We start from the raw sequence: 89,077 nt of genomic DNA, 5'->3' as shown, positions 1-89,077 counted from the left end.
GGGCCGGGGGCGCGGGGGGGGGGGGGGGGGGGCGGGGGGGGCGCGGGCGCGGGGGGGGGGGGGGGGGGGGGCGCGGGGGGGGGGGGGGGGGGGGGGGGGGGGGGGAGATGGGCAGGAGCGCAGGCACCACCGCGAGCAGCAGCACGGCCACCAGCGCAACCACCACCAGCACCAACACAGCGAGCGCCAGCAGTACCGCGAGAGCCAGGACGACCAGCACCGCAGGCGCCGACGCGAGCATCACCACGAGCACCACGGTCTTGGCGCTGATGTCGCTCCTGGTGATGGCGGTGTTGTCCGGCTGCGCGGTGCCCTCTCTGCCGGGCGCAGGCGAACGGTCGCCTTCGGCCGGCGGTCAGGCATCCTCGCCGCCCTCCGCAGTGGCACCCCTTCCTCGATCGTCCCAGGAGGCGACTCCCCCGCGGACGCAAGGCCCGGTGCAGGACCGCGCGCTGGGCCGGGCTCAGGGCCAGACTCAGGGCCGGACTCCCGGACAGGCGCAGGGAGACGGGCAGCGGCAGGGGCAAGAGCAGGGGCAGGACCTGGGGCAGGACCGGATGCGGGAACGGGAGCGGGGTGCGGCGAGCAGTGGGTGCGCGGCCACGGCCCGCCGGCTCGCCTCCGGTGCTCACCAGCTGACCACCGCCGGTCTGACCCGCCGCTACCTGCTGGCCGTCCCCGACGGGCCCGGCCCCCACCCCGTGCTGCTCAACCTCCACGGGCTCGGCTCCAACGCCGCCGAACAGGCCGCCTACAGCCGCCTGCCCCAGATCGGCCCGAGCCGCGGCTACATCGTCATCACCCCCCAATCGGCGCCCGGACGCCTGGCCTGGACCCTGCCGCACACCGCCGGCCCCGACGACACCGCCTACCTGGCCGCCCTGCTGGACGAGGTCGAACGCCACCAGTGCGCCCACCCCGGACGCGAGTTCGCCGCCGGCCTGTCCTACGGCGCGGGCCTGGCCGCCTCGCTCGTCTGCGCCCTGGACGGACGCCTGAGCGGCGTGGCCGCCGTGGCCGGCATCCCCATCGCCCAGCCGTGCGCCCAGCCCGTCCCCACCACGATCGTCGCCTTCCACGGCACCGCCGACCGCCTGGTCCCCTACGACGGCGGCCACCCCGAGCCCGGCGGCCGACTGCGGCACTTGGCCGCGCTCGTCGTGCTGCCCCCGGTCGAGCAGACCATGGACGCCTGGGCCGCCGCCCAGCGCTGCTCCTCCCCCGCCACCAGCCATCCCCTGCGCCGCGTCCGGCTGCGCCTGTGGACGTCCTGCGCGCGGGGAGCCACGCTGCGCCTGTACACGGTGGACGGCGGCGGCCACACCTGGCCCGGCCCCATCGAGGTGCCCGGCCTCGGCGACACCGCCCGCGACCTGGACGCCAGCCACCTCATCCTCGACGCCTTCGACCGCGCCCCCACCCGCTGACCGGCCCCGGACGCGATCAGGGGAAGGGCGGCGGACGGGAAAGGCCGCGCGTGCGCCTCCCGGTGCCGGGTCACGGATTGTGGAAGCCGACTTCGGGGTTGTCCGGGGTGGACCCGTCGAGCAGGGGCCGCCTGATGTTCCTCAGGTGCTGGTCGAAGAAGGCGGCGACGTAGGCGCGGGTGAGCGCCAGGCCGCGCTCGGCGGCGATGACGCCGGAAGCCGGCGGGCCGATACTGCTCTGCGGGATGGCCAGGTCGGTGAAGCTGCTGTGCTGGGCCTGGGCGACGGTGAGCCAGCGCTTCCAGCCGCGCAGGGTCCGCCAGGCGCTGTCCCAGGTGTCGTCCTTGCCGGGGCTGTGGTCGCTCTGGCTGCCCATCAGCAGGAACGGGCGATCGCCCAGGCCGGTGGCGGGGAGGGTCGCGCTGATGGTGCCGTCGAGGTTGATCCCGGCCTTGACGCGCTTGTCGGTCGCCATGGTGGTGGAGGCGGCCTCGCCGCCGAGTGAGTGGCCGGCCATGCCGACGCGCCTGGAGTCGATCAGGTCGGCGCGTTTCCAGGCCGGGTGGCGGCCGGTCAGCCGGTCCAGGACGAAGGAGACGTCCTTGGCGCGGTTCCTGGCGATGGAGGCCTTGCCGCCCTCGGGGGGTTTGGGCTGGTCGCACAGGGGTGCGCAGGTGAGCAGGCCGACGCCGGGGAAGACGGTCCCCGACGATTCGTAGGCGTGGTCGAGGGAGGCGACGACGTAGCCGCGGCTGGCCAGGTCCTCGGCCAGGGAGGTGAGGCTGGCCCGCGGCAGGCCGAGGCCGGGTGAGAGCACCACCAGCGGACGGCGGCCGCGCCTGGGGGGCGCGCCGGTGTGGGCGTAGGTGCGGATGCCGCTGACGATCTCGGCGGGCAGGTCGGCGCCGGGGGCCTTGCGCCGCAGCAGGGACGCGGCCTCCTCCACCGTCATGAAGGGCGCCGGGGCGCCGGTGGCCGAGCGAGCGGGGTAGTACATCGAGACCATCAGCCGGCGCGGGCCCGATCGCGGGACCCACGGGTCCTTACGGCTGGTGTCGACCAGGTACAGGACGTCGCGGCCGACCGGATCGGGGCCGGTGGGGCGCGGCAGTTCCAGCCGGGCAACGGCCGGCGACGCGGTGGCGGCCGGGCCGGAGGCGGTGGAGGGGCCGGAGGGAGTGGCCGAGGCGGTCGGCGTGGCGCAGGCCGTGACGGCCAGGGCCAGGCAGGCTGCCAGCGGCCGGAGCAGCAGGGAGTTCATCGGATTCCTCTCAGGAGCGGTCAGACGTCGCGGCGGTGCACGACGAGCACGGTCAGGACGGCGGCGGCCAGCGGCCAGGCCGCGAACACGGCCCAGGAGCCGGCCACCGTGGGCAGGGCAGGGTCGTCGCGGAGCTGGGGCAGCCCCAGGCAGGTACGCCAGACGTAGAAGGGCACCAGGGCGTAGAGGTCGTTGAGCCACTGGTGGACGGTCGGCCGGAAGAACGTCGGCACGATGACCAGCACCGCGCAGACGGACACGACGGCGGCCGCGGTGTGCCGCAGCAGCGCGCCGATCCCCATGCCGACCAGCCCTGACACCGGAGCCAGGAGCGCGTTGGCGGCCAGCACGCGCAGCACGCCGGGATCGCCGAGGGCGACGGCGACGCCGCGGCCGGACAGGATGGCCTGGCTGACGCCGAAGGTGGCGGCCGAGACGAGCACGCCGATGGCCAGCAGCACGCCGCCGACGACGGCGAGCTTGGCGGCCACGACGCGGTGACGGGCCGGGACGGCGGTCAGGGTGGTGCGGATGAGGCCGGTGGCGTACTCGCCGACGATCGTCAGCGCGCCCAGGCCGCCGGCCCCGATCATGAACATGGTGGCCGACAGTCCGCTGAACGCCTCGTTCAAGGGGCTGAACGTGGCCTTCTGCATCGGCGGGAAGCTGGGCCACTCGCGGTAGGCGTTCAGGCTGCTCTGGGCGGCGAAGGCGACGATGGCCAGCGGGCCGAGGCCGAGCAGCCAGCGGGTGGAGCGCAACGACCAGAGCTTGATCCACTCGGCGGCCAGCAGGTCACGCAGGCGGGCGGCCGTCACCGCCGGTCACCTGCCAGGGAGTCGGCATGGGAGCCGGCATGGGAATCGGCATGGGAATCGGCATGGGAATCGGCGCGGTAGTCGGCGCGGTCGGCGGTCAGCTCCATGAACGCCTGCTCCAGCGAGGCCCGGCGCGGAGCGAGTTCCCGCAGCACGATGCGCCGCTCGAAGGCGAGCTCCCCGATGCGGGCGGCGCTGAGCCCGGTGACGGTCAGCGTGCCGTCGTCGTCCAGATGCGCGCGGGCGCCTGCCTGGGCCAGCACGGCGGCCAGTTCGGCGGGGTCGCCGCAGCGCACGGTCACCGACGAGCCGGTGCCGCGGGCGGCGAACTCGGCCACGCTCTCCTCGGCGATCAATTCGCCCCGGCCGATGACGACGAGCCGGTCGGCGGTGTGCTCCATCTCGCTCATCAGGTGGCTGGAGACCAGCACGGTGCGTCCTTCGGCGGCCAGGCGGCGGAACAGGCCGCGCACCCAGCGCACGCCCTCGGGGTCCAGGCCGTTGACCGGCTCGTCGAACAGCAGCACCGGCGGGTCGCCCAGCAAGGCGGCGGCGATGCCGAGCCGCTGGCGCATGCCCAGGGAGAAGCCGCCCACCCGGCGGCGGGCCACGCCCTCCAGACCCACCTCCCGCAGCACCTCGCCCACCCGGCGGCGCGGCAGGCCGTTGCCGCGGGCCAGTGCCGACAGGTGGGCTGCCGCGGTGCGCCCGCCGTGCACGTCGCCGGCGTCCAGCAGCGCGCCGGCGTGCCGCAGGCCGGCGCGGTGACGGGCGAACGGGCGGCCGCTGATGGTGGCGGTGCCGCTGGTGGGCCTGTTCAGCCCCAGGATCATCCGCATCGTGGTGCTCTTGCCGGCGCCGTTCGGGCCGAGGAACCCGGTGACGCAGCCCGGCCGCACGGTGAAGGTCAGCGCGTTGACGGCCCTCACCGCGCCGTAACGCTTGGTCAGTTGGTTGACTTCGATCACCCGGCCAACGGTGTCGCAGGCCGGGCAGGCGGGACATCTGGCCGCAGGCAGGTTCGCCTGCCGGTGGGGTGGCCCGCGGGCATAGGCCGGCAGGCCGATGCCCGCGGCGGCGACCGGTGACTACGATCGGCCGAGTGCGCGAACCAACGCCCAGGCCACCCTTGACGCAGCGGCTGCCGCACGGCGTGCGGACGGCGCTGTCGTGGTGCGCCGTGGTGGCCTGCCTGCCACTGCTGTACGTCGTGACGCTGACCGACGGCGAGAGCCCGCTGCCGGTGGGCGCGGCACACTTCGGGTTCGCCGCCGCGATGGCGGTCCCGATGGTGTGGGCCCGGCGGCGGCCGTGCGCGGTGCTGGCGGTGCTGCTGGCCGAACTGGTCGTGGCGGTGGCCTCGGCGCAGTCCGCCGAGCGGATCTGGCCGCTGCTGCCGGCGGCCGACCTGCTGGTCTGTCTCATCACGGCCACCCGTACGCGCCGGAGGGGGCTGGTGGCGGCGGCCGCCACGCTGATCGTGCAGCAGGCGGTCTGGCACGGGACCCTGCTGGCCCAGGGGCTGCGCGTCGCCGCGCCGGGCTTCCTCGCGCTGTCGCTCCTGCTCGGCCTGGGTGTCGTGGTCGCCTGGACGGCGGGCACGACGCTCCGGCAACGACGCGAGTACGGGCAGGCGCTGCGTGCGCAGGCCGAGCTTCAGGCGGTCACGGCCGACCGGCTGCGCATCGCGCGAGAGCTGCACGACATGGTCGCCCACAGCATCGGCGTCATCGCCATCCAGGCCGGCGCGGGCGCCCGGGTGATCGACAGCCGGCCGGACCAGGCGCGCCAGGCGCTCGGCGCGATCGAGGCCGCCGGCCGGCAGACGCTGCAAGGGCTGCGGCACATGCTCGGCGTGCTCCGCGAGCCCCCGGCCGCCGGAGAGCCGGAGACCTGGGCGGGGCCGGGGTCGGAGACGGGGTCGGGGTCGGGATCGGGATCGGGGTTGGGGTTGCCGGCGGGTCTGGCGGACCTCGACCGGCTCGCCGCGACGACCACGGCCGCCGGCCTCCACGTGGACGTGCGCCGCCGAGGCACGCCACGCGAGCTGCCCCCGGCCGTCGACCGGTGCGCCTTCCGCATCGTCCAGGAGTCGCTGACCAACGTCGTCCGCCACGCCGGCGCCCGCCACTGCCAGGTCGTCCTCGACTACGCGCCCGGCGAACTGCGCGTCGACATCACCGACGACGGACGCGGCACCGCCTCAACCGGCGCGGGCTCAACCGGCGCGGGCTCAACCGGCGGCGGGTACGGGATCGCCGGCATGCGTGAGCGAGCCGCCCTGCTCGACGGCCGCCTCAGCGCCGGGCCGCGCCCCCAGGGCGGCTTCCGCGTCACCGCCGCCCTCCCGCTGCCGCAGCACGCCCCGGTGCGCGAGAGCGGCCGCAGCACGCACGAGGAGGCACGGTGACCGTCCGCGTCCTGCTCGCCGACGACCAGCCGCTCATCCGCGCCGGTCTGCGCATGGTCATCGACGGCACCGCCGACGTCGTCGTCGCCGGGGAGGCCGGGACGGGGGCCCAAGCCGTCCAGCTCACCCGGCAGCTACGCCCCGACGTCGTCGTGATGGACATCCGCATGCCCGGCATGGACGGCATCGAGGCCACCCAGACCATCGCCGCCGAATCCCCCGCCACCCGCGTCATCATGCTCACCACGTTCGACGACGACGCCAACGTCCACGCCGCGCTGCGGGCCGGAGCCAGCGGGTTCCTGGTCAAGGACATGGCGCTGGAGGACATCCTGTCCGCCGTCCACGTGGTCGCGGCCGGCGACGCGCTGATCGCGCCCAGCGTCACCCGCCGCCTCATCGCCGAGTTCGCCGGCCGCCCCCAGCCCCGCCCGCTGCCGCGCCAGCCGCTGGGCGTCACCGCGCGCGAACGCGAGGTGCTGACCCTGGCGGGGCGCGGCCTGTCCAACGCCGAGATCGCCGCCCAGCTGCACATCAGCCCCGGCACCGCCAAGGCCCACATCGCCAGCCTGCTCACCAAACTCGGCGCCCGCGACCGGGTCCAGCTCGTCATCGCCGCCTACGACGCCGGCCTGGTCACCCCGCACCACGATCGATGACAGCCCGGCCGGCCGAGGCGAGGCGGCAGGTACGCACCTGGCGGCCACCCGACGCCGCTAGTGTTGTCGCCCATGAGTCAGGTGGGACAGGTGACGGCCCGCGCGCTGCTGCGCAGGCTGGCCGTCGAGCAGGCCGAGTGCAGGGTGCCGTCGCTGACGGCGGCGATCGTCCGCGACGGGCGGACGGTGTGGTTCGGCGGCCGCGGCCGCGTCGGCGACGGCCCGCCGACCCCGGCCACCCAGTACCGGCTGGGATCGATCACCAAGTCGATCGTGGCCGTGGCCGTCATGCGGCTGCGCGACGAGGGCAGGATCGCGCTGACCGACCCGCTGGAGCGTCACCTGCCCGGCACCGCCGCCGGGCAGGTCACCATCGCCCAGCTGCTGTCGCACACCTCGGGCCTGACCGCCGAACCGCCGACCGACTGGTGGGAGCGCACCCCCGGCCTGGAGCTGCCCGACCTGCTCAAGCGGGTGGGCCCCGACCAGGTCAGGCACCGGCCCGGCCGCCTCTTCCACTATTCCAACGTCGGGTTCGCGCTGCTGGGCGAGCTGGTGGCCCGGCTGCGCGGCACCGACTGGCAGCAGGCCGTGCGGCAGGAGGTGCTGGCGCCGCTGGAGATGAACGCCACCACCGCCCGCCCCCGCGCCCCGCACGCCACCGGCTACGCCGTCCACCCGTGGGCCGACACGGTGCTCACCGAGCCCGAGCACGACGCCGTGGCCATGGGGCCGGCCGGGCAGCTGTGGTCCACCCCGCACGACCTGGCCCGCTGGGCCGCCTTCGTCGGCGGTGACACCGGCGGCGTGCTGTCGCCCGACACCCTGGCCGAGATGCGCGAACCGGCCGGCGTCGCCGACGGCGACTCCTGGACCGCCGGCTACGGGCTCGGCCTGCAACTGGCCCGCGTCGGCGGGCGCCGCCTGGCCGGGCACACCGGGTCCATGCCCGGCTTCCTGGCCACCGTATGGGCCGACCCGGCCGAACGCGTCGGCGTGCTGTTCATGGCCAACACCACCAGCGGCATGACCGGCTCCCTGCCCACCGACCTGCTCGACATCCTCGACGAGCACGAGCCGCGCCTGCCCGAGGAGTGGCAGCCCGCCCCCGCCGACCCCGACCTGCTGGCGCTGACCGGGCTGTGGCACTGGGGGCCCAAGCCGTACGCGCTGCGGCTGCTGCCCGAGCGCGGGCTGTCGCTGGCGCCCGTCGACGGCAGCGGGCGCGCCTCCCGGTTCGTGCCCCAGGACGACGGCACCTGGCTCGGGCTGGACGGCTACTACGCCGGCGAGAGGCTGCGCGTGGCCGCCGACCATCTCGACCTCAACACGTTCGTCTTCACCCGCGAGCCCTACGACCCGGCCGCGCCGGTGCCGGGCGGCGTGACCGGCTGGCACGCCTGACCCGTCCCCTGCCGGACCCGACCGGCCCGCATCCGGCGCGTCAGGCCGGCGGGCCGGTCAGGGCCCTTGCCAGGGTGGCGGCCGGGCCGGGCGGCAGCGCGCCGTGCACCAGCTCCACGCGGTGCACCAGGCGCGGCGCCACCAGCGGCACCCCCCGCCCGGCCGAGGCGGGCAGCAGGGTCAGCCCGTGCCCGGCGGCCACCAGGTTGAGCACGGTGTGCACGTCGTCGCCCTGGTAGACCAGCGCGGCGGCGAACCCGTCACCGGCCAGGTCGCGCAGGCGCGGCAACGGGCACAGCGGCGTCTGCAGCCAGCGGGCGTCGACGAGGTCGGCCAGCCGCAACGCCCGGCGTCCCGCCAGCGGATGCCCCGGCGGCAACGCCACCACCAGGTCCTCCTCGCTGACGCCCACCGTGGTCATCGGGCCCGACTCCGGCAGGCGCAGCGGGTCGCTGGGCGCGGCGATGCCGTCGGCCAGCCCCAGCTCGGCCTCACCCTCGGCCAGCAGCTCGGCCAGCCGCTCCCGGTCACAGGTGCGCACCTCCACCCGCAGCCGCGGCTGGGCGGCGCGCGCCTCGGCCAGCCGTCCGGCCAGCACCGCGTTGACCGCCAGCGGGGTCGCGGCCAGCCGCAGCCGGTGGGCCGGCTGGGCCGCCGCGCGCAGCACGTCGGCGCGCGCCGCCCGCAGGCGCAGCAGCAGCGGCCCCGCGTGCTCCAGCAGCCGCTCACCGGCCGGGGTCGGCTCCACCGGGCGGCGGCCGAGCAGCGGCAGCCCCAGATCGGCCTCCAACGCCGCCACCTGCTGGGAGATCGCCGACTGGGTGTAGCCGAGCTCGTGGGCGGCGGCCGAGAAGGAGCGCAGGCGGGCCACCGTCACGAACGTGCGCAACAGATTCGGGTCCATCAGTAATGCTTATAGCAGGTGCAGACATCATCGTTGGCGCTTAAGGACGGGGGGAGGTCACGATGGGAGGCATGAGAATCGCCCTGGTCGCAGACCGTTCACCCGGCGTCCGGTCCCACGCCCGCGTCCCCCGCCTGATCGAGGCGCTGCGCGAACGCGACGGCATCGCCCTGGACCCCTACTGGATCCCCACCACCGAGGCCGACGACCTCGACGGCTTCGACGGCATCTGGATCATGCCCGGCAGCCCGTACGCCAGCGAGGCCGGCGCCGTCAACGCCGCCCGCACCGCCCGCGAGCGGCGCATCCCGTTCCTGGGCACCTGCGGCGGCTTCCAGCACATGCTGCTGGAGTACGGCCGCAACGTGTGCGGGCTGGACGTCGAGCACGCCGAGAACACCCCCGGCGCCGGGGCGTTCCTGCTGGAGCCGCTGTCGTGCTCGCTGGCCGGGCACGAGGGGCTGGTGCGCCTGACCCCCGGCTCGCGGATCGAGCAGATCATGGGCACCACGTCCATCGTCGAGGCCTACAGCTGCTCCTACGGTCTCAACGACGCCTACCGTGGGACGCTGACCGAGCATGGGCTCGTCTTCTCCGGCCACGCCGAGGACGGCATGGTGCGGGTGGCCGAGCTGCCCGGCCACCCGTTCTTCGTCGGCACGCTGTTCCAGCCGGAGCTGGCCGGCGACGGGCGGCGTCCGCACCCGCTGATCGCCGCGTTCGCCGCCGCCGTGCAGCGCCACGCTCAGCCCGCCGCCGCGGCCCGCTGAACGTCAGTCCGTACGGGCGCTGCGGGTCAGCGCGTACCGGCCGGCGGTGTGAGTCGGCCCGTACGGCGGGCCAGCAGCGCCAGGAGAGCGGCCGTCACCAGGCCGAGCACGGTGAGCGAGACCCGGTCGGCGGCCGTCTGGCCGTTGGCGAGCACGCCGAAGGCGGTGTGCCCGATCAGCGCGCCGCCCGCCAGCGCCAGGCTGTGCCGGTCGCCCCAGCCGCCGTGCGCCGCCCACCGCCGTACCAGCAGCGCGGCCACCACGGCCAGCAGCGCCGCGGCCGCCATCGGCGCCGCCACCCAGCCGCCCTGGGTGAAGGCCGGATGCCGGGCCCCGCCGAAGGGGAACAGCAGCGCCAGATACCCGAACGCGACGACCCCTGCCCCCACCGCCACCGGCGCCGGAGCGGGCACGCCCGCCGGACCCCCGGCCGCCCGCGCCGACCCGGCCGGCGGCGGCGGGACGACCCGCAACGCCAGGACGGCCAGCGCCGCCACCGCCAGCAGCAGCCCCGCCTGCACCGGCCACGGCGCCAGGTAGCCGGGGTCCATGAAGGCCGCCGTCCAGCGCAGCAGCAGCACGCCCAGCACGAACACCACGCCCGCCACCACCAGCCCGGCCCGCCCCAGATAGGGGCGGTGGCGCAGCGCCGGGAACAGCAGGTCGGCCAGCAGGATCGGCAGCGCCACGCTGAACACCGCGTGGTAGGGGATGTTCAGCTCGGTGTAGGCGCTGTTGAGGCCCAGGACACGCGGCGCCCACCCCGCCGCGCCGTACAGGGTGGGGCTGGTCAGCGCCTGCAGCGCCAGCCCCTCCTCCACGATCCCGTACGCCGCCCCCAGCAGCAGCACCGACCCCCACCCGCGACCGGCACGGCGTACCAGCTCGCGGATCAGGACGGTGCCCGCGCCGTAGATCGGCGTCCACACCAGCAGCAGCCACGCCTGGCGCAGCGGCGGATTGCCCAGCGTGAGCTCGGCGACGACCGGGGTGAGCCCGGCCAGGACGAGCGCGGCCCACCGGCCGCGTGCCTGAAGGGAGACCATGCCCCCACGTTCCCCTCACGCGCGGGGGCGGCGCTGCTGCCTTGCGGCCGGTCCGTGGCCACCGCGGTCGCGCCCCGGGCACGACTTTGGTTGCCACGGCCGGTGACCACGGTTGCCGCCCGGCACGGCGGGTGCGGGCTACGATCGGCCATGGTGTTCGGGGCGAACAGCCCGCAGACGGGCGACGAGATTCAGGGCGGGCGGTCGCGGCGGGAGCGGGTCGCGGTTGCCGGAGGGGTCGTGCTCGCCCTGGCCGGCGCCGTCTCGGTGGCGTGGGGAGACCTCGCGCCCGGCACGCCCCGCTGGTACGTGTGGGCCGACGTGATCGGCGGCGCGGCGGCGTGCGCGGCGCTGTGGTGGTGCCGCCGCCGTCCGGTGGCAGCCGGGCTGGCCGCCGTCGCGCTGGCGATCCCGGCCGCCGCCGCCTCGGTCGCCGCCGGGATCGCCACGCTGGTCGTCGCGCTCCGCCGGCGTCCGCCCGCGGCCGTGGCCGTCGGCGCGGCGTGGGTGGCCGCCTCGCTGGCCAGGTTCGCCCTGCGGCCGCCGGGGCTGGCGCCGTACCCGGTGTGGGCGCTGGTCGCGGTGCTGTTCGGCGGGGCGGTCACCGGCTGGGGCATCCTGGCCAGGACCCGCCGGCAACTGCTGGCCTCGCTGGCCGAGCGCGCCCGGCGCGCCGAGGCCGATCAGCGGCAACGCGCCGAGGAGGCGCGCCGCGCCGAACGCCTGGACATCGCCCGCGAGATGCACGACGTGCTGGCCCACCGGCTGTCGCTGCTGGCCGTGCACGCCGGCGCGCTGCGCTTCAACGCCGCCGCCACGCCCGCCGAGGTCGCCGAGGCGGCCGAGGTCATCCGCGCCAGCGCCCACCAGGCGCTGCAGGAGCTGCGCGGCGTCATCGGCGTGCTGCGCCGGCACCCCGGCGCCCAGCCCGCCCCGGCCGAGCGGCCCTCCGCCGAGGAACCGCCGGCCGGGCTGGAGCCGCTGGTGACGGAGTCACGGCGGGCCGGGATGCGCATCGACCTGCGCGAACACGGCATACGCTTCGCCGACCTGCCCGAGCCGACCCGGCGCACCGCCTACCGCGTCGTCCAGGAGGGCCTGACCAACGCCCGCAAGCACGCCCCCGGCCGGACCGTCACCGTCGAGGTGCGCGGCACGGCCGGCCGGGAGCTGACCGTCGAGGTGCGCAACCCGCCGCCCGCCGGGCCGCGGGTGGAACTGGCCGACACCGGCGCCGGGGCGGGGCTGGCCGGCCTGGAGGAACGCGTCACCCTGGCAGGCGGCAGGCTGGACCGCGGACCGGCCGGCGACGGCGGGTTCCGGCTGGCCGCACGGCTACCATGGCCCCGTGGAGGAGTCGCGGAGTGAGCCCGGCCCGATCCGGGTGCTGATCGTCGACGACGACGCGCTCGTCCGCACCGGCCTGACCCTGATGCTCAAAGGCGCACCCGACCTGCGCGTGGTCGGGGCCGTGGCCGACGGCGGGCAGGTCCAGGCCGCGGTCGCCGAGCACTCCCCCGACGTGGTGCTGATGGACATCCGCATGGCCGGCCTCGACGGCATCGAGGCCACCCGGCGGCTGCGCGCCCGCACCGGCGCCCCGCAGGTCATCATCCTGACCACCTTCGACGCCGACGAGCACGTCTTCCGGGCGTTGCGCGCCGGAGCCGGCGGGTTCCTGCTCAAGGACACCCCGCCCGAAGGCATCGTCGAGGCCGTCAAACGGGTGGCGGCCGGGGAGCCCAGCCTGTCGCCCAGCGTCACCCGCCGCCTGATCGCCCACCTGATGCCCGAGGAGGACGACCTGCGGCGCGCCGAGGCCCGCCGCGTGCTGTCGGCCCTCAGCGAGCGGGAGCGCCAGGTGGCGCTCGCCGTCGGGCAGGGCAAGCCCAACGCGGTCATCGCCGGTGAGCTGCACATGAGCGTGGGCACCGTCAAGGGCTACATCTCGCGCGTCCTGACCAAGGCGGGCCTGGACAACCGGGTGCAACTGGCTCTGGTCGTCCACGACGCCACCTAACGGGCCGGCGCCTCCAGCAGGCGCGCCAGCCTGCGCAGCGAATGCCGGGCCAGGGCCGTCACCACCGGACGTCCCAACGGCCACAACGCCCGGCCCGCCGCGCCCAGCGGCAGCAGCAGCTCCTCGGCCCAGATCACCCGGCTGCCGCCCCGCCACGGCCGCACCCGGATCGCGCCCCGCCCGCGCACCAGCCGCCCGGTGTGCTCCATCAGCACGTACGACGGCGGCTCGAAGGCCACGATCGTCATCGTGTCCAGGAACCCCACCGGCCGCACCCCGGTGTAGGCCTCCACCCGGTGCTCGCCCACCTCGCGCGCCGACGTCATGAACATCCATTCGCTGTGCCGCGGCCAGTCGGTGATCAGCGCGAACACCTCCTCCGGCCGCGCGGCCACCTCCACCGCCGCACCGGCGTACACCGGTCTCATCCCTGGCCTCCTCGTGTGCCGTCCTTCAGGACATGAGATACGTGCTCATGATCCGGCCGGACGAACCCGGCGCGGGCGCTGGGATGGGCATGAGAAGGTCCCGCCGCCGGGCTGAGGACTGGGGAAGTCAGACCCGGCGGCGGGACCGGCATCGGGATCACGACCCCGGCGAGGAGCTCCCGCCGTGGCCGGCCATGCCGTACGCGGTGGGGTACGGCATGGGCCGGCCGGCCGGGTGGTACGCGGTTGCGCTGCGGACAACGGCCGGCCCCGCGTCATGGGGGTGACCGTCGGGGTGACCGTGGTGACCGCAGCGGCTCGCGGCCCTGACCGGGGACGTGCCCGTGCCCGTCGCGGCCCGAGCCGCGACTCCGCCGCCGGCGAGCGTGACCGTCGGCACCTCGACGACGGCCTCCGGCCCGCTGACGGCTGTGGCTGTCATGCGCTCCTCCTTCCTGCCCGAGCGGGCGACTCTGCACCGTGACTACCCCATGTCACTCTCCGTGAAGCTCGATGGCCGGGTAAAATCCCCGGTCAGCAGCCCAAAGGCAGGGCTGCGATCACGTTGGGTGAGGGAAACGGCGGCGCGGGAGGCGTGTCCGCCGGAACTGTCGGTGCCTGGTGGCACACTCGGCGGGCATGAGCGATGACGTGCGGCTGCGGCCCGTCCTGCAGGCCGATCTGGAGGTGTTCCTGGAGCACGAGCACGACGAGGAGGCCGTCCGGCGGTCCAGGTTCGCCCCTCGCGAGCGGGTGGCCTTCATGACCCACTGGACCACCCGGGTGCTCGGCGATCCCACCGTCCTGGTGCGCACGGTCACGGTCGGGGGTGAGGTGGCCGGGAACGTGGTGTCCTGGTGGGAGGGCCAGCGGCGGTTCGTCGGCTACTGGCTGGGCCGCCCCTTCTGGGGGCGCGGCGTCGGCACCGCGGCTCTGGGGCTGTTCCTGGCGGAGGAGAAGACCAGGCCCCTGTACGCCGACCCCTTCGCGGGCAACACCGGCTCGGTACGGCTGCTGGAACGCCACGGGTTCCGGCGCGCCGGCACGGTCCGGCACGGCGAGGACGAGCAGCTGCTGCTGGTGCTGGGCGGCGACCTGTCCGCCTGACCGGTCAGGCGGGTGGTGGCTGGGGTCAGCTGCGGCCGCCCGTGAAGGGAGGTTCGCCGTCCTTCAGTGCGCGGAAGCGCAGCGCCGACCACGTCTCGTCCACCGCGACCTGGCCGTTGGGACGCAGCCCGTACTCGCCGACGATGGGCCACAGTGTGTCGCGATTGATGTCGGACTTGTTGCCCTTGGGGTAGGCCACCCAGACCACGGGCGGCGCGGTGATCTCGTCGCGGTGCTCGTCCAGGATCCGGCGGGCCGCGGCGGCGTCGGAGGCGAAGATCAGCGCGACGTCCGCCTCCTTGACGGATCCGGCCTCGCGGGTGCCCTCGGGCAGCGGCCCCAGGAGCGGCCGATGGGCGGGGTCGGAGACCCATACGGTGGTCGCCGGCTTGACGAGCAGCTTGTCGGTGACGGTCTTGGCGGCCATGTCACGCCCTCGTGTAGATCAGGTTCAGCACGCCGGTGCTGAAGGTGGTGGAGGTGGTCAGGGTGAGCGGGATCTGCTCGCGCGCGTCGTCGAACAGTCGCTTGCCCGAGCCGACGACGATCGGGTGGAGCAGCAGGTTGAGCTCGTCGAGCAGGCCCTCGCGCAGCAGCGAGACGACCAGGGTGCCGCTGCCGACGACCGAGATGTTCCCGCCGGGGCCCTCGCGCAACGCCGCCAGGTCGGCCAGGCTCACGACCTCGGTGTTCTGCCAGGACGGAGAGGTCAGCGTGGTGGAGACGACGTACTTGGTCGAGGAGTTCATCGCCTCGGCCATCGGCTCCTTTTCGGGGTCCTGGTGCGGCCAGTATCCGGCGAACTCCTCGTAGGTGTGCCGGCCCAGCAGCATGGCGTCGGCGGCCTGCATCTGCGCGCCGACCGACTGGCCCATCTCGTCGTTGAAGTACGGGAAGTGCCAGGTGTCGGGGGCCTCGACGACGCCGTCGAGGGAGATGAACAGGCCCGCGGTGATCTTTCGCATGATTGTCGCTCCTTGAGTTCCTGAGGTGCCTCAACCTTCCCACCGACAAATGAAATTGTCAAGACGACTTCCGTTGTCCGAAGTGCGCGTTCGGGCCTGCTGGGCACGTGATGGCCGGGCCGGAAGGTGAGGGCTGCGTGACGGAGGAACGGAGCGGTAGAACCAGCAAGGCTCCGGCGCGGGGCGCCCCCTTCGGGAGGAAGCGAATCTGCGCACCCCCCTGGCCGGGCGGCGGCTCTCGGGCCGAGGGCGCTGGGGGCGGCCCTCAGGGCATGTGCCGCCATCGCGACGGGCGGAGATCCGCGCCACAGGTCAGAGGATGCCTCCTGGCCTGGAGTGGCGAGGATGCCCCAGAGGCGGGCCTGAGGGCACACCCATGCGGCCTCCCCCCGGATGGGGTGCCCGTGTGAGGCTGCGGGAACGGCTCGCCGGTGGACGGGTCTCCGGTCGTGGGTCGCCCCGGAACGCTCTGGATCAGTCGCGGAACGGCTTCGGTGTCGGTCGCGGGGAACGTTCCGACCTTAGGTGGAAGGGCTTCCAGGGGCGGGGAGCGTTCAGGGGGTTGTGGCGGACAGGAGGGTCAGGGCGGCCTGGAGGGCGTGGTCGGCGGCCGCTGCGCTGTCATGATGGGCCGCGACGACGGTCGCGCCCTCGACCAGCATCAGCAGCTGCCGCCCCACCAGCCCTGGATCGCCGGCCCCGGCACGTTCGGCGATTCCGGTCAGCAGCTCAAGGTAGCGGTCCAGGTGGCGGGCGGTGATGGCCCGTACGGGGTCGGCGTGGTGCTGGGCGGCGGCGTTCAGCAGGGCGCACCCGCGGAAGCCCGGGTCGGCGTACCACTGCCGCAGCGCGTCGAACACCGCGGCCAGCTGGGCGCGCGGATCGTCGCCCGCGGCCTCGACCCGGCCGGCCAGCCAGCGGGCGACCCGGTCGCTGCGCTCCCGCAGCATGGCCTCGACCAGGCCCTCCTTGGTGCCGAAGTGCCGGTACAGGGTCTCCTTGGAGATGCCGATCCCGGCGCACAGCCCGGCGACGCCGATGCCGTCGAGCCCACGCTCGTACAGCAGGTCGGTGGCGGCGCTCAGGATGGCGGCGCGGGTGCGGGCGGGGTCGATCGTGGAGCCTTTGGCCACGGGCATGGCTTGGATAGTACCGGTCGGTTCGATCGGCTGCTAACGTCTCGGGTCGTACCGATCGGTTCGATCTCGGGGAGTTCACCCATGTCTGACCCGCTTGCCGCTGACTCGCCGCGCGACCCCGACTTCCCGGCCACCACGCCGCACGTGACGTTCGACAGCGGCGGCGAGCGCCTGCTCGGCGTGCTGCACCTGCCCGCCGGACGCGGCCCGCACCCCGTCGTCGTGCTGCTGCACGGATTCCCCGGCAACGAGCGCAACTTCGACCTCGCCCAGACGCTGCGCCGCGCCGGCTACGCCGCCCTGGTGTTCCACTACCGCGGATCATGGGGCGTGGGCGGCACCTGGTCCTGGGGGCACGTGCTGGAGGACGCCGCCGTCGTCGTCGCCGCCCTGCCCGGCCTCGCCGCCGCGCACCGGCTCGACCCGCGGCGCCTGGCGCTGGTCGGCCACAGCATGGGCGGGTTCGCGGCGCTGACGACGGCCGCGGCGGCCCCGTCCGTGACCGCCGTCGCCTCCGTCGCCGCGTTCGACCTGGGCGTGGCCGCCGCGCTGTGCCGCGCCGACGCCGAGGTACGCGCCGGGTACGTCAAGGCGTTCGACGGCGAGCTGGCCCCCCTGCGCGGCACCAGCGGGCAGGCGCTGGTCGAGGAGATGGAGGCGAACGGCGACGCCTGGCGCCTGGCCCGGCTCGCGCCCCGGCTGGCCGGCCGCCCCGTGCTGCTCGCCGGCACCGGCCACGACGTCGTCACGCCGCACGAAGTGCACCACGAGCCCCTGGTCGCCGCCTACCGGGCACACCCGGTCGAACGCCTCGAAGACCACCTCTTCCCCACCGACCACGCCCTGTCGGACCACCGCGTCACCCTGGCCCGCACGATCCTCGGCTTCCTCGAACGCTCCCTGTGACCGGCGCGCCCGGCCTCGGGCGGCGGGCCGTCAGGAGGGACGGGCCACGTACGCGTGCTTGGCGTCGCCGGAGAAGCCGCAGGCGCGGTAGAAGGCGTGGGTCGCAGGCCGGCGCGAGCTCGTCATCAGCATCGCCTTGTAACAGCCGGCCTCCCACGCGGCCTGGAGGGTGGCGGCCATGATCTGCTTGCCCACCCCGGTGCCCCGCCGGGACGCCTCGACAATGACGTTCTCGATCACGGCGTACGGCGAGGCCGACCGGGTGAGGTTGGGGATCACGTTGAGGTAGGTCGTCGCGACGACGGCCCCGTCCAGTTCCAGTACGAAGAGACGCAGCGCGGGGGATGCGAGGATCTGCCGGAAGACCGCCGCATCCGACCCGTCCACGACCTCCGGGTCATCCGGCTGCAACTGCCGGTAGAGGCCGACGATGTGCTCGAAGTCGTCAAGCCGGGCCTCGCGGAACATGCGGGGAGCATAACAACAGGCCGCACCCGCCTCGGCGCCCGTCGCCGCTCCCGCGGCCAGCCCCAGGTCAGCGGGCCAACGGGGCGGCGGGCGGGTCAGCGCGGCAGAGCGGCACGGATCAGCGCCGCGTCCTGGTCGAGCCGGGCGCGCGAGCGGCTGCGCCACTCGGCGCCGACCACCACGCCGTCGCCCGCGAAGCGCGGCACCACGTGCAGGTGGAGGTGGAAGACCTCCTGACCGGCGGCCTCGCCGTCGGCCAGCGACAGCCGCACCCCCTCGCAACGCAGCCCCGAGGCCCGCAGCGCGGCCGCCACCCGCCGGGCCGCCCGCCGGGCCGCCCGCCAGATCGGCCCGCCGACCGCGTCACCGGCCTCGGCCAGGCCGGCGACGTGCGCGCGCGGGATCACCAGGACGTGACCGGGCGTGGCCGGATGGAGGTCGAGGATCGCCAGGACGTCGTCGTCGCCGTAGACCACGCTGGCCACGGCCCGCCCGGCGACGATCTCGCAGAACACACACGCTTCCATACCGGGCATGATCGGCGACGACAGACGGCTGCCGCACCCGGATTTCCCCGCGGCCCGTCAGCGGCTCACGACGGTCTCATGCCCGATCCGCGACAACTTGCCGGGGTTGCGCACGGCGTACAGGCCGCTGATGAGGCCGCCGTCCAGGCGGATCGCCACGACGCTGTCGATCTCGCCGTCGAGGTCGACGAGCAGCGCCGGATGGCCGTTGACGTGGGCCGGGCGCAGACGGGCCGTCCCGGCGAGCCTGGACAGCACCCCGGCCACCGTGGCCGCACCCTCGATCGGCGCCAGCGCCGCCCGCACCACGCCACCGCCGTCGGTGAGCAGGACGACGTCAGGAGCCAGCAGGTCGAGCAGACGCTGCAGGTCGCCGGTCTCGATCGCGCTCTGGAAGGCCGCCAGCGCCTGACGCGCCTGCTCGGCCGACACGCTCGCCCGGGGACGGCGTGCGGCCACATGCCCCCGGGCGCGGTGGGCGATCTGCCGCACCGTCGCCGGGGTCTTGCCGACGGCCTCGCCGATCTCGTCGTACTCCAGGCCGAACACCTCGCGCAGCACGAACACCGCGCGCTCGGTGGGATGGAGCGTCTCCAGCACCAGCAGCATCGCCATCGAGACGCTCTCGGCCAGCTCGACGTCCTCGGCCACGTCCGGCGAGGTCAGCAGCGGCTCGGGCAGCCACGGCCCGACGTAGGACTCCTTGCGCCGGCGCATCGTGCGCAGCCGCGTCAGCGCCTTCCTGGTGACCATGCGGACCAGGAAGGCGCGCCGGTCACGCACGGACTCCAGCTCGACCGACGCCCACCGCAGCCAGGTCTCCTGCAGGATGTCCTCGGCGTCGGCGGCCGAGCCCAGCATCTCGTAGGCGACGGTGAACAGCAGGTTGCGATGCTCGACGAACGTCCGGGTCGCGCTGTCGGCCTGGTCCGCCTGGTCCGCCGGTTCGACGCTGGTGTCCATCTCGTGCTCCCGCCTGTCGGTTCTCGACCTTGCCACACGCACCAGACGCCGGTCGCCGCCGCCGCGTGACATCCGGGGACAGTGGCGCCCGTCACATCGCGCGGGCGGTCAGCGGGACTCCGCGGCGGCCTTCAGGTCGCGCAGCCATGCCTCCAGCCCCGCGCCGAGGAGCTTGGTGGCGGTGGCCACGTCGGCCTCGACCTGGCCGCCGGTCCAGGTCTCCTCGGTGTGCACGCGCACACCGCCCTTGACCTCGGTGAACGTCCACAGGTGCACGCCCCGGTCGATGCGCACGCCCGTGCCGACCGCCGGGCCGCTCCACAGCAGGCAGGCCTCGCGCTTGACGTGCCGGAGGGTGGAGGTGATGTGCATGGTGGTGGCCGGGGTGGTGGCGGTGGCCGGAGCGGGCGTGGTCCACCGCCACGACGAGCCGGGACGCAGCGGGCCGTGGTCCAGGCGCTTGCTGGACAGGACGGGCTGCTGCCAGTCGGGCCACTGCTCCACCCGCGTCTGCAGGCCGAAGATCCTGCTCAGCGGAGCCTTGATGACGATGTCGGCCCGGTAACGGATGCGGGCGGCGGCGTCGACCCCCTCCCCCCGGCACTGGGCCGCCCCGGCGGCGGCGTGGGCGGCCGGGACGTTGCCCGCCAGGACGCCGGCCACGGCGAGCGGGATCAGGATCGAGGCGACGCGGACGTTGCTGAACATGGTGTTCCTCTCGTTGAGGGATCGAAGAAAGGGCGGCCAGGCCGGGGATGCCGTCAGCGCCGTCCGGCCCGCACGATGGCCGCGACGAGCACGGCGCAGGCGGCCACGATCAGCACGGCGAAGGCGGGGTGCGCGACGCTCACCGCCACCGGCGTACTCCGGCCGGGACGGGTGGACGGCTGGTACGTGGTCATGACGTTCCCTTCACCTGGACGGATGCGAACGGCTAGAAGCTCATGCGTTCGTTAGAAGTTATAACCGCACAGAGAAAGGAGTGTCAACAACGTTCGTGATAGCCTCTAACTAAATCTCTTGGGTGTAGCGGCGGAAGGCGGCACGGCATGGCGGACACCGGCACGGCGACCCCGCGCGAGCGCTACCGCGCCCAGATCCGTGCCGAGATCAAGGAACACGCCTGGCAGCAGATCGCCACGACGGGGGCCTCCGCGCTGTCCCTCAACGCGATCGCCAAGCAGATGGGCATGAGCGGCCCCGCGCTCTACCGCTACTACGCCAACCGTGACGAGCTGATCACCGAACTCATCCGCGACGCCTACCGCAGCCTCGCCGACACCCTCCGCTCAACCGCCGAGAAGGCCGCCGAAGGGGGCGGGCTGGCCGGGCTGGCTCACGCCGTACGCGGCTGGGCCTTGCGCGACCCCCAGCGCTACCTGCTCATCTACGGCACCCCCGTCCCCGGCTACCACGCCCCCGACGACATCACCGCCATCTCATCCCAGATCATGACCCTCCTGCTCGACGCCGCCTCGGCCGCCCCGCCCCGGCACCCCGAAACCCAGCTCGACCACCACCTGGCCGCCCACCGCGACTGGGCCGGCGACCACCCCGCGCCGCCCGCCGTCCTGCACCGGGCCCTCAGCTTCTGGACCCGGATCCACGGCGTGCTGTCCCTGGAACTGGCCGGCCACTTCGCCGGCATGGGCTTCGACCCCGCCTTGCTCTTCGCAGCCGAACTGGACGACCTGCTGACCCCCTGACCCGCTGACCCCGCGCGCACGACAGGCCCGGCCCGCCGCAGAAGGCGAGGCCGGGCCTGTGGCAACAGGCGGAGCGCGTTACCGGACGTCCTGGGGCAGGTGGGTCTTGGCGTCATCGTAGGAGCCCTCACCGGCCGCCCCGGCCGGCCGGTAGACCAGGTACAGCACGCCCGTGGCGAACGTCTGCGAGCTGACCAGCTCCAGCGGGATCGAGCTGTCGCCCTCGTCGAACAGCCGCTCGCCCTTGCGCACCGCGATCGGGTGCACCAGCAGGTGCAGCTCGTCCAGCAGCCCGGCGGCCAGGAGCTGCCGCACCACCGAGACCGAGCCGCTGATCGCGATCGGGCCGCCCGGCTCGGCCTTCAGCGCCGTCACGCCCTTGACCAGGTCGCCCTGCAGCAGCTCGGAGTTGCGCCAGGTGAACTCCAGCGGCTGGCGGGAGACCACGATCTTGCGCGCGTCGCCGATCGTCCTGGCGAAGTCGGCGTCCTCGCCGCCGGCCGCCTCGCGCTCGGGCCACGCCCCGGCGAAGCTGTCGTACGTCTCGCGCCCCAGCAGCAGCGTGTCGGCCATCTGCGCCGTCACCGCCGCGCCCATCTCGTCGTTGAAGTACGGGAAGTGCCAGTCCGCCGGGTCCTGGACGACGCCGTCGAGCGAGATGAACAGGTTCGCGCTGATCTTCCTCATGATGGTTCTCCATGCGTCTCGGGATGTGCCTGAAGTCTCGCCGGACCGGCTTACGGATCTCTTAAGGTCTTCCTTCCCGGCCGAGCCCGGCGACCAGGAGCCCGACCAGGCGGCGGGCGTCGTAGCGGGGATCGGCCTCGGCCCCGATGCACAGGTTGCCCACGCCGCGCATGAGCCCGAAGGCGTCCAGATCGCCGCGGATCTCGCCGGCGGCCGCCGCGGCCTCCAGCAGCTGGGCGCACACCGGCACCAGGCGGTCCAGGAAGTAGGCGTGCAGCGCCTGGAAACCGGTGTTGTCCGGCTGCAGCACCGCGGCCAGCCCGTGCTTGGTGACCAGGAAGTCGACGAACAGCCCGATCCACTCCCGCAACGCCGCGTACGGGCTCGGGCCGGCGGCCAGCAGGGCCGGACCGGCCTGCGCGCAGGACTCCACCTGGTGGCGGTAGACGGCGATGACGAGGTCGGCCCGCGTGGGGAAATGGCGGTAGATCGTGGCGGTGCCGACGCCGGCCTCGGCCGCGATGTCGCGGATCGGCGCCTCCACGCCCGAGGCGACGAACACCGCGGCGGCCGCGCGCAGCAGGTTCTCCTCGTTGCGCCGCGCGTCGGCCCGTTTCGGCCGCGACTCCTCCACGCCGGTCCTCCCAGGGTCGGATTGCTAAACGGGACACGGTCCCGTATCGTCGAAAACGGGACACGGTCCCGCTTCCACATCATGCCAGAGCGAAGGCCCGACGGCCAAGCCCTGCCCTCTCCCACGCCCACCTGCGGCAACTCCACCCGGAAGGCATCACCATGCCCGCATCGCCCACCGCCCCCGTCGTGTCGGTCCGGCCGGTCGTCCTGCCCGCCCCCGGACGGGGCCAGGATCTCCAGGTCCGCGTCTCGGCCCCCGCCACCGGCGACCACCTGCCCGTCGTCGTCCTGTCCCACGGCCACGGCTGGTCCATGGACGGCTACGCCCCCCTCGCCGACTGCTGGGCCGCCCACGGCTTCGCCGTCCTGCAACCCACCCACCTCGACTCCCGCACGCTCGCCCTCCCCGCCGACGACCCCCGCACCCCCCACATCTGGCGCATCAGGGTCGAAGACCTCAAGCGCGTCATCGACGGCCTCGACGTCCTGGAGAAAGCCCTGCCCGGCCTGGCCGGACGCCTGGACCACGGCCGCGTCGCCGTCGCCGGCCACTCCTGGGGAGCCCACAGCGCAAGCATGCTCCTCGGCGCCCGCATCCTGGACGCCCACGGCCACCCGGAGGAGGACCTGTCCGACCCGCGCGTCACGGCCGGCGTGCTGCTCGCCCTGCCCGGCACCGGCGGCCGGGACCTGTCACCGTTCGCCGCCGAGCACTTCCCCTTCATGAACCCCGCCTTCGAGTTCATGACCACCCCGGCCCTGCTGGTCGCCGGCGACAAGGACGACTCACCCCTGTCGACGCGCGGACCCGACTGGTTCACCGACGGCTACCGCCACAGCCCCGGCGACAAGAGCCTGCTGACGCTGTTCGGCGCCGAGCACACCCTCGGCGGCGTCGCCGGACACCACGTCGCCGAGACCACCGACGAGAGCCCCGAACGCCTGGCCCTGCTGCAGCGGCTCACCACCGCCTACCTGCGCACCGCCCTGCACCCCGGCGACCCCGCCTGGCCCGCCGCCCGCGCCGCCCTGGAAGCGGCCCCCCACCCCCTGGGCCGGATCGACGGCAAGCAGGCCGATCAGCCGGCCGGACGGCGGTAGCCGTAGGTCTCGTGCCGGCGGACGAAACCCAGCGAACGGTACAGCTCGCGGGCGGCCACGTTGTCGGCGTCGTGGTTCACCGTCACCGCCGTCATGCCCGCCGCCCGCATGCGGCGCATCGCGTGCAGCATCGCCGCCCGCGCCAGGCCCCGCCGCTGGAACGCCGGATGCGTGCCGACCGGCTCGAAGTGACCGGTCGCGTTGCGCCCGTCGAGCCAGCCGACCGCGAAGGCCGCGATCCGGCCGTCCGGCGCCTGGACCACGATCTCGTCGGCCGGGTCGTAGCCGGGCCGCTCCATCACCGCCGAACGGTAGAGCGGCCCGGTCCAGTCGTCGCCGAACGCCGCGTTACGCGCCTCGGCCAGGCCCGGCGCGTCCTGCGGCACGGCGTGCCGCACCTCGAACCCGGCCGGCGCGCCCGGCTCGGGCAGCGGGCCGCGCAGGTCGCGCTCGTTGACGTGGTCCCACACCCGGAACCGCGCGAATCCGGCCCGCCCCAGCAGCCCGATCCGGGCGGCGTCGCAGTCGAGGACGTCGGTCAGCACGTACCGCTCGCCCGGGTCCATCCGGCGCGCGGTGGCGGCGGCCGCCTGCTCCAGCATGTCCAGCTCCGCCGGCCCGCCGCGCAGCCGGGGCGCGGCGAAGACGTCGAAGGCGCAGCCGAACCGCAGCAGGATCGCGATCCCGGCCAGGCCGCCGGCGTCCTCCCACAACCGGACCAGCTCGGCGGCCGGACGGCGGTCGCGCAGGTTGTCATAGACCCGGTGCGGCAGCTCACCGGCGTGGTCGTAGCCGCACCGCCCGGCCTCGGCGATCCACCCCGACAGGACCTGCCGCAGCCGCGGCAGGTCCTCGTGCCGGAAGACGCGCGGACGCACGAAGACCCCTTCAGGACTTCAGGAAGTGCAGGACGGCCAGCACCCGGCGGCTGTACCCGCTGGCGTGCGACAGGCCCAGCTTGTCGAACAGCGAGTTGACGTGCTTCTCCACCGCGCTCTGCGACACGTGCAGCTGCCCGGCGATCGAGGCGTTGGTCATGCCCTGGGCCATGCGCTCCAGCACCTCCCGCTCGCGCGCGGTCAGCCGGGCCAGCGGATCGACCTGCGTGGTACGGGCCAGCAACTGCCGCACCACCTCCGGGTCGAAGGCCGCCCCGCCCGCCGCCACCCGCTCCAGCGCGTCCAGGAAGTCGCCGACCTGCGCCACGCGGTCCTTCAGCAGATAGCCCACGCCCTCGACGTCGGCGCTCATGAGCTCGGTGGCGTACCGCTTCTCCACGTACTGCGACAACACCAGCACCTTGACCTGCGGCCAGCGCCGCCGGATCTCCAGCGCCGCCCGCAGCCCCTCGTCGGTGTGGGTCGGCGGCATGCGCACGTCCACCACCACGACGTCGGGGGCGTGCTCGGCCACCGCCGCCACCAGGGCCTCGCCGTCGCTCACGGCGGCCGGCACCTCGTGGCCCTCCTCGCCCAGCAGGCGGACCAGACCCTCGCGCAGCAGCGTGGAGTCCTCGGCCAGGATCACCCGCACGGCAGCCCCGCCGCCACCGTCGTCGGGCCGCCGGGCGGGCTGACCACCTCGAAAGCGCCGTCCAGCGCCGCCACCCGCCGGGCCAGCCCCGACAGGCCGCCTCCCGAGGCGCGCGCGCCGCCCGTGCCGTCGTCGCTCACCCGTACGAGCACCCTGTCGTCCTCCTGTCTGACCTCGACCGTCACCATCGTGGCGGCCGCGTGCTTGGCGGCGTTGGTCACCGCCTCGCTCACCACGAAGTACGCCGCCGTCTCCACCGCCATCGGCGGCCGGCTCGGCAGGTCGCACACCACCTTGACCGGCACGCCCGCGCGTTCGGCCACCCCGGCCAGCGCCTCGCCCAGCCCGAGGGAGTCCAGCCCGCTCGGGTAGACCCGCCAGGCCACCTCGCGCAGCTCGGCCAGCGCCTGCTGGGCCTGCTCGTGCGCCTGCTCCAGCAGCTCCGGACGCCCCCGCCGGGACCGCCCGATGAGCATCGACAGCGCCACCAGGCGCTGCTGCAGCCCGTCGTGCAGGTCACGCTCGATCCGGCGGCGCTCGGAGTCGACCGCGGCCACGATCCCGGCCCGGCTCTCGGCCAGCTCGGCGATCCGGCGCTCCAGCGCCTCGGTACGGTCGGGCCCCAGCAGCCGCCCGGCCAGCCGCCGCTCCAGCGCGTGCACCCCCACCAGCCCCGACACGGCGATGAACAGCAACACGCAGCCGCCCACCAGGAAGTACAGCACCAGCGGCGGCGTCGGCGTCATCCCGTCGTACGGCTCGCCGCGGGCCCAGGCCCCCAGCAGCAGGATCCCGGCGCGCGCGCCGAGGACCAGCAGCGCCACCACCAGCCCGCCCAGCACCCCGGCCGGGATCCTGGCGGCCAGATAGCGCGCCGGCCGGGTGTCCCAACCGGACAACGCGTCCAGCGCGGCGGTGTCCAGGCGCAGGCGGCGCGCCTCGAACCCGGCCAGCCCCGCCGCCAGCGCCCGCACCCGCGGCCGCCCCAGGAAGGGCAGCGTGAGCAGCAGGAACAGCGCGCCGGCGAGGGCGGTCAGCCCTCCCAGGACCACCGCGCCCAGCACCCTCAGCCCCTCAGCGGCGGTTCGCATGCCTTCCCTTACGCCGTTCCGTCAGCCGTACCGCGACGAAGACCGCGATCGCCAGCGCCACCAGGCCGATCACCACGTAGGTGCCGATCCCCACGTACGCCTCGACCAGCGACCAGTTCTCGCCGAGAAAGTATCCCGCAACCACGAAGATGGTGTTCCAGATGGCGCTGCCGGCCGTCGTGAGCAGGGTGAACGTCACCAGCGGCATGCGCTCCACCCCCGCCGGCACGGAGATCAGGCTGCGGAAGATGGGGATCATCCGGCCGAAGAACACGGTCTTGCGGCCGTGCCGCAGGAACCACGCCTCGGTCTTCTCGATGTCGGTCACCTTGACCAGGGGCAGCTTGGCGGCGATGGCCAGCGTGCGCTCGCGGCCGAGCAGCGCGCCCACCCCGTACAGGGCCAGCGCGCCGACCACCGAGCCGAGCGTCGTGCACACCAGCACGTCGAGCAGGTCCAGCTCGCCCCTGCTGGCGGTGAAGCCGGACAGGGGCAGGATCACCTCGCTGGGCAGCGGCGGGAACAGGTTCTCCAGCATGATCGCCAGCCCGGCCCCGAAGGCGCCGAGGTTCTCCATCAACGCAATCAACCAATCCGTCATGTCCCCCAGGCTACGAATGATCCGTTATGGCGGTAATGAGGCGGACGGCCGATGTGCTCTGTGGTAAACCACACCCCGATGTACCGTACACTGTACGGCCTATGAGTGCTCTTCCGGATCTGGCGCGACACCCAGCGATCTTCCGTCCCGGCGATCCCCCCAGGTCCGGCCACCTGGTCTTCCTCGACGACCAGGGCGACGGCACGGCCACCGTGATCGAACCGGACGACGACGGACAACCTCGCGCGCGCGAGCGCGCCGTCACCGAGATCCCCGTCGCCGACGCCGTCGCCGTGCTGGCCAGGGCCCGCGCCGACGCCGCCGCCCACCCGGCCACCCGCTTCTGGGGCGCCGTCGCGCTGGTCGCCCTCCAACTCGTCACCCGCGGCCGCATCCTGCCCGCCGTCTCACCCGACGGCCACGACTCCTGGCGCGCCGGCCCCCTCGACGCCGCCGACGCCCGCCGCGTGCGCGAGCTGGCCGCGGCCATGCCCGCCGCCGCCCGCGCCATCCCCGTGGGCGACCTGCTGCTGCCCGACGCCGAGCCTCTGGTGCGCGCCTTCCTCGACGCCGTGGCCGACGCCATGCCGCGCTCGCCCGGAGCCGTACGCGCCACCGGCACCACCGCCTTCGCCGCCGTCAAGCCCGTCAAGGTGCCCCACCTGCGGCCCTGGGCCGAGGAGGTCTCGGCGGGGCTCGACTCCGGCGTGCGGCTCTCGCTCCGGCTGGAGGCCGACGACCTGGCCCAGGCCGAGTTCCGGGCCGTCGTCCAGGTGCACGGCCTGGCCGACCCCTCGCTCGTCGTGGACGCCGCCGACCTGTGGCAGGGCCGCGACCCCGGGTTCGGCCTGCGCGCCAGGATCGAGGTCACCCTCGCCCTGCGCCGCGCCGCCCGCTCCTGGCCCCGCCTGGAACGGCTGCTGGAGCACGCCGTGCCCGACGAGCTCGCCCTCACCGACGGCGACGTGGCGGACCTGCTGACCGGCGTGGCCGACCGGCTGGCCGCCGCCGGCGTCGAGGTCCACTGGCCGCGCTCCCTGGTCCGCGGCCTCAGCGCCCAGGCCGTCGTCGGCGAACGCGACAGCGCGCCCTCCGACCTGCCCTCCTTCCTCGGCGGCCACCACCTGACCAGCTTCAACTGGCGGCTCGCGCTCGGCGGCGCCCCGCTGACCGCCGCCGAGATGGACCTGCTGGCCGAGTCCCACCGGCCCGTCGTACGGCTGCGCGACCAATGGGTGCTCATCGACCCCGCGCTGGCCCGCAAGGCCCGCCAGCGCGACCTCAAGCCCCTGACCGGCCTGCAGGCGCTCGGCGCGGCCCTGACCGGCACGGTCGAGATCGACGGCGGGGACGAACCCGAACAGATCACCGTCGAACCCACCGCCTGGCTCGCCGACCTGCGCGACCGGCTCACCGACCCCGAACCCGTGCCGGCGCCGCCCGGCCTGGCCGCCACCCTGCGCGACTACCAGCTCCAGGGGCTGCGCTGGCTGGCCAGGATGACCTCGCTCGGCCTCGGCGGCTGCCTGGCCGACGACATGGGCCTGGGCAAGACCATCACCCTGATCGCGCTCCACCTGCACCGCGCCGGCACCGGCCCCACCCTCGTGGTCTGCCCCGCCTCGCTGCTGGGCAACTGGGAACGCGAGATCACCAAGTTCGCGCCCGGCGTCCCGGTCCGCCGCTACCACGGCAACGCCCGCACGCTGGCCGACGACGGTTTCGTGCTCACCACGTACGGCACCATGCGCCTGGACGCGGCCACACTGGGCACCCACCCCTGGGGGCTGCTGGTCGCCGACGAGGCCCAGCACGTCAAGAACCCCGCCTCCAGCACCGCCAAGGCGCTGCGCGAGATCCCCGCCGGCGCCCGCGTCGCCCTCACCGGCACCCCCGTGGAGAACAACCTGTCCGAACTGTGGGCCATCCTCGACTGGACCACCCCCGGACTGCTCGGCCCCCTGACCCGCTTCAGGGCCCGCTGGGCCAAACCGGTCGAGTCCGGCGACGCCGACACCGCCGCCCGGCTGGCCCGGCTCGTCGGGCCGTTCCTGCTGCGCCGCCGCAAGAGCGACCCCGGCATCGCCCCCGAACTGCCGCCCAAGACCGAGACCGACCGGCCCGTCCCCCTCACCACCGAACAGGCCGCCCTGTACGAGGCCGTCGTCCGCGAGAGCATGACCCAGATCGAGAACGCCAAGGGCATGGCCCGGCGCGGCCTGATCGTCAAACTGCTGACCGGGCTCAAACAGATCTGCAACCACCCGGCCCACTACCTGCACGAATCGTCCCCCCGCCTGACCGGCCGCTCGGGCAAGCTGGAACTGCTCGACGAACTCGTCGACACGATCGTCGCCGAGGACGGCGCCGTGCTGGTGTTCACCCAGTACGTCGCCATGGCCAGGCTCCTGGAACGCCACCTGTCCGGCCGCGGCGTCGCCAACCAGCTGCTGCACGGCGGCACCCCGGTCGCCCGACGCGAGGAGATGGTCGCCCGCTTCCAGGACGGCCACGTCCCCGTCTTCCTGCTCTCCCTCAAGGCCGCCGGCACCGGCCTGAACCTCACCCGCGCCGACCACGTCATCCACTACGACCGCTGGTGGAACCCCGCCGTGGAGGACCAGGCCACCGACCGCGCCTACCGCATCGGCCAGACCAGGCCCGTCCAGGTGCACCGGCTCATCGCCGAAGGCACGATCGAGGACCGCATCGCCGCCATGCTCGGCGCCAAGCGCTCGCTCGCCGACGCCGTCCTGGCCTCAGGCGAGGCCGCCTTCACCGAGCTGACCGACGCCGAACTCGCCGCACTCGTGGAGCTCAGATGACCGCCGTACGCGGATTCGCCGCCTTCCCCCCGCAACGCGCCGGCGCCCGCTTCGCCACCACCTGGTGGGGCCAGGCGTGGATCAAGGCCCTGGAGGACACCTCGCTCGACCAGACCCTGCTGCGCAAGGGCCGCGCCTACGCCAAGACCGGCCAGGTCGGGCCGATCACCGTCAGCCCCGGCCGGCTGGCCGCCGTCACCGAGCACGAGTACGACACCGTCGTCCGCGTCGAGCAGCTCACCGACGCCGCCTGGGAACGTTTCCTCGACCAGGTCGCCGCCAAGGCCGGGCACATCGCCGCCCTGCTCGACCGCGACGTCCCGCACGACCTGGTCGAGGCCGCCGAGGACGCCGCCGTGCCGCTGCTGCCCACCGTCGGCGACCTGGAGCCCGAATGCTCCTGCCCCGACTGGGGACACCCCTGCAAGCACGCCGCCGCCCTGTGCTACCAGGCGTCCTGGCTGCTGGACGGCGACCCGTTCGTCCTGCTGCTGCTGCGCGGACGCGGCGAACAGGAGCTGATCGAGGCCCTGCAGAACCGCGACCTGCCCCTCCCGCCCCCCGCCCGCGCGCCCGGCGGCGCGACCACCGAGCCGGACGCCTGCGGCGGGGTGCCCGCCGCGCAGGCGTTCGCGCTCGGCGAGCCGCCGCTGCCCGAACCGCCCCCGCGGGAGACCGCCTTCACCCCCCTCGCCCTCGACCCCGCACCCGGCGTGGACGTGGCCGCCCTGGCCGTGCTGGCCGCCTCCGCCGCCGCCCGCGCCCGCCAGATCCTGCTGCACGGCCACCTGGAACCGCTGACCGAGTACCAGGACCGCGTCCGCCTGGCCGCCGAGCACGACCTCGACCGCGGCCTGGACCTGGGCCTGGACGCCGCCGTCCAGGCCTGGCGGTACGGCGGCGCCCCCGGGCTCGACGTGCTCGAAACCCCCTGGACCCCGGCCCGCCAGGACCTGGCCAGGGCCCAGGCGCTGCTGGAGTCCGGCTGGGACGGCGACCCGCCGCCCCAGCTGGAGAGCTGGCGCAACCGCTGGACCCTCGGCCCCCGCCAGGTCCGCTACGGCCGCGACGGCCGCTGGTACCCCTTCACCGAGCACGACGGCCACTGGTGGCCCGCCGGCCCGCCGGAACGCGACCCGTCCACCCTGCTCACCTGACCCCGGCAGGCGGGAGGCGAGGTCAGAGGCCGGACTCCTCGGCCTCGCCCGCCGCGGCGACCACGGCCAGCAGCCGGTCCAGGTCGCCCGGCCTGGCGTGCGGGTTGAGCAGCGTGAGCTTGAGCCGGACCCGGCCCGGGCCCGTCCCCGGCAGCTCGGTCCGGCCCACCACCGCCCGGCCCTCCCGCAGCAGCCTGCGCCGCAGCCCCGCGTTCACCTCGTCCGAGCGCGCCGGATCGGCCGGCACGTACCGGAACAGGAACGCGGTCAATACCGGGTCGGCGTGCAGCTCCAGCCGCCCATGGGCGCGCACCGCCGCCGCGCCGTGCCGGGCCAGGTCGTGGCAGGCGTCCACCAGGCGGCCCAGCCCCGACCGGCCCAGCGTGCGCAGCGTCACCAGGATCTTGAACGCGTCGGCCCGGCGCGTGGTGCGCAGCGACAAACCCAGCAGGCTCGGGTAACCGGCCTCCTCGTCGTCGGCCGGGTTGAGATAGGCCGCCCGCCGGGCCAGCGAGGCGTACGTCTCGGCCCGGCGCACCAGGAACACCCCGGCCGCGGCCGGCTGCCAGCCCAGCTTGTGCCAGTCCAGCGACACCGAGTCGGCCAGCGCGAGACCGTCCAGGAGCGGGGCCAGCCGGTCCGACAGCAGCGCGCCACCGCCGTAGGCGGCATCGACGTGCAGCCAGGCGCCGTGCTCGGCGGCCAGCGACGCGCACGCGCGCAACGGGTCGATCGCCCCGGTGTCCGTGGTGCCCGCCGTGGCCACCACCGCCACCGGCGGCTCACCGCGCCCGGCGCTCGCCCGCAGCGCCCCGGCCAGCGCTCCGGCCTCCATCCGCAGCTCCCGGTCGACCGGGACGGCGACGACCGCGTCCTCACCCAGCCCGAGCAGCGCCGCGGCCCGCCTGGTGGAGAAGTGCGCGGCCTCGGAGGCGAAGATCCGCAGCCGCGGTCCCCCGACCGGCAGGCCCGACAGCTCGGCCCGGACGCCCGCCGACCGGCCCACCGCCAGATCCCTGGCCAGCATCAGCCCCATCAGGTTGGACTCGGTGCCGCCCGAGGTCAGCACGCCGGCCGCGGCCGCCCCGAACCCCACCAGCCGGGCCAGCTCGGCCAGCAGCGCCGTCTCCAGCACGGTCGCGGCCGGCGCCTGGTCCCAGGAGTCCAGCGACGGGTTGAGCGCCGAGACCGCCAGATCGGCCGCCACCGCCACCGCCAGCGGCGGACAGTGCAGGTGCGCCGCGCAGAACGGATCGGCCGGATCAGCGCTCCCGTAGGCCAGCAGCTCGGTCAGCGCCCCCAGCCGCTCGCCCTCCGGCGCGAACGCCCGCGCCACTTCGGCGGCCAGCTCCTGGGGCGTGCGGGCGGGCAGCGGGCCGCCGCGCCGCCGCGCGCCCTCGGCCAGGGCGGCCAGCACCTCACGCAGCAGCGGCTCCAGCGCGGCCGCCCCGCCCACGCCACCGGACAGGGCCCAGCCCTTCGTCGCATCGCTCATCCGGCCACTGTGCGGCACCGGCGCCGCCGCGGCCAGCGGACACCGCGATGGAACGCCATGGAACGCCCCTGAGGACAGGCACCCCGTCGACCACAAGGAGACCCGCATGCGACACCCGCTCCGGATCATGTCCGCCCTGGGCGCGGCGCTGGCCCTCGGCCTCGTCCCCGCCGCCGCACAAGCCGCCACCCCGGTCCACGTCAAGGAGGCCGAGCAGGGCAGATGCCTCGACATCCGGACCGAGGACGACATCTTCGTCCCCGGCGCCCGGCTGCAGCGCTTCACCTGCCATGACGTCAACGAGCAGCGGTGGGAGATCGTCCCGCTGGCGAGCGACTCGTTCCTGCTGCGCAACCCGCTGACCCGGCTCTGTGTGGCGGCCGACTCGGCCGGTTTCGGCGCGCAGGTGGTGGAACGGGCCTGCGGCGACGCCGACCCCGCCGTCCGCTGGTTCACGCTGGGCGGGGTGCCGTTCGTCAAGGGGGCGGGGTTCAACCAGATCCGCTCGTCCCTGGCGCAGGGAAGCTGCCTGGACACCCTGGACACCTTCGTCAAGATCTTCCCCTGCTCGCCGGGGCTGACCAACAAGGCCCAACTGTGGGCCGCGGTCTGACCACGTGGTCAGACCGCGGGCTCAGGCCGGCGGCCAGTTCCTGAGCACCGCGTCCAGGGCGTCCAGGGCCCTGGACCAGGAGGCGTCCACCTCGCGGGGATGGCGGCGGAACCCGCCGGCCATCTCCAGGGTCACGTAACCGTGCAGCGTGCTGCTCAGCATGCGCAGCGCGTCGGTCTGGTCGGGCTCGGCCAGGTCGTAGCCGCGCAGGACGGCCCGCGTCAGCTCCGCGTGCCGGCGGCCCGCGCTGACGTCCAGCGACTCGGAGTCCAGCTCCAGCTGGGTGGCGGCGTACCGGCCCGGATGCTCCTTGGCGTAGGCGCGGTAGGCCGCGGCGAAGGGCACCAGCGCCTCCTTGCCCGAGCGGCCGGCCAGCGCGGCGGCGGCCCGGTCGGCCATCTCGCCCAGAGCCAGCTCGGCCACCCTGACCCGCAGCTCCTGGATGTCCTTGACGTGCGCGTACAGGGCCGCGGGCTTGACGCCGAAGCCGCGGGCGAGCGCGGAGACGGTCACGTTCTGGAAGCCGACCTCGTCGGCCAGGTCCGCGGCCGCCCTGGTCAGGCGGTCGACGGTCACTCCCGCGCGGGCCACGGCAGCACCCTTTCTTACAGGCTTTAAGTATTTGCATACTACCGTTAAGAAAAGCTAGCCTCCACACTCATGAGACCCCTGACCGAACACGACATCCGCACGTCGTTCATCAACTGCTCCAAAGGCGAGGCCAAACGCGCCGGCCTGCCCCGGGATCTGGCCGACCTGCCCTGGGACGACCTCGACTTCCTCGGCTGGCGGGATCCCGGCGCCCCCGAGCGCGCCTACCTGGTGGCCGAGGCCGACGGCTCCCTGGTCGGCGTGGCCCTGCGGGTCACCTCCGGCTCCTCGCGCTCCTTCACCGCGCGCAGCATGTGCTCCTTCTGCCTGACCACGCACACCGGCGGCGGCGTCGCCCTGATGACCGCCCGCCGCACCGGCGAGCCCGGCCGCCAGGGCAACACCGTCGGGCAGTACCTGTGCGCCGACCTGGCCTGCCCCCTCTACGTGCGCGGCAAGAGGGAGGCCGCGGGCGCCGGCGTCGTGGACGAGTCGCTGACGCCGGCCGAGAAGGTCGCCCGCGCGAACGCCAACGTGCGCGCCTTCCTGGACAAGGTGGCCGCCTGACCAGCCCGCTACTCGTCGTCCCAGGCCATCGAGCTCATCCGCCACCCGGCGGGCGTCCGGACGAACTGGGTGGTCTTGCGGCCCGCGCCCGCGAACCGCACGCCGTCCCGGACGCCGGACTTGCGGTAGTCGCTGAACCGCTGGGCGACCGACCCGAAGATCTCGGTGCGCTCGGCCACCTCCCACTCGCGGAACTCCGTCAGCGTCCCGTCGGTCAGCATGCGCTGCCGGGGCTCGACGAAACCGTCCAGGTCGTGCACCACGGGCTCGGGCCCGGTGTTGTTGACGATCACCGCCTGCGGGACGAACAGCTCCCGGACGGCGCCCACGTCCGGGTGGCGGCCACCGGTGTTGGTGAAGGCGTATAGGAAGGCCGCCATCAACCGGTCGAGCTCGGCCTTGACGCCGGAGGCGGGCGCGTCGCCGGCCAGCAGTGACCAGACCTCGCTGTCGTGCCGTTCGCCCCGGTGCGGGAAACGCCTGCGCAGCACGCCGTCGCGGGTCATGCCGAGCCGGCGCGCGACCTCGATGCTGCGCGTGTTGCCCGGCGAGACCCACCACTCCACGCGCGCCATGCCGCGCTCGGCGAACGCCCAGTCGATCAGCAGCCGGCACGCCCGGGTCACCAGCCCCCGGCCCTCACCGGCCGGCTCCAGCCAGCAGCCGATCTCGCACACCCCCGAGACCGCCTCGAACCGGGTGAACATCACGCCACCGACCAGCGTGCCGGCCAGCCAGATCCCGTAGATGCGGGCGCCGTCGGCGGCCTGGTCGTCGGCGTAGCGCTGCAGGACGGCCGTCGCCGAGGCAAGGTCGGTGCTGCGCTCGGCCCACGGGATCCACGGGTCCACCGAAGGGCGGGCCCGGTCGATGTGGTCGAGGAACTCCTGGGCCCGCCAGGGCTCCAGCGGGCGGAGCTCGGCCTCGTCGCCGAGCGGAAGTGCGAACACGGACACCGTCCCAAGGTACGTAACGAGCGTTCGGTATGTAAGGTAGCAGCATGCCGCCCGCAGCAGGAGACCGTGAAGCCCGCCGTGACGACGTCTCGCGGGCGGTCTGGCAGGTGCTGGCCGACAAGGGGTTCGGCGGGCTGACGCTGCGCGCCGTCGCCGCCGCCATGGGCGTGTCGACCGGCCTGCTCATGCACTACTTCCCCACCAAGCGGGCCCTGGTCGGGCACGCGCTCGACCTGCTGGAGCGGCGCACGGCCGCCCGTCCCCGCCGCGAGCCCCCGGCCCCCGGCCTGGCGGCGCTCAGGGCCGCGCTGCTCGACATCCTGCCGCTGGGCCCGGCCGACGTCGCCCGCAACCGCATCTGGGTCAGCTCCTGGGACCTGGCCCTGGCCGACGACGACCTCGGCGCCGGCCAGGCCGCCCGCTACACCCGGCTGCGCTCGGCGCTGCGCGCCCACCTGGAGACCGCCCGCGACCTCGGCGAACTGCCTCGGCAGGCCGACCCCGAACGGCTGGCGGCCGGTGCGGTGGCCTTCACCCACGGGCTCGTCGTCCAGGCGCTGTTCGACCCGGGCCGCTTCCCCGAGGACGTCCAGGTCGCCCTGCTCGACGACTTCCTCTCCTCGATCGCGGCCCGCCCTTAGCCCGTGGGGTTCAGGTCAGCCGGCGGTCGGAGGGACCTGCGACCCGGCGGGCATCATGCCCGCGATCAGCGTCTGCGGGTCACGGATGCCGGCGAGGTGGCCGAAGCCCTCGGCGTACGCGGAGATGGCGGACTGGAGCAGGCGCAGATGGGCGCGGCACTCCTGGTCGCCGGGCCAGGCCGACTCCGGTTCGCCGGGATGCGCCCGTTCCCAAGCGGTCAGCAGCGGGTGCCACTTGGACAGGAACGGGCGCAGTTCCTTGTTGAGCATCGAGATCGCGAAGTACTCCACGGTCTGCCCGCCTGGCACGGGGGCTGAGGGGCGGCTGGTCTTGAGGGCGTCGCGGGTGGTGGCGAACAGGCCGTACAGAGAGTTCATGGCCTCCCTGACCAGGCCCTCCTCGTCGTCGAGCGACTGGACGGAGACCCGGGTGACGGTCTCGACGAACAGGTGCCAGGCCACCTGGCGGCTCTCGTTGTTCACCAGGAAGGTGAGCTCGCTGAGCTGCGGCACGGTGACCTTCACCTCGGTCAGCCTGGCCGTCCTGGCATAGAACTGGGCCATGATCACGGCGGCCATGCCGGCGACCGCACCGGTGACGACGAAGATCCACCGGCCGCCCGCCTCGGTCATCTCGAAGATCGCCAGGCCCACGACGGCGCCGACGAGCGCCGACGCGAGCAGCCGCACCCACCGCACCTGCATGATCGCGACGACACGTGCCTTCATCCGGGGGGTTCCATTCCTCAGCCGACTGCGACGATCAGACTTTACGTGTGATCCCCCTCCGGCTGTAGGGGGTCGGCCGTGGATTCAGCAGACCTTCTCGAAGGGGGTGCCGGACGGCAGGTAGCGGCCCCACTCCTGCTCGGTGAGCGAGCGACCGGCCGCCGCGCAGAGCGCGGGGAACGGATCCGCCGGGACGTCCACCTTCCACTGCAGGATCGTTCCCTTGCCGTAGGAGCCGGCCAGGGTCCGGCCGTCCGGGCTGAAGGCCAGCGACGAGACAGCGCCTTCGCCGCTCTTGAACGGGTTCCCGATCGGCTTCGTCGTGGCCGCGTCCCAGAGCTGGACGCCCGCGGCGGCGTCGGTGGCCAGGGTTCTGCCGTCCGGGCTGAACTCGACGGTGGAGATGGTGCCCGTGCGGTCCTTGAAGGCGCCCTTGGGGCGGCGGCCTGCCGTGTCCCAGATCCTGACCGTTCCCTGCTCTCCCACGGTGGCCAGGAGCTTGCTGTCCGGGCTCAACGCCAGCCAGGTGACGCTGGAGCCCCCGATCGGGGCGCCGATCGGACGGCGGGTGGCGGTGTCCCAGAGCCTGGCCGTGCCGCCTCCCACGGTGGCCATGATCCTGCCGTCCCGGCTGAAGACGATCCGGTGGAGGACGTCGCTGTGGGCCTTGGTCGGAGCGGTGACCGGACGGCGGGTGGCGGGGTCCCATAACTGGAGGATTCCCTCGCCGGAGGCGATGGCCAGGGTCCTGCCGTCCGGACTGAACGTCAGCACGGAGATGGTGCCGGCCGCGGCCTTGACGGGGGTGCCGATCTGCTGCCGGGTGGCCAGGTCCCACAGGTGGAGACCGCCGTCGTCGTCACCGACGGCCAGCGTCCTGTCGTCCGGGCTGATCGCCACCGGCCATGTGTAGGGGTCCCTGCCGCGGATCGGCGGGCCGAGTCGCCTGCCGGTCAGCCGGTCCCAGACGCGGATGGTTCCGTCAGCTCCGCTGCTGACCAGGATGTCGCCGTTGTTGCTGTACGCCAGCTGCGAGACCTCGTCCTCGTGGCCGATGAGCGGGTCGGTGACCGGCCGCCGGGCGGCGGCGCGCCAGAGCCGGGTGGTCCCGTCCCCGCTGACGGTGGCCAGGGTTCCGCCGTCCGGGCTGAGCGCCACGCCGTGGACGTACCCGCTGTGGCCGGTGAACGCGTCGCCGGCCGGGCGCCGGGTCGCCAGGTTCCACAGCCGGGCGGTCCCGTCCCAGCTGCCGGAGGCCAGGGTCCGGCCGTCCTTGCTGAACGCGAGTCCGGTGACGACGTCGGTGTGACCTGTGAGAGGTCGTCCGACTGGTTTCCCGGTGGCGGGGTTCCACAGCCGGATGTCTCCTTCGTAGCCGCCGGTGGCCAGCGTCCGGCCGTCCGGGCTGAACGCGACGGCTCGGATCTCGTCGGTGTGGCCCTTGAGGGGCTTTCCGACGGGTCTTCCCGTGGCGGGGTTCCACAAGCGGGCGATCCTGTCACGGCCGGCGGTGGCCAGGAGTCTGCCGTCCGGGCTGAAGGCCACCCCGCTGACCTCGCCGGTGTGGCCTTCGAGAGGTCGGCCGACGGGTTTCCCGGTGGCGGGATCCCACAGCCGGGCGGTGTGATCCTGGCCCGCGCTGGCCAGGGTCCGGCCGTCCGGACTGAAGGCCAGGGCCCACACGGCGGACCGATGACCCGTGAGCGGGACCGCTGTCCTGGTGGAGAGGTCCCACAGCCTGATCGTCCCGTCGGAGCCGGCGACGGCGAGGGTCCGGCCGTCCGGACTGAAGGCCAGGGCGAGGCCGCCGTCCTTGATCGGATCCCCGGCAGGCCGGCCGGTCGCCGGATCCCACAGGCGGGTGATGCCGTCCGTGCCGCCGGTGGCCAGGGTCCGGCCGTCCGGGCTGAAGGCCACCGCGCCGCCGTGGTAGGAGCCGCTGTCCAGGATGGCGCGCACCGGGAAGGCCAGGGCGGCCACCATGCCGTAGCGGGCCTCGGGGGTCCTGGCGAAGTGCCAGGCGGTGGCCGACAACAGGCCGGAGACGACCGGATCACTCTCGCCGATCTGGATGCCGCGATCACTGGCCAGGTACGACAGGGCCTGGTCGCGCTCGGCGTCGGCTCTGACGCGTTGGGCCTCGGCGACGTCGGCCGCGTGGACGGCCACGGCGGCCGCGACGACCGCCGCCGTGGTGAGGACGGACAGCCCGGTCCACGAGAGCCGCCGGAAGCGCCGGGCCAGCCGGTGCTGCCGGACGTCGTCGCCGACGAGCTCGTCCTTGGCCCGGCCGTGCAGGGTGGCGGCGAGCGTCGCGACGGCGTCGAGGAAGGCCGGGTTGCTGAGCGAGAGGTCGCTCTGGCTGCGGATCGAGCGCAGGTCCGCCCACAGGGGGACCTCGGTGAACGACGTGAGCAGCGACTCGGGCAGCGCCGTGGTCAGGGTCTGGTCGAAGTGCCCGGCCGCGTGGTCCCAGACGAGGTCGCCGCCGGTGAGCATGAGGAAGACGGGCCGTCCCGGTTCGAGCGAGCGCCAGTGCTCGATCTCCCGCCGCACCCACACCGAACGCGCCGACTCGGGGGAGGCCAGCAGGACGAAACAGCGCGAGGCGTCGAGCGCGGCCTCGATCGTCGTCCACAGTCCCGGGGACGCCGACAGGCTGCGCGTGTCGCAGAAGACCCGCAACGCCCGCAGTTTGTACCAGGGACGGGCGAACTGGTGCAGCCCATCACGCAGAGCGGGGCCGAGCAGCCCGTCGGCGGCCCGGCTGTAGGAGATGAAGGAGTCGTACGGAATCGGCGTCGAAGTCCCGCGGATGCCAGGCACGTTCACGATGATAGAGACGCGCGGCTTGAGTACCCGGTTACTCAAGCGCCTTGTTTCGCGCCTTCGCATACTGAGCGAGATGCACAGTCTGGAGGGGACGCGGAATGAGGAGCATTCGTGCGTTAGCCGCATCGTTACTGGTGCTGGCCTGGTTGGCGTATCTCGGTCCGAGCCCGGCCCAGGCGGCGACCGTGGAGGTCACCGTCAGCCTGTACCGGGTGGTCGAGCTGTCGTGCGACGAGGGCCCGGGCGAGTCCTGCGGCAACGACTACTACCCCAAATTCAAGATCGGGAACGAGGACCTGTACGACGGCGAGGACGATTACTGCTGTGCCCACGGCCCCGACTTCCGGACCAACTGGGTCCACAAGGCCACGGTCGACACCAGCCAGAATCCCGTCGACATCCACCTGGAACTGTGGGACCAGGACGACCTGAGCAAGAACAACGTCATCCACTGGGCCAAGAACGGCGACTACCTGGATCTCAAGTTCGACCTGAACACGTGCGTCTTCACCGGCGGCGGCCTGACCGCCGAGCAGGGCGCCGGCGCCCTGACCCTGTCGGGGGAGAGCGAGACCACCGGCCCCGACTCGGCCCGCGGCTTCTTCACCATCACCACACCCGCCTGCATCACGCTGGCCAGGACCACGGGCGGCGCCGCCGACAGCGACGGCGACGGCATCATGAACGCCTGGGAGACGCCGGGCGTGGGCTACGACGTCAACAACGACAACCACGTCGACCTGGCCCTGGGCGACCCGCCGTACAACGCGCTGCCCTACCGCAAGGACCTGTTCGTCGAAGCGGACTACATGAAGGACAATGAGCCCGACTGGTTCGGGCTCGGCGACGTCGTGGACGCCTTCGCCGCAGCACCGGTCGACCCCTATCACCCCGACCCGGCCCATCCGGCGGCGACCAAGTACCTGGGCGTCACTCTCCACGTGCTGAAGGACGAGGAACTGCCGAAGACGTCCAACATCCGGTTCGAGAGGTCCGATCCGGTACTCGTGGACTTCAACGAGCTGAAGAACGGCGAACCGGCCGGCCCCTGCACGGGACACTTCGGCACCCGCGCCGACCGCAACGACGGGAACTGCGCGAACATCCTGAAGGCCAAACGCGACGTGTACCGCTACATGATCTTCGCCGAGAGCTACCTCGAAGATCCCGACTCCTCCGGCAACTCCGAGTGGTACGCCGTCGGCCCCCAGGGCGGCAACGACTTCATCGTGACGCTCGGCACGTGGAGCGCCCAGGCGATCAACGACGTCGGCGGACTGAGGGTCGCCCAGGCCTCGACCTTCATGCACGAGCTCGGGCACACGCTCAGCCTGGGCCACGGCGGCGACGAGGACGTCAACTGCAAACCCAACTACCTGAGCGTGATGAACTACGCGCTCCAGTTCCCCGACATCAACTTCACCCGGCCCATGGACTACAGCAGCACGGCCACCGGCACCGCGCTCGGCACCACCGAGCCCACCCGGCTCGTGGAGCAGCACCTCGACGAGAACCTCGGCGTGCGCGGGACGCCACACCCCGACCGCTACACCGTGTACGGGATCAAGGGCAAACCCCACGTCGAGCCCGCCAACAGCGGCCCGATCGACTGGAACGGGGAAAAGGGCAACACAGAGGGCGACATCCCCGCCGACATCAACTACATCGAGTCCATCGGCGTCCCGGGCAAGGGATGCAACATCACCGATGACACCCAGACGCTGCACGGCTACGACGACTGGGCCCACCTGCAGTACAACCCCAGGCTCAACGCCGCCGGCTTCAACGACGGGGTGCCGCGCAGCACGCCCGACGAGATGACGGAGGAGATGGTCCTGGCCCTGTCGCAGCAGGCCGACCTGAAGGTCACCAAGTCCGCCGACCAGGCCGAAGCCGACGGCGGGGACACCGTGACCTACACCGTCGACGTCACCGACCTCGGGCCGGGCAGGGCCACCGCCGTCTCGCTCACCGACACGCTGCCCGACGGCACCACCCGGCAACGCCCGGTGCCCGACCTGAACAAGGGCGACGTGCACACCGTCACGCCGAAGTTCACCTACCAGGTGCCGTGCGACACCACCGACGGCACGGTGCTCGCCAACACCGTCACGGTGACCGGGAAGGACACGAACGGCGTGCCCGACCCGTACATCAGCGACAACACCGCGCGCGCCACGACCACGGTGCGCGCCCCGGTGCTGACGGTGAACGAGACGGCGACGGCCACGGTCGACGCCGGTGAGGCGATCACGTACACCATCGCCTACGCGAACACCGGCGGTGGCGGCGCCTCCGACGCCGTCATCACCGGCACGCTGCCCGCAGGCGTCTACTACAGCAAGGCGCTCGACCTGGGCGCCGGGCCGAAGCCGGACTCGGTGACGCTCAACGCCGACGGCACCAGGACGCTGGTCTGGAACGTGGGCGCCCTGCCCGCCAGGTCCGGCGAACGGAACATCGTCTTCACCGCGCGGCCGACACTGCTGGCGACGGCGGGCACGGCGTACGCGAGCGAGGTGTCCGTGACCTACAGGAACAGCGGCGGGGCGTGCACCTTCGACCCGGTCTCGGACTCGGCCACGACCACGGTCACGGCCGTTCCGCCCACCAGGGATCCGCTGTCCAAGGGCTACTGGACGAACCATTCAGGACAGTGGACGGCCGAGTCCCTGGCCCGCATCCAGGCCACCGACCAGCGCTACGACGGCGACCAGAGCGGCGCCCTGTCGGCGGCCGAGATCGACTCCGCCTTCCACGACGCCAACGGGCCCAAGACCGTGCTCCGCGAGCACGCCCTGGGCACGTACTTCAACCTGGCGACCAGGCGCGTCAACGCCGGGACGGCGATCGACTCGGCGACGACCAGGCGGCTGGGCCTGGGCACCGTACGCGCCGCGATGATCTACGCCCAGGAGACGATGGCGCTGCCGATCGACTCCGGCACCTCGGCTCGCTACAGCGACATCATCGGGGTGCTCGACGACGTCAACGCCAACAAGATCGAGGTGTACTGACCCGACCCTGACGGCCACCACGCGCCTCGCGTGGTGGCCGTCCTCCATGAGGTACGGGGCGCCCGTGCGGGACCGAGCCGCGGCCTTCGCCGCCTACCCCGGCATCGACGTCCTGTTGACAGACTCAGGTGGCCACCGAGACGACGTGCCCCGCCGAGGCCGGGTCGGCGGCCAGTTTCAGCATGCAGTCGGCCAGGTCGGCGCGGGTGGTGGAGCGGCCGCCGCGCAGGTTGAGGTCCAGGGCGGTGCGGTAGCGGCCGGTGGGCCCGCCGTCGAGCAGGCGGGAGGGGCGCACGATCGTCCAGTCCAGCCCCGAGGCGCGCAGCAGGCGCTCGGACTCGGCCAGGTCGGTGTAGGAGTTCCTCAGCAGCGGCTGCAGGACGAGGGGCTTGAGCACGTACCGCGTGAACGGGCCGTCGCCGGCGTCGGCGACCATGCCCGCGGCGCTCACCAGCAGCACCCGCCGGGCCGAGACCCGCGCCATCGCCTGGAGGATCGAGCGCATGGCGGTCGTGTGCACGGTCGTCGGGCCGCGCCCGCGCGGGCCGAGCGCGATCAGGACGGCGTCCCCTCCCTTGATCGCCGGGGCGACGGCCCGCGGGTCGGCCAGGTCGGCGGTCACGGTCTCGACGCGGTCGCGCAGCCCGGCCGGCAACCGGGCGGCGTCGCGGACGACGGCGGTGACCTCGTGCCCCAGGTCGAGCGCCTGCCGGACGAGCTCCAGCCCCGTGCGACCGGTCGCGCCGAAGATGACGAGCCTCATGTCGTGCCCCTTCACGAGAGGGTGGGTAAACACTTACTCACCCTACTCGTCGTCCGGGGCGGCGCTCAGGCCAGGTTGAGCTGCCAGGAGACGCCGAACCGGTCGTTGACCCAGCCGAACCTGGTGCTGAAGCCGTACGAGCCGATCGGCATCAGCGGCTGGCCGCCCTCCGCCAGCGCCGCGTAGAGCCGGTCGATCTCCTCCTCGGTGTCGCACGCGACCCAGATCGACATCGAGGGGGTGAAGCCGAACGCGTGCCGCTCACTGCTGTCGATGCACATGTACTCCTGGCCGGCCAGGGTGAACGTGGCGTGCATGACGGTGCCCTCGGGCCCGGGCCCCTCCGGGCCGTAGTGGGAGACGGCCACCACCTTGGAGTCCTCGAACAGCGAGACGTAGAAGTTCATCGCCTCCTCGGCGTCGCGGTTCTGGAACATCAGGAACGTGGTGGTCTTCTGGCTCATGACTGGTCCTCCGTCGGTAGGTAGAAAGCGGTGGTGGCGGCGACCGCGGCGGCGGCGGCCTCGGGCGGCGCCCCGGCCTCCTCGAAGGCCGCGCCCCACGCCCGGCTGCTGGCCGTGATGTAGCGGCGGCCGTCGGCGGTCAGCTCGAAGCCGGCCTTGTCGGGCATCGGCAGCCCGGACAGATGCAGCCGGAGGCCCAGGAGCCCGAGGTCCCAGCCCACGCCGACCGCCCCGGGCCCGAACCGGCCCCACATCTCCGGCGGCACCTCGGCGGTGTGGCGCAGCTCGAACCGGGTGCCCCCGCCCTCGGCCGACAGGCGCACCTCGACCTCGGAGAAGCCGGGATCGGGCCCGAACAACCAGCTCACCCTGAGGTAGGAGGGCGGCTCGCAGGCCAGGATCTGCCCGCCCGCGTTGCCCTCCAGCTGGTACGTGCCCCCCAGCCGCAGGTCGCCGGAGACCGGCATGAACCAGCGGGCTATGCGCTCACCGTCGGTGCAGGCGTCCCAGACGTCCGCCACCTCCGCGTCGTAGTGGCGGGTCAGGGTCACGGACTTGCGCTCGCCGTCCGTGAGCTCGCGCCTGATCCGGGATATCTCGTCAAGGCTGTCCATCGTGCTTCTTTCTTCTGCCCCGCGCCAGCTCGGTGGCCAGCGCGTCGAGGCGCTGCTCCCAGAAGCCGCGGAAACGGTCGAGCCAGAGGTCGACCTCCCGCAGCGGCGCGGGCTCCACGGCGTAGAGCCGTCGCGTGCCCTCGGCCCGCACGCTGGCGAACCCGTTGTCGCGCAGCACCTTCAGATGCTGGGAGACCGCCGGCTGTGAGACGCCGAACTCTCGCTGGATGACTGCGGTGACCTCGCCGGAGCTCTGCTCGCCGCCGGCCAGCAGCTCCAGGATCCGGCGGCGGACCGGATCCCCGAGGACGTCGAACGCGTGCACGACCTCAGTGTTTCAGGTGCGACTTATATAAGTCAAACCTGGGATAGGTGATGGCGGATGAAGTCCAGCTCCAGCAGCAGCAGGTTCTCGGCCACGTCCTCCTGGGGGGCCATGTGCGTCACGCCGCTCAGCGGCAGCACCGTGTGCGGACGGCCCGCGGCCAGCAGCGCCGCCGACAGGCGCAGCGTGTGGGCGGCGAAGACGTTGTCGTCGGCCAGGCCGTGCACCAGCATCAGCGGACGGCTCAGGCCGGGCGCGTCGGCCAGCAGCGAGCAGCGGTCGTAGGCCTCGGGATGCTCGTCGGGATGGCCCAGGTAACGCTCCTGCCAATGGGTGTCGTACAGGCGGGGATCGGTCACCGGGGCGCCCGCGACGGCCACGTGGAAGACGTCGGGATGACGCAGCACCGCCGCCGCCGACAGGTAACCGCCGTAGGACCAGCCGCGGATCGCCACCCGGCCCAGGTCCAGGTCGGGATGGCGGGCGGCGGCGGCCTGCAGCGCGTCGGCCTGGTCCTCCAGCGCGGCGCTCAGCTTGTCGAACCGGACCGCGCGCTCCCAGGCCGGCCCCCGGCCCGGCGTGCCCCGCCCGTCGGTCACCAGCACGGCGAAACCCTGGTCGGCGAACCACTGCTCGATCGCGAAGCCGTCCAGGCCGCGCAGCACCCGCGCCGCCATCGGCCCGGCGTACGGCGACAACAACACCGGCAACCGCCCCGACCCCGGCACGTGCCCGGACGGGAACAGGATCGCCGTGCGCAGGTCGCGCTTGCCCAGCGACACCAGCTCCACCCGCGGCCGCAGCACCGGGACCGCGCCGTGGGAGGCGATCGTCCGGCCGCCCACGCTCACCCGCACCCCGTGCTCCTCCAGGGAGCGGCGCACCACGACCGTCGCCCCGCCCGCGCGCGTGCCGGTGTGGACGCCGGGCTCGGCGGTCACCCTGACCAGGCCCTCGGCCCTGGACCAGGTGCACAGGTGCCGTTCGGTGGGCTCCTCGCAGCACTGGAGGAGCACGGTGTCGCCGTCGACGGCCAGCACCGCCAGCACCTGCAGGCCGGGCGGGGTCACCACGTCCTGGCCGACCATCAGGCGGCGGGTGTCGTCGCGGTCGACCGTCCAGACCAGCTCGCCCGCGGCCGTGCGCGACGGCACGCCGGGCACCAGCTCCAGCCAGGCGTCGTCGGTGTCCTCGCGCACCGGCGTGGTCGCGCCCGTGGCCGGATCGACCTCCAGGACGCGGGTGGTGCGCTGGTCGCGGCTCTGCACCAGCACCAGCAGGCCCTGGCCGGTCCACGACACCGCCGCCACGTACTCGAAGGCCGCGCGGTCCCACACCACCCGGGTGCGCCGGCCCTCCAGCGTGACCAGCCACAACGACACGTCGGCGTTGGCCGTGCCGGCCGGCGGGTAGGCCATGGTCCGCGGCGGCCGGCCGGGCTCGGCCGGCTCGGCCAGGCACCACTTCTGCACCGCGGCGTTGTCCACCCGGGCGGCCAGCAGGCGGGTGCCGTCGGGCGCCCACCAGTAGCCGCGGTGACGGCCCATCGACTCGCCCGCCACGTGCTCGGGCAGCCCCCACGTCACGTCGGTGCCGTCGGGCACCAGCAGCGGCCGCTCCCCCACGTGCAGCGCGCCGCCGGAGACGAACGCGACGTGCTCGCCGGTGGGGTCCAGCCGCGGGTCGGAGCCGGTCAGGCCGAGCGCGGTCACCTCGCCGGTCAGCAGGTCGACGGTGTGCAGCGCGCCGTCGGCCGCGTAGACGGCCTTGGTGACGGCCACGTCGGTGGCGTAGGCGACGATGCCGGAGGCGTGCTCACGGGTGCGCTCCCGGCGGGCGCGCTCGGCCTCCGACAGCCGCGCGCCGGGCACGGGCGCGCCCGGCTCGGCCAGCAGGCGCTCCTCCCCCGTGGCCACGGTGAACGACCACAGCCGGTGCACCGGATCCTCGCCCGAGGACGACCGCAGGAAGATCACCCGCGCGCCGTCCGGGGAGATCGTGAAGTTCCGCGGGACGCCGTAGGTGAAGCGAGCCGTGCGGGCGTGCTGGCGGGGAAGCGTCAGGGGAGGCATGGCGCGATCATAGGCACGGCCCGTCGAGGCGGCGCAAGGCAGGCCACGGTGGCGGCGCGGGCACGCTCCCGCGCCGCCGCGCGAGGTCAGCGGTCCTCGAACCGCACGTCGTCGAACAGTGCCTCGTCGCCGGTCGGAGCGGTGCCCGCGCTGCTGAAGGCGTAGCCGTCCATCGAGGTGACGGCGGCCGTGCGGGGCAGCGTGGCGATCTGCCGGTCACCGGCGTACAGGATGGCGGAGGAGGTGGTGGCCTCCAGGCGGATCCTGGTCCAGCCCTCGCCGACCGTCCCGGCGGGGGCCAGGGCCGTCCACTTCTTGGTGGCGGCGTCGTAGCGGCTGACCGCGCCGGCCCTGCTGATGCTCAGGTGGTAGGCCGACGTCGTCCCGCTGGTCACCGTGAACAGGAAGGAGTTGGTCACGGTGACCGGCTTGTAGCGGAACTCCAGGGTCTTGCGCGCGCTCGCGGTCGTGGTGCGGGCGGCCTTGGCCATGAGGGTGGTGGACTTGTCGGACAGGGTCAGCGCGCGGTCGGCGCCCACCTCGTACGGCGACACCCACGCCGCCGACAGGCTCTGGTAGCCGCGCGGGCGCAGCCAGATCGGGTCGTTGTCGAAGGTGTCGGTCGTGGAGTGGAGCTCGACCTCGTTGAGCATCGCGCAGCTCGGGCCGATCTCGGCGTCGCAGTCCGGCGTGGCCTCGACGACGACCTTGACGTGCCGGCCGGTGGCGTTCACCGGCTGGTGGCGCAGCGCGTAGTCGGTGCGCCCGGTGACCGTGGCCACCGGGCGGCCCCAGTCGGCGCCGTCCTTGGAGACGTAGACGCTGGCCGAGGCCGGGTGTCCCGGGCGCAGGCTGAGGCCGATCCGGTTGAAGGTCTGCTCGCGGTCCAGGTGCAGGACGTACTCGCCGGGGCCCTGGGAGACGGCGCTGGACCAGTACGCGGTGCTGCCGTCGAAGGCGCCGTCGGGGCGCACCCGCGGCCGCCGGGCGTCGGCCCAGGTCATGTTCGTCTCGACGGTCAGCTCGCCGGCGCGCTGCTTGGCGGCCAGGTCGATCCGGCCCGCGCCGGGGGCCAGGACGTCCAGGTGGCGGCGCTTGACGGCGTACCAGCCGCCGTTCTCGAACCTGCCGCTCGCCGGGCAGGCGGTCTCGTTCAGCGTGCCGTCGGCCTTGACGCCGGGCAGCTTGCAGTTGTCGAAGAGCTGGACCAGCCGGTTGGCGCCGACGGCGGCCAGCGCCGTGTAACCGGACGAGCCGTGCGTGTCGTAGACGCCGTCGCGGTTGTGGTAGGTCACGCGCTGCTGCGTCCAGGAGTCGCCGCGGCCGTCGGGGGAGATCGCCAGCCAGTCGTCCGGACGGCCGGCGCTGAGCACCAGCACGCCGTTGGGCATGAGCAGCAGGCGCGGGGCCACGCCGCGCACCGTGCAGCTCTGGCCGGACAGCTGCAGGTCGCGCACCGCCGACCAGGTGCGGCCCTCGTCGGTCGAACGGCTCCAGGCCAGCGTGGAGTAGGTGCCGCCGTCCTTGCGCATGACCGCCAGCAGGCTGCCGTCGGAGGTCTGCTCGACGGCCGTCTCGTTGTACGTCGCCTCGCCGGCCGGGCGGGCGATGACGCCGCGGCGGGCGAAGGTCCGGCCGCCGTCGGCGCTGGCGTACAGCTCGGCCTGGTTCTTCCCGCCGGTGGCGGTGTAGCGGGCGTAGACGGTCACCAGGACGGTCCCGTCGGCCAGCTGGATCGGCACGCCGTGCGCCACGCCGCCGCCGACCAGCTCGTCCGGGCTGGTGAAGGTGGCCTTGGCGGTGTCCCAGGTCTGGCCGAGGTCGGTGGAGGTGTGCACGTCCAGCTCGTTGGTGTGGGCGTCGACCTTCGACAGGTAGTAGGCGGTGCCGAACAGGCGGCCGTCGTGCAACTGCACCGGCGCCTCGCGCAGCGGCGTGCCGCGCGCCGGGCCGAAGGTCAGGCCGCCGTCGTCGGAGACGGCCATGCCGCTGGTCTGGGCCATGACCGCGTCCACGTTGGTGGACCAGGTGGCGATCAGCTTCTGGCCGGGCGTGCCGTCGGGCCTGACCACGTCGATCGCGGTGAGGTTGGGGAAGCCGGCGTAGTCGCGGCGCTGGGCCGCCGTCGGCTCCTTGGCCGCCGGGCGCGGGCTGGGGTAGACCCAGTCCACGAAGGCGTCGCTGCCCGATCCGGCCAGGTAGCCCTCACGCGGCCCCGACTCCTGGGCGGTGAGGGCGGGCGTGTCGGGAATCGAGCAGTACGCGGCCGCGTGCGCCGTCCCCTGCAGGACGACGGGAAGGGGGGCCAGCAGGCAGGCGGCGAGCAGCGCTCTGGTGGGCAGCACGGGGGAAGGACTCCTTGCGCAACGAACGATCGACGTCCGTTTTGTCGTTTATTTACGCAAGAAGGCTATATTTGACCAAAAGTGGAGGTGTAAGTTGTAACTGCCTTATGTCCGCTTTGTGATGAAGTGGGGGTCAGTCGTCGAGCCCGCGGGCCGACAGCGCCTCGCCCAGCGCGTCCGCGTGCCGCAGAGCGCCCACCACCATCGGCACCGCGAAGGCCCGCATGCTGCGCTCGACCCCCCGCGCCCGCTGCGCCTCCCGGATCCGCGCCGCCAGCGAGGCCACCACCGGCACGCTGCGCACGGTGAGCGAGAGCAGCAACGACAGCCGGAACGGGTCCAGCCCCACGAACCTGACCGGCGACAGGACGCGCTCCAGCGCCGCCAGCATGTCGGCCGTCCGCGTGGTGAGCGTCACCAGCCCCGCCAGCGCCACGGCCAGCACCACCCGCAACGTCGAGGACACCGCCGCGTCCAGGTCCGCGAACACCAGTTGCAGCACGAACAGCATCACCGCGAACCAGCGCACCGGCCGCACCTGCGCCCACGCCGCCCGCCCCCCGACCCGCGCCGACGCGTACAGCGCCGCCGCCACGACCGCCGCCCCCGCCAGCGCCACCGGCGGCCGCACCAGCACCAGCGCCGTGCACGACACCGCCAGCCCCGCCAGCTTGACCCCGGGCGGCAGCCGGTGCAGCCACGAGCCGCCCGGCACGTACGCCCCGGTGAGCCCGTTCACGCCATCAGCTCGGTGTAGTGGCCGATCGCCTCGGCCGGCGTGCCGTCGGCGACCACCCGGCCCTCGTCCAGCACCAGCACCCGGTCGAACCCGGCCAGCAGCGGCAGGTCGTGCGTCACCGCCACCACCTGCTGCGGCATCTCCCGCAACAACGCGGCCACCTGCCGCGAATGGCGCAGGTCGAGCAGCGTCGTGGGCTCGTCCATGACCAGGATGTCGGGTTCGAGCACCATGACCGCGCACAGCGCCAGCAACTGCTTCTGGCCGCCGGACAGGTGGTGGGCGGGATGGTCGGCGTGCCCGTCCAGGCCGTGCCGGGCCAGCACGTCGTGCACCCGGCGCTCGACCTCCTCGCGCGGCAGGCCCTTGCGGCGCAGGGAGAAGGCGACGTCCTCGGCCACGGTCGGCATGACGATCTGCGCGTCGGGGTCGGTGAACAGGAACCCCACCCGCCGCCTGATCCGCGCGGCCTGCCGGCGGGTGTCCAGGCCGAGCACGGTGACCTCGCCCGAGGTGGGCACCGCCAGACCGTTGATCAGCCGGGCCAGCGTGCTCTTGCCCGAGCCGTTCGCGCCGACCACGCCCACCCGGCGCTCGGTCAGGCTCGCGGTGACGCCGCGCAGCACGTCGCGGGTGCCCAGCCGGACGTGCACGTCGGCGAACTCGATCACGCGACCACCTCGAACAGCGCGGCCACGCCCAGCCCGCCGCCCACCGCCGCGGCCGCCAGCCCCAGCGTGCCCGCGGGCGCCCCGGCCCGTACCAGCCTGGAGAAGAGCCTGGTCACCACCACCGCGCCGGTCGCGCCCCACGGATGGCCGAGCGCCAGCGCGCCGCCGCCGGCGCACACCCGGTCGCGGTCGGCCTCCAGCGGGTCGAGGCCGAGCGCGTCGGTGACGGCCAGCACCTGCGCCGCGAACGCCTCCACGATCTCCACCGCGGCCACCCGTCCCATGTCCACCCCCGCACGTGCCAGCACCCGGCGGACCGCGGGCACCGGCCCCCATCCGGGCAGCGCCGGATCGCACCCGACGACGGACCCGGCCAACAGCCGCAACCCCGGCAGGCCGGCCCGCTCGGGCGCCAGTGCCACGGCGGCCGCGCCGTCGCTGACCGGGGAGGAATTACCGGCGGTCACTGTACCGCCCGGCACGAACGCCGCGGGCAACCGGGCCAGCGACGCCGCCCGCAGCGCCCTGGGACGCTGGTCCTCCGACCGGCCGCCGACCGGCACGATCTCCTGGTCGAAGGCGCCCGCCGCGCGGGCGGCCAGCGCCTTGGCGTGGCTGAGGCGGGCGTAGTCGTCCTGGCGGGCGCGGCTGATGCCGTACGCGCCGGCCAGGGCCTCGGCGGCCGGGCCCATGTCGGGGTCGGGATGGCCCTCGGGGGCGAAGGGCGCCCGGTCGTAGGGACGGTCCGCGCCCCGCGGCGTGCGCAGCGGCGCGGTCGAGGCGCTCTCGGCTCCCCCGGCGATCACCAGGTCCATCTCCCCCGCGGTTACCGCCTGCCCGGCCACCAGGATCGCGGCCAGCCCGCTGCCGCACTGCCGGTCGACGGTCAGGCCGGGCACGCCGTGGCCGAGCCCGGCGGCCAGCGCCGAGACCCGGGCCACGTTCCCGCCGGGGCCCATGCAGTTGCCGAGCACCACGTCGTCCACCGGCCGGCCGGCCTCGGCGGCCACCGCCTCGATGACGGGGGCGGCCAGCCGGTCGACGGTCACGTCCTTGAAGGCGTGCCCGGCCGTGCCGATCGGCGTACGGCGGGCCGCGACGACGACGGGTCGTCCGCCCACCTCAGACCAGCCTCCGGAGCTCGGGGTCGCCGCCGGCCAGCCGGTCGGCCACCAGGCCGCGGGCCGGCTTGCCCGACCCGGTGCGCGGCAGGGCGGGGACGGCGAACCAGCGGCGGGGTCGCTGCGCCACGTCCAGCCCGCTGCGCGCGACGGCCTCCAGCAGCGCGCGCGGCGGCGGCGAGGCGCCCTCGACCACCGCGGTGACCACCGAGCCGAGCGACGGGTGCGGCGACCCGATCACCACGATGTCCCCCACCCCCGGCACGTTCCGCAGCACCGCCTCGACGTCCTCGGGCACGACGGTCGCGCCGCCGGTCTGGATCGCGCCGTCGCCGCGCCCGCGCACCCGCAGCACCTGCCCGGCCCGGTACGGCTCGGCCAGGTCGCCGACCGTCATCCAGCCCGCGCCGTCGCGGCGCAGCGGACCTCTCGCGCCGCCCAGATAGCCGTCGGCCAGCCACGGCGAGCGCGCCCACACCTCGCCCAGCGTGCGCCCCGGCTCGGCCCTGACCTCGATCTCGACCTCAGGAAAGGCCCGCAGCCCGTCCCCGTCGGGGTCGAAGGCCACGAACGACAGCTCGGTCGCGCCGTAGTAGGACATCACCCGCACCCCCGCCCGCTGGGCCAGGTTCCGGGCCTGCCCGCTCAGCGCCGCGCCGCCGACGACGGCCGTCCGCAGGCGGGGCGCCTGCTCCAGCACCTCGGGCAGCCGGTGGGGCACCAGGTGGATCGCGGTCGCCGCGCGCAGCGACGCCGCCGTGGGCCGCCCGCCCGGCACGACGGCGGTCGCGCCGACGGCCAGCGTGTGCACGGCGGCGAAGGCGTACAGGGAGGAGACCAGCGGGCCGGGCACCAGGACGACGTCGGCCGGGCCGATGCCGGTCAGCTCGGTCAGGTGCGGGAAGGACCGCGTCCAGGACGCGCGGGTGCGCGCGACCGCGCGCGGCCGGCCCGTGCTGCCGGAGGTGAAGCACGCCCACGCCCGGTCGCCGGGACGGGGCTCGGGCACGAGGGGCGCGCCCGGCGCGGACGGCAGCGGCTCCTCGACCCGCAGGTCGGCGCCGGCCGCCCCGGCCACCCGCGCCCACCGCTCCGCGCTCCACGCCGGGTCGCCCACCAGCGGCGTCACCCCCGCCAGATCGGCCGCCAGCACCGCGATCAGCAGCTCGACCGGGTCATGAAGGGCGATGGCGGCCAGCTCGCCGCGCCCGCGAAGATGCCGCGCGCCGCCCTGGACGCGTCGGGCCAGCTCGCCGTAGGTCAGCGAGCCGCCCGGGCCGCGCAGCGCGACCCGGGACGGGCCGTCGGCGGCGTGCCGCAGGACGTGCTCGGCGACCGGCATCAGCGCACCCGTTCGCGGTGGACGGCCGGCACGGCGTCGGGATAGGCACGCTGCGTGCCCCTGGCCACCAGCGCGGCCACCACCGCCTTGAGCGCGTCGCCCGGCAGGAACACCGCGCTGAGGGCCAGCGCCTTGGCCAGCGGCAGCCCGGTGACCAGCGCCTGCACCGGGACGCCGATCAGGTAGACCACCCCGATCCCGCCCACCGCGCACGCCACCAGCAGCCGCAGGACGCTCGGCGTCCGGCCCGCCCGCTCCACCAGCAGCCCGGTGACCGCGGCCCCCGGGACCCAGCCGAGCAGGAACCCGGCGGAGGCGGCGGTGAACACGCCGAGCCCGCCGCGCCCGCCCGCCAGCAGCGGCAGCCCGGCCGCGACCAGCACCAGCAGCACGACCACCGCCAGCGCCCCCCGCCGGCTGCCGAGGATGGCCCCGGCCAGCATGACGCCGAGCGTCTGGAGAGTGATCGGCACCGCGTTGCCGAGAACGTTGACCGCCCCCGGCGCGCCCAGCACCGCGATCAGCGCGGCGAACACCGCGATCCTGGCCAGGTCACCGGTGGGGAACCGCCGCCGTCTTCCTGCGTTCGTCATGAGGACGATCCCACACCAGATCGGGTCGATCCCGCATGCAGGGTTCCCACAACACCGGCGGCTACGCCTTGTCAGAGGCGCTCATGCAGTGCGCCGTCCGGAACGCGTTGGTGATCTTCGTGTGCCAGGAGTCCAGCTCGCGGGCCGACAGGGTGGCGTTCGGGAAGGTCACCGTGACCCGCCGGGACACCCCGGAGATCGTCGCCGCCATGGAGACGTGGATGCGGTCGGGGATCACCGTCGTGCCGTCGGGATAGTGCACCTCGACGCGGTAGTCGGCCACCGCTCCGCCCTTGGCCTCCAGGCAGGCGCGGGCGCCGTTCTCGACGCGGAGCATCAGGCCCTGGTTGATCTGCCTGCCACGCATGGGGACCAGGTTGTAGCGCAGGCTGGCGCCGGAGAAGGAGGAGGCGATGAGATGGCCGCCCTGCCAGTCGCCGCTGCCGCCCCAGTTGCCGACGGTGGCCTCGCACCCGCTGCGCGCGGCCGCCTTCCTGGCCAATCGGGGGGCCAGGGCCCGGGCGGGCCGTCCGGCGCCGTCGGTGGTGTAGGTGCGGGAACCGTCCTTGTAGGTGTGGTTCTTGGCCAGGTGCCGGATGCAGGCGGCGGCGTCGGTGCCGGTGCTGGGGCCGGTGGTGGCGCCGGCCGCCTGGGCGGGGGCCGTCAGGGTGGCGGCCGCCAGCGCGGCGGCGCACAGGACAGGGGGGAGCCGGGTCATGGGCATGAGAAGGCAGTCCTCTCGCGGGGGACGCACGACGGGCCCGCGTCGGCGGGTTGCTCCGCCCTGTCGGCGAGCGCGTCGGCTTTGTCGCGATGGTGATGCCCCGACGACGTTGTAGCGGAACGTTGCCAGAACGCTACTGTTCGTAGTGATTACAGGTAGGTCGCCCTGTTCAGGGTTCGACGACGGCCCAGCCGTGCGGGGGCAGGGTCAGCAGCGAGCCGTCCAGGACGCCGTCGCCGGCGGCCAGGCTCCCGGAGAAGGGCAGCGTGACCTGCGACGGCTCGTCGGCGGTGCTCAGCGCCACGGCCAGCGCGTGGCCGCCGGAGCGGCTCTCGTAGGCGTAGAGCTGGTTGGACAGGACCAGGTCGGTGGTGTGGGCGCGGGACAGCCACCGGTGGCGGCGGCGCACCGCGACGAGCCGCTTGTGCAGGTCGAGGACCGGCAGGCCGGCCGGTGGCATCTCCAGCGGGGAGGCGGGGAAGGCCGGGCGCACGGCGTCGTCGCCGCCCTCGCGCTCCTCCTTGACGCCGCGCAGGGCGTACTCGTCGCCGGCGTACAACGAGGGCGTGCCGGCGACCGTCATCAGCACGGCCAGGGCGTGCGGCAGATGGCGCTCGTCGGCCAGGCGGCTGGCCAGGCGGGTGACGTCGTGGTTGCCGACGAACGTCATCGGCGCGAAGGACTCCGCGAACGCGGTGTGGCGCTTGAGCGCCCAGGCCAGCTCGAAGGCGTTGCGGTCGTTGAGCGAGCTCCAGATCGCCTTCCACAGCTCGTACTGGGTGACCGCGTCCACGCCGGTCTCGGCCACGAACGCGGCGTAGTCGCCGTGGATGACCTCCCCCACCACGTACGCCTCGGGCCGCCCGCGGCGCACCTGAGGCAGCACCCGCGCCCAGAACTCCGGCGGCACGGCGTAGGCGGCGTCCAGCCGCCAGCCGTCGGCGCCGCGGTCGAGCCAGTGCGCCATCACCGCCGCGACGTGCTCGGCGACGGCCGGCTCCGCGTGGTCGAGCGCGACCAGCGACTGGTGCCCCTCGAAGTCGTCGTGCGCCGGAGCGCCGCCGCCGGCCGGCCAGCGCAGCCGGAACCAGCGCGCGGCCGACGAGCCCGGCCCCTCGCGCAGGGCCTGCTGGAAGCGCGGGAAACCCTGGCCCACGTGGTTGAAGACGCCGTCGAGGAGCACCCGCAGCCCGCGTTCGTGGGCGGCCGACACCAGCGCGTCGAAGTCGCCGTCGTCGCCCAGGCGCGGATCGACGCGGAAGTGGTCGAGGGTGTCGTAGCCGTGGGTCTCGGCGGCGAAGATGGGGCCGAGCTGCAGCCCGTCGGCGCCCAGCGCGGCGGCGTGGTCGAGCCACGGCGTCAGGCCCGCGAGCCGGTGGGTGACCCGCGGCACGGCGGCCCGCTCGGCGGCCCGCTCGGCGCCCAGGAAGCCCAGCGGGTAGACGTGCCAGAAGATCGCCTGCTCTGCCCAGGACGGCACGTCAACCCCCCGATGAAGATCCGACGCTCATTCTAGGCGGGGCCCCGCCGGGAGCCGCCCGCCGGGGCCCCGACGGGCTCACGCGCCGGCCGTGAGGCGCTTGTAGAAGAAGCTGCAGTCGAGCAGCGTGCCGTCGGGGGCGCCGGCGTAGCCGGGCACGACGCCGTAGCGGGTCCAGCCGCCGGTGCGGTAGACGTGCTCGGCGGCGCTGCCGGTCTCGGTGTCGAGCACCAGCAGGCCGGCCCCGGCCGCGACGGCGCCGTCCTCGGCGGCGGCCAGCAGCAGGCGGGACAGGCCGCGCCCGCGCGCCTTGCGGTGCACCAGGAGCTTGACCAGCTCGGCCCGGTGCCGCGAGTTGGGCTTGCGGGCAAGGACCAGGCTGACCGTGCCGGCCAGGAAGCCGTCGGCGTCGCGGCAGGCCCACACCGCCATGCCGCCCTCGGCCACCGCCGTCGCCTGTTCCCGCCACCAGGCCGCGGCCTCCTCCGGGCCGAACGGCTTGAGGAAGCCGACCGAGGCGCCGCCGTCGACGGCGTCGGCCAGCAGCACGGCCAGCTCCTCGACGCTGCCGGCGAACTCCTGCGCGGACATGCGGGTGACGGTGTGCACGAGAGGGCTCCTTCGGGTGCTCACGGCAGGACGACGACCAGGGCGTAACGGACCGGCGAAGGCCCCGGGCAGCGGAAACGCGACCGCCCCCACAGGCGGAACCGCAGACAGTCGCCCGCCTCCAGCCGATGGACGAGACCGTCGGCGGTGATCTCCACGACGCCCTCCAGCACCCAGACGTGCTGTTCGAGCCCGGGAACCGGCGGCTCGTCGTAGGCGATGTCCGCGCCCGGCCGCAGCCGCCCTTCGACGACCTCGCCGCGCAGCCCGGGGTGCGGCGGCGAGACGGAACGTCGCTCGAAGCCCGAGCTCTCGTCCCGCCACACCGCCTGGGACGCCGCCCGCACCACCTGCGCGGGCTCCGGCTCCACCTCGGCCAGCAGGCGCGACATCGTGCGCCCGTAGACCGCGCAGAGCTTGTTGAGCAGGGCGGCGGTGGGGCTGATCTCGCCGCGCTCCAGCCGGGACAACGTCGAACGGCTGATCCCGGCGCGCCCGGCCAAGTCGTCGAGCGACCAGTCGCGCTCGACCCGCAGCTCGGCGAGCCGCCCGGCCAGCCGCTCGTCCAGATTCTGTCCCATATTCGGGACGATATCCCAGATGCGGGATCAGCGGCGACCCTTCCGGCGGATCCTGATGTCCCGCATGTCGGTCACCGCGACCTGCAGCACCCGGTACGGCACCCCGTACGCCTCCAGCGCCGCGACCGCCCGCCCGGTGGCCTCGTGCTCACCGTCGTCCGGCCCGGCGGGCACCTGGCAGCGGAAGGTGAACGCCGACACGGTGCCGTCGTGGGTGAACGTGCCCTCCTCGGTGAACGCCGTGTCGTGCGCCGCCAGCACGGCGGCCCGCCCCTCCTCGTCGATCCCGTCGAACTTCCCGCGGATGGTCACCCGGAACAACGCTCAGCCCTCCCGTACGGCATAGGTCAGCAAGGGCTCGCCGAGCAGGCCCTCGGTCACGTCCAGCAGCTCCAGCACGGCCTCGGCGATGGCGTCGGGCCCCTGCCCGGCGGCCACCCGCCTGCCGACCTCGGCGTACACCAGCGAGTGCAGGCAGCCGATCTGCCAGGCGACGGCCCGCGGCAGCGGATCGCCCGGCTCGGCCCCCGTCTCCTCCGCCAGCGCGTCGGCGAGCGCGTCGGTCATCTGCCGGCCCAGCTCCTCCAGGCGCGCCCGCAGCGTGGGAGCGGCCAGCATCATCTCCAGCACCTGGCCGAACCCGGCCGTCAGCCCCAGGCTGCGCTCGCGCCCGCGCACCTCCTCGCGCAGGCGGCCCAGCACCGCCCGCGCCGCCGACACGCCCGGCGGGCGCTCGCGCACGATGTCGGCGAGCCGCTGCGGCGAGGCCTCCTCGGGCGGCAGCACGAGATCTTCCTTGGCGGTGAAGTAGTTGTAGAGCGTGTTCACCGACACCTCCGCCGCCGCGGCGATCTCGGCGATCGTGACCTGGTCGAAGCCGCGGTCGACGAACAGCCCGATCGCCACGTCGGAGAGGTGCCGGCGGGTCTTGCGCTTCTTGCGCTCGCGAAGCCCTTCGGTCATGACAGGACTCTACTGCAAAAATGAAATGGATTGCAGTTTTGGAGCCGTCATGGGGATTCGACGTCGGCGGCGAACCGGTCCCACGCCGCCTGGCGGGTGATGCCCAGGGCCTCGCCGATCCTGGCCCACGTCACGTTGCGGGCGCGCAGGATGGCCACCCAGGCGCGCAGGTCGCGTTCGGCCTGCTCAAGGGTGAGGGCCTGGCGGGGCAGGGAGGCCAGCACGTCGTCGTCGGACATGCCGGTCACGTACTTGTCGTCCGGGGCGGGGCCCCAGTGGACGCGCGAGCCGCCGTCGCCGGCCGGCGCGGGCTCGCCCTCCGCCTTGCGGAGCTCGGCCTGGACGATCTGCTGGCTCAGGTCGACGCAGGCGTCGCAGATGTAGACGCCGGGCCCGGCGACGACCTTCCTGGCCTCCTCGTGCGGCGTGCCGCAGAACGAACACCTCGTCGCCAGTTGCTCGACGGGCGTCATCTCGCGGATGCTCTCGTTGCGTGTCATCATGCTGTCAGCCTTCCCTTGACGGGCCGCCGTGTCAAGGGAAGCCTGACGAAGATCGGGCTCGCCGTCGTGACCGGCATCGCCATCGCCGTCGAGGCCGCCGGCGAACGCGCGGCGGGCGTGCGGCACGAGCGCCCGCACCGCCGGGCCGCCGCCCTCCCGCCACACCAGCGCGAGCAGCGCGGGCGTCCGCACGTCGTCGATGAGCAGCGCCGTGAGCCGGTCGCGGTGGAGCGCGGCCATCGACTCGCTGAGAATCGCCACCCCGAGACCGCGGACGGCCAGGCCGGCGATGGCGTCGGCGGCGCCGGCCTGCAGCGCGATCGGCGGCCGAAGCCCCTGGGCCGCGCACGCCTCGTCGAACACCGCCCGCAGCCCCGTGCCGCGCGGCATGCACACGATCGCCTGCTCGCGCAGGTCACGCAGGGCGATCCGGCCCCTCCGGGCCAGCGGATGCTCCGGCGGGACGGCCGCGACCAGCCGCTCGCTGACGATCGTCAGCGCCTCCAGTCCCTCGGGGACGCCGTTCGCGACGCCGATGAGCGCCAGGTCGAGCGCGCCGCCACGAACCCCCTCCACCAGCCTGTCGGAGTTGTCCTCCAGCAGGGACAGCTCCACGCCCGGATGCGCCCGGCGGAAGGCGGCCAGCGCGTCGAACAGGGGCGTGACCGTGCAGCCGAGCACCATGCCGACCGTCAGCGTGCCGCGGATGAGGTCGGTCACCTCGCCCACCGCCTGGCCCACCGCGCCGGCGGCGGCCAGCGCGGCGCGGGCGTGTTCGAGCGCCGCCTTGCCCGCGACGGTGAGCGTGGCCACCCGGGCCGACCGGTCGAACAACTCGGCGCCGAGCTCGCGTTCGAGCTGCCGGATCTGGGCGCTGACGCCCGACTGGCTGATGTGCACCCGCTCGGCCGCACGGGTGAAACTGCGCTCCTCGGCCACCGCGACGAAGTACTCCAGCTGCCTCAGTTCCATAACCTCAAATTGTACTACCCATCACAATCATCTGTTGGACTTCTGGAACGGAAGTCGGCAGGCTGGCACCATGACCGCATACGAGAAGGCCATGCAGCCCGAGGACATCACCCGTCTGTTCGTCGAGCGTTCCAACGCCGGCGACGCGGCCGGCGTCGCCGCGCTCTACGAGGAGGACGCCGTGCTGGCCTACCCACCCGGCAGCCGCACCGTCGGACGGGCCGCCATCCAGGAGCTGTGGGAGAAGGTGCTGGCCGGCCGCCCGCGCTTCGAGCCGGAGCAGCCGCTGCCGACGCTGGTCAGCGGCGACCTCGCCCTCACCTCGACCCCGCCCAAGGACGGCACGGGCGCCCGCGCCCAGGTCGTGCGGCGCCAGCCCGACGGGAGCTGGCTGCGCGTCCTCGACCAGCCCGAGTTCGTCCAGCCCGGCGAGCGCTCCTAGGCCGGGACGGCGCCGCTGACGGTGGCGCCCTCGCCGGGCACGCCGCGCACCGACAGGCGCCCGCCCAGCTCGGCGAACGCCGCGCGCATCCGGCCGACGCCGCCGCCCGGAGCCGTGGAGGCGAAGCCGCGGCCGTTGTCGCTGATCGTCAGGCGCAGGCCCTGGGGCCCGGCGGTCACGGCGAGCGAAGCGGTGCTCGCGCCGCTGTGGGCCTCGACGTTGGCCAGCGCCTCCTCCGCGACCGCCAGCACGGCCCGCCGCCACTCCGCCGCCACGGGACCGGCGGGCAGCGCCCAGATCTCCACGGTGATCCCCGTGCGCTCGGACCACCGGCCGCACAGGCTCTCCAGCTCGCCGGCCAGAGCCGGCCTGGCCTTGTCCATGATGCCCGTCATCGCATCTCCTCCGGACGCCCTTCCCCTTGAACGGGTGGGACTGCCCTGAGCATGGCGATCGGGGCGTTGAGCCTGAGTTGAGCCGTCGTTGAGCCCTCACCCGGGCACGATCGTCGAAGCGTAGCACCACGGCGTCGGCGACGAGGGGACGCTGGTCACCCGGAAGGCGTGCGGCCGGGCGCGAAGGGGTCCAGGCCGGTCAGGGCGGTGCTGGCGGCCCACAGCCGGGCCGCCAGCACGGGGTCGGCCATGTGCCCGCGCACCGGTTCGCGGGCCGGCAGGCCGCGCATCCCCAGCACCCTGGGCCCCCACAGCTCACCACCGCGTACGGACGGATCCAGCACGGCCCGCACCGCCGGCCACGCCGCGGCCTCCTTGCCCTGCAGCAGCAGCCCGGCGGGCAGGCCGCGCAGCCGCTCACCGGCGGTGCGCGGCCGGACCGGCCGCGAGGGCGTCAGGGAGTCCAGCGCGCCGCCGGGATGGGTGACCACGCTCGCCGTGGTGGCGCCCGCGGCGCGCAGGCGGCGGTCCAGCTCGAAGCCGAAGAGCATCTGCGCCAGCTTCGAGCGCGCGTACACCCGCTTGGGCCGGACGTCGCCGCGGCTCTGCAGGTCGTCCAGGTCCAGGGTCTCGGACCTGGCGGTGAGGCTGCCGGTGGTCACGACGCGGGCGGCGGGGGCGGCGGCCAGCAGCGGGGCCAGGTGCGCGACCAGCGCGAAGTGGCCGAGATGGTTGGTGGCGAACATCAACTCGTGGCCGTCCTTCGTCTCGCGCCGCGGCGGGTCGTCGAGCAGCACGCCGGCGTTGCACACGACGGCGTCCAGGCTCGGCAGTCCCAGCGCCGCGACGACGGCCCCGACCGAGGCGAGGTCGGCCAGGTCGAGCGGCACCTGCCGGACGCGCGCGCCGGGGACCCGGCCGCGGATGGACAGCGCGGCGGTCTCCGCCCTGGCGGGGTCGCGGCTGCCCAGGATCACGGTGGCGCCGGTGCCGGCGAGCTGCTCGGCCACGAAGTAGCCGATGCCGGCGTTGCCGCCGGTGACCAGGAAGTGCCTGCCCTGTGCGGACGGCAGGCGCCGGACGTCCCAGGGCGCGGAGGAGGAGGGCACGGGAGCGCTCATTTCTGTAGTCGCTATGAATTCAGAATCATTCTAGTTTTTGCTACGATGAGAGCATGACGACAGGACGCCGCGAACGCAAGAAGGCGCAGACCCGCAAGGCCCTGGCCGAGGCCGCGGTGCGGCTGTTCGCCGAGCACGGCTACGACGGCGTCACCGTCGCCCGGGTCGCCGACGAGGCCGACGTCTCCATCGCCACCCTGTTCGCGCACGTGCCCGACGGCAAAGACGCGCTGATCTTCGACGACGGCGACGAGCGGCACGTCTGGCTGGCCGCCGCCGTCCGCGATCGGCCCCCCGGGCAGAGCGTGCTGGCGGCCCTGCGGAACTGCCTGGCCGAGCGGGGGCCGTTCGCCGGCGACCTGCCTCCCGAGCAGCGGCGCAAACGCGACCTGATCGTGGGCACGCCCGCGCTGCGGGAGTACTCGCGCCGGCTCTGGATCGCCGCCGAGGGCCCGCTGGCCGAGGCGATCGCGGCCGAGACCGGGCGCGACCCCGCCGACATGACCGTGCGCGCGCTGGCCCGTTACGTGCTGGAGATCCCCGAGCTGGCCGGCGCCGAGCCCGATCCGCGCGCCGCCCTCGACGCCGTCTTCGACCTCCTGGAGTCCGGCTGGCGCGAGCGCGCCTGACGGCGGCGGGGCGTTGACGCGGCGGACCCGGCTCTGGTCCGCTGTACGTCACTGATCATCGACTTCGGGGAGCGAGCCCGTGTGGTTTCCCAGGCGCCTGGCCGCTGTGATCGTCTCGTCGGTCCTGACCGTCTCGGTCGTGCCCGGCGCGGCCCGAGCCGCCACGCCCGTCACCGTCTGGCACTGGAACGCGGCCGGCAACACGCTGAACCACGGCTCGACCGGCAACGGCATGGTCCGGGCCGCCGTGGGCTCGATCGTGGCGCGGGGCGCGACGCTCGTCTCGTTCAACGAGCTGTGCGCGAGCCAGTACCAGGCGCTGGTCACCGGCCTGCGGGAGGCCGGCTGGCCCGCTGACGACGGCAACTTCGCCCGGTTCGTCGCCACCTACCCCGCCCAGGCGGGAGGGCCGTGCGGCGGCGGCGAGTACGGCAACGCCCTGTTCAGCAAGCAGCCCCTGGGGGCCGCCGAGCGGATCACCCTGCCCGACGACGGCAAGACCGAGAAGCGGAAGATGCTCTGCGCCCCCCTGCAGTCCCGCCCCGGCCTGCGGTTCTGCGTCACGCACACCACCTACGTGGACGCCTACCGCGCCGCCCAGCTCGACGCCGTGCTGACCAGGCTTGAGGCGTACCACGCGGCCGGTGACACGGTGGTCGTCGCGGGCGACTTCAACCTGCCGCCCGACGCCGCCCGTCTGAACGGCTACTACTCCCCCACCGTGAACACCCCCAACAACGGCGGCAACACCGGCCGCTACCACGAGCTAGACGACGCCGACGCGGGCAACTGCCCCGGCTACGGCGAGCTGACCGTCAGCACGCCGGACGGCAAGGGCCCCTGCGGCTCGGGCACGAAGCTCGACATGATCTTCGCCAGGGCCGACCGGATCAGCGGCGCCTACGCGGCCGACTCGCTCGCCCCGGCGACCACGTGCACCGGCAATCCGGGCGGCCTGTGCTCCGACCACCGCGTGCTGGTCGGGACCGTCACCCTGTCGTGAGCACGGCCGTGGCCCACCCCGGGGAGCACGGGGCGGGCCACGGCCTTTCCGGCAGGCGGACGCTCACCGCCCCGGCCCCCCGCTGACAGGGCGCTGTCAAACAGCGGCCATCCACCTTGTCGGGCAGGTCGCGCGGGCGCACAGTCAAGGCACATCACCGCCCAGGAGGATGGATGAACGGAAGACCTGCCCCCCACCGTCACGCCACGACCGCGGTAAGACGTCTCTTATCCGCTGGTCTGGCCGTGTTCGCCGCCGCCTTCCTCGTCGCGACCCCCGCCGGGGCCCTGGCGCTGCCGACGGCCAAGGAGCTCGTGTCGAGCCTCGACCTCGACTGCTTCAAGACCACGACGTACCAGCCGCCGGCCGTCGCGCTGTCGTTGCGACACATCAACCCGGTGCTCGCCAACCAGCCGCCCGTGCAGGTCACGCTCGGCCCGCGTGAGCAGCTCTGCGTGCCGGTGGCCAAGAACAACGTCATCCCGCCGTCTCCCGCGCTCGACTTCGTCAGGTACGTCGACCTGTCCTGCTACCGGGTGACCGGCCCGCAGATCAACCTGCCCCTGTCGCTGCGCCACCTCAACCCCGTCCTGCAGGGCCTGCCGGGCCTCAGCGTCACGCTGAGCTCGCCGCAGCAGCTGTGCGTGCCGGTCAGCAAGAACGGCGTCGTCCCGCCGCCGGACGTCCTGAACGTCGTCTCGCACATCGACCTGCTGTGCTACGCGCACACGCCGAACCCGTCGATGAACAAGGCGCTGAACCTCACCCAGCTCAACCCCGTCCTGGTCAACCAGATCCCGCCCAGGACCGTGCAGGTGGCCGCCGCCCGTCAGCTCTGCGTCCCGGTGCAGAAGAGCGGCGACCAGATCCCGGCGGACGTGTTCGCCCTCGTCCGCTGGGTCGACCTGGAGAAGTTCGACGTCTCCAGCCCGGCGACCCCCATCGTGGGGCTGACACTGAAGCACCTGAACCCGGTGCTGGCGAACCTGCCCGCCGAGGAGCTGCGGCTCAGCGGCGCCTCGCAGCTCGCCGTGCCCGTCTCCAAGAACGGCGCGGTGCCGCCGGCCTGACGCACCCGGCCGGGCCGCGACCACCGGCCCGGCCGCCTTCCGCCCCGATCCCGGACAAAGGATTCCCCAGCTTCGCATCGTCCGGGAGTGGCGTCCGCCTGGCAGCGGTATGACCTGTTTCCGACAGGTCGTGGAGCATTCGGGGGAACGGTGGGGATGTCCTGGCGGGCGGTGGCGACGGTGCTCGCCGCCGTGGCGCTGACCGGCGGTTGCGGCGGCGGCAGCGGTCCGGACGGTTCGGGGGCGGGCGAGGCCGGGCCCAGCGCGCCCAAGCAGGCCCGGCCCGTCATCACGCCGGACACCCCGATCGTCCCCGACGACGCCGACGAAGCCGGCGACCTCCCCGACCCCACCATGCAGGTGGGGATGGACTGCCAGAAGGTCTTCCAGAAACAGGACTTCGCCGGGCCGGCGGCGCAGAAGATCAACCAGGTGGCCGCCGACCCCCGCAGCTCCGACAGCGAGAAGGCGGTGGCCAACGCCTGCGGCGCGGTGATCAACGCGAACACCGGGAACTGGGACAAGTCGGTTGAGCAGGCCGATGTCGCGAACAAGCTCCGGGCGGAGATGCCGGAACAGCTGCGCCGCCCGATGTTCGCCATGCTCGACCAGGCGGAACTGGAGAGCGCCGCCGCGCGGGGCGAACGCGACAGGGTCCTGCGGGTCATCGCCCGCATCGAGCGGGAGGGCGGCCAGGTCCCGGACGGCTACCTCAGGAACGCGTGCGCGGTGGTGTCCGGCGCCGAAACGCTCCCGGAGTGCGCGACGATCACCGCCTCGCCCGGCCCCCCGCAGCCCTCGTCCGAGTCTTCGTCCGAGTCTTCGTCCGGGCCCTCGCAACCGTCGGAGCCCGCCGGGCCTTCGCCGGGCGAGCCGTCCTCCGAAGCGCCCGGCACCGAGCCGCCCGGCGAGCCGCCGGACACCGGCGGCCAGACCGGGGCGCCCGGCGACAATCCCGAGCCGCCGCCGGAGGAGACCGGCCCGGCGCCGGGCCCGTCGTGACCGCCCCACCGCCCGCCGCCGAACCCCCGGACGACGACGGCGGCGCCGGCCAGGACGCGTCCCGCCTGTGGCGGATCCTCGCCCACGTCGTGACGCCGACCACCTTCATCGCCGCCATCATGGTGTACTTCGGGGCGGTCCGCACCAACACCATGTACGCCCGCCTCGGCGTGGACCAGAGCATGCTGGGCCTGTCCCTGCAGGACTACGCGCTGCGCAGCGTCACGCTGGCGGCAGAGCCGCTGATCCTCGTCCTGGTGGTGGCCCTGGTCGCGCCGCCCGCGCACGCGTGGCTGACCCGCTCCGCCGAGCGGCATCCTCCCTTCGCCAAGTGGGCGGTCAGGGTCATGGCCGCCGTCGGAGTGGCCGGCGCCGCGGTGGGCATCGGGAGCCTGGCCGGATGGAGACTGCTGCCGCCCTACGCGAGCCTGAGCGAATGGAGATCGCTGCCGCCCTACGCGGGAGTGGCCGGATGGAGGCCGCTGCCGGCCTACGCCATGCCCCTCTGCCTGGGGCTGGGCGTCTTCCTGCTGGTCTACGGCTCCGCCCTGCGGCAGCGGCTCGACCCGCGCCACAGGCCCTCCGCCACCGACCAGCTCGTCCGGCGCACGCTGTGCATGGCCTTGTTGCTGTTCCTGCTGCTGTGGGGGATCACCCTCTTCGCGCAGTCACGCGGAGAGCGGGAGGCCGACCGGATGAGGGCCGGCATGCGCAGTCTGCCGAGCACGGTGGTCTACGCGGCCCGGCGCCTGAACCTGGAGGGGCCGGGCATCACCGAGACCGCGCTGCCCGACCCCGGCGCGATGTACCGCTTCCGCTACACCGGCCTGCGCCTGCTGATCAACTCCAACCAGCGGTACTTCCTCCTGCCCGCCTGCTGGATGTCCGATCCGTCGGCGCGGGCGATCGCCCTGCCCGCCGACGAGTCGCTGCGCCTGGAGTTCGGCGTGTTCCGGATGCCCCCCGACTGCCCGCCCTGACCGCCCGCCCCGGCCGACCGCTGGTCGCGGTCACACACCGATATGCACGTACGGCGCCCAGAACATCGGGCTGCCGAAACGGGCGGTGCCGCGCAGGGCTGGCGTTCGTGTCACCCGCGAGCGCGGCAAGCCTTCCCGATCGCCTGTATGGCTGCGGGCGGGGAGATTTCTGCGTGCATTCGACAGAGGTCGTCTCGAAGGCAACGAAGATCGGCATCGGCCGGGGCGAGGACTGGTCGGCCATCGGGGTGCTCTTCAGCCCCTATAAGAACGTCCGGTCCTTCTTCAACTACGACTGGCCCGCCACCGAGGACCACGTCGTGGTCTCGTTCGTCGATTCGGCCGGCCAGAGCGGGTCGATGTGCGTTCACCGCGCTGAGGACGGTGACGCCGGGGTGGGACATGAGACCTACCCTCTGCCGGTGACCGTCACCAAGATCGACTGGGTCAACAGCGCCCAGGGGCCGTGCTGGGGGTAGGCCGCATCCGCCGGGAATCCGGCGGATGCGGCCTGTGCGGCCAGCGCTCCCACGGCCGCCGCGGTGCGCGTGGTCGCTGCCCTCAACGACTGGCTCGTCATTCTTTGACCGTGGGATACGTGGTGGTCACGCCGCTGTCGGCGTCGTAGGAGTCGGACAGTTCGATCGTCGATGGTTTCAGGTCGTGGACCGCGTGTCTGCACTCGATCTCGAAGGCGATCTCGGTAGGGGTGCTGCCGACTTCCTTGAGATAGAGCTCCAGTCGCTGGTTCAACTGATCTGTCTCATCTATGTCGTACAAGGTGACGAGGCCGCCTGCGACGAGGGCGTCGAGCGAGTCCGTGACCGGCGTGAATCCGCGGAGCATTTCGCACTCGATCATCGCCAGGTCCGTGGAGGGCTGCGACGAGTTGAGAAGGCGGGCAGTGATGTGCAGGATCACTCTCTCCCCCTTCTCCGCTGTGTCGTCCGGTCCGGGCAGGTGCCACGGCTCGCCGTCCTGGGTGAGACACTTGACTTGGACGCTGAATCCCTGAACTGTCTGAGTCATTGACGCCTCGTCACTTCCTGTGGTTGCTGACATTCCCGCGTTCAGTTCTCGGCGTCATGGGCGATCGACAGTCTCGGATCGACCAGGCGCTCGTTGCGCGGATGGTGAACGTGGAAGTCCGGCATCGGCATTGCGGGCCCCTGGCCGAACACGCCGGCCATGTAGTCCACCAGGTCTTTGCATTTGTCGGGATCGAACACCTCGTGGTCGTTCTCCTCGACGGTGCCCCCGATGACGACATGGTCATGGCGCGGGAACATGTACCCCTTCTGCCCGTACAGGTATTCCAGGTTCACCTGCGGCCGCAACATCGCGAGCTGTCCTCGGTACGAGATCATGTTGTTGTCGTTCCACAATTCCTTCGCGCCGAGCCCGGTGCAGTTGATGATGACTTTCTGCGTCAGGGACGTGAGCACGTCCGTGCTGTTGATGAATCTCCGGCTCACGAACATGACGCCGCGCGCCCTCAGGTCGCGTTCCAGCCTGGGAATGAGGATCGGCGGTTCGACGAGCAACGTCCGGTACCTGTATCCGGAGGTGTTGTGTCCTTGGAACGGCAGGCGCGGGAGATATTCGCGCGGCGGCAGCAGTCCCGGCACGAGTTCATGCACCACGTCGATGCCCGAGGTGGGGCGGACGCTGTAGTTGTCGACCTCGGACACGCCGAAGCCCTTGCCGATGCCGGCCTTGAACATCGTGTAGGCGGTCGCGAGGATGTACTGGAACTCCTGCACCTTGGCGAAGTCCTTGGAGTACTCCAGGATCGACGCGGCCCATTGGCCGCCGGCCTTGTACGACGTGGTCTCGACCGGCTTGCGGTCGGAATAGATCGTGACGTTCAGCCCGAGGTCGAGCAGCAGGGTCGCGGCGGTCATTCCCATGACGCCTGCGCCGATCACCGCGATCTCCCTCTCGATGACATGGGTATCGGCCTGACGTTTGAGGACCATGTCTCGTACCGCGGCGGCGCAGCCCCAGCTCAGCGTGATGCCTCCACCGCCGTGGCCGTAGTTGTGGATGACGAACCTGTCGCCAAGCTCCTCTCCTTCGAGCCGATACGAGTGCGTGCGGTAGGGCCTCAGACCCGCGAGGCACGCGCCCGGCTGATGGGGATCGAAGGTGAAGTCCGGAGTGGGCAGGTTGGCGGGTGTGCTCACTCCACGCTCGTCCAGCAGCATGTCGGGCTCCGTTGATCAGATGCTTGGCCATCGGTACGCATACCCGTGCAGGCGTCCGGCCCTTACCCGGACTCCAACGCTTGACCGGCCTCTGGACGACTGTTTCCAAGGCGGCGACGACGTCCGGCCGTGCCGCACGTGGACGCCTTGACCTGCGGAAACACCCGCCCTGAGTAAGGTCAAGGCACGGCTCCCGTGCGTTCGCCCGGCCGGCTGCGCGGGTAGGCGTCCCAAACGGCCGGACGATCCGCGCCTATCCCTTTCGACTGATCTGCCGTACGGCGGGCATGCCCAGGAGTGTCATCGTGCCCTTCACCGTTGCCGACTACATCCTCAAGCGGCTGAGCCAGCAACAGGTCGACACCCTGTTCGGTGTGCCCGCCGCATATGGTGCCCCGCTGTTCGACGCGGTGGGCGCGCACCACATCACGCCGGTGGTGACCGCCACCGACCTCGAAGCGGGATACGCGGCCGACGGTTACGCGCGAACGAAGGGCCTGGGCGCCGCCGCGGTGGCCAACGGCGTCGGCATGCTCAGCATGATCAACGCCATCGCCGGCGCGTTCGTCGAGCGCAGCCCGGTCGTCGTCGTGAACGGCGGCCCGAGCGCCGCGAACCTGGCCAACCTGAAGAACCTGGACGTCCTGTTCTCGCACTCGACCGGCCAGCCGGACGGAGACCTCAACGCCTACCGGCTGGTCACCGCGAGCGCGGCCCGCGCCGGGCAGGCCGCCGACGTGCCCGCCCTGGTCGACAGCGCGATCTCGACGGCGATCAGGAAGAAGCGGCCGGTCTACATCGAGATCGATCGGACCATCTGGACGGCGGCCTGTACGCCCCCGGCCGGCGCGCTGCCCGTCACCAATCCGGCGGCGGGCACGGAGCAGCAGCTCGCCACCACGATCGTGGGCCTCGTGCGCGCCGCCACGAAACCCGTGCTCCTGCTGGGCGTCGAGGTCCAGCGTTACGGACTGGCCGACAAGGTCGCCGCCCTGATCGCCAAGCTCGGTGTCCGCTGGTCGACCCAGGTGCTGGCCAAATCGGTGCTGTCCGAACAGGACGACGGCTGGGTCGGGGTCTTCGCCCCGCCGAGCAGCCAGCCCCCCGAGGTCCGGGACGCGGACCTGATCGTGATGCTCGGCTGCGTCTTCCCCGGCAGCTACGCCGCGTTCATCCGGGACAACACCGACCACCTCGTCACCGCCTACGACGGCAAGGTGAAGATCAAGAACGGGAGCAAGCAGAACGCGGACATCACCGCCCTGGTGACCGCACTCGTGGCCGAGGCGGCGAAGGAGGCGCCGGTTCCCATCTCCGCGGCCGTCGACCCGGCCCCGCCCGTCGCCACCGGCCCGCTGACCTACGCTCAGGTGTTCGACCGCGTCGGTGCCGCCCTGGACGCCTCATGGCTGGCGATGCCGGACACCTTCCTCGGCGGCGCCTCGGCGGCGAGCCTGCCGGTCAAAGGCCGCGACGGGTTCCTGAGCAGCGCCGTGTGGGCCTCCATCGGCCATTCCGTGGCCGCTGCCGTCGGCGCGTCCTTCGGGTCGAGCAGGCGTCCTCTGGTCATCTGCGGCGACGGCGGCTTCCACATGACCGCCCAGGCACTGTCCACGTTCGTACGCTATGACCGCGACCCCGTCGTCGTGGTCATCGACAACGGCATCTACGGCCTGGAGCAGTACCTCATCGACTCGGACTACTTCACCAACCCCGGCGTGACGCCGAAGCCCTACGTCCTGCTCAACCAATGGGACTTCGTCCAGTTCGCCAACGCTCTGGGCGTGCGGTCCACGTACTCCGTGGACACCGCGGCAGAGCTCGACCAGGCGCTCGCCACCGTGAAGGCGTCGGCCGGCGCCCCGGCGCTGATCGTCGCGAAGGTCGACTCGCGCGGCCTGCCCGCAGTGCTGCCCTGAACCTCTGGCTCATGAAGCTACAGAAAGGTGCTGACAAGTTCGGCGAACTCCTCCGGCGTCACCATCCGCACGCCCAGGCTCTCGGCCTTGGCCCGCTTGGAACCGGCCTTCTCCCCGGCCACCAGCAGCGACGTCTTGGCCGAGACGCTGGAGGACGCCTTGCCGCCGGCCCGCTCGATCAGCTCGTTCATCTGGTTGCGGCTCAACGCCTCCAGCGTGCCGCTCATCGCGCCGGTCACCACGACCGACATCCCGGCCAGCGGCAGCCCGGACCCGCCGCCGGTCTCCGGGGCGCCGGGCTCGGCGGGGGGCGTCCAGCCCGGCTCGGCCATGTTCACGCCCGCCTGGACCAGCTTGTCGATCAGCGGCCCGACCTCGATCAGCTCGGCCACCACGACCGGCGCCTTCTCCGGGCCGATGCCCTCGACCGCCTGGATCGCCTCGGCGTCGGCGGCCCGGATGGCCTCCATCGAACCGAAGTGCCGGGCGATCCGGCGGCTCATCGACCGGCCGGTGCCGCGGACGCCGAGCGCCGCGAACACCCGGCTCAGCGGCCGGCTCTTGGCCTGCTCGAAGGCGGCCAGCAGGTTGTCGGTGCTGGTCTCGCCCATGCGCTCCAGGCTGAGCAGCTGCTCGCGGGTCAGGAAGAACAGGTCGGCGAAGTCGGCGATCAGACCGGCGTCCAGCAGCTGCTTGATGCGGTTCTCGGCCAGGCCCTCGATGTCGAGCTGGTCGCGTCCGGCGGCGTAGACGATGGAGGCGATCGCCCGGCAGGCTCGCCCGCGCACGCACCGCCACCGTTCCTGCGAGCTGTCGATGGCGTCGCCGCAGGACGGGCAGACCTGCGGGATCGGGATCGGCCGCTCCTCGCCGGTGCGCAGGTGCACCACCGGCGACTCCACGCGCGGGATCACGTCGCCCGCCTTGTAGACCACCACGCTGTCGCCCAGCATCAGGCCGCGCCGGGTGATGTCGGCGACGTTGTGCAGGGTGGCGTAGGTGACGACGCTGCCGTCGAGCTCGACCGGCTCCAGCACGGCGCGCGGGGCGATGATCCCGGTGCGGCCGGTGTTCCACTCCACCCCGACCAGCTTGGTGATCTTCTCGGTGGCGGGCAGCTTGTAGGCGGTCGCCCAGCGCGGCGCGCGCGAGCTGAACCCGGCCTCGGCCTGGTCGGAGGCCAGGTCACACTTGATCACGATGCCGTCGATGCCGAACGGCAGCCCGGCGCGGGCCGCGGCGATCTCGCCGACGCGCTCCTGCACCCGCTCCAGCGTGTCGGTGACGATCCCGGCGACCGCGGTGGCGGCCGTGGTCTGCACGCCCTGACCGGCCACCCACTCCATGACCTGGCTGTGCGGCAGGTCGCGCAGGCGCGTCGCCAGCTCGGAGTCGTCGCCGGGCGCGGGCAGCGCGCCGTAGCCGAAGAACGTCAGCTCGCACACGTACGGCCGGTCCTGGGCGCGCAGCGTGCCGGCGGCGGCGCTGCGCGGGTTGGCGAACGTGGTGCCGTCGTGCGCCGAGCGCTTGGCGCACGCCTCCTCGAACTGCGACGTCGTCATCATGACCTCGCCGCGCAGCTCCACCGTGACCGGCTCGGCCAGCCGCTCGGGCAGGCCGACGATGGTGCCGATGGCGTGCGAGACGTCCTCGCCCGCGGTGCCGTCGCCCCGGGTGACGAGCTGGGCCAGCCGGCCGCCGCGGTAGCGGGCCGAGATGGCCAGGCCGTCGAGCTTGGGCTCGACGCTCCACGCCGTGACCGGACGGCCGAGCCTGCGCTCGACCGAGGCGGCCCAGTCGGCGAGCTGCTCGGCGCCGAACACGTTGTCCAGGCTGAGCATCGGCACGGTGTGCGGCACGTCCCCCACGACCGCGCCGCCCGCGACCTTGCCCGTCGGCGAGGTCGGCAGCACCTGCTCGGGATGGGCCTCCTCGTACGCCTGGATGCCGCGCACCAGCCGGTCGTAGGCGTCGTCGTCGAGGGTGGAGGTGCCGTCGGCGTAGTAGGCGGCGGCGGAGTCCACGGCGAGCTGCACGGCCTCGGCGTAGGCCGTGTCATCAGCGAGGACGGTGAAAGGGGGCGTCTCGGTCATGCCATAACAATGCCGTCCGCAACCGACAATTCCGAACCAAGGGCCCCGGCCGGGACCGGGTGACCGCGCCCGGTGTTCAGCGGGCGAGGGTGATCTCGGCCAGTTCGCGGAAATCGCGGCGGCGGCCGTCGAGGTCCGCCGCGGCGAACGCGGTCTCGCCGAGGCGCTCGCGCGCCTGTCCGGCGATGCGGGCGGCGTCCGGCAGCGAGCGGTCCGGCGTGCCGCGCACCGCCTCGCTGGCCGCGATCAGCCGGACGGCCTGCTCGTCCTGGCCCTCGCGCAGCGCGACGTCGGCGATCCCGACCAGCGCCTCGGCGATGGTCGGCGGGAACATGTTCTCCACGGCCGCGTCGAACGCCCTGCGCCGGTAGGCGCGCGCCTGCTCGACGTCGTCGGCGAGGTAGCCGTACAGGTCCATGATCGTGGAGCGGACCGAGCCGACCATCTCATCGTTGGGCAGCACCGCCTGGACGGTGGCCAGGTGCTCGCGCACCTGGTCCGCCTCCCCGCGCCAGCGCGCCAGCTTCGCCTGACCGAGCGCCAGTTCGGCGAGGGAGTCCGGCCAGACGATCCCGTCGGCGTGCCGCTGGGCCTCGGCCATGGCGGCGGCGCTGGCCCGCTCGTCGCCGAGCAGCCAGTGCAGCTGGGCCAGCCGGGCCCACACGCCCACGACGTCCTCGGTCGCGCCCACCTCGGTCTGCGCCACGGCGCCCTCTTCGTAGTACTCGCAGGCACGGGCGAACTCGCCGCGCATGGCGAGCCGATCGGCCAGGAAGGTCAGCGCCAGGGAGATGCCCATGCGGTCGCCCATCGCGCGGAACTCGGCGAGCGCGGTCTCGGCGTCGAGATCGACGTCGGTCTCGTCGCCGCCGAGCGTGAGCCGGAACCGGCCGCCGGCCAGCCTGCCCTGCGCCCGCACCCAGGGGTCGGCGTCGGCGATCAGCGGCTCGAACGCGGGCAGGAACGCCGCCGGGCCCTGCAGCGTGCGCTCCAGCAGCGCGGCGAACCCGAGCAGCGGTTTGCGGGACCCGCTGCGCACGGCCAGCCGGTGGGCCTCCTGGATCCACTCCCGCGCCTGGAACTGGTCGCCGCCCACGCCGGACGTCACGAACATGGTCACCATGAGGTAGGCCATCGCCCGCACCTCGTCGGGCACCTCGCCCTCCAGCGCGGACGCGGCGATGCTCAGCTCGGCGCCCTCGGCCCGGTGGCCGCTGAGGAACCAGTAGTAGCCGGCCGCCCCGACCAGCCGCATCGCCTCGTACGCCCACCCCTCGGCGATCGCCCCGCGCAGGGCCGTGATGATGTTGTCGTGCTCGGCGTCGAGCACGGCCAGCCACTCCAGCTGCTCGGCCCGGCGCAGGTGCGGGTCGGCGGTCTCGGCCAGCTCGGTGAAGTGGGCCAGGTGCGCCCGCCGCGCCGCCTCGGACTCCCCGGCCTCGGCCAGCCGCTGGGCCGCGTACTCCCTGATGGTGTTGAGCATCCGGTAGCGCGGGGCGCCGTCGTCGTCGGCCAGCAGCAGCGACTTCTCGGTGAGCGCGGTCAGCACGTCGAAGACCAGCTCACCGGCGGACGCCTCGTCGCCGCACACGCGTTCGGCCGCCTCCAGGCTCGCCCCGCCGGAGAACACCGACAACCGGCGCAGCACGCCGCGCTCGGCCTCGCTCAGCAGGTCCCAGCTCCAGTCGACGACCGCGCGCAGCGTCCGGTGCCGGGCGAGCGCCGTACGGCTGCCGCTGGTCAGCAGGCGGAACCGGTCGTCGAGACGGCGGGCGAGCTGGTCGACCGACATCGTGCGCAGCCGGGCCGCGGCCAGCTCGATCGCCAGCGGGTTGCCGTCGAGCGCCCGGCAGATCCGCGCCATGGCCGCGAGGGTGGGGGCGTCGGAGCCGATGTCCTTGCGCACCAGGTCCGCGCGGTCGCGCAGCAGCCGCACCGCGGGCGAGGAGCCGCTCTCGGCCGGCGAGGCGCCCTCGACGGGCAGCGTGAGCGGCTCGACCTGCCACAACACCTCGCCGGTGATGCCGAGCGGCTCGCGGCTCGTCGCCAGGACGCGCAGGCCGCGGCACTCGCCCAGAAGCCGGTCCGCGAACGACGCGGCGGCCTCGATGACGTGCTCGCAGTTGTCCAGGATGAGCAGGATCGAGCGGTCGCGGATGGCGGTGATGAGCCGGTCCATCGGGTCGCCGCCGCGCCCGCCGCCGAGCATGCCCTGGTCGCGCAGGCCGATCGTGGTCAGGGCGGCCTGCGCGAGCTCGCCGCCGGCCCGGACCGGGGCCAGCTCGACGAGCCAGGCGCCGTCGGGCAGCTCGGGGAGCATCGTACGGGCGGTCTCGGTGGCCAGCCGCGTCTTGCCGGAGCCGCCCGCCCCCGTCAGGGTGACCAGGCGGTACCTGGTGGCCAGGTCGGCGACCGCGGAGACGTCGTCGTGCCGGCCGACGAAGCTCGTCAGCTCGGCGCGCAGGTTGGTCCTGCGGTTGTCCGTCCGCTCCCCCACCTCGCCGCGCAGCAGCGCGGTGTGCAGCTCCGACAGCTCGGCCGACGGGTCGGCGCCCAGCTCGTCGGCCAGCCGCTCGCGGGTGCGCTGGTAGAGGGTCAGCGCCTCGTTCCCGCGGCCCGCCTCGGCCAGCGCCCGCATCAGCGCCGCCACGAACCCTTCGCGCAGCGGGTACGCGGCCACCAGCCCGGTCAGCTCGGTGACCAGCTCCGCGCCCCGGCCGAGCCGCAGGTCGGCGTCGATGCGGTCGCCGAGCGCGGCGACGTGGAGGTCGTCGAGCCGGGTGACCACGGCGTCGAAGGCGTCGCTGTCCTGCATCGCGATGTCGGCCATGGGGGCGCCGCGCCACAGCTCCAGGGCACTGCGCAGCAGGTCGGCGCGGGCGGCGGGCGCGGCGGCGCGGGCCTGGACGATCAGCTGCTCGAAGCGGCACACGTCCACCGCCTCGCGCGGCACGGCCAGCCGGTAGCCGCCGGAATCGGCCTCGATCACGCCGTCGGGCAGCACCCTGCGCAGCCTGGACACCAGCGCCTGCAGGGCGTTGACCTCGTCGGCGGGCGGCCGCTCCCCCCAGATCCAGTCGATCAGCCGCGCGCGCGTGACGATCCGGCCGGGCTCCAGGGCGAGCGCGGCGAGCAGCGCGCGCAGCCGGACACCAGGGACCTCGACCACGGCCCCTTGGGCGTTCCGGACCTCGAAGGGCCCCAGCAATCCGACTCGCACACCGCAATTGTGCCGGAACCAGGACAACGCCTGGCCCATCCCCGCCCGTCCGCCCCCTGGAAGCGGTCCCCCGGGGTCAGCCGTCGGCCTTGCGGCTGAGGTGCTCCCAGGCGCGGTACTCCGCGGCGCGGGCCTCGTCCATCTGCTGGACGAGGTCGTACGAGCGGCTGCCGACGATCAGCCGGCGCGGCGGATCGGGCAGGTCCACGAGCTCCATGACGACGGGCGCGGCGTTGCTCGGCGGCGGGCCCGCGTCCTCGCCCCACATGGCGGCCAGCTCGGCCCGCAGCCCGTCGTAGACCGGGTCGGGCTCGGTGGCCGTGGTGCCCAGCGTGAACAGGCCGGTGTCGTAGCCGCCCATCTGCAGGTTGGTGACCTTGACGCCGAACGGCGCGAGCTCCATGGCCAGCGCCTGGGTGACCGAGTCGAGCGCCGACTTGCCCGCCGCGTACAGGCCGACCGAGGCCATGCCGCCGCCCGCGCCCATCGAGGTGACCTGGAGGATGTGCCCCGACCCCTGGGCCCGCAGGTACGGCGTCACCGCCTGGGTGACCCAGATCGCGCCGAACAGGTTCACGTCGAAGTGCGCCCTGATCTGCTCCTCCGTGGCCTCCTCCAGCATGCCGAAGAGCATGCCGCCGGCGTTGTTGACCACGACGTCGAGCCTGCCGAACGCGGCCGCCGCCTGGTCCACGCCCTCCCGCACCGCGGCGCGGTCGGAGACGTCGAGCGGCAGCCGGACGAGCGCGCCCGGGTGCCGGGCCTCCAGCTCGGCCAGCGGGCCGACGTCGCGGGCGGCGGCCACGACGCGGTCGCCCCGGTCCAGGGCCGCTTCGGTGAACGCCCTGCCCAGCCCCCGGGACGCACCCGTGACGAACCATACGCGCATGCGCTCTCGCCTCCTTCTCGGTTCAAGACGAGACGGTCCGTCTCGCCGCATGCCCATCAGTGTGCCAGCAGGGACCGGTGACTTGTCAAGACGGACCGTCTCGTCTCGTTGATGGGCTATGATGGGCGGCGTGAAGCAGCCCGATCCCGCGCGCCGCAGCGAGCGCTCCCGGCAGGCGATCCTCCGGGCCGCCAGGGAACTGGTGTCCGAGGTGGGTTACGCCAAGGTGTCCGTCGAGGCGATCGCCGCGCGGGCCGGCGTCGGCAAGCAGACGATCTACCGGTGGTGGCGGTCCAAGGGCGCCGTGGTCTTCGACTCCTTCCTCGCGCTGAGCGAGGGCGGCCCCGGCGACGAGGGCGTGACGCTGCCCGACACGGGCGACATCGAGGCCGACCTGAAGACCGTCATGCGGGCCACCGTGGCGGAGTTTGCCGACCCCGGCTTCGAGGCCCCGATCCGGGCGCTCAACCTGGAGATCGTCGCCGACCCCGAGCTGGCCGCCCAGTACCGTGAGAAGCTGGCGGGCCCGGTCGACGAGGCCAAGAAGGCCCGCCTGCGCAGCGCCCAGCGGGCCGGCCAGCTCGCCCCCGACGCCGACCTCGACCTCGCGCTCGAACTGCTCTACGCCCCCCTCTACCAGCGCTGGCTCCTGCGCTCCGGCCCGCTCACCCCGCAGTACGCCGACGCGCTGGTCGACCTGGCGCTCAAGGCGCTGCGTCCCTGAGCCGCGGTCGGGTCCCCGAGTCTCACAGGACCCGCAGCAGGTCGGCCAGCGCCTGGAGCACGGCGTCACGTCGTTCCTCGTGCAGCCAGCCGTGCCCGGCGTCGTCCAGCACCCGGTGCTCGCCGCGCGGGAAGGAGGCGGCCAGCTCGGCGTGCAGGGCGAGCTTGCCGGCGTTGATCTCCCGCAGCACGTCCTCCGGCCAGAGCTGGGACTGGGTGGCGTCCGCCCCCATGGCCGACAGCACGATCACCGGCACGTCGGGCGCCGGCGGCGCGGCCCTGAGCTCCGCCGAGACCTCGTCGTAGAGGTTGCGGCCCTCCAGCCAGCCGGTGCGCCAGGCGGTCAGGTGGTGGTCGATCAGGGCCTCGCGCACGTCGTCCGGCCAGGCGGCCAGCAGCCGCTCGACGGCCGGGCGGGCGGCGTCGAGCTGCTCCGGCGTCGGGTCCGGGAGGGCCTGCTCGCGCATCTGGTCGAGCATCTCGCGCGCCTGCCGGGGCGCGCGGGCGGCCATGTCCTCATGGAAGGGGTCGAGCAGCAGCAGCGCCGCGACGTCGCCGGGGAAGCGGCGGGCGTAGTGGCGCGCGTACGCGCCGCCCAGGGAGTGACCGGCCAGCACGTACGGGCCGCGCACCCCCGCCGCCGCCAGCGCCGCGCGCAGCTCGTCGGTCACCTCGGCCGCGGTGCGGGGCAGCTCGACCGGCTCGCTCCAGCCGGTGCCCGCACGGTCGTAGAGCACGCTGGTCGTCAGCTCGGCGGCGCGGTCGTGCACGTTGAGGTAGTCCAGGCCGACGGCTCCGGCGCCGGGCAGGAACACCACGGGCGGGCCGCCGGCGCCCGAGCGGTGCAGCATGATCCGGCGACCGCCGACGTCGTGCAGGCGGCCCAGCGGAGGGGCGTCCAGGGCGTGGTGGGTCATGATCCGTCCTTTCTCAGGTTTGAGAAAGGTAGCAGGTGTGAGATCGTACGTCCATGGACACGGTGGACCTGCTTCTGCACCCCGTACGGCTGCGCATCGTGCACGCCATGGCGGGCGGCCGCACGCTCACCACCTCCGACCTGTGCGACCTGCTGCCCGACGTCTCCAAGGCCACCGTCTACCGGCACGTCGGCCTGCTGGCCGAGGGCGGCCTGCTCGACGTGGAGGGCGAGCAGCGCGTACGAGGAGCCGTCGAGCGCCGCTACCGGCTGCGCCCGGCGCGGGCGGCCATCGACGCCGACACCGCCGCCGCGGCCTCGCGGGACGACCACCGCCGCGCGTTCGCCGTGGCCATGGCGGCCCTGCTGGCCGAGTTCGGCGCCTACCTCGACCGCGACCAGGCCGATCCGGCCGCCGACCTGGTCGGCTACCGGCAGCACGCCGTCTGGCTCACCCCGGACGAACGCGCCGCGCTGATCGCCGACCTGCGCGCCGCGCTGCTGCCCAGGATCGCCAACCCGCCCACGCCCGAGCGCACCCGCCACCTGATCAGCCCGATCCTGTTCCCGGCCGAGGAGCCGTCCGCCTGAGCCCCGTTCTCCCGGACGAGTTCAGCGGTAGCCGGCCAGGCCGTCCGCCAGTTCTTCCTCGTCACCGTCCCGATGCGCGGACAGGGCCTGCTGCAGGGCGAAGGACGCGCGGATGACGGCGATGCGGGCGGCCGTCGCGCCGTCCGACCAGCCTCCCAGCCTCAGCACCCGATCCAGGAAAGGCGTGCCGTAACCGGCCCCGACGGCCGCCAGGTCCTCGGCGGGATCGCCGATCGTCACCTCGTCCCAGTCGATCACCCCGCTGAGCACCGGCAGCCCGTCGTGGTGCTCCCACAGGACGTTCTCCGCGCCGAGGTCACCGTGCACCACGGCCTCGGTGAGGTCGGGAAGTCCGTCGAGCGCCGCGAGCTCCCGCTCGGCCCGCTGACGCCCGCGCCCGGACATGAGCCCGAACAGCTCGGCGCGGACGCCCGCCGTGAACTCCCGCCATCGATCCCGCGGCGCCGGCAGCGCCGCCCGCACGTCGTCCTCCGCGCCGATCCTGGCCAGTTCGCGCAGCAGCGTGACGTACTGCGCCGCCGCGGCCTCGGCCACCCGGGGATCTTCGAGGTCTCCGGGCTCCAGCGGGGCTCCGGGAACGCGGCTGAGGACCAGGAACGGCGGCTCGTCCGTGCCGGGAGCGCCGGCCTCCGGCAACGGCCGGGGCGTGCGGAAGCCGAGATCGAACCCGGCGAGCAGGCGCAGGACGGCCGCCCGCTGCGGCAGCCGGGCGGCCGCGGCCCCGGTGCGCGGCAGGCACACGACCCGATCCGCGCCGATCACCACCTGGTGGAACTGCCCTTGGCGAACGGTGAGCCGCTCCGCCTCGACGCCCGGCAGCAGCCGGCTCAGCAGAGCACGATCCATCTGCGGGACCTGCATGTGGTGCGAACCGTCCTTTCCGCGGCACGGGCGCGATACCCGCCGACCCGGTCACAGTACTAGCGGGGCGGCGGAAGGGCCGTGAAGCGTTCGTGGGCGGCCTGGTCGCCCAGCCGGTCGAGGGCGGCCAGCCAGCACGCCCCGGCCGTGGCGTCGCGGGCGGTCGTCACCCGCCGCCCGGCCAGCCGGGCCAGGACGGCGGCGCGCACCGGGCCGTCCGCGGTCAGCACCCCGCCCGCCAGCACCAGCGGCCCGTCGCCGGACAGCCGGGCCGCCGTCGCGGTCAGCCGCCGGGCGGCCTCGGCGACGATGCCGGCCGCGCACTCGTCCCCCGCGGCGGCCGCCCGCGACACCAGCGGCGCGGCGGCGGCCACGAGCATCCGGTCGGCCTGGGCCAGCCGGACGATCCGGTCCGCCCGCCGCCGCGGCTCGCCCGTCACCCCGAAGTGCGCACTCACCAGATCCACCAGCGGCCCGTACGGCAGTCCGGGGCCCTCAGCGCGGCCCATGCGGCCCTGGGGACGGTCCCGGACGTGATCCGAGGGATCGCCGGGCCGGTCCAGGGCGCGGACGGTCGCGCGCACCCCCGCCCGGCCGATCCAGAACCCGCCGCCCTCGTCGCCCAGCAGCCAGCCGAGCCCGTCGGCCACCGCGGTCACCGTCCGGCCGGAGAAGCGGGCCGCCGCGGCGCCCGTCCCGGCCAGCAGCAGCGTGCCGGACGGCGCGGCGGTCCCGGCCGCGTAGGCGATCTCCACGTCGCCGACCATGCGCGGCGGCGCGGCGATGCCGCACTCGGCCCAGGTCCGGCCCAGCGTCGCGGCGAAGGCGTCGTCGCCGCCCGCCACGCCGGCCACCGAGGCGGCCACCAGCGAGGGGTCCAGGCCGTCGAGCGCGCGGCGCAGGGCCTGCCCGACCGCCAGGCGGGCCGCCGCCGGCCCGTGCGCGGCCGGGTTGCCGGGACCGGCGATGCCGTGCCCGAGCCTGGTGCCGTCCGCCGCGTGCACGGCGGCGCGGGTGGTGGTGCCGCCGGCGTCCACCCCGGCGAAGAGCGTCACCGGACCAGCCGCGCCGCGCCGGGCGCCAGCGTGAGGGTGGCGCCGCACGCCTGGTAGGAGCCGGTCGCCGGGTCGAACGCCTGCGTGATCCCGTCGAGCGTGACCTCCGCCGGCCGGTCGAAGCGGGCGTTGCAGACCAGCCGCCGCTCGCCGTAGTGGCCGACCAGGACGTCGCCGGCGTGCTCGGCCGACGTCCACCCGGTCAGCTCGGCCGCCACCGGGCGCAGCCAGCGGGTGTTGAGGTCCCGCACGACGCCGTAGCGCTCGGTCGGCACGCCGTCACCGCCGATGAGCGCCGGCTGGAAGCCCTCGCCGCGCGCCGGGTCGGGCGTCCAGTAGGTGAAGTACTGGATGCCGGTGTACCCGTAGGCCAGGGCGGTGTTGACCTGCCAGGCCAGCTCGGCGGCCGACGGCTCGCGGTGGCCGTCGTAGGCCAGCGTCTGGACGTACATCCAGGCCGGCAGCCCGGCCCTGCGGGCGTGCTCGCGCACGGTGGCCAGGTCGGCGAGGTAGCCCTCGTCGAACCCGCCGGCCAGGAACGGGTACCGGTCGAACGACAGCACGTCCGGCCGGACGACCCGGGCGAACTCCCCCACGTACGCGTCGTAGGGGCCGGTGGCGTGGCTCGGCAGCAGGTTGGCGTAGGCGAACGCGCCGGCCGCCCGCGCGGCGGCGACCCCGGCCGCCAGCCGCGGGAACTGCCCGGCCACCGGCTCGTCCATGAGGCTGAGGCCGCGGAAGGAGCGGAACGGGCGGTAGTCCTCGACGACCTGGGCGATCAGCGGCGCCGGGTCCACGTCCAGGTCGCGCATGAGCACGTCCACCCGCGGGTCGGAGGCGACCAGCATGCCGAGCCCGGCCTCCTCGGCGCGGGCCAGGGCGTGCCGCAGGATGACCCGGTCGCTCAGGTAGTTGCCGGTGATGACCAGGTCGATCCCGGCCTCGGCGATCTCCCGGTAGCGGGCGGCCGTCGTCTCGTGGGGCGGGGGCGGCCAGAAGGCGGCGATCGTCAGGGTCACAGCGCGCCCGTCCTGATGCGGCCGGCGTAGCGGGCCACCAGGGCGTCGTTGTGCGCGTCGGAGCCTGGGATGTTGGCCGACAGGTAGACCGGCGGGACCGTGCCGTCCGCCTGGAGCTCGCCGATCGCCTCGGCCACCATGAGCTGCACGATCAGCGCCGAGGTGATCGAGGAGATGCCGCAGACCGGGCCGTGCTCGGTCGGCAGGACGGCGTCGCCGTACGGGGCCAGGTTGTCGATCACGATGTCGGCCAGCTCGAACAGCCGCTCCCCCGACGGATGCCGCGAGGTGATGGCGGTCGAGTGGGCCAGCGAGGTGATCGCGACGAGCGGCAGGCCGCGCTCCTTGACCAGCCGGGCCATCTCCACGGTCGAGCCGTTGCCGCCGGAGTTGGAGGCGATCACGAACGCGTCGGAGTCCTCCACCGTGTGCAGGGCCAGCACCTGGTGGGCGGTGCGCGGGTCGCGCTCGGCCAGCGGGTCGAACGCGCCGGGATCGGCCGAGCCCAGCACCACCGGGTCGCGCAGGGTGAGCCGGTTGGTCGGGATGAGCCCGCCCGCGCGCCCCGCCACCTCCAGCGCCACCGCCTCCGAATGTCCCGTGCCGTAGGCGTGCAGGACGCCTCCGGCGCGCACGGTCGCCGCGACCAGTGCGCCCGCGCGCCTGATGGCGGGCAGCTGCTCGGCCATCAGCCGGTCCAGCCGCGAGCGCGTCTCGTCGGCGAAGGCCATCACAAGATCCATCAAACTGTCCTCAACGGTTCATGCCGGCGGTGAGCCCGGCGACGATCTGGCGGGTGGCCAGGATGAAGAGCACGACCAGGGGGATCGTCGTCATCACCAGGCCGGCGAAGAGCGTGCCCCAGTCGTTCTGGAACTGGCCGAAGAAGTGGGTGAGGCCGACCGGCAGGGTCAGCTTGCTCTCGTCCCGCATCAGGACCAGGGGGTAGAAGAAGTCATTCCAGATGGGCACGAACTGGAAGACCACCACGGTCGCCAGCGCGGGCCGTACCAGCGGCAGCATCACGTGCCAGAAGGTGGCGAACGGGCCCGCGCCGTCCAGGGCGGCGGCCTCGTCGAGCTCGTGCGGGAGCTGGCGGAAGAACGCGGTCAGCACGAACACGTTGAACGGCACCGACCCGGCCGCGTAGACCAGCACCAGCCCGGCCAGCGAGTCCACCAGGCCCATGCTCTCCAGCAGGTAGAACAGCGGCAGCACACCCAGGTGGGCGGGCAGCGTCATGCCCGAGACGAAGTAGGCGGCGAACAGTCCGCGCCCCCGGAACTCCCGGCGCCCCAGCGGGTACGCCGCCAGCAACGACACCACCGCGCCCAGCAGCACCGAGCAGACCACGACGATCGCCGAGTTCACCACGTACGTGGAGAAGGAGGCGTCGGTCCAGGCTTTGGCGTAGTTGCCGAGCCCGCTGGGCCAGCCGAGCGGCTGGTCGAAGATCTCGCTGGTCGGCCGGAGCGAGCTGAGCAGCATGACCAGCAGCGGCGACATGGAGAAGACGGCGTAGCCCCACAGCAGGACCCGGATCGCCACGGCCTTCACGACTTCCTCCTCAGGACCCGTTCCAGCAGCAGCGTCGAGCCGAAGATGAAGGTGAACATGAAGACCGCCAGCGCCGAGGACGTGCCCAGCGCGTTGACGTCGCCCGAGGCGAAGGCGGTCCGGTAGAACAGCAGGCCGAGCACGTCCGTCGCGCCCGCGGGGGCGCCGTTGGAGCCGCCCAGGGCGTAGACCAGGGCGAAGGTGCCCATGCTGCCGATGAAGCTGAGGATGGTCACGGTGGCCATGGCCGGCTTGAGCAGCGGCAGCGTGACGCGCCAGAACACCTGCCAGGAGCCGGCGCCGTCGGTCCTGGCGGCCTCGGCGTACTCCTGCGGGATGCCGCCGAGCGCGGCGCTGAACAGCAGCATCGGGAAGCCCACCCACTGCCAGCTGGTGATCAGGATGACGGTCGGCAGCGCGGTGGCGGGGTCGCCCAGCCACGGCATCGCCAGGCCCATCGGCTTGAGCAGCGCGTTGACCGGGCCGAAGGCCGGGCTGAGCAGCAGGGTCCACAGGTAGCCGATGACCAGCGGGTTGACCAGGTACGGCAGCGCGAACATGGTCTGCAGGGCCCGCTTGCCGCGCCGTACGCGGAACAGCGCCAGCGCGAAGGCCAGGCCCAGCGTGTTCTGCACCAGCATGGTGCCTGCGAAGAGCAGGAAGTTGTGCCCCAGCGCCGGGAGCAGCTGGTCCAGGAAGGCGCCGGACAGCAGGTTCGCGTAGTTGTCCAGCCCGGCCGGCTGGTCGCGCAGGGTGCCCTTCCAGGAGAAGAAGCTGTAGGTCAGCCCGGTGAACAGCGGATAGACCACGAACGCCGAGTACAGGAGGAAGGCGGGGACCAGGAACAGGTACGACGATCCCCGCCGTGCGGCTAGAGCCATGTGGCCACGCTCTTGTCGAGCTGCTCGGCGGCCTCCTCGGCGCTGATGCGGCCCAGCAGCATCTCCTGCAACGCCTTGGAGAACACGGTGGCCGAGGTCGGGTTGCCGTAGGCGAACTCGTTCATGAAGTAGGTGCCGCCGCGCTGGGCGAAGGTGGCGGAGACCTCGTTGAGCAGCGGATCCTTGGGGGTGACGCCGGGCACGGCGGAGAAGATGCGCAAGGTGTCGGTGTACAGCTGGCCGTAGTCCTTGGAGGCCAGCCACGCGGCGAACTTCAGCGCCTCGGCCTTGTGCCTGGTCTTGACGTTGACGCCGTACGAGCCGTCGGTGAAGCCGGGCATGACGCCCTCCCCCTCGGGCGTGGGCGGGGTGAAGACGCCCAGGTCGACGCCCTTGGCGTGCTCGCCGAAGAAGTTCAGCTCCCACAGGCCGCCGGGGAACATGGCCGCCTTGCCGGAGGAGAACAGGATCTGCGCGTCGGTGTAGGAGACGCCGGCCACGTCGTCGGGGAAGTACGGCTTGAGCTTGTTGAGCTGGTCGATGCCCTCGACGAAGCGCGGGTCGGCGAACTTCTTGCGCTTGGCCTTGACGTCGGCGATGAACGCGTCGCCGCCCCAGTGGGCGGTGCCGAAGATGCCGGCCACGATCGGCAGCATCCAGTCGTCCTTGCCGCCGAAGGCGAACGGCACGATGCCCTTGGCCTTGAGCTTGTCGGCCGCGGAGATCATGTCGGCGTACGTCTTCGGCGGGGTGAGGCCGTTGTCGGCGAAGATCTTCTTGTTGTAGATCACCTGGAGGGTCTGGACGGCGAACGGCACGCCGTAGACCTTGCCGTCCTTGTCGCCCTTGGCGTAGCGCAGCACCTTCTCGTCGTAGGCGGCCAGGCCGGGCACGTCCTTGGCGTCGAGCGGGAGCAGCCGGCCGGCCTCGACCAGCGGCTGGAGGTTGGCGCCGGCGCGCAGCCAGGCCAGGTCGGGTCCGCTGTCGCCGGCCAGGCCGGTGGACAGGATGGTGTCGTACTCGGTGGCCGTGGTGAACGAGCGGGCGTCGACGTCGATGCCGGGGTGGAGCTTCTCGTACTCGGCGAACATCTTGTCGTAGTTCGCCTCGGGGCCCCAGCCCCAGACCGAGAGGGTGATCTTGCCGGAATCGGCACTCGTCGTGGCGGAAGGGGCACAGGCGGTGACCGCCATCGCCAAGGCGACAGCGGCGGCGGCGAGACGCATGGGGACTCCTAGCGTGGGGGCAGGCGGTGCTTGCTGACCGCGTCGGTGGCCGCGGTGAGCAGTTGGTTGCTGGTCTCGTGGGTGCGCTGGACGACGCCGATGTACAGGCAGTCCAGGACGAGCATCTGGGTGTGGCGGGCGGCCACGCCGCCGGCGCGGAAGGGGGTGTCCTGCGCGGCGGTGGTCAGCACGATGTCGGCCACCTCGGCCAGCGGGCTGCGCGGGAAGTTGGTGACCGCGACGGTGGTGGCGCCGCGTCGCTTGGCGATGGCCAGCGGCTCGACCACTTCGGCCGTGGTGCCCGAGTGGGAGATCCCGAGCGCCACGTCGTCGCGGTCGCGGGCGTTGGCGCTGCAGACGGCGCTGTGCACGTCGGTCCACAACGCTCCGGGGCGGCCGATGGCGTGCAGGCGCAGGTGCAGGTCCATGGCCACGCCCGCGCTGCCGGCGACCGCGAAGAAGTCGATGAACCGGGCCCGTACCAGGGCCTCGACCGCCCGGTCCACGGCCTGAAGGTCGAGCTGGGCCGCCGTCTCCTCCATGGCGCGCATGTCGCTGGCCAGCAGGCTGCGCAGCACCAGGCTCGCGGGGTCGTCCGGGGAGAAGGCGATCAGGCCCTGCTCGCGCGGGGCGGCGTCGTTGCGGCCCAGTTCGGCGGCGAGCGCCAGCCTGAGCTCGGGGTAGCCGGCCAGGCCGAGCTGCCGGCAGAAGCGCGTGACGGTGGTGAGCGAGGTGCCGCACCGCTCCGCCAGCTCGCCGATGGTCGAGGCGGCCACGGTGGCGGGCTCGGCGAGGATCGTCTCGGCGATGCGCCGGTGGGTGGCCGTGAGGGTGGGCTCGATCCCTCGGATTCTGGCCAGGATCGGTGACATGGGAGGAACCCTCCCGCTTCCCGCAAGCTATGTCAATAGTTCACATTCGGCATCCAATGTTAGAAAATTTCCCTCTTGTGTGAGCTGATGGGACTATGTCACTTTCGTGGCCATGCGCAACCTCCTCATGGCGCTGGTGCTCGGCAGCACCAGCCTGCTGCCCGCCCGCGCCGACGCCGTGGGCATCCAGTTACTGGCCTTCAACGACTTCCACTCCGGCTTCCCGACCAGCTTCGCCATGACGCCGTCCGGGCCGGTCGAGGCGGGCGGGGCCGAGTACCTGGCCGCCCACATGGACCGGCTCCAGCGCGACAACCCCGACGGCACGCTGCGGCTCTCGGCCGGCGACAACTACTCCTCCAGCACCATGAACGCCACCGCCCTGCACGACGAGCCGGGCATCCAGGCACTCAACCTGATGCGCCTGGACGCCTCCAGCGTCGGCAACCACGAGTTCGACGAGGGCATCGCCGAGTTCCGCCGGATGGAGAACGGCGGCTGCCACCCGATCGACGGCTGCGCGCTGCCCGGCTTCAAGGGCGCCGCGTTCCCCTACCTGGGCGCCAACATCGTCGACACCACCACCGGCAAGCCCGCGCTGACGCCCTACATCGTCAAGGAGGTCAAGGGCGTCAAGGTCGGCATCATCGGCGTCGACTACAAGAACGCGCTCAACGAGGCCCCCGGCCCCACCAAGCCGCTGGAGGGCCGCGACGAGGCCGAGGCGGTCAACGCCTACACGGCCGAGCTCAAGGCCAAGGGCGTGCGCACGATCGTCGTCCTGATCCACCAGGGCGGCGGACAGACCGGCGGCGGCCTGCCCAACGAGTGCAACAACCTGGCCGGGCCGATCAAGGACATCGTGCAGCGGTTCGACCCCGAGGTCGACGCCGTCATCTCCGGGCACACGCACAACCCGTACAACTGCGTGGTCAACGGCATCCCCGTCACGCAGACCTCCGCCCACACGCGCGAGCTCACCAAGGTCGTCCTGACCGTCGACCGGGCGACCGGCAACCCGACCTCCGCCAAGGCCGAGAACATCACCGTCACCCACGACATCAAGCCCGACGCCCGGATCGCCGCTCTGCGCCGCCGCACCGACGAGCAGGCGCAGAAGCTGCTCGACCGGCCGGTCGGCCTGCTCGCCCGCGACCTGACCGCCCAGCGCAACGCCGCCGGCGAGTCCACCGTCGGCCACGCCCTGGCCGACGCCCGCCTGTTCGCCACCTCCGCCGCCGAGAACGGCGGCGCCCAGATCGCCGTCCAGCCGCCCTATGGCGGCGGCATCGGCGGCGACCTGATCGTCAACCCCACCGGCAACGAGATGTCGAACCTGGTGACGCACGGCAAGGCGCTGCGCGTGCAGCCGTTCGGCAACATGCTCGTCACCATGACGCTCACCGGCGCCCAGCTCGAACGGCTGCTGGAGCAGCAGTGGTGCGGCCAGAGCACCGCGCGCGTGCTCGGCGTCTCGCAGGGACTCACCTACACCTACGACAACGCCAAGCCCGCCTGCGACCGCGTCGACCCGGCGAGCATCAAGCTCAACGGCGCCGTCGTCGACCCCGCCGCGAGGTACCGCCTGACCGCCAACTCCTTCGTCGCGACCGGCGGCGACGGCTTCTCGGTGCTGACCGAGGGCACCGAGCGGGTGGAGAAGGTCCGCGACATCGAGGCGTTCGAGTCCTACATCCGCGCCAAGAGCCCGCTGCCCGCCCCGGCCCTGAACCGGGTCACCCGGGTGAACTGACCGTCCTGACCCTGCCCGCCGTGCTCCCGGCGGACCACGGCCTGGCCATCGGCAAGGCGGGTTGAACCCGCCGCGAATCTCACGGGCCGACCGATGACATCTGCATCTGTTCGCCGCCGTCCTCCGGGTGCAGGCTGAGTCCCTCGACATCCCCCGAGGAAGGCGGCGACGACCCCTCATGACTGTGCCGCTCACCCTGGTCCGGCCCCGGCGGCCGGGCCGCGCCGCCGTCCGGCCGGGCGGCCTACCCTGGTCAGCCGGGGAACGTCGACGGGTGGTGGGCAGGGTGGCGGACAGGGCGGAGTTCTGGCGGTCCGGCCGCGTCGTCCGGCTGGCGCCGGTCGTCGCCGTCGTGTGCAGCGCCCTGCTGCCGCTGCTGCAGGTGACGCTGTCGTTCGGCTACGAGGGCAACGACAGCCGCACCGGGCTGTGGAGCCTGGCCGCGACCGCGGTCTACCTCCCCCTGCACCTGCGCCACGTCTGGTACGCCGCCCACGCCCGCCGTCCGCCGGCCGGTCGCTGGACGTTCGCGGTCATGGCCGTCGTCGTGCTCGGCGTGACGCCGCTGGCCGGGAACATGTGGCCGCGGGCGTACGCGGGGCTCGTGGTGTCGGCCGTGCTGGTGCTGCCGGCGCCGTGGTCGTACCTGGCCTGCGTCGTTCTGGTGGCGGCGGCCGCGCCGGTGGCGCTGCTGCTGGGCCTGCCGTGGCAGGTGGCGTCGTGGCCGGCGTTCTCGGTGTTGTGCGGCGGCGGGGCGTTGCTGCTGCTCGTCTGGCTCGCCGCGGCGCTGACCCGGCTGCAGGCGGCCAGGGAGGCGCTGGCCCAGCAGGCGGTCGCGCAGGAGCGGCGGCGCATCGACGACGACCTGCGCCGCACGCTCGGCGGCGCGCTGGAGTCGATCGCCGCCCGCGGCGAACGCGCGGCGGCGGCCCTGGCCACTGGAAACACCCCTGGCCCCGCCCCCGGGCTGGCGGCGGAGCTCGCCCAGCTCGCCGACGACTCGCGCCGCACGCTGGCCGTGGCCAGACGGCGGGTGCGCGGCTACCGGCAGCCGTCGCTGCGGGCCGAGCTGGAGACGGCCGCCACGCTGCTGTCGGCGGCGGGCGTGCCGACCCGCCTGGAACTGCCCAGGCAGGGCGTCCCCGAGACGATCCCGCCCGGCCCGCGCGCGGCCCTTCGCGCCACGGTCACCCGCCTGCTGCGCGCCGAGGGCGTGCGCGCCTGCACGATCGCCGCCACCGTCGCGGACGGCCGGGTGCTGCTGGAGGTCCGCGCCGACGACGTGACCGAGACGATCGAGGTGCCGGCATGACCGCGCAGATCCCGCCGGCCTGGGTGCTGCGGCATCCGCGCCGGCCGTTCGTCGCGCTGCACGTCCCGCTGGCCGCGCAGGTGCCGGTCTACATCGGCATGGGCATGGAGGGGCCGCCCGGGGACCCCGTCCTGGCGGGCCTGGGCGTCCTGGCGGCCCTCGCGCTCCAGCTCCGCCACAGCCTGGCCGCCTCCCGCGGCGCGCGTCCGGCGGGCTGGCCCTGGACCCTGGCGGCGCTCCTGCTGCTGGCGAACCTGCCCCTGTGGTGGCTCGCCACCCAGTGGGAGGGCATGACCATCTTCGCCCTGGCCTCGATCGTCATGCTGCTGCGCGGCCCGGCGCGGGCGGTGGCCGCCGTCGCGCAGGTCCTGCACCCCGCCGCGCTGGAGGTGGCGCAGATGTTGCACGACGGCGACACGGTCCCGCACGCCCTCCTGCT

90 protein-coding genes (1 of these 90 only partly in view) are annotated in these 89,077 nt (G+C 73.5%); 30 read left to right on the top strand and 60 right to left on the bottom strand.

All coding sequences use genetic code 11. The features are described from left to right. Nucleotides 1–557 precede the first annotated feature (557 nt). Nucleotides 558–1,427, top strand: coding sequence for an alpha/beta hydrolase family esterase (locus ACFYUV_RS32680; RefSeq protein ID WP_387675185.1), 870 nt, complete (start codon nt 558–560; stop codon nt 1,425–1,427). Nucleotides 1,428–1,497: 70 nt separating this feature from the next. Here the strand turns inward: ACFYUV_RS32680 and ACFYUV_RS32675 are convergent, their stop codons facing one another. The 3 genes from ACFYUV_RS32675 to ACFYUV_RS32665 are packed head-to-tail and all read right to left on the bottom strand — an operon-like array spanning nt 1,498 to nt 4,474. After that, nucleotides 1,498–2,688 (bottom strand): alpha/beta hydrolase family protein, encoded by a 1,191-nt coding sequence (locus ACFYUV_RS32675; RefSeq protein ID WP_387675182.1) that lies wholly within the window; start codon nt 2,686–2,688, stop codon nt 1,498–1,500. A gap of 20 nt (nt 2,689–2,708) precedes the next feature. Next, the gene (locus tag ACFYUV_RS32670; protein ID WP_387675179.1) at nt 2,709–3,506 is read right to left on the bottom strand and encodes a hypothetical protein; all 798 of its coding nucleotides are present in this window, start codon (nt 3,504–3,506) and stop codon (nt 2,709–2,711) included. After that, a complete protein-coding gene (locus tag ACFYUV_RS32665; RefSeq protein WP_387675176.1) occupies nt 3,503–4,474 on the bottom strand; it encodes an ABC transporter ATP-binding protein in 972 nt (323 codons plus the stop codon). Before ACFYUV_RS32665 ends, ACFYUV_RS32670 begins: the two co-directional genes overlap by 4 nt. A gap of 134 nt (nt 4,475–4,608) precedes the next feature. On the opposite strand from ACFYUV_RS32665, the gene ACFYUV_RS32660 reads away from it, so the two are divergent. The 3 genes from ACFYUV_RS32660 to ACFYUV_RS32650 all read left to right on the top strand — a co-directional run bounded on the left by ACFYUV_RS32660 (nt 4,609) and on the right by ACFYUV_RS32650 (nt 7,979). Next, nucleotides 4,609–5,916: a sensor histidine kinase gene (locus ACFYUV_RS32660; RefSeq protein ID WP_387675173.1), complete on the top strand. Its 1,308-nt coding sequence runs from the start codon at nt 4,609–4,611 to the stop codon at nt 5,914–5,916. Continuing rightward, nucleotides 5,913–6,575, top strand: a complete 663-nt coding sequence (locus tag ACFYUV_RS32655) for a response regulator (RefSeq protein WP_387675170.1) — start codon at nt 5,913–5,915, stop codon at nt 6,573–6,575. Before ACFYUV_RS32660 ends, ACFYUV_RS32655 begins: the two co-directional genes overlap by 4 nt. A gap of 72 nt (nt 6,576–6,647) precedes the next feature. Continuing rightward, entirely contained in the window at nt 6,648–7,979 is a 1,332-nt protein-coding gene (locus ACFYUV_RS32650; protein WP_387675167.1) for a serine hydrolase domain-containing protein, read from the top strand. Nucleotides 7,980–8,019: 40 nt separating this feature from the next. Here ACFYUV_RS32650 and ACFYUV_RS32645 read toward each other — a convergent pair whose 3' ends face one another. Continuing rightward, entirely contained in the window at nt 8,020–8,883 is an 864-nt protein-coding gene (locus ACFYUV_RS32645) for a LysR family transcriptional regulator (RefSeq protein ID WP_364335681.1), read from the bottom strand. Between the two features lie 71 nt (nt 8,884–8,954). On the opposite strand from ACFYUV_RS32645, the gene ACFYUV_RS32640 reads away from it, so the two are divergent. Further along, nucleotides 8,955–9,653, top strand: coding sequence for a gamma-glutamyl-gamma-aminobutyrate hydrolase family protein (locus tag ACFYUV_RS32640; RefSeq protein ID WP_387675163.1), 699 nt, complete (start codon nt 8,955–8,957; stop codon nt 9,651–9,653). Between the two features lie 26 nt (nt 9,654–9,679). On the opposite strand, the gene ACFYUV_RS32635 is transcribed toward ACFYUV_RS32640, so the two are convergent. Next, nucleotides 9,680–10,699 carry a hypothetical protein gene (locus ACFYUV_RS32635; protein ID WP_387675161.1) on the bottom strand — a complete coding sequence of 340 codons (1,020 nt, stop codon included), beginning with the start codon at nt 10,697–10,699 and terminating at the stop codon, nt 9,680–9,682. A 150-nt stretch (nt 10,700–10,849) separates the two neighbouring features. Between ACFYUV_RS32635 and ACFYUV_RS32630 the strand changes: the two genes are divergently transcribed. Beyond that, nucleotides 10,850–12,067 carry a sensor histidine kinase gene (locus ACFYUV_RS32630; protein ID WP_387675158.1) on the top strand — a complete coding sequence of 406 codons (1,218 nt, stop codon included), beginning with the start codon at nt 10,850–10,852 and terminating at the stop codon, nt 12,065–12,067. Next, entirely contained in the window at nt 12,048–12,719 is a 672-nt protein-coding gene (locus tag ACFYUV_RS32625) for a response regulator (RefSeq protein ID WP_387675155.1), read from the top strand. Before ACFYUV_RS32630 ends, ACFYUV_RS32625 begins: the two co-directional genes overlap by 20 nt. Here ACFYUV_RS32625 and ACFYUV_RS32620 read toward each other — a convergent pair. Both ACFYUV_RS32620 and ACFYUV_RS32615 read right to left on the bottom strand, forming a co-directional pair. Further along, complete coding sequence (locus tag ACFYUV_RS32620) at nt 12,716–13,147, bottom strand: SRPBCC family protein (protein ID WP_387675152.1); 432 nt, start codon at nt 13,145–13,147, stop codon at nt 12,716–12,718. The genes ACFYUV_RS32625 and ACFYUV_RS32620 overlap by 4 nt on opposite strands. Before the next feature lie 157 nt (nt 13,148–13,304). Further along, complete coding sequence (locus ACFYUV_RS32615; protein WP_387675149.1) at nt 13,305–13,589, bottom strand: hypothetical protein; 285 nt, start codon at nt 13,587–13,589, stop codon at nt 13,305–13,307. 197 nt (nt 13,590–13,786) lie between these two features. On the opposite strand from ACFYUV_RS32615, the gene ACFYUV_RS32610 reads away from it, so the two are divergent. After that, nucleotides 13,787–14,254, top strand: coding sequence for a GNAT family N-acetyltransferase (locus tag ACFYUV_RS32610; RefSeq protein ID WP_387675146.1), 468 nt, complete (start codon nt 13,787–13,789; stop codon nt 14,252–14,254). Nucleotides 14,255–14,279: 25 nt separating this feature from the next. On the opposite strand, the gene ACFYUV_RS32605 is transcribed toward ACFYUV_RS32610, so the two are convergent. The 3 genes from ACFYUV_RS32605 to ACFYUV_RS32595 all read right to left on the bottom strand — a co-directional run bounded on the left by ACFYUV_RS32605 (nt 14,280) and on the right by ACFYUV_RS32595 (nt 16,358). Beyond that, a complete protein-coding gene (locus ACFYUV_RS32605; RefSeq protein ID WP_387675143.1) occupies nt 14,280–14,681 on the bottom strand; it encodes a hypothetical protein in 402 nt (133 codons plus the stop codon). A gap of 1 nt (nt 14,682) precedes the next feature. Further along, a complete protein-coding gene (locus ACFYUV_RS32600) occupies nt 14,683–15,219 on the bottom strand; it encodes a dihydrofolate reductase family protein (RefSeq protein WP_387675140.1) in 537 nt (178 codons plus the stop codon). 554 nt (nt 15,220–15,773) lie between these two features. Beyond that, a complete protein-coding gene (locus ACFYUV_RS32595) occupies nt 15,774–16,358 on the bottom strand; it encodes a TetR/AcrR family transcriptional regulator (RefSeq protein ID WP_387675138.1) in 585 nt (194 codons plus the stop codon). A gap of 81 nt (nt 16,359–16,439) precedes the next feature. Between ACFYUV_RS32595 and ACFYUV_RS32590 the strand changes: the two genes are divergently transcribed. Next, a complete protein-coding gene (locus ACFYUV_RS32590) occupies nt 16,440–17,264 on the top strand; it encodes an alpha/beta hydrolase family protein (protein ID WP_387675135.1) in 825 nt (274 codons plus the stop codon). 30 nt (nt 17,265–17,294) lie between these two features. Here the strand turns inward: ACFYUV_RS32590 and ACFYUV_RS32585 are convergent, their stop codons facing one another. The 5 genes from ACFYUV_RS32585 to ACFYUV_RS32565 form a co-directional block, all read right to left on the bottom strand. Next, entirely contained in the window at nt 17,295–17,732 is a 438-nt protein-coding gene (locus tag ACFYUV_RS32585; RefSeq protein WP_387675132.1) for a GNAT family N-acetyltransferase, read from the bottom strand. A gap of 95 nt (nt 17,733–17,827) precedes the next feature. Continuing rightward, complete coding sequence (locus ACFYUV_RS32580; RefSeq protein ID WP_387675129.1) at nt 17,828–18,259, bottom strand: HIT family protein; 432 nt, start codon at nt 18,257–18,259, stop codon at nt 17,828–17,830. A gap of 57 nt (nt 18,260–18,316) precedes the next feature. Then, nucleotides 18,317–19,222, bottom strand: a complete 906-nt coding sequence (locus ACFYUV_RS32575) for an RNA polymerase sigma-70 factor (protein WP_387675126.1) — start codon at nt 19,220–19,222, stop codon at nt 18,317–18,319. Nucleotides 19,223–19,330: 108 nt separating this feature from the next. Next, nucleotides 19,331–19,930, bottom strand: coding sequence for an SRPBCC family protein (locus tag ACFYUV_RS32570; RefSeq protein WP_387675124.1), 600 nt, complete (start codon nt 19,928–19,930; stop codon nt 19,331–19,333). A 53-nt stretch (nt 19,931–19,983) separates the two neighbouring features. Next, nucleotides 19,984–20,124, bottom strand: a complete 141-nt coding sequence (locus tag ACFYUV_RS32565) for a hypothetical protein (RefSeq protein WP_387675121.1) — start codon at nt 20,122–20,124, stop codon at nt 19,984–19,986. Between the two features lie 147 nt (nt 20,125–20,271). On the opposite strand from ACFYUV_RS32565, the gene ACFYUV_RS32560 reads away from it, so the two are divergent. Next, a complete protein-coding gene (locus tag ACFYUV_RS32560; protein WP_387675118.1) occupies nt 20,272–20,928 on the top strand; it encodes a TetR/AcrR family transcriptional regulator in 657 nt (218 codons plus the stop codon). Between the two features lie 78 nt (nt 20,929–21,006). Here the strand turns inward: ACFYUV_RS32560 and ACFYUV_RS32555 are convergent, their stop codons facing one another. Next, entirely contained in the window at nt 21,007–21,615 is a 609-nt protein-coding gene (locus tag ACFYUV_RS32555) for a dihydrofolate reductase family protein (protein ID WP_387675116.1), read from the bottom strand. A 61-nt stretch (nt 21,616–21,676) separates the two neighbouring features. Further along, a complete protein-coding gene (locus ACFYUV_RS32550; RefSeq protein ID WP_387675115.1) occupies nt 21,677–22,249 on the bottom strand; it encodes a TetR/AcrR family transcriptional regulator in 573 nt (190 codons plus the stop codon). Between the two features lie 161 nt (nt 22,250–22,410). On the opposite strand from ACFYUV_RS32550, the gene ACFYUV_RS32545 reads away from it, so the two are divergent. Beyond that, nucleotides 22,411–23,352, top strand: a complete 942-nt coding sequence (locus tag ACFYUV_RS32545) for an alpha/beta hydrolase family protein (RefSeq protein ID WP_387675113.1) — start codon at nt 22,411–22,413, stop codon at nt 23,350–23,352. On the opposite strand, the gene ACFYUV_RS32540 is transcribed toward ACFYUV_RS32545, so the two are convergent. The 4 genes from ACFYUV_RS32540 to ACFYUV_RS32525 are packed head-to-tail and all read right to left on the bottom strand — an operon-like array spanning nt 23,331 to nt 26,577. Further along, on the bottom strand, nt 23,331–24,230 hold the full coding sequence (locus ACFYUV_RS32540; RefSeq protein ID WP_387675111.1) for a GNAT family N-acetyltransferase: 900 nt from the start codon (nt 24,228–24,230) through the stop codon (nt 23,331–23,333). The two genes, ACFYUV_RS32545 and ACFYUV_RS32540, sit on opposite strands and share 22 nt — an antisense overlap. Nucleotides 24,231–24,240: 10 nt before the next feature. Next, the gene (locus ACFYUV_RS32535; protein ID WP_358286771.1) at nt 24,241–24,885 is read right to left on the bottom strand and encodes a response regulator transcription factor; all 645 of its coding nucleotides are present in this window, start codon (nt 24,883–24,885) and stop codon (nt 24,241–24,243) included. Continuing rightward, entirely contained in the window at nt 24,876–25,976 is a 1,101-nt protein-coding gene (locus ACFYUV_RS32530; protein WP_387675108.1) for a sensor histidine kinase, read from the bottom strand. Before ACFYUV_RS32530 ends, ACFYUV_RS32535 begins: the two co-directional genes overlap by 10 nt. After that, entirely contained in the window at nt 25,960–26,577 is a 618-nt protein-coding gene (locus tag ACFYUV_RS32525; protein WP_387675105.1) for a DedA family protein, read from the bottom strand. The genes ACFYUV_RS32530 and ACFYUV_RS32525 overlap by 17 nt, the downstream gene beginning before the upstream one ends. A 101-nt stretch (nt 26,578–26,678) precedes the next feature. On the opposite strand from ACFYUV_RS32525, the gene ACFYUV_RS32520 reads away from it, so the two are divergent. Both ACFYUV_RS32520 and ACFYUV_RS32515 read left to right on the top strand, forming a co-directional pair. Next, nucleotides 26,679–29,402, top strand: a complete 2,724-nt coding sequence (locus ACFYUV_RS32520) for a DEAD/DEAH box helicase (protein WP_387675102.1) — start codon at nt 26,679–26,681, stop codon at nt 29,400–29,402. Continuing rightward, entirely contained in the window at nt 29,399–30,559 is a 1,161-nt protein-coding gene (locus tag ACFYUV_RS32515; protein ID WP_387675099.1) for an SWIM zinc finger family protein, read from the top strand. The genes ACFYUV_RS32520 and ACFYUV_RS32515 overlap by 4 nt, the downstream gene beginning before the upstream one ends. A gap of 22 nt (nt 30,560–30,581) precedes the next feature. Here the strand turns inward: ACFYUV_RS32515 and ACFYUV_RS32510 are convergent, their stop codons facing one another. Then, a complete protein-coding gene (locus tag ACFYUV_RS32510; protein WP_387675097.1) occupies nt 30,582–32,054 on the bottom strand; it encodes a pyridoxal phosphate-dependent decarboxylase family protein in 1,473 nt (490 codons plus the stop codon). A gap of 106 nt (nt 32,055–32,160) precedes the next feature. Between ACFYUV_RS32510 and ACFYUV_RS32505 the strand changes: the two genes are divergently transcribed. Next, a complete protein-coding gene (locus ACFYUV_RS32505) occupies nt 32,161–32,667 on the top strand; it encodes an RICIN domain-containing protein (RefSeq protein WP_387675094.1) in 507 nt (168 codons plus the stop codon). Nucleotides 32,668–32,688: 21 nt separating this feature from the next. On the opposite strand, the gene ACFYUV_RS32500 is transcribed toward ACFYUV_RS32505, so the two are convergent. Beyond that, on the bottom strand, nt 32,689–33,258 hold the full coding sequence (locus ACFYUV_RS32500) for a TetR/AcrR family transcriptional regulator (RefSeq protein ID WP_387675091.1): 570 nt from the start codon (nt 33,256–33,258) through the stop codon (nt 32,689–32,691). 69 nt (nt 33,259–33,327) lie between these two features. Here ACFYUV_RS32500 and ACFYUV_RS32495 point away from each other — a divergent pair, with 69 nt between their 5' ends. Beyond that, on the top strand, nt 33,328–33,825 hold the full coding sequence (locus ACFYUV_RS32495) for an FBP domain-containing protein (RefSeq protein WP_387675087.1): 498 nt from the start codon (nt 33,328–33,330) through the stop codon (nt 33,823–33,825). Nucleotides 33,826–33,833: 8 nt separating this feature from the next. On the opposite strand, the gene ACFYUV_RS32490 is transcribed toward ACFYUV_RS32495, so the two are convergent. Further along, a complete protein-coding gene (locus tag ACFYUV_RS32490) occupies nt 33,834–34,781 on the bottom strand; it encodes a GNAT family N-acetyltransferase (protein WP_387675084.1) in 948 nt (315 codons plus the stop codon). 44 nt (nt 34,782–34,825) lie between these two features. On the opposite strand from ACFYUV_RS32490, the gene ACFYUV_RS32485 reads away from it, so the two are divergent. Beyond that, nucleotides 34,826–35,422 (top strand): TetR/AcrR family transcriptional regulator, encoded by a 597-nt coding sequence (locus ACFYUV_RS32485; protein WP_387675081.1) that lies wholly within the window; start codon nt 34,826–34,828, stop codon nt 35,420–35,422. Nucleotides 35,423–35,437: 15 nt separating this feature from the next. Here the strand turns inward: ACFYUV_RS32485 and ACFYUV_RS32480 are convergent, their stop codons facing one another. After that, nucleotides 35,438–36,151, bottom strand: a complete 714-nt coding sequence (locus tag ACFYUV_RS32480; RefSeq protein ID WP_387675078.1) for a hypothetical protein — start codon at nt 36,149–36,151, stop codon at nt 35,438–35,440. Between the two features lie 84 nt (nt 36,152–36,235). Beyond that, nucleotides 36,236–38,977 (bottom strand): toll/interleukin-1 receptor domain-containing protein, encoded by a 2,742-nt coding sequence (locus tag ACFYUV_RS32475; RefSeq protein WP_387675075.1) that lies wholly within the window; start codon nt 38,975–38,977, stop codon nt 36,236–36,238. A 152-nt stretch (nt 38,978–39,129) separates the two neighbouring features. On the opposite strand from ACFYUV_RS32475, the gene ACFYUV_RS32470 reads away from it, so the two are divergent. Further along, nucleotides 39,130–42,000: a hypothetical protein gene (locus tag ACFYUV_RS32470; protein WP_387675072.1), complete on the top strand. Its 2,871-nt coding sequence runs from the start codon at nt 39,130–39,132 to the stop codon at nt 41,998–42,000. A gap of 124 nt (nt 42,001–42,124) precedes the next feature. Here ACFYUV_RS32470 and ACFYUV_RS32465 read toward each other — a convergent pair whose 3' ends face one another. The 18 genes from ACFYUV_RS32465 to ACFYUV_RS32380 form a co-directional block, all read right to left on the bottom strand. Beyond that, nucleotides 42,125–42,763, bottom strand: a complete 639-nt coding sequence (locus ACFYUV_RS32465) for an NAD(P)-dependent oxidoreductase (protein ID WP_387675069.1) — start codon at nt 42,761–42,763, stop codon at nt 42,125–42,127. Between the two features lie 65 nt (nt 42,764–42,828). Then, the gene (locus tag ACFYUV_RS32460; RefSeq protein ID WP_358004655.1) at nt 42,829–43,227 is read right to left on the bottom strand and encodes a VOC family protein; all 399 of its coding nucleotides are present in this window, start codon (nt 43,225–43,227) and stop codon (nt 42,829–42,831) included. Further along, complete coding sequence (locus tag ACFYUV_RS32455; RefSeq protein WP_387675066.1) at nt 43,224–43,841, bottom strand: SRPBCC family protein; 618 nt, start codon at nt 43,839–43,841, stop codon at nt 43,224–43,226. Before ACFYUV_RS32455 ends, ACFYUV_RS32460 begins: the two co-directional genes overlap by 4 nt. Next, nucleotides 43,828–44,166, bottom strand: coding sequence for a metalloregulator ArsR/SmtB family transcription factor (locus ACFYUV_RS32450; protein ID WP_352356418.1), 339 nt, complete (start codon nt 44,164–44,166; stop codon nt 43,828–43,830). The genes ACFYUV_RS32455 and ACFYUV_RS32450 overlap by 14 nt, the downstream gene beginning before the upstream one ends. A 32-nt stretch (nt 44,167–44,198) precedes the next feature. Beyond that, a complete protein-coding gene (locus ACFYUV_RS32445) occupies nt 44,199–46,238 on the bottom strand; it encodes a prolyl oligopeptidase family serine peptidase (RefSeq protein ID WP_387675062.1) in 2,040 nt (679 codons plus the stop codon). 86 nt (nt 46,239–46,324) lie between these two features. Further along, nucleotides 46,325–48,583, bottom strand: a complete 2,259-nt coding sequence (locus ACFYUV_RS32440; protein WP_387675059.1) for an exo-alpha-sialidase — start codon at nt 48,581–48,583, stop codon at nt 46,325–46,327. 133 nt (nt 48,584–48,716) lie between these two features. Continuing rightward, entirely contained in the window at nt 48,717–49,322 is a 606-nt protein-coding gene (locus tag ACFYUV_RS32435) for an energy-coupling factor transporter transmembrane component T family protein (RefSeq protein WP_387675056.1), read from the bottom strand. Then, nucleotides 49,319–49,993 (bottom strand): energy-coupling factor ABC transporter ATP-binding protein, encoded by a 675-nt coding sequence (locus tag ACFYUV_RS32430; protein WP_387675053.1) that lies wholly within the window; start codon nt 49,991–49,993, stop codon nt 49,319–49,321. The genes ACFYUV_RS32435 and ACFYUV_RS32430 overlap by 4 nt, the downstream gene beginning before the upstream one ends. Beyond that, a complete protein-coding gene (locus ACFYUV_RS32425) occupies nt 49,990–51,114 on the bottom strand; it encodes a thiolase family protein (protein WP_387675050.1) in 1,125 nt (374 codons plus the stop codon). The genes ACFYUV_RS32430 and ACFYUV_RS32425 overlap by 4 nt, the downstream gene beginning before the upstream one ends. Nucleotide 51,115: 1 nt before the next feature. Further along, nucleotides 51,116–52,456, bottom strand: a complete 1,341-nt coding sequence (locus tag ACFYUV_RS32420) for a class I adenylate-forming enzyme family protein (protein ID WP_387675048.1) — start codon at nt 52,454–52,456, stop codon at nt 51,116–51,118. Further along, the gene (locus tag ACFYUV_RS32415) at nt 52,456–53,049 is read right to left on the bottom strand and encodes a biotin transporter BioY (protein ID WP_387675045.1); all 594 of its coding nucleotides are present in this window, start codon (nt 53,047–53,049) and stop codon (nt 52,456–52,458) included. Before ACFYUV_RS32415 ends, ACFYUV_RS32420 begins: the two co-directional genes overlap by 1 nt. Nucleotides 53,050–53,110: 61 nt before the next feature. Next, a complete protein-coding gene (locus ACFYUV_RS32410) occupies nt 53,111–53,767 on the bottom strand; it encodes a DNA/RNA non-specific endonuclease (RefSeq protein ID WP_387675042.1) in 657 nt (218 codons plus the stop codon). A 175-nt stretch (nt 53,768–53,942) separates the two neighbouring features. After that, nucleotides 53,943–55,253, bottom strand: coding sequence for an alpha-amylase family protein (locus tag ACFYUV_RS32405; RefSeq protein WP_387675040.1), 1,311 nt, complete (start codon nt 55,251–55,253; stop codon nt 53,943–53,945). A gap of 78 nt (nt 55,254–55,331) precedes the next feature. Continuing rightward, nucleotides 55,332–55,862 (bottom strand): GNAT family N-acetyltransferase, encoded by a 531-nt coding sequence (locus ACFYUV_RS32400; RefSeq protein ID WP_387675037.1) that lies wholly within the window; start codon nt 55,860–55,862, stop codon nt 55,332–55,334. 20 nt (nt 55,863–55,882) lie between these two features. Continuing rightward, on the bottom strand, nt 55,883–56,443 hold the full coding sequence (locus ACFYUV_RS32395; protein ID WP_387675034.1) for a helix-turn-helix domain-containing protein: 561 nt from the start codon (nt 56,441–56,443) through the stop codon (nt 55,883–55,885). Nucleotides 56,444–56,470: 27 nt separating this feature from the next. Then, complete coding sequence (locus ACFYUV_RS32390; RefSeq protein WP_387675031.1) at nt 56,471–56,755, bottom strand: DUF6204 family protein; 285 nt, start codon at nt 56,753–56,755, stop codon at nt 56,471–56,473. Nucleotides 56,756–56,767: 12 nt separating this feature from the next. Then, nucleotides 56,768–57,406, bottom strand: coding sequence for a TetR/AcrR family transcriptional regulator (locus ACFYUV_RS32385; RefSeq protein ID WP_387675028.1), 639 nt, complete (start codon nt 57,404–57,406; stop codon nt 56,768–56,770). A gap of 47 nt (nt 57,407–57,453) precedes the next feature. Beyond that, nucleotides 57,454–58,881: a LysR substrate-binding domain-containing protein gene (locus ACFYUV_RS32380; RefSeq protein WP_387675025.1), complete on the bottom strand. Its 1,428-nt coding sequence runs from the start codon at nt 58,879–58,881 to the stop codon at nt 57,454–57,456. A gap of 70 nt (nt 58,882–58,951) precedes the next feature. Here ACFYUV_RS32380 and ACFYUV_RS32375 point away from each other — a divergent pair, with 70 nt between their 5' ends. Then, entirely contained in the window at nt 58,952–59,323 is a 372-nt protein-coding gene (locus ACFYUV_RS32375) for a YybH family protein (protein ID WP_387675022.1), read from the top strand. Here the strand turns inward: ACFYUV_RS32375 and ACFYUV_RS32370 are convergent. Continuing rightward, nucleotides 59,320–59,718 carry a sensor histidine kinase gene (locus tag ACFYUV_RS32370; protein WP_387675019.1) on the bottom strand — a complete coding sequence of 133 codons (399 nt, stop codon included), beginning with the start codon at nt 59,716–59,718 and terminating at the stop codon, nt 59,320–59,322. The two genes, ACFYUV_RS32375 and ACFYUV_RS32370, sit on opposite strands and share 4 nt — an antisense overlap. 155 nt (nt 59,719–59,873) lie before the next feature. After that, the gene (locus tag ACFYUV_RS32365) at nt 59,874–60,839 is read right to left on the bottom strand and encodes an SDR family NAD(P)-dependent oxidoreductase (protein ID WP_387675016.1); all 966 of its coding nucleotides are present in this window, start codon (nt 60,837–60,839) and stop codon (nt 59,874–59,876) included. A gap of 53 nt (nt 60,840–60,892) precedes the next feature. On the opposite strand from ACFYUV_RS32365, the gene ACFYUV_RS32360 reads away from it, so the two are divergent. The 6 genes from ACFYUV_RS32360 (at nt 60,893) to ACFYUV_RS32335 (ending at nt 66,002) form a co-directional block, all read left to right on the top strand. Then, nucleotides 60,893–61,468: a TetR/AcrR family transcriptional regulator gene (locus ACFYUV_RS32360; RefSeq protein ID WP_387675013.1), complete on the top strand. Its 576-nt coding sequence runs from the start codon at nt 60,893–60,895 to the stop codon at nt 61,466–61,468. A 79-nt stretch (nt 61,469–61,547) separates the two neighbouring features. After that, nucleotides 61,548–62,471: an endonuclease/exonuclease/phosphatase family protein gene (locus tag ACFYUV_RS32355; protein WP_387675010.1), complete on the top strand. Its 924-nt coding sequence runs from the start codon at nt 61,548–61,550 to the stop codon at nt 62,469–62,471. A gap of 173 nt (nt 62,472–62,644) precedes the next feature. Beyond that, nucleotides 62,645–63,541, top strand: coding sequence for a hypothetical protein (locus ACFYUV_RS32350; protein ID WP_387675007.1), 897 nt, complete (start codon nt 62,645–62,647; stop codon nt 63,539–63,541). Nucleotides 63,542–63,697: 156 nt separating this feature from the next. Next, entirely contained in the window at nt 63,698–64,543 is an 846-nt protein-coding gene (locus tag ACFYUV_RS32345) for a hypothetical protein (protein ID WP_387675004.1), read from the top strand. Beyond that, the gene (locus ACFYUV_RS32340; RefSeq protein WP_387675001.1) at nt 64,540–65,523 is read left to right on the top strand and encodes a hypothetical protein; all 984 of its coding nucleotides are present in this window, start codon (nt 64,540–64,542) and stop codon (nt 65,521–65,523) included. The genes ACFYUV_RS32345 and ACFYUV_RS32340 overlap by 4 nt, the downstream gene beginning before the upstream one ends. A 173-nt stretch (nt 65,524–65,696) precedes the next feature. Then, complete coding sequence (locus ACFYUV_RS32335; protein ID WP_387674998.1) at nt 65,697–66,002, top strand: hypothetical protein; 306 nt, start codon at nt 65,697–65,699, stop codon at nt 66,000–66,002. A gap of 97 nt (nt 66,003–66,099) precedes the next feature. Here ACFYUV_RS32335 and ACFYUV_RS32330 read toward each other — a convergent pair whose 3' ends face one another. Both ACFYUV_RS32330 and ACFYUV_RS32325 read right to left on the bottom strand, forming a co-directional pair. Further along, a complete protein-coding gene (locus tag ACFYUV_RS32330) occupies nt 66,100–66,444 on the bottom strand; it encodes a hypothetical protein (RefSeq protein WP_387674995.1) in 345 nt (114 codons plus the stop codon). A 149-nt stretch (nt 66,445–66,593) separates the two neighbouring features. Further along, on the bottom strand, nt 66,594–67,730 hold the full coding sequence (locus ACFYUV_RS32325) for an FAD-dependent oxidoreductase (RefSeq protein WP_387674992.1): 1,137 nt from the start codon (nt 67,728–67,730) through the stop codon (nt 66,594–66,596). Between the two features lie 305 nt (nt 67,731–68,035). On the opposite strand from ACFYUV_RS32325, the gene ACFYUV_RS32320 reads away from it, so the two are divergent. Further along, nucleotides 68,036–69,649 carry a thiamine pyrophosphate-dependent enzyme gene (locus ACFYUV_RS32320; protein ID WP_387674989.1) on the top strand — a complete coding sequence of 538 codons (1,614 nt, stop codon included), beginning with the start codon at nt 68,036–68,038 and terminating at the stop codon, nt 69,647–69,649. A 17-nt stretch (nt 69,650–69,666) separates the two neighbouring features. Here ACFYUV_RS32320 and ligA read toward each other — a convergent pair whose 3' ends face one another. From ligA to ACFYUV_RS32305, 3 genes are all read right to left on the bottom strand, one after another. Beyond that, nucleotides 69,667–71,742: an NAD-dependent DNA ligase LigA gene (ligA, locus tag ACFYUV_RS32315; RefSeq protein WP_387674986.1), complete on the bottom strand. Its 2,076-nt coding sequence runs from the start codon at nt 71,740–71,742 to the stop codon at nt 69,667–69,669. Between the two features lie 76 nt (nt 71,743–71,818). Further along, nucleotides 71,819–74,962, bottom strand: coding sequence for a BTAD domain-containing putative transcriptional regulator (locus tag ACFYUV_RS32310; RefSeq protein WP_387674983.1), 3,144 nt, complete (start codon nt 74,960–74,962; stop codon nt 71,819–71,821). Between the two features lie 76 nt (nt 74,963–75,038). Further along, nucleotides 75,039–75,851, bottom strand: a complete 813-nt coding sequence (locus ACFYUV_RS32305; RefSeq protein WP_387674981.1) for an SDR family NAD(P)-dependent oxidoreductase — start codon at nt 75,849–75,851, stop codon at nt 75,039–75,041. Nucleotides 75,852–75,972: 121 nt separating this feature from the next. Between ACFYUV_RS32305 and ACFYUV_RS32300 the strand changes: the two genes are divergently transcribed. Continuing rightward, complete coding sequence (locus tag ACFYUV_RS32300) at nt 75,973–76,575, top strand: TetR/AcrR family transcriptional regulator (RefSeq protein WP_387675585.1); 603 nt, start codon at nt 75,973–75,975, stop codon at nt 76,573–76,575. A 22-nt stretch (nt 76,576–76,597) separates the two neighbouring features. Here ACFYUV_RS32300 and ACFYUV_RS32295 read toward each other — a convergent pair whose 3' ends face one another. Next, on the bottom strand, nt 76,598–77,491 hold the full coding sequence (locus ACFYUV_RS32295; protein WP_387674978.1) for an alpha/beta fold hydrolase: 894 nt from the start codon (nt 77,489–77,491) through the stop codon (nt 76,598–76,600). A 53-nt stretch (nt 77,492–77,544) separates the two neighbouring features. On the opposite strand from ACFYUV_RS32295, the gene ACFYUV_RS32290 reads away from it, so the two are divergent. Next, nucleotides 77,545–78,081, top strand: coding sequence for a helix-turn-helix domain-containing protein (locus tag ACFYUV_RS32290; protein WP_387674975.1), 537 nt, complete (start codon nt 77,545–77,547; stop codon nt 78,079–78,081). 21 nt (nt 78,082–78,102) lie between these two features. Here ACFYUV_RS32290 and vph read toward each other — a convergent pair whose 3' ends face one another. Genes vph through ACFYUV_RS32250 form a run of 8 tightly spaced genes read right to left on the bottom strand, consistent with a single transcriptional unit; the run spans nt 78,103 to nt 85,573 of the window. After that, nucleotides 78,103–78,963, bottom strand: coding sequence for a viomycin phosphotransferase (gene vph, locus ACFYUV_RS32285; RefSeq protein ID WP_387674973.1), 861 nt, complete (start codon nt 78,961–78,963; stop codon nt 78,103–78,105). Between the two features lie 59 nt (nt 78,964–79,022). Beyond that, a complete protein-coding gene (locus ACFYUV_RS32280) occupies nt 79,023–80,018 on the bottom strand; it encodes an N-acetylglucosamine kinase (protein WP_387674970.1) in 996 nt (331 codons plus the stop codon). Then, nucleotides 80,015–81,037, bottom strand: coding sequence for a hypothetical protein (locus ACFYUV_RS32275; RefSeq protein WP_387674967.1), 1,023 nt, complete (start codon nt 81,035–81,037; stop codon nt 80,015–80,017). The genes ACFYUV_RS32280 and ACFYUV_RS32275 overlap by 4 nt, the downstream gene beginning before the upstream one ends. Continuing rightward, complete coding sequence (locus ACFYUV_RS32270) at nt 81,034–81,780, bottom strand: sugar isomerase domain-containing protein (protein ID WP_387674965.1); 747 nt, start codon at nt 81,778–81,780, stop codon at nt 81,034–81,036. Before ACFYUV_RS32270 ends, ACFYUV_RS32275 begins: the two co-directional genes overlap by 4 nt. A 10-nt stretch (nt 81,781–81,790) precedes the next feature. Continuing rightward, nucleotides 81,791–82,594, bottom strand: coding sequence for a carbohydrate ABC transporter permease (locus ACFYUV_RS32265; RefSeq protein ID WP_387674963.1), 804 nt, complete (start codon nt 82,592–82,594; stop codon nt 81,791–81,793). Continuing rightward, the gene (locus tag ACFYUV_RS32260; protein ID WP_387674961.1) at nt 82,591–83,475 is read right to left on the bottom strand and encodes a carbohydrate ABC transporter permease; all 885 of its coding nucleotides are present in this window, start codon (nt 83,473–83,475) and stop codon (nt 82,591–82,593) included. Before ACFYUV_RS32260 ends, ACFYUV_RS32265 begins: the two co-directional genes overlap by 4 nt. After that, nucleotides 83,466–84,701: an extracellular solute-binding protein gene (locus ACFYUV_RS32255; RefSeq protein ID WP_387674959.1), complete on the bottom strand. Its 1,236-nt coding sequence runs from the start codon at nt 84,699–84,701 to the stop codon at nt 83,466–83,468. Before ACFYUV_RS32255 ends, ACFYUV_RS32260 begins: the two co-directional genes overlap by 10 nt. Before the next feature lie 8 nt (nt 84,702–84,709). Then, a complete protein-coding gene (locus ACFYUV_RS32250) occupies nt 84,710–85,573 on the bottom strand; it encodes a MurR/RpiR family transcriptional regulator (protein WP_387674956.1) in 864 nt (287 codons plus the stop codon). A gap of 112 nt (nt 85,574–85,685) precedes the next feature. Between ACFYUV_RS32250 and ACFYUV_RS32245 the strand changes: the two genes are divergently transcribed. The 3 genes from ACFYUV_RS32245 to ACFYUV_RS32235 form a co-directional block, all read left to right on the top strand. Further along, the gene (locus tag ACFYUV_RS32245; protein WP_387674953.1) at nt 85,686–87,326 is read left to right on the top strand and encodes a bifunctional metallophosphatase/5'-nucleotidase; all 1,641 of its coding nucleotides are present in this window, start codon (nt 85,686–85,688) and stop codon (nt 87,324–87,326) included. Nucleotides 87,327–87,612: 286 nt separating this feature from the next. Then, complete coding sequence (locus tag ACFYUV_RS32240; RefSeq protein ID WP_387674950.1) at nt 87,613–88,638, top strand: hypothetical protein; 1,026 nt, start codon at nt 87,613–87,615, stop codon at nt 88,636–88,638. Next, nucleotides 88,635–89,077: the beginning of a sensor histidine kinase gene (locus ACFYUV_RS32235; protein ID WP_387674947.1), read on the top strand. 694 nt of this gene lie beyond the right edge of the window; 443 of the gene's 1,137 nt are visible here — the first part of the coding sequence; the start codon lies at nt 88,635–88,637; its stop codon lies off the right edge, out of view. The genes ACFYUV_RS32240 and ACFYUV_RS32235 overlap by 4 nt, the downstream gene beginning before the upstream one ends.

This window comes from Nonomuraea sp. NPDC003560 (assembly GCF_042878785.1).
In the GTDB taxonomy this organism is placed as follows: domain Bacteria; phylum Actinomycetota; class Actinomycetes; order Streptosporangiales; family Streptosporangiaceae; genus Nonomuraea.
The sequence above is the reverse complement of the archived record's forward strand: the minus strand, read 5'-3'. Positions and strand labels throughout refer to the sequence as shown.

What these genes read in the sequence shown, in the direction of transcription:
- ACFYUV_RS32245 (WP_387674953.1), top strand. Translation starts at nt 85,686, where the DNA reads ATGCGCAACCTCCTCATGGCGCTGGTGCTCGGCAGCACCAGCCTGCTG.
- ACFYUV_RS32590 (WP_387675135.1), top strand. Translation starts at nt 16,440, where the DNA reads ATGTCTGACCCGCTTGCCGCTGACTCGCCGCGCGACCCCGACTTCCCG.
- ACFYUV_RS32255 (WP_387674959.1), bottom strand. Translation starts at nt 84,701, where the DNA reads ATGCGTCTCGCCGCCGCCGCTGTCGCCTTGGCGATGGCGGTCACCGCC.
- ACFYUV_RS32290 (WP_387674975.1), top strand. Translation starts at nt 77,545, where the DNA reads ATGGACACGGTGGACCTGCTTCTGCACCCCGTACGGCTGCGCATCGTG.
- ACFYUV_RS32585 (WP_387675132.1), bottom strand. Translation starts at nt 17,732, where the DNA reads ATGTTCCGCGAGGCCCGGCTTGACGACTTCGAGCACATCGTCGGCCTC.
- ACFYUV_RS32605 (WP_387675143.1), bottom strand. Translation starts at nt 14,681, where the DNA reads ATGGCCGCCAAGACCGTCACCGACAAGCTGCTCGTCAAGCCGGCGACC.
- ACFYUV_RS32385 (WP_387675028.1), bottom strand. Translation starts at nt 57,406, where the DNA reads ATGACCGAAGGGCTTCGCGAGCGCAAGAAGCGCAAGACCCGCCGGCAC.
- ACFYUV_RS32360 (WP_387675013.1), top strand. Translation starts at nt 60,893, where the DNA reads ATGACGACAGGACGCCGCGAACGCAAGAAGGCGCAGACCCGCAAGGCC.
- ACFYUV_RS32610 (WP_387675146.1), top strand. Translation starts at nt 13,787, where the DNA reads ATGAGCGATGACGTGCGGCTGCGGCCCGTCCTGCAGGCCGATCTGGAG.
- ACFYUV_RS32415 (WP_387675045.1), bottom strand. Translation starts at nt 53,049, where the DNA reads ATGACGAACGCAGGAAGACGGCGGCGGTTCCCCACCGGTGACCTGGCC.
- ACFYUV_RS32555 (WP_387675116.1), bottom strand. Translation starts at nt 21,615, where the DNA reads ATGAGGAAGATCAGCGCGAACCTGTTCATCTCGCTCGACGGCGTCGTC.
- ACFYUV_RS32300 (WP_387675585.1), top strand. Translation starts at nt 75,973, where the DNA reads ATGGGCGGCGTGAAGCAGCCCGATCCCGCGCGCCGCAGCGAGCGCTCC.
- ACFYUV_RS32250 (WP_387674956.1), bottom strand. Translation starts at nt 85,573, where the DNA reads ATGTCACCGATCCTGGCCAGAATCCGAGGGATCGAGCCCACCCTCACG.
- ACFYUV_RS32455 (WP_387675066.1), bottom strand. Translation starts at nt 43,841, where the DNA reads ATGGACAGCCTTGACGAGATATCCCGGATCAGGCGCGAGCTCACGGAC.
- ACFYUV_RS32615 (WP_387675149.1), bottom strand. Translation starts at nt 13,589, where the DNA reads ATGACAGCCACAGCCGTCAGCGGGCCGGAGGCCGTCGTCGAGGTGCCG.
- ACFYUV_RS32620 (WP_387675152.1), bottom strand. Translation starts at nt 13,147, where the DNA reads ATGAGACCGGTGTACGCCGGTGCGGCGGTGGAGGTGGCCGCGCGGCCG.
- ACFYUV_RS32260 (WP_387674961.1), bottom strand. Translation starts at nt 83,475, where the DNA reads ATGGCTCTAGCCGCACGGCGGGGATCGTCGTACCTGTTCCTGGTCCCC.
- ACFYUV_RS32410 (WP_387675042.1), bottom strand. Translation starts at nt 53,767, where the DNA reads ATGACCCGGCTCCCCCCTGTCCTGTGCGCCGCCGCGCTGGCGGCCGCC.
- ACFYUV_RS32575 (WP_387675126.1), bottom strand. Translation starts at nt 19,222, where the DNA reads ATGGACACCAGCGTCGAACCGGCGGACCAGGCGGACCAGGCCGACAGC.
- ACFYUV_RS32370 (WP_387675019.1), bottom strand. Translation starts at nt 59,718, where the DNA reads ATGACGGGCATCATGGACAAGGCCAGGCCGGCTCTGGCCGGCGAGCTG.
- ACFYUV_RS32375 (WP_387675022.1), top strand. Translation starts at nt 58,952, where the DNA reads ATGACCGCATACGAGAAGGCCATGCAGCCCGAGGACATCACCCGTCTG.
- ACFYUV_RS32365 (WP_387675016.1), bottom strand. Translation starts at nt 60,839, where the DNA reads ATGAGCGCTCCCGTGCCCTCCTCCTCCGCGCCCTGGGACGTCCGGCGC.
- vph (WP_387674973.1), bottom strand. Translation starts at nt 78,963, where the DNA reads ATGCAGGTCCCGCAGATGGATCGTGCTCTGCTGAGCCGGCTGCTGCCG.
- ACFYUV_RS32530 (WP_387675108.1), bottom strand. Translation starts at nt 25,976, where the DNA reads ATGCGAACCGCCGCTGAGGGGCTGAGGGTGCTGGGCGCGGTGGTCCTG.
- ACFYUV_RS32420 (WP_387675048.1), bottom strand. Translation starts at nt 52,456, where the DNA reads ATGCCGGTCGCCGAGCACGTCCTGCGGCACGCCGCCGACGGCCCGTCC.
- ACFYUV_RS32520 (WP_387675102.1), top strand. Translation starts at nt 26,679, where the DNA reads ATGAGTGCTCTTCCGGATCTGGCGCGACACCCAGCGATCTTCCGTCCC.
- ACFYUV_RS32325 (WP_387674992.1), bottom strand. Translation starts at nt 67,730, where the DNA reads ATGCTGCTGGACGAGCGTGGAGTGAGCACACCCGCCAACCTGCCCACT.
- ACFYUV_RS32380 (WP_387675025.1), bottom strand. Translation starts at nt 58,881, where the DNA reads ATGGAACTGAGGCAGCTGGAGTACTTCGTCGCGGTGGCCGAGGAGCGC.
- ACFYUV_RS32675 (WP_387675182.1), bottom strand. Translation starts at nt 2,688, where the DNA reads ATGAACTCCCTGCTGCTCCGGCCGCTGGCAGCCTGCCTGGCCCTGGCC.
- ACFYUV_RS32515 (WP_387675099.1), top strand. Translation starts at nt 29,399, where the DNA reads ATGACCGCCGTACGCGGATTCGCCGCCTTCCCCCCGCAACGCGCCGGC.
- ACFYUV_RS32570 (WP_387675124.1), bottom strand. Translation starts at nt 19,930, where the DNA reads ATGTTCAGCAACGTCCGCGTCGCCTCGATCCTGATCCCGCTCGCCGTG.
- ACFYUV_RS32565 (WP_387675121.1), bottom strand. Translation starts at nt 20,124, where the DNA reads ATGACCACGTACCAGCCGTCCACCCGTCCCGGCCGGAGTACGCCGGTG.
- ACFYUV_RS32395 (WP_387675034.1), bottom strand. Translation starts at nt 56,443, where the DNA reads ATGGGACAGAATCTGGACGAGCGGCTGGCCGGGCGGCTCGCCGAGCTG.
- ACFYUV_RS32480 (WP_387675078.1), bottom strand. Translation starts at nt 36,151, where the DNA reads ATGAAGGCACGTGTCGTCGCGATCATGCAGGTGCGGTGGGTGCGGCTG.
- ACFYUV_RS32445 (WP_387675062.1), bottom strand. Translation starts at nt 46,238, where the DNA reads ATGCCTCCCCTGACGCTTCCCCGCCAGCACGCCCGCACGGCTCGCTTC.
- ACFYUV_RS32345 (WP_387675004.1), top strand. Translation starts at nt 63,698, where the DNA reads ATGTCCTGGCGGGCGGTGGCGACGGTGCTCGCCGCCGTGGCGCTGACC.
- ACFYUV_RS32595 (WP_387675138.1), bottom strand. Translation starts at nt 16,358, where the DNA reads ATGCCCGTGGCCAAAGGCTCCACGATCGACCCCGCCCGCACCCGCGCC.
- ACFYUV_RS32580 (WP_387675129.1), bottom strand. Translation starts at nt 18,259, where the DNA reads ATGGAAGCGTGTGTGTTCTGCGAGATCGTCGCCGGGCGGGCCGTGGCC.
- ACFYUV_RS32460 (WP_358004655.1), bottom strand. Translation starts at nt 43,227, where the DNA reads ATGAGCCAGAAGACCACCACGTTCCTGATGTTCCAGAACCGCGACGCC.
- ACFYUV_RS32495 (WP_387675087.1), top strand. Translation starts at nt 33,328, where the DNA reads ATGAGACCCCTGACCGAACACGACATCCGCACGTCGTTCATCAACTGC.
- ACFYUV_RS32680 (WP_387675185.1), top strand. Translation starts at nt 558, where the DNA reads ATGCGGGAACGGGAGCGGGGTGCGGCGAGCAGTGGGTGCGCGGCCACG.
- ACFYUV_RS32545 (WP_387675113.1), top strand. Translation starts at nt 22,411, where the DNA reads ATGCCCGCATCGCCCACCGCCCCCGTCGTGTCGGTCCGGCCGGTCGTC.
- ACFYUV_RS32305 (WP_387674981.1), bottom strand. Translation starts at nt 75,851, where the DNA reads ATGCGCGTATGGTTCGTCACGGGTGCGTCCCGGGGGCTGGGCAGGGCG.
- ACFYUV_RS32635 (WP_387675161.1), bottom strand. Translation starts at nt 10,699, where the DNA reads ATGGTCTCCCTTCAGGCACGCGGCCGGTGGGCCGCGCTCGTCCTGGCC.
- ACFYUV_RS32510 (WP_387675097.1), bottom strand. Translation starts at nt 32,054, where the DNA reads ATGAGCGATGCGACGAAGGGCTGGGCCCTGTCCGGTGGCGTGGGCGGG.
- ACFYUV_RS32525 (WP_387675105.1), bottom strand. Translation starts at nt 26,577, where the DNA reads ATGACGGATTGGTTGATTGCGTTGATGGAGAACCTCGGCGCCTTCGGG.
- ligA (WP_387674986.1), bottom strand. Translation starts at nt 71,742, where the DNA reads ATGACCGAGACGCCCCCTTTCACCGTCCTCGCTGATGACACGGCCTAC.
- ACFYUV_RS32485 (WP_387675081.1), top strand. Translation starts at nt 34,826, where the DNA reads ATGCCGCCCGCAGCAGGAGACCGTGAAGCCCGCCGTGACGACGTCTCG.
- ACFYUV_RS32600 (WP_387675140.1), bottom strand. Translation starts at nt 15,219, where the DNA reads ATGCGAAAGATCACCGCGGGCCTGTTCATCTCCCTCGACGGCGTCGTC.
- ACFYUV_RS32350 (WP_387675007.1), top strand. Translation starts at nt 62,645, where the DNA reads ATGAACGGAAGACCTGCCCCCCACCGTCACGCCACGACCGCGGTAAGA.
- ACFYUV_RS32465 (WP_387675069.1), bottom strand. Translation starts at nt 42,763, where the DNA reads ATGAGGCTCGTCATCTTCGGCGCGACCGGTCGCACGGGGCTGGAGCTC.
- ACFYUV_RS32630 (WP_387675158.1), top strand. Translation starts at nt 10,850, where the DNA reads ATGGTGTTCGGGGCGAACAGCCCGCAGACGGGCGACGAGATTCAGGGC.
- ACFYUV_RS32650 (WP_387675167.1), top strand. Translation starts at nt 6,648, where the DNA reads ATGAGTCAGGTGGGACAGGTGACGGCCCGCGCGCTGCTGCGCAGGCTG.
- ACFYUV_RS32645 (WP_364335681.1), bottom strand. Translation starts at nt 8,883, where the DNA reads ATGGACCCGAATCTGTTGCGCACGTTCGTGACGGTGGCCCGCCTGCGC.
- ACFYUV_RS32270 (WP_387674965.1), bottom strand. Translation starts at nt 81,780, where the DNA reads ATGGATCTTGTGATGGCCTTCGCCGACGAGACGCGCTCGCGGCTGGAC.
- ACFYUV_RS32505 (WP_387675094.1), top strand. Translation starts at nt 32,161, where the DNA reads ATGCGACACCCGCTCCGGATCATGTCCGCCCTGGGCGCGGCGCTGGCC.
- ACFYUV_RS32560 (WP_387675118.1), top strand. Translation starts at nt 20,272, where the DNA reads ATGGCGGACACCGGCACGGCGACCCCGCGCGAGCGCTACCGCGCCCAG.
- ACFYUV_RS32295 (WP_387674978.1), bottom strand. Translation starts at nt 77,491, where the DNA reads ATGACCCACCACGCCCTGGACGCCCCTCCGCTGGGCCGCCTGCACGAC.
- ACFYUV_RS32640 (WP_387675163.1), top strand. Translation starts at nt 8,955, where the DNA reads ATGAGAATCGCCCTGGTCGCAGACCGTTCACCCGGCGTCCGGTCCCAC.